Raw genomic sequence first — 113356 nt, 5'->3', positions numbered from 1 at the left:
CCGACCTCGGATTCCAGCCAGATATCGCCGTTGTGCCGCGCGATGATCTTGCGGACGAAGGTGAGGCCTGCTCCGGTTCCGTCGTCGGAATCCTGCGACTTTTCCAGCCGTTTGAAAATGCGAAAAATGTCCTCATGGAATTCCTGGGGTATGCCCTTGCCGTTATCCCTGACGAAAAAAACGTTGCGGGCAACGGTACCGTCCTCGCCTACGAACCGATCGAGATAGCCGATCGAAACGAGCGGTGCCGACTTGTCATTGTATTTGATCGCATTGGTGATGAGATTGCGGAACACCTCGGTCAACCGCGGCGCGTCGCAGACCACATCAGGCAACTGGCCGTCGATAATGACCTTGGCATGCCGCTCCTCCAGCAGGAGTTCCATCGTCGCAACGACATCCTTGACGATCAGACCGATATCGGTGCGTTTGACCGCCAGCTGCTGCCGTCCGAGCCGGGAGAAATAAAGCAGGTCGTTGACGAGTTTTTCCATGCGCTGGCTGAGGCGCACCAGCCGGTTCAGTCGGCGCACGCCATCGTCGTCGAGCTTGTCCTCATAGTCTTCGAGGAGAAAACGCGAGTGGTTGTGCAGGCCGCGCAGCGGTTCCTTGAGATCATGCGAGGCAATATAGGCGAATTCGTCGAGGTCGTGGTTGCTGCGCTCGAGTTCGGCCGTATAGGCCTCGAGCTGGGCAAGTGTCGTTTTCATCCGCTCTTCCTGCCGGGAGCGCTCGCTGATGTCACGCACGATGCCGACGAAGATCTTCGTATCGCCGGTGGCGACGGCGCTGATGGAAACGTCGATCGGAAAGACGATGCCGCTGTTGCGCCGTCCAGAGACCATGCGCGTCTTGCCGATGATACGCTCCTCGCCGGTCCGCCGGTAATGGGCGAGATAGCCGTCATGCTCGGAATGGTAGGGTTCGGGCATCAGCATCTTGATATTCCGGCCGATCGTCTCCTGCGGGGAGTAACCAAACATGCTTTCAGCTGCCGGGTTGAAGCTCCTGATCGCTCCACTCTCGTCGATGACGATGACGGCATCGGGCGTGCCGCGAACCAGCGCGCCGAAACGGACCCGCTCGGTTTCGAGGTTGTGATTGTTGCGCATGAAATAAAAGATGAGGATCGCGATCAGCCACAGCGTCGCGGCCGTGATCGTGCGGTTGGCGATCTCCTGCCAGAATGCTGCCTCGTCGTGCTTGACGGCGAAAAAGCCGAGCATCAGCAGCACGGTGCAGGCAAAGGCGAAGAAAAGCGGCGCGTTCCGGTTACCGAACCAGAGCGCCGTCAGCACCAGCGGCACATAGAGAATGCCGTTCGCAACACCGAGCGGCGTATAAAGATCGACGAGAAGGCCGGTGAAGCAAACCGCAGCTGGGATCCAGAGCGGGATCTGCGCTCGGTTTGCCGGCAGCAACCACCAGGAACGGGCGAGAAGCCCCGAGCCGAAGATCACGATGCCGACCGCCGTATGCACCGCCATCGCCACGTAAGGCCCCCAGCGGTAACCCTGTTCGGCATCGGTGATATAGCTGGCCAGGGCGATCATGCCGAGGGTGATGACGACGTAGCTCGTCAGTTCCTGCACCACCTGGCTTTTCCTCACCGCGTGGAGAGAGAGCAGCAGCGAAAGATTGGCGATCAGGAAGACCAACGCCGTGTTCGGCCCCATGCCGCCGCCGATCTGCGCGATGAAATCGGGCGGGATGACGAAGCGGGCGATCAGCAGGTCGACATTGTGGAAGGTCCGGCCGAGCGTCGCGATTTCGACGAGCCGGGCCGCGGCGATTGCCGCCGCAAACCCTGCCATGATCGTTGCCGCGATCCGAAAACGACGGACAGCCAGCGTCGAGGCGGCAAGTCCCACGCCGGAAAGCACGAAGCAGAGCGCGGTGTTGAAGGCCATCGATGGAAAGCCGGGAACGAGCGAAATGATCACCGTGATCTGCAGCAGCCAACCGGCAACGGCGCTCATTCCGAGCAGGACCATCAGGCCGCCAACCGCAATCGCGAAGCCACGGTAGCGCCACCGCCTCCGTTGGTCCTGCAGGTCCACGTTGGACTTATCCTGCACTCGTCGTGTCCTCCTCGGTTCGCGCGGCCATTTTTTCCGAAATCGAGGAATACTCAATAGGCAGGGGAGGGCGGTGCTGCGCTTTTTGCGAAATGATTTTTCGATAAGATGGATCGAATTTTCGTGAAACCGCGATATCGTGACGTTGAAGGACAGCGAAGTTCATTCGAACAATATCCAAATCATGGTGCTGAATGCCTACCATAATTTACGTCGATGACAGCAGGGATGATCTCTTCTATCTCGACTATATCCGCAGGAAGCAGCAGATAGAGGTTGATCTATTCTGTTTTTCGACCGCCGAGACGGCGCTGGCGGCGCTGGAACAGCGTGCGGCGGAAGGCTGGGCCCTGCCGGAGCTGCTGGTCGCCGATCTCTACATGCCGCTCGACAGCGGCATTGCCTTGGTGAGCACGCTGCGTCGGGACGATCGTTTCAAAGCGATGCGGCTTGCCGTCTGCAGCGGCTCGGATGCTGCCGAGGATCGTGCGCGCTCACTTAAGGCCGGCGCCGATGCCTATCTGGAAAAGCCGCTTGACCTCGCCAGGATTCTTCTCAATCTTGAGATGTAGGAAACGGCGAGCGCCCGGTAACCCATACTCCATTCTTTGTCCAAGCCATATGACGAACCGCAATTGACAAGGTCGAGGACGCATCACAAGATGCAACCGACGCGAAGGAAATGGTACGCAAAATAAGCGTTGAGAGAACCGATCAACCCGCGTTCGCCGCCACGAACATCAGCCAACCCCTTAGCTGAATGGGCCTGTCGGCTCTCTCGCGCTTACGTCTGGCACTGCCTTCTCGCATTCATGGATGTTGAATGCAGGAAGAATACGATACCCAGGTAAGAACTACTGCCCTCAGTAAAATCTGCCCGTGCATCACTTGTCGTTGAGATAATTGATGATTTCCGCCTTAGATATCGAAAGTCCCCGTTTTCGATATTCGTCATCAACCGTCTCGCAATTTTTGTAGCTCTTCGCGTTAAAGACGTATATCCCAAGATTTCGGGATTGGAGGTATTGGCGGGAGGAGAGGAAGAGTGGGAATGAATAATGCCCCGGCAATTCCCTTTCACGCCGGACCGGAACTGAGCCGGGCGATCAATCGCACCGATTTTTTCCGGCTGCTGAAGTCGGCGGCGCAGCACTACAACTTCGATCATTTCGCGCTGGCCCGCATCTCCGAGGCTTCGGCCCCTTTCGCTGAACGCGATGTCGTCATCACCAATGTCGCCGAGCGGCGTGTCGGCCTTTTCATCACGACGTTGAAGGAAGCGCTGGGGACCGTCCGGGCAAAGTCCGCCCAGTTTCTGGCAACCCCGGTTCATGGCAGAAGCGCACAGCCGGAAGACTATCGCTCCGATCTCGTTTTCAACGAGTTCCGGAGTGGCGTCTTTTTGTTCATCCCGCTGTTTACGCCGGAAGGGCGGCGCTATTGCCTCGTGCTCAGCGGCGAGCGCCAGGAGCCGGATCAGAGCGAAGTCGCCGACATGCTTCTCGACGCCATGCGCATTTTCGACAAGCTTTATGAGGAAATCTTGACGCAGGAAATGTCCGGACGGCTGACCCAGCGCGAGCAGGAAATTGTCAAATGGACGAGCGAAGGCAAGACGTCGGCTGAGATCGCCATCATTCTCGGTCTTTCCGAACACACGGTCAATTCGCACATCACCGCGGCCGCACGCAAACTTGACGCTGTCAACCGCGTTCACATGGTGGCGATCGCCTTGAGGAATGGTTTGGTTTCGTGACGGTGGTTTCGGGATTGGGGAAATGAGACGATGATCACCGAAACGGGCCGAAGGAACGCCGTAAAAGTTCTCTTTGTCGACGACGAATTCATCGAATTCCGTGCGCTCAAGAAGAAGATCGCCGATCTCTCCGAGCCGGCCGTCGAGGTTGAATATTCGCCATCGATCGGTGACGCGCTGGAAAAGATCCGCTTGGAGCGTTTCGATCTGATCCTGCTCGACAACCGCCTCCTGCCGAACGCCGATTTCCGCGAAACGGTACCGGAATTGCGCGGCATCGGTTACACCGGCCCGATCGGCGTCGTCTCGACCGATATATCGGGCGGCTATTTCCAGGAATTCCCGAATTACGGCGTCGATTTCCGCATCGGCAAGGATGAAATCGATGCCCAGACGCTGCAGCACATCATCCGCGAATATGTGACCTACGACGTCCCGGATTTTTGGAAGGACGACTACAGTATCTAACGATCAAGCGATGGGAAGGCGGATGACGAAGCGGCTGCCGCTTGCATCCGAATGTTCAAGGCTGATATCGCCGCCAAGCGCTGTTAGAAATTCCCGCGCCGTCGTCAATCCGAGACCGGCGCCCTGGACCGCTCCCTCCTTGGGCAATTTCCAGAACGGCTCGAATATCCGCTCCCGATAAGCCGGATCGATGCCCATCCCATTGTCGGAAATCCGGATCAACCAATCGGTCCCCTCTCGCTCCGCCGCAATGCCCACATGCGGGGGCGCTTCGCTGCGATAGATGAGGGCATTGGTCAGCAGATGCCTCAGCGCCAGGCCGAGCAGGGCAGGGTCGGTGCGGATGGAGGGCAGGCCTTGGCTCTCAAGCGTCGCGTCGTGGGTCGCCGTCTCGTCGGTCAGTTCGCCCCAGACATTTTCGGCCAGCGCCTGCAGATCGACCTCTTCAGGCGTCACCTGAGGTGTTCCGCCGGCAAGGCTCATCAATGCCTTGGTGAGGCGCTGCGCGACTTGCGCCTTTTCCATGATCATCCTGAGGCTCTGAAGCTGTTCGCCGTCCAGCGTCTCCTCGAGATCGTCGAGCAGCAGCTCGGCATACATGGCGATATGACGGAGCGGCGATTGCAGGTCGTGCGAGGCGGTTGCGAGAAAACGCTTGATGCGCTCCTCGCTATCGCCGGCAACGTTGGTTTCCTGCGGTCTCGTCGGGTTGGATGACATTGGCGCTTCCCCGATCTTTTGGCGGAGAATTCCGAAACCGGAATCCGGATCTAACTTATTGAAGTTGAGCATGATGCCGAAAACGCTCACATTTTTCGCCATCGCGCTTTGGTCGACAATAGAAAGAGGGCGCCGGTTCTGCAACCGGCGCCCTCTTCAAGATGCGTTTACACGCGGATTTTAGCTCGCTGACTTGCGCGGGCGACCCTGTTCCGGCGGGATGATTTCGACTGCGCCGTCGGTTGCCGGTGCCTTCGCATGGCGGCGGCGCCAGTCGCCGAGGAAGAGCAGGATCGGTGCCGCGATGAAGATCGAAGAGGCGCCGGCCACGAGAATGCCGAAGACCATCGGGATCGCGAAGCTTGATACGGCGCTGCCGCCCCAGATCGCCATCGGCACCAGCGCGAGGAAGGCCGTCGCATTGGTGTAGAGGCTTCGCGCCAGGGTCTCGTTGATCGACTTGTCGATGATCTCGCGCAACGGCATCGACTTATAGAGCCGCATGTTTTCGCGCATGCGGTCGTAGACGACAACCTTGTCGTTCACTGAGTATCCGACGAGCGTCAGGATGGCGGCGATGGCTGTCAGGTTGAAGTCGAGGCCGGTGATCGCGAAGAAGCCGATCGCCTTGGTGACGTCGAGCACCAGCGTGACGATGGCGCCGACGGCAAACGGCCATTCGAACCGCACCCAGATGTAGATGAGCATCGCGAAGCTGGCGATCACCACCGACAGGATGCCGGCCCAGGCAAGCTCGCCGCTGACCTTCGGACCGATGACGTCTGTGCCTTCGACGGTGGCGCCCGGATCAATCTTGGCGACTTCGGCCTTCAGTTTGGTCACCGCTGCCGTCTGCGCCTCTTCGCCGCCTTCCTGCCGTTGGGCACGCACAAGAATGCTGTTTTTGTCGCCGAAGGACTGCAATGTGATTTCGCCGAGCCCGAGAGTGTTCAGGCCATCGCGAAATGTGCCGAGATCGGCCGGGCCGCTGGTCTTGACGGACATCTGGATGCCGCCGCGGAAATCGACGCCGTAGTTCAGACCCGGATGGATGAACAGCAGGACCGAAGCGATCGAAAGCAGCGCCGAAACGGTGACCCCGAAGAAGCGCGCCTTCATGAACTGAATGTGCTTGTCATAGGGGCTGAACGGGATCAGCGGCCGGATGTTCAGCACCTTGAGCTTGCTGCGGCGGGTGATCTCGATCATCGCGACGCGCACGAAGGCGACCGAGGTGAACATCGAGATGATCAGGCCGAGCGCCATGGTCACGGCGAAGCCGCGAACCGGCCCGGAGCCGAAATAAAACAGGATGGCCGCAGCGATCAGGGCCGTCATGTTGCCGTCGATGATGGTCGAATAGGCACGGCGGAAGCCGGTATCGATGGCGGCGAAGGCACTCTTGCCCTTGCGTGTTTCCTCTCGGATGCGCTCATTGATCAGAACGTTGGCGTCGACCGCAAGACCGATGCCGAGCACGACACCGGCAATGCCTGGCAGCGTCAGCGTCGCACCCACCAGCGTCAGGGCCGAGAAGGTCAGGATCGTGTGGATCAGGAGCGCGATATTCGCCAGAACGCCCCAAGTGCCATAGAGAACGAAGATGAACAGTGCGACGAGCGCAAAGCCGACGAGGCCGGAATAAATACCCATCTTGATGGCGTCGGCGCCGAGGTCGGCGCCGACGGTGCGTTCCTCGATGACCGTCAGCTTGGCGGGCAGGGCGCCGGCGCGCAGCATGGCGGCAAGCGTCGTTGCGCTGTCGGCCGAGAAGCTGCCAGAGATCTGGCCGGAACCGCCGGTGATCGGCTCGCGGATAACAGGCGCGCTTAGCACCTTGTCGTCGAGGACGATGGCGAACGGATTGCCGACGTTCTGACGGGTGATTTCGGCAAAGCGGGTGGCGCCGGCGCTGTCGAAGCGGAAGCTGACGACCGGCTCATGCGTGTTCGGATCGAAGCTGACGCGGGCGTCCGAAAGCCGGTCGCCGGAGATTTCGACGCGGTCGAGGACCGGATAGGACCTGCCTTCCTCGTCCTTCAGCATGGTCACGCCAGGTCCCGCCTCGTTGTTCGGCGCCAGCATGTGGAACGACATCTTGGCGGTGGAGCCGAGAAGCTCGCGCAGGCGCGACGGATCCTGGGCGCCCGGAAGCTGGACGAGCACGCGGTTGGCGCCGACGCGCTGGATGGTCGGCTCGGAGACGCCGACCTGGTCGACGCGCTGACGGATGACTTCAAGGCTCTGCTGGACGGCATTATCGACATTGGCCGAGATGCCGGCCGGCGAGAAGCCGATGGTGATCGTGGCGCCGTTCGCGGTGACATCAAGATCCGTCTGGCCGGCGCTGATGCCGGTGCTGATCGGATTGGCGAGCGTCTTGAGGTCGGTGACGGCGGCATCGCTCTGCGCGGCATCGGCGAGCGTCACGACGATCTGGTTCTGGCTGCGGACGACGGCCTTCGGCTGGATGCCCTTTTCGCGCAGCACGCGGCGTGCGTCCTGAAGCAGCGATTGCAGCCGCTCCTTGGTCAGGTCCGCTTCGTCGACTTCCAGAACGAGATGCGAGCCGCCGCGAAGGTCGAGGCCGAGTGACACCTGTTCATGCGGCAGCCATGCTGGCACGCGCTGAAGGACGGATTGCGGCAGGACGTTCGGCAGGGCGATCAATAGGCCGAGAAAGATGATCACGGTATAGGTGAACACCAGCCATGGTGAAGTACGCATGTTGTATTCCTTAGATAATCGGGGGGCCGGCGCTCGGGCGCTGGCGGCATGTCGTCAGATGTCGGAAGCGCCTCGGCGCAAACGTCAGGCAGCAGCCGGCGGTGCGCGCGGCTGATGGGTCCTGGAGACCACGGCATGAAGCAGAGCTTCGGATGCCGGAAAAGCGGCCGATATGTTCCATCCGGCGAAATCGACAACCGGGGCAGCGACAAGGGCGGGCGATCCGGCATCATGAGCTGCCTGCTTCGGCGCAAGCTTGCGCTCGGTGGCGAGCAACCCGCGCACGGCATCGCGCGCAGTCAGCTGCGGCGGTTGCGGATCACGGCCGGAGGAGGAAAGCGTATTGACGGCAGCGGCCGGCGAGATGACCAGATTGCCGCCGAAAAGCAGGCCGAGATAGGCAAGGATGGCGACGAGGAGAGAAGCGGCGACACGGTTGGTCAGACGGTGCTGGTCCAGCTCCATCTTCTCCGTCCCGGCGATGTCACTCCCGTATCGGCTCAAAAGCGCGCCAATCTCATTCTCTTTGCGGCGGAGCGTCATCCGCCGGGATAATTGTATCAGGCCCACGCTCGTCTTCATAGGGCACACTCTCATGATGCACTTGGGCGAGCCGGTCAACCATACCCAGCGCGATTTCACGCTCGCCCATGATGACGGTGTCGGCGCCATAGTGCTTCAATTCATCGACCTCGGCGTCGGAATGGGCGCGGGCGACGATGAGGATCGACGGATTGACGCTGCGCGCCTGCTCGGCGATGCGGCAGGCCTCGAAGGCGTTCGGGATGGCGATTGCAAGGCTGCGGGCGGCGGAAAGGTTGGCGAGGTCGAGCGTTTCCCGCATCACCGCATTGCCCATCAGGGTTTCGATACCCTGAGCTTTCAGCTCGCCGATGCGCTTGTCGGAATCCTCGATGACGAGGAAAGGTGTGGCTGACGATTTGAGATTCTGCCCGACGATGCTGCCAACCCGCCCGTAGCCGACGAGAATGGCGTGGCCGCTGAGAGCGGTCGGGTGCACCTCGTCGTCTTCGGGCAAAACCTCCTCCTGGGCGGCGATCGCAGCTGCCGCGAGAGGGGCCGCCACCACCTCTTCCCGCTTTGCCCCGTCCAGCAGCGGCCGCACGCGGTCGCAGAGGAAGAACAGCAGCGGATTGAGGATGATCGAGATGATGGCGCCGGCAAGGATCAGATCGCGGCCTTCCTCCGGCAGCAGCCCGAGTTCGACGCCGAGGGCGGCGAGGATGAAGGAGAATTCGCCGATCTGGCCGAGGCTGGCCGAAATCGTCAGCGCCGTGCTAAGCGGCTTCTTGAAGGCGAGCACGATCAGCAGGGCGGCGACGGATTTGCCGATGACGATGATGAAGATGGTGGCGAGGATCGGCAGCGGCTTGTCGATCAGGATGTTCGGATCGAACAGCATGCCGACCGAGACGAAGAAGAGTACGGCAAAGGCGTCGCGCAGCGGCAGGCTTTCCTGTGCGGCGCGATGGCTGAGTTCGCTTTCTGCAAGCACCATGCCGGCAAAGAAGGCGCCGAGCGCCAGCGACACGCCGAAGAGCTTTGCCGCTCCGAAAGCGACGCCGAGCGCAATCGCCAGTACGCCGAGCCGGAACAGCTCGCGCGACCCGGTATGGGCGATGCGGTGCATCGTCCATGGAATGAGCTTGCGGCCGAAGACCAGCATCAGCGCCACGAACAGCGCCACCTTCACCAGCGTCATGGCGATCATGCCGCCGATGCCGAGATCGAGGCCCAACAGGCGGTTCAGCCCGGCCGAGAGCGGCTCGACAGGCGCGTGACCGTCACCGCCGATGCTGGCTGCGGCCGGGATGAGCACCAGCGCCAGCACCATGGCGAGATCCTCGACGATCAGCCAGCCGACGGCGATCCTGCCGCGCTCCGTTTCGACCAGGCGCCGCTCCTGCAGCGCTTTCAACAGCACCACGGTTGAAGCGACCGAAAGCGCCAGGCCAAAGACCAGGCTGCCGCCGGTCGGCCAGCCCATGAAGGCGCCGAGCCCCCAGCCGAGCAGCGTCGCGAAGGCGATCTGCGCGATCGCGCCTGGCACGGCGATGCCGCGCACCGACAGCAGGTCTTTCAGCGAAAAGTGCAGGCCGACGCCGAACATCAGCAGGATGACGCCGATTTCGGCAAGTTCCGGCGCCAGGCTCTGATCCGCCACATAACCCGGCGTGTGTGGTCCGACCAGCACGCCGGCTATGAGATAACCGACGAGCGGCGGCATCCGCAGCCGATGGGCAAGCGCGCCGAAGACGAAAGCCAGCACGAGGCCGCCGACGATTGTCGAAATCAAGGGCGTATCGTGTGGCATTGCTGTCTCCCGATCTGGAAATCCCGTTCGTAATATGACATATATGGTCTATATCGACCAATATGGGTAAGTTGAAATTATGGGTCAAGGCGCAAGGGAAACAATTCTCACTCCCGCACTCTGCCGCGCGGCGCGCGGATTGCTCGATTGGACCCAGACCGATCTTGCCGACAGGGCCGCCGTCTCGCGCAGCACCATCCGCGATTATGAGGGTCGCCTCCACGACATCCACCGCGCGACGGAGGCGCAGCTGCGCCTCGCCTTCGAGGAAGGCGGGGTCCAATTCGTCGAGATCGATGGGGCGGGTACCGGCCTCTGCCTGTCCACGGCATAATTCCTCAAATCGGAATCGATCGACTCAGGGCGCCAGGCAGGTGGCGGAGACCCTGTAGACGGAGAGCGACTTACCCCTGTAATAGCCCTCCGTCGGCTGCCAGTTCTTCAGAACCTCGGGCGTCTCCGCGGCGCAGGTCAGGGACCCATCCGTCAGGAAAAGCACTTTGCCGGTGATGTCGGCAGGTAGAGCGAATTCCTGTTCGTAATAGCTCTCCGGAAGGCCGGCCGGCGCCCGCGCATAGATCCGGTAGGATGCATCGCGCAGCGTATAGAAAAGATCGGCGACCATGTCGCGATTGTCGGTGACGATGATGTCGGTGCCGGCCTGAGCCGCGAGTGCGGCGGCCTCGCGGCTGACCTCGGCGCGGCCGAGATAGCGCTTCATCAGTTCGTCGCCGTTCGGCAGCAGCAACTGCTGCGGAAAGACCGTCGCCAGCGGAAACAGCAGGCTGGCGATGCCGTTGATGGTGAGCGACAGTCTCAGGCCCCTCGGCCACATCCGATAAAGCAGCCAGACGGCAAGGATGGTCCCGGCGATATAGGCGGTCACCGCCCAGTTCGCATAGGCCTTGGCGACCGTTGCCTGTAGCGTGATCAGCACCACCACCGGCATCGACAGCCAGACCAGCATCTTTTCCCGATCGTCGCTCCTGCCCTTGATCATGCGATAGACTGCCCAGAGCATCGCAAAGAAGATGATCGGCCCGACGACGCCGAATTGGGCGGAGAAGAATTCAAACCCGCGACGGAGATTGATGCCGAGTTCGCTCCAGTGGGCGATGTCCTGCGTATGCCGCACCGTCGTATTATTGTGCTGCAGGTTCCACCAAAGGTTCGGCAAGGCAACCACCGTCGCGATCGCGACCGCAATGATGAAATCCCGGATGGCGATGCGCGCCGCCGGAATGAAGAGGAGAGCAAGCGCGCCGCCCGGAACGACGAACAGCACGGCGTATTTCGTCATGAAGGCGAGGCCGACGCCGAGGCCCATGACGAGCGCGAGCCCCACCGAGCGACGCTGCGTCAAGCCGAAATAGGCAAACAAGCTGATCGCGATGAAGAACAGCAGGATCACGTCGGTCGAGAAGAATACCGAGGAAAGTGCGACGCCCGGGAGGGTAATGTAGGTGGCGCCTGTCCACCCTTCGATCTCCGGGCCGACGAAACGCTTTGCAACCTTCATCAGAACCAGTGCCGCCGCCATGTGGATCAGTGGTCCGGAGAGCCTGATCCAGTAGATGGCGTTGGAGCCGGAAAGCTCGGTCATCGCCCGGATCACCCAAGCGATCATCGGCGGTTTGGAATAATAGCCGAGATCGAGATTCTGCGCCCAGAACCAGTACTGCGCCTCGTCGACGAACAGGTCCGTCTGATCGAAATGCAGCGTAACGACGCGCCAGAGCGTGAAGCCAAGAACGATGAGGAGACCAGATCTGGGGGACATAAGCGAGTGTTCCGCTGACATGAAAGGCGCCAGTGCGATACACCAAAGGTGCCGGACTGCCAACGGGGATGGATGGGTTTTAGAACACCCGAAGCGCGCGGATATCGCGGTTTGCGGCGAGAAAATCGAGGCGGGCGACGGCGGCGAGCAGCGTCATTGCAATCAAGCAGGAACCCAATCCGAGAACAATCATTGCTCTGTCCTTGTCGACGTCATGTCTTGGTTATCGACCGGCGTATATCACGGAGCTTGCGTGTGCCTTGTAGCAGCCGTGCAACTCCGCAGCAGTATTTGCTGTGAACGGCCTTGAATTGCTTCAAAAGCCGGTGCTGCCAAAGGCTTATTAACCTTCAAGCAAGGAATTAACCATAAACATTGGTTTACACGTCGGAATGGGAAGATTCACTCGTTCCCACCAGGCATGACGCCGTCCCGCCGTACCGGGTTGATCCGGTATCCATCTCTTCAGACAGCTCCGAAACATAGCTGATCAAGGGGCTTCGATCCGCCGGTTGTAACCGGTTGGTGAGGACCGTCTCCAGACCTGCGTTTCGACGGATGCTGCAAAAGTTTTTGGCCGGGCTTTCGCTCGGAATGTGGTCGGGGACAGGCGTTGAGGCAGGATATGCCATCAGATCAGGCTCGTGGAGCGCAGGCAGGCAGCTTGCGCGACCGCCTGCGCTTTGTCGGTCTCGATGCCGACCAGTGCGAGCTGGTGCGCCGCAATCGACCGGCCCTCGAAGCGCATTTGAAGGCAGGTCTCAGAGATCTCTTCCACAGGTTCCAGTCATTCCCCGACGCCGCGCGTAATTTCGAGAGCGAGCGCCAAGTCGAGCGCCTGCATGATCTGCAGTCCTCGCACTGGGATGTGCTGACCGATGCGCGGTTCGACAGTCTCTATGCCGAGCGCGTCAAGGTTCTCTCCGATACCGAAAGCAAGATCGGCCTCGATCCGCGCTGGCACGTGGCTGGCCATGGCGTCGTGCTGGAGCATGTTGTTTCCGGTCTCGCCGAGCAGATCGCCGGCCGATCGTTGCTGCCGTCCGCCAAGCGTCGCACCCGCGAAATCTCCGATCTGATGACAGCGATCATCCGCATCGTCATGGTCGATGTGGAAATCGCCGTCTCGCTCCGCTTCAACGCGCAGCGCGCCGCTGAACAGCGCGCGCTTGCCGATCAGCGCGCCGATAACGAGGCCGAGATCGTCAGGATCTTCGGCGATGTCATCGAAGGCCTGTCGGCACGCGACTTGACGCGGCGCGCGCCCGTCGATGGAGCCCATGCCGCGATCGCCGCCGCGCTGAACGGCGCATTGGATGGCCTCCAGGCCGAGTTCACCGCCATCACCGAGCGCACGCTCAAGGCCGAAGCGGCGACAGGCTCGCTTGCCGGCCTGTCCAGGCAGTTCGCCGGCACGGCTTCGGACCAGGCCGACCGGCTGCAGCTTTCTGCCGCTGCCCTTGCCGGTATCGCCGGCAGTGTCCGCGACGGTGCTGCCGACAGCCGCACTGCCGAACAGGCCGCCGCCTCGACGCGCGCCGCCGTCGAACAAAGCGGCGAGGTCGTCGGCCGCGCGATCAGCGCCATGGCCGACATCGAGCAGTCAGCCGAAAAGATCGGCCAGATCATCGGCGCGATCGACGAGATCGCCTTTCAGACCAATCTTCTGGCGCTGAACGCCGGCATCGAGGCCGCTCGCGCCGGCGATTCCGGCCGCGGTTTTGCCGTCGTCGCCCAGGAGGTCCGCGCGCTGGCCCAGCGCTCGGCCGAAGCCGCCCGCGAGATCAAGACGCTGGTGACGACGACCAAGGCCCAGGTCGACGCAGGCGTGCAGATGGTCGGCCGCACACAGGATTCGATCGGCAGCATCGTGCGTCAGGTCACCGACATCAATGCCGCCATCGCGGGCATCGCCACCCGAACCGGCGAACATGCCGCAAGCCTCGACATCGTGACTTCAGACATCAAGGGCCTGGGTAGCGAGGTGGCGGACAGCGCCGGCCTTGCGGAGCGTTCCGCCGAAGGCGCCGACCACCTTCATACCGTCATTCTCGAACTCGGTCAGACGATTCGCGAATTCCGCATCGCCCGGGAAAACGCCAATGCCGGACGCCCGGCGCCGGTTCGTGTGACGTCGCCGCGCGCCATCGAAGCCGCCGCCCGTCCGGCTGTGGCCGAAGACGAATACGAAAATGATGATTTTAGCCTTCCGCGGCCGTTCGCAAGCGTCGGAGGTGGGCGGAATGTTTACTAACCTATCGGATGATTGCCTCAGCTCGTCTTCTCGGGCCGGGGACAAGGGGACAAGGAAAAGCTGATGGCAGCAAAGAAGAGTGGCAAGACGCTGGATTTGACAGCGGTGCTCGACCTCAACGAGGCTTCCGCCTTGCGCGACAAACTTCTCTCCCTCAGGGGTAGCGGCCTGTCAATAGACGCTTCCGGCGTCGAACGGATCGGTGCTCTTTGTGCCCAGGTTCTGATGTCCGCCGAGAAGACCTGGGTGCAGGACAAGCAGCCATTCACCTTCTCCAAGGTGTCCGACGCATTTCAGAAAACCATGCAGCTGGCGGGCGTCAATATTGATCACCTGCTTGCCAAGGAGATTCGGCAATGAAGAAAAAAGTTCTTACCGTGGATGATTCCCGCACCATCCGAAACATGCTTCTCGTGACGCTGAACAATGCCGGCTTCGAGACGATTCAGGCGGAAGACGGCATCGAGGGTCTCGAGATTCTCGAAGAGTCCAATCCTGACGTCATCGTGACCGACATCAACATGCCGCGCCTCGATGGTTTCGGCTTCATCGAAGGTGTCCGCCGCAACGAAAAATATCGGGCGATCCCGATCCTGGTCCTGACCACCGAAAGCGACGCGGAAAAGAAGAACCGCGCCCGCCAGGCCGGTGCCACGGGCTGGATCGTCAAGCCTTTCGATCCGGCCAAACTGATCGATGCCATTGAGCGTGTAACCGCTTAAACCCAGGATTTGCACCGATGGATATGAACGAAATCAAAGAGATCTTTTTCCAGGAGTGCGAGGAACAGCTCGCCGAGCTGGAATCCGGTCTTCTGAAATTGAATGATGGCGATCGCGATCCGGAAACCGTCAATGCGGTGTTTCGTGCCGTGCATTCGATCAAGGGTGGCGCCGGCGCCTTCGGCCTTGATGATCTGGTCGCCTTCGCCCATGTTTTCGAGACCACTCTCGATTGCGTTCGATCCAACAAGCTCGAGCCGACCCAGGACGTCCTGAAGGTGATGCTGAAGTCGGCCGACGTGCTCGCCGACCTGACGAATGCTGCGCGTGACGGCGGCAGCGTCGATGAAAGCCGCAGCCGAAGCCTGGTCAAGGAGCTCGAGGCGCTGGCCAACGGTGAGTTGCTATCTCCCTCGGCATTGGCCGAGGCGCCGGCCCCGAAGGGCGCAGCAAAGCCCGTGGCCAAGGCCGTTCCGGCCGCTGCGGCGCCGACAGTCAAGCCCACCGACGACAGCGGCTTCCAGCCGGTCCCCTTTTCCTTCGACGATTTTGGCGGCGAGGGCGGTGCGGACTCCGGCATGCCGGCCTATGAAGTCATCTTCAAGCCGCGCTACGAACTCTATTCCAAGGGCAATGATGCAACGTTGCTGCTGCGCGACCTCTCGCGCCTCGGCGAAATGACCATCTATTGCAATACCGACGACCTGCCGGGCCTGGAGGAACTCGATCCGGAAGGCGCTTATTTCTTCTGGAACGTCACGATCAAGACGGACAAGGGCGAGGACGCCATTCGTACCGTCTTCGAATTTGCTGAGTGGGATTGCGAACTGACGGTGAAGCCGGTCGAGGAAGCAAGGGCCGACGCGACCAGCAACGACGAACTGCCGATGGTGCCGGTTCCCTTCGATCTGTCGATCCTGGATGAGAGCGGCGCAACGGAAGAAGTTTCCGCCGCCAACGCAAGGGCCGAGGAGACGGCCGCCGCCGTTGCCGCCGCCGAGACCGCCTCCAACGTCACGCAGATGGCTTCAGCCGCCGCCCGTGTCGAGAAGAAGGAATCGGCCGCCGCCGCAGCAGCCGCTGCAAGTGCTGCCGCCCAGAACAACGCCGCCGCCGGCGCCGGCCAGACGATCCGCGTCGATCTCGACCGTGTCGACCGCCTCATCAACCTCGTCGGCGAACTGGTCATCAACCAGGCGATGCTGTCGCAGAGCGTCATCGAGAACGACACGACCGGTACCTCCTCGATCAACATGGGTCTCGAGGAGTTGCAGCAGCTCACCCGCGAGATCCAGGACTCGGTCATGGCGATTCGCGCCCAGCCGGTGAAGCCGGTGTTCCAGCGCATGTCGCGTATCGTCCGCGAAATCGCCGACATGACCGGCAAATCGATCCGCCTCATCACCGAAGGTGAAAATACCGAAGTCGACAAGACGGTCATCGACAAGCTGGCCGAGCCGCTGACCCACATGATCCGCAATGCCGTCGACCACGGCATCGAAACGCCTGAAAAGCGTGCAGCCGCCGGCAAGAACACCGAAGGCACGGTCCGCCTGACCGCCAAGCATCGTTCAGGACGCATCCTGATCGAGCTTGCCGATGACGGCGCCGGCATCAACCGCGAGAAGGTCCGCCAGAAGGCGATCGACAACGACCTCATCCCGGCCGATTCCAACCTGTCGGACGAAGAAATCGACAACCTGATCTTCCTGCCGGGCTTCTCGACGGCCGACAAGATCTCGGACATCTCCGGCCGTGGCGTCGGCATGGACGTCGTCAAGCGTTCGATCCAGGCGCTCGGCGGCCGTATCAACATCACCTCCAAGCCGGGCCACGGCTCGGTCTTCACCATGAGCCTGCCGCTGACGCTCGCCGTCCTCGACGGCATGGTGGTCACCGTCGCCGGCCAGACCTTGGTGGTGCCGCTGACTGCGATCGTCGAAACCCTGCAGCCGGAAGCGGCCGCGATCCACTCCTTCGGTGCAAACCACCGGCTGATCTCGATCCGCAACAGCTTCTGCCCACTGGTCGATGTCGGTCGCATCCTGAACTTCCGCGCCACCCAGGCCAACCCGGTCGAGGGCGTGGCGCTTCTGGTGGAATCCGAAGGCGGCGGCCAGCGCGCCCTGATGGTCGACGCCATCCAGGGTCAGCGCCAGGTGGTCATCAAGAGCCTGGAAGCGAACTATACCCATGTGCCGGGCATTGCCGCCGCGACCATTCTCGGTGACGGGCGCGTCGCTCTCATCCTCGATGTCGACGCGGTCGTCGGCGCCTCGCGCGGCCAGTCGCTCAAAGCGGAAATGTCGTTAGCAGCGGTAGGGTAAGGCAATGTCGTACGCCGTAAAAAATCTGAACGAGGGGGATCGCGAGCTGATCGCGTTCCGCATCGGGGATCAGGAATTTTGCGTGAACATCATGTCGGTTCGTGAGATCCGGGGCTGGACCCCGGCGACCGCGATGCCGCACTCGCCTGCCTATATGCTCGGTGTCATCAACCTGCGCGGCGCGGTGCTGCCGATCATCGACCTTGCTGCCCGGCTTGGCATGAAGCCGGCCGATCCGACTGCCCGTCATGTCATCATCGTCGCCCAGGTCCGGCGCAAGGTCGTCGGCCTGCTGGTCGATGCCGTCTCCGATATCCTGACGGTGACCGACGAGACCGTCCAGCCGACGCCCGAGATCTCCTCCGAGCTCGAGCGTCAATTTGCCCGCGGCATTCTTGCCATCGACAAGCGCATGATCTGCCTGATCGAACTCGAATCCCTCTTTCCCGAGACCGAAAGCGAAGCCGCATGAACGCAATGGGCGCAAAAGATCAGAGGCAGGGATCCGACGAGGTCCTTGCGAGCGGAGAATATCCGCTGACGCGCCGCGACCTCACGGAGATCGCCGCGATGATCTATTCGGATGCCGGCATCTTCCTCAACGAGACGAAGGCGTCGCTCGTCTATTCGCGCCTGTCGAAACATATCCGTAATCTCGGTTTGTCCGGCTTCCGGGAATATTGCGACCTCGTCGCTTCGCCGGCGGGAGCTGCGCCGCGCCGCGAGATGCTCTCGCATCTGACGACCAATTTTACCCGCTTCTTCCGCGAAAACCATCATTTCGACCACCTGCGCGACCATGTCCTGCCGGAACTTCTGCAAAGGGCGAGATCGGGCGGCAGGGTGCGCATCTGGTCGGCCGCTTCCTCCGACGGGCAGGAACCCTATTCGATCGCGCTCACGGTGCTCTCGCTGATGCCGAATGTCGCCGATTACGACTTCAAGATCCTGGCAACCGACATCGACCCGAAGATCCTGGCGATCGCCCGGGCCGGCGCCTATGACGAAAGCGCGCTCGAAACCGTTTCGCCCGCCATGCGCAAGCAATGGTTCAGCGAAGTCGAGATCCAGGGCCGCAGGAAGTTCCAGGTCGACGACCGGGTCAAGCGGCTGATCACCTACAACGAGCTGAACCTGATGGCGCAATGGCCGTTCAAGGGCAAGTTCGACGTCATCTTCTGCCGCAACGTCGTCATCTATTTCGACGAGCCGACGCAGATGAAGATCTGGCAGCGTTTCGCCGGCCTGCTGCCGGAGGGCGGGCATCTCTATATCGGCCATTCCGAGCGTGTGTCGGGCGAGGCAAAACACGTCTTCGACAATATCGGCATCACGACCTATCGGTATACGGCTAAAGGTCTCGGGAGGAAGGCATGAGCGCGCCGGCAAGGGTTCTCGTTGTTGACGACTCTCCGACGATGCGGGGTCTGATCACCGCCGTCTTGAGTTCGGACCCCGAGGTCAACGTCATCGGCCAGGCCGGCGACGCGCTGGAAGCGCGCGAGGCGATCAAGCGGCTGAACCCCGACGTCGTGACGCTCGACATCGAGATGCCGAACATGAACGGTCTCGATTTCCTCGAAAAGATCATGAGGCTGCGTCCGATGCCTGTCATCATGGTCTCGACAATGACCCACCGCGGCGCCGAGGCGACGCTTGCAGCACTTGAGATCGGTGCGTTCGACTGCGTCGGCAAGCCGGGGCCGGGCGAACTCCGGCCCTTCGGCGACCTCGCCGAGAAGGTCAAGGCTGCCGCGCGCACGCAGCGCCAGTTCTCCCATCCGGTTGCCCCCGCAGCACCCCCGCCCTCCGTCGCCGATTTCCGCGTCGGCCGCAAGATCGTCGCGATCGGCTCGTCGACCGGCGGCGTCGAGGCGCTGATCGCCGTGCTGCAGAAGTTTCCGGCCAATTGCCCGCCGACGGTCATCACCCAGCATATGCCGCCGACCTTTACCAAGAGCTTCGCCGAACGCCTGAACCGCCTCTGTGCGCCGGTGGTGCAGGAAGCAACCGACGGTGCCCGGCTCGAAATCGGCAAGATCTATCTGGCGCCCGGCGGCGAGCGCCATCTCCAGGTCAGCAGTGCCTCGGCGCCGTGCTGCCGTCTCGTTGACCGCGCGCCGGTCAACGGTCACCGGCCATCGGTCGACGTGCTGTTCGATTCGGTTGCGGAGTTGGCGGGCCGCAACGCCGTCGGCGTGATTTTGACCGGAATGGGCCGCGATGGTGCCGCCGGATTGTTGAAAATGCGTCACGCCGGCGCCAGAACACTTGGCCAGAACGAAAAAACCTGTGTCGTTTACGGAATGCCAAGGGTTGCCCATGAACTTGGCGCCGTTGAGCAGCAGTTGCCCCTGTCTGCCATCGGGGAAGAAATATTGAAAATGACAGCCGCCCGAAAGGAAGGGACCGAATAAAATGTCGATCGCGGAGAAAATCAAAGTTCTGATCGTCGACGATCAGGTAACGAGCCGGTTGCTGCTCAGTGACGCGCTGACCCAGCTCGGTTTCAAGCAGATCACGTCCGCAGGCGACGGCGAGCAGGGCATGAAAATCATGGCCGAGCAGCCGCACCACCTGGTGATCTCGGACTTCAACATGCCGAAGATGGATGGCATCGGCTTTCTTCAGGCCGTGCGCACCAATCCGAACACCAAGAAGGCAGCCTTCATCATCCTCACCGCCCAGGGCGACCGAGCACTGGTGCAGAAGGCAGCCCAGCTCGGGGCCAACAACGTGCTCGCCAAGCCGTTCACGATCGAGAAGATGAAAGCGGCCATCGAAGCTGTGTTTGGAGCCCTGAAATGATCACTGAGGGGGCAGCCCGCCGCGTGCACATCATTCAGGGCGAGTACAAGGTTCTGAACGATCCGAATGCGGTCCTCTCGACCATTCTCGGTTCCTGCGTAGCTGCGTGCCTCCGAGACCCTATCGCCGGCATCGGCGGCATGAACCACTTCTTGCTGCCCGGTTCGGCGACGTCGCCGACCTCAGGCGGCGATGCCACCCGTTACGGCGTGCATCTGATGGAACTGCTGATCAACGGTCTCCTGAAACAGGGCGCCCGGCGCGACAGGCTGGAGGCCAAGATCTTCGGCGGCGCCAAGACGATCTCGACATTCTCCAATGTCGGTGAGCAGAACGCGGCCTTCGCCATGCAGTTCCTGAAGGATGAAGGCATTCCGGTGGTCGGTTCCTCCACAGGCGGAGACCACGGACGCAAGCTTGAATTTTGGCCCGTCTCCGGTCGTGCCCGGCAATACCCCCTGACCGGCGCCGAAACGCAGAGAACCGTCGCTCTCGAGCAGCGCCCTGCCGCTCCGCCGAAGCCCGTCGAAACCAGTATCGAATTTTTTTGATGTCGAGGATTTTCATATGACATTTAACCCGGTGATGGAGCCGCCTGCGCCTGTCGAGGCGTTGAGCGACATCCTGATGCGCATCGTTTCCGAACTGCACGATGTCGCCTATCTCATCGAGCGCATCGAGCCGCAGCTTCTCGATCTCGGCGGCGCCGAAATTCTGAATTCACCGGATGCCATGAAGGTCATGCAGGGCATCGACCTCGCCGTGCAGAAATCGCGTGGCCTTGCCGAGTTCATCGACACCATCACCGGCGAAATCCCGCACGGCTGGGCAGTCGACGTCGCCACCGCGCTCAGCCTCGTCAAGCTGGCAGAAATGCAGAAGGCATTGGGCGGCGCCACACGCCACGGCCATTCCCAGCCATTGAGCAAGGCAGCCGGCGACTTCGACTTCTTCTAAGGCGCATCGCTTCAAGCCGGATTCATGCGGCGCTCCAAGTCTTGATTTATGCATGTCGTTTCCCAAAACCGCTGCGAAGTTTTGGGGCGCATTCATTCGGCCTTTTTTGCTCCCGCCGGCGCTTCACGAAACGCTCGCACAAGTTTCGCCGATTATTCGTCAGATGAGGCAATAAGCCTGCTTTGTCTTTGACGAATCGTGCGAGAACAGAATGAATCTGTTAAATCAATTAGTTCAGATCTTTAAGAACTTCAGTTCCCTTGGCCGAACACGCCTGATGATTCTCGGAGGCGTCGGCGCCGTCTCTATCGCAATCGTCCTTGCGGCCGCTCTTTTCGTCAACAAGCCGGCACAGGAAACGCTGTATGTCGGTCTGGATGCGCCGGATCTCAACCAGATCAGCATGGCGCTTGCCGAAGCCAACGTCGATTTCCAGGTCGGTACGGACGGCACCAGTATCAGCGTCCCCGCAGGGATGACGGGCAAAGCCCGGCTGTTGCTTGCCGAGCGCGGCCTGCCGAACAGCGCCAATGCCGGTTACGAACTCTTCGACAATGTCGGCTCCCTCGGCCTGACCTCCTTCATGCAGGAGGTGACGCGGGTTCGAGCGCTGGAAGGCGAAATCGCCCGCACCATCCAGTCGATCTCCGGGATCACCGCCGCGCGCGTGCATATCGTCATGCCGGAGGTTGGAAACTTCCGAAAGGCGGAGCAGAAGCCGACCGCCTCCGTCATGATTCGTGCCAGCGCCACCACCGGGCGCAGTGCCGCGACCTCGATCCGCCACCTCGTCGCCTCGGCCGTGCCGGGGCTTGACGTCGATGACGTGACGATCCTCGATTCCGCCGGTCAACTGCTCGCTTCCGGCGACGAAGCGAGCAACAGCTCGCTGAACCGCTCGCTCACCATCGTCCAGAACGTCCAGCAGGAAGTCGAATCCAACATCGACAAGGCGCTGGCACCCTTCCTCGGCATGGACAACTTCCGTTCCAGCGTGACCGCCGATCTCAACACGGACGCCCAGCAGATCCAGGAAACGACCTACGATCCCGAGTCCAAGGTCGAACGCTCGGTCCGCTCGACCAAGGAAGCCCAGCAGTCGCAGCAGAAACAGTCGGACAGCGCGACGACGGTCGAGCAGAATATTCCGCAGGCAGCTCCCGAGGCCGGCGGCTCCGCCGGGCCCGAATCGCAGGACAAGTCCGACAAGCGCGAAGAGCAGACCAACTACGAAATCAACAGCCGGACGACGGCGACGACCCGCAACAGCTACAAGGTCGAGAAGCTGTCGATTGCGGTGGTGGTCAACAAGGGCCGCATCGCCAAGATGGTCGGCGAGCCCGCCGACCAGGCCAAGATCGATGCCTATCTTGCCGAAATGCAGAAGATCGTCGCTTCGGCGTCCGGCATCGACGCCAAGCGTGGCGACGTCGTCACCGTTACGGCGATGGATTTCCTCGAGAACCAGCTGCTCGAAGACGCCACCGGTGGTGTGCGCGTCATGGATATGCTGAGCCGCAACCTCGCCGGCATTATCAACTCTCTCGCCTTCGTCGCGGTCGCCTTCGTGGTGGTCTGGATGGGCCTGCGGCCTCTAGTGCGCAGCGTCAGCGGCAATGGCAGCTCGTCGGTCCTCGGCGACGCCACGCCGGAGGCGGCCGGCCTCGAGCTTCCGGACTTCGCGCCTTCCGCAGGCGCGCCCGGAGGAGCCCTCATGGACGGCTTCGGCTCCGACTTCGGCTTCGACAGTACCGAGGATCTGCTCAGCCTCGGCGACGACGACGGAAACTTCAATCGTCGCGTCAAGGAAGGCCCGGAGCGCAAGCTCTCCCGCATGGTCGAGATCAACGAGGAACGCGCCGCGAAAATCCTCCGGAAATGGGCGATCGACGAGGCAGCGTAAGAAAAAAGGCCGGGCAACCGGCCTTTTTCATGTCGGTACCACGCTTGATTTCCTGTAACGGGATCGTTGTCAGTTCCCGCAAACAAATGACGAACCGCTCTGGAAGCAGTGACGGTAAATGTCGGGCATTCGGCATGAAGACCAGGAACAGATCCGACCGCACCAGCGCATGATGCCGAAAAGTGTCGCTGTCGAGAAATTTAATAAGGCGAACTCGCGTAAAACGCGAATGAAGTTGCGATACCCCCAGAATCACCTTAGCCTCCCCTATATCTTGAGGGGTGGAATTGATCATCGAATCAGCGCATGGGCGACAGCGAAAGTAAATCCCTAGAAGTCGGAGATGGTGATTTGCATCGGCTGGCTTACCCTTGGGTGATTCGAAATGGGATTCGAGCGGAACTTGAATTGAATCCCTTACAGAAAAATTGCTGTTGCACCGAGTTCGATCGTTTCTCAGCCGCAGGACATTGCCAATGGATATGAACGTAATTCAGGCGAGCAAAGGCGAGAGGCAGATGGCGAATTTCGCGAGCGCGGTGATGCCGGATCTGTTGCCGCGCGATCAACTCCTCCAGCGCCTGCACGGCGTCGCCAACACTGGCAGGTTGCAGTCCGGTCTGCGGGCGCTGACCGAGTATGTGGGTGCTTCGCACTACCTTCTGGCGCGCTGCGATCTCCTTCAGGAAAGCGGTCTCGATTTCATTGTTTCGTCGGATTGGCCCTTTGACCTGGTCAGGGATATCGCCAATGATCTGGTTCGCGGCTATGCCCGTTCGACGGAGCTGGAAAAATGCATGCAGGTCTTCCAGCCGAATTTTGCTCTTATGCCTGATACTGCCGACGTGCCCGACGGCGCCAGCCGTCAATATTGTTCTCTCACCTTCAATGTCGGCCGGTCGCGGCTGGCCCTGATGTTCCTGTTCGGCGAGGGGTTCATCCTTTCGCCTGAGCGCCTGCGAGATGTGGGCCTGCTTGCAGGTTATGTCGCGAGTTTCCTCCGCTGCGGTGGTACGAGGGTCGACCGCGATTTCGAATTGACGGACCGCGAGCTGGAATGCCTCTTCTGGATCGCCGAGGGCAAGACCAGCGACGAGATCGCCATGATCCTCGGAATCTCCCGCAATACCATCAACAACTACATCACCAGCGTGATGCGCAAGACGGCGACCAAGACCCGGTCCGAGGCGATTGCCTTCGCCGTCCGCAATAATCTCGTATAGGGGGATCTATGGGGCATCCATCAGCCAGGACGATGAGCAGCGCCGAACAGCTGCGCATGGTGCGTGTGAACAGGATTTCCAGCCGGTCCGATCTTTTCCCGCGGCTGATTGCGATGCAGAAGCTCGCCGATGCTCAAGGGTTTGCGATCTTCCGCGTCAGCGGCTCGGGTCTTCCGGCAAAGCAGCGCCTTGTCTGCGAACTCGAGAACTGGGGGTCTTCCAATGCCGGCTTCGGCAAGGCCTTCACAGATGCCTATGGCGATATCCTTCTCGACCATATCGAGAAGTCTTTGTTGCCGCTCTCATGGGCCGGCGGTTACGACCATGCGGCACCTGGTCCTGCGGACTTCGCCCCGTTCATGACGCGGCTGCAGGACGGTATTGTGCCTTTTTCCGGCCTTGCCTTTCCAGTGCGGCTCGGCACGGTCGGCAACGGTTTCATCCTTTTCACCGGCGATGAGATTGATCCCTCGAGCGATACGATCGTCGAGCTGCACGGTCGCTGCTGCCATATTATGATGGATCTGCTCTCGCTCGACGAACGCCGCACGGCCACCGCCGAGGCGCTCAGCGAACGCGAGATCGCCTGTCTCCAGCTTGCCGGCGACGGCCGCATCAGCGAAGAGATCGCCGACAAGCTCGGCCTGTCCGTGCACACCGTGAACGCCTATCTCGGCTCGGCGACCATCAAACTCGATTCCGTCAATCGCATCCAAGCGATCGCCAAGGCGATCCGGCTCGGCTACATCAGCTGAGGCCCTGCGGGCCGGGGCTCTTTCATTTTAAGATTGCGTTTGATGCGTGTCGCCCGGAACTGTGCAGTGGTTCCGGGCCAACGACACGCATCGTCGCATGAATCAAGTTTGATGCGACGCGCTTGAGTCAAAACCGCTTCCGATTGTGGGGCGATGCGCTGTCGAAGGACAGATGAAAGCGCGGTTGTCCTGAGAGATGTCAGCCCGCCAGCGACCGGGGCGACTGATTGACGTTGTAGCGCGCTTCCCGGAGGCTCTTTTCGAGGAAGACGGTGTTTTCGTCGGGATCGGCCGAGGGATCCTGGAAAGCGATATGGTTGATCTCGATGCCGGCGTGATCTTCGGCGAGAGTCAGCTGTGCATAAACGGTGACGCCGCGCGGCTTGATTTCCAGATCGAGAACGACTTCGGGCTTGCCGCCCCATTCCAGCGTATAGTTGCCGCCCAGGCCGAAATTCACCGTGCCCGGATGAAAGAAAAGCTCTGCCGCCGAAGCGACGAGATCGGAAAGGTTGCCGTAATACTCGAAGCGCAGCAGTGAAATAAGGTCAGAAGCATCCAGAAGGCGCAGTTCCGTGGCGACCGGGCTGATCGCAACTGCGAGGATCTTTTCACGCTGGGTAGAGTGAGGGCATTTTTTCATTCGGCTTATCTTACCCGTTTGTTCTTGGCATCTGCGGCGTAGACCCGGTGGATCAGCTCCGCAACGGCCTTATAGAAGACTGACGGTATGACACTATCGATCGAGACTTGCGCAAACATGGAGCGCGCAAGTGGCGGATCCTCGAACACCGGGATGCCGTTTTTTTCGGCAATCTCCCTGATCTTGAGCGCAATAAGGTCCTGGCCCTTGGCCAGCACCACCGGCGCGTCGTTTTCTTCGCGGGCATAGCGTAGCGCCACCGCATAGTGCGTCGGGTTGGCGATGACGAGCGTCGCCCGGTCCACATTGGCGATCATACGCCGGCGTGCGCGGTCGCGCATCAACGAGCGCTGCCGCCCCTTGACGAAGGGGTCTCCCTGCGCCTGCTTGTTTTCTTCCTTGATTTCGTGCCGCGTCATCTTCAGCTCGGTGAACCAGTGATGGCGCGTCCAAAAGACATCGACGATCGCCACGATCGCGGTGGCGATCAGCACGACGATGATGATCTTGCGCATCGCCGTCGAGATCCGCACCAGGATCGTCTGCGGATCGGAGAACATCGCGTCGATCGAGCTAAAATATTCGCTTCTGAGCACAAAAAACAGGATCACCCCGACGACGACGACCTTGAACAGCGATTTTCCGAACTCGACGAGGCCCGGCAGGCTGAAGAGCCGTTCCCAGCCTTTGGCGGGAGAGATGCGCGAGGCCTGCGGCCGGATGCGTTCGAGCACCGGCGTCGGCAGGTTCTGGAAGACGGAGGAGGCGATGCCGAACACCATGAACAGGATGAAGGCCGGCGCCAGCAGCGCCGCACATGCCCAGCCGAGCTTGACGAACAGCGAAAGGACGTCGGGACCCGTCTCGATCTTCCACTGGTCGGGTTGCTCAAAGATGTCGCGCAGGGTTTCAGTCATGCGGCCGACACTGTCGGGGAGGAAGAACACCAGATAGATATAGGTGGCAAGGATCGTCGCAAAGATCGACAGCTCGCGCGAAAACGGCACGTTGCCTTTCTCAGCCGCGTCGGTTTGCTTTTTCGCGGTCGGGGCTTCTGTTTTGCTGTCCTTGTCATCGTCTGCCAAGTCGCGGCCCTCCGTCGAAGAAATAGGCAGCAGCTACTGCATGTCGCCCAAAAGTGTGCAGCGGTTCTGGAATGACGACATGCATCAAAACAAAGAGCTAAAGCGCGCCGCGGAAACCGGGTTCCCTGCGACGCGCTTTAGAGCGCGGCCTGTATTGGAAGGGTAGTCGCCTGTCGCATGGCGATCAACAGCCGCTTTGCAGGCGGCTGGATTTGTCAACAGTCTCGGAGTGCTATGTATGTCGCTCGGAAGCGGGCAGCGGTATCCGGGATACCGATACGCATAAAACCTGGAACGAAAACGGGTCGCACGAACGAAGGTCAATGCGCGCCCCGCTTTAGGCGGCTGCCGAAGCGTCGCCTTCCTTCTCCTTGAGCTCGATCTGGCCTGAGTTGGCCAGGCGAATCGCTTCCTGCGCCACGGCGCGCCGGGCAATGGCAATCTCGCGCGGATTGACGCCGCCCATGCCGCTCTGCAGATCCGATTCGATCATGCGGCGCTGGCGAGGGCTGATGGCGGAGAGAACCGATTCGCGGATCTCTGGCGGCGAACCGCGCAACGCGACGGTGAGCACATCCGTCGAGATGTCGTTGAGCAGCATGACGCGGCTGCGCTGCGGCATGTACATGAGGTCCTCGAACAGGAAGATTTTCGGACGGACCTTGTTGACGGATTCGCGGCTGATCGATTCCAGCGAGGTGAGCAGCGTGTCGACCTGCGGCTTGTCGAGTTCGTTCATGAGATCGGCGACCTTCGTCGAGCCGGCGGCATTGCGCTCTGCCTCTACCTCGGCAAGCAGCGTCATCACCTGGTTCTCGATGATCTGCGCGGCCTTCGGGCTGACGGCCTTCATGTTGACCGTTCGGTTCATGATGTCAGCACGGCGGTTGTCTGGGAGCTGCAGCAGCACCTTGGCGCCGAAGTTGGAAGGCATCATCGAAAGAATATAGGCGACGGTCTGCGGATGTTCGCGCAGCAGGAACTGTGCCACGAAGGTCGGCTCCGCCTCGCTGAGACGATCCCAGATCGAGGTTTCGTAGGCCTGGAATGCCGTGCGGCGGCCGAGCAGGCTGTCGACCTCGTCGGGCGTCAGGCCTTCTTCCAGAATGGCCTCGATAGCCTTGGCATTGTCCATCAGTCCGGCGCCCTCGGTGAAGAGGTCTTCGAATTCGCCGACGAGCATCAAGAGTTCGTCCGGCGGGATGGCGCGCAGCGACTGAGCGGATGAGATAATGGTCTGCAGTTCGGCCTGGGTGAAATATTTCAACAGCCGGCCGGCGACTCCCTTTCCCATAGCGAGAAGAACAGCCGCCGCCTTTTCAGCCTGGGTCAACGGTTTCCCGGCTAGCGCGCCGCCGAAATCGTCAAAGTCCATCATGGTCTAACCTCTCCGTCCCACACAGGGATCAGGCTTTTTTCGTACTCAAAACTTCTATCAGTTTCACACCGAATCGCGTGTCGTCATTATCAAGCACCGTAATCTCGCCGCGCGCAATCCTGCGGCCATTCACCATGATCTCGACCGGTTCGCCGATCTTCTTGTCGAGGGCGATCGTCGCCCCTTCATTGAGGTTCATCAGGCCGGAGACCTGCATGCGGCTGGTGCCGAGCATGATCTGGACGTCGATCGGGATGTCCATGATCAGGTCCAAGTTCGAATTCAGCGCGCTGCCGAGCGGAGCCGGCGATGCGTCGAAAGAGGGGCTGTCGCCGAAATCCATGCCGGCAGCCGGGCTGGCATTGCCGGCGCCGAAATCGCCGCCGAAATCGTCGCCGCCGAACGGGGTTTCCGACATCTCGCCGCCGAAGGCCGCCAGATCGGTTCCTGCTGCGAAGGCGTCGTTCTGCAGGTCGTCGCCAAACTGCGGCAGGTCGCCATCGGCATCCTGCTTCAGCACGCCGCGCAGATCGTCGATCGCCTGGTCGAGATCCGCTTCGCTGCCCGGAAGATCCAGGGAGAGGTCGCTGTTCTGCTGTGTTTTCTTCGTAGCCATGAAATCACTATTCCAGTTGAAACTTGCCTCAAACTGCCTTTGCAGCCCAAAAGCCAGAGAACCGATTAATTCATTAAATGACGGATGAGTTCGTCATCCGAGTTCATCGTATCCTTGACGCGGACCATGTAGTTTTCGCCTGAACGCCCGAACTCGCACACATACAATTCCTTGCTGTTGGCGCTGACCTCGACGCGCACGTCACCGCTGTCGCGGAACGGAATGACGTCGCCGACCATTAGCTTCGATATCGTGCGCAGCGTCAGGTCCTGCAGCCTGATCTTGGCCTCGAGCGTGACATGCGAGCGGCGGACCTGGTCGCCCAGCTGTTCGGTCCATTCCGCCGACTTGCCGGTCGCCGGGCGCTTCGGCTTCGGCGGCGTCACCTTGGTCTTGAGCAGCGCGGTCTGCGGAACCATCAAGGAAAATTCCGAAACGATGCCGGCAAGCGTGATCGACATATTGATGGCGGCGGCGAATTCGTCCGGGCGGTCCTCCGGCGGCCGGGCGCGCATCTCGAGCGCGTGCGGGGCCGAAAGGCTCGGTTCGAAACCGCCGGGCGCGTTGACGGCCGAGCGCAGCACCTTGGCGATCTTGTCAAAAACCATCACCGCCAGGTCGATTTCGATGACCGACAGCAGCCGGTCGGCCGGCTCCTCGATCGTATCGGCGGTGGCGCCGAGCAGGTGCTCCATCAGCGTGATGACGAAACCGTTGCCGCAGGCAAGCGTGATGTTCTGCGACCAGTTGCGCAGTGTCACGTCGACGAGGGTGACGTTCGCGTTCAGGTCGTCGATCAGGTGGTTCTTATAGCCGATCTCGCAGCCGAGATAGTTGACCGTCACGTCGAGGCCGGTCTCGCTCTTGATGACGTCGGGAAAGAATTCGCTGTAGACTTCCCCGAAGGAACTGCAGATCTTGGCGACCCTGCCTCTATCGCCAAGCCCGCCTGTCAGCTTGGCGAGAAGGGCAGGATCCATTGCCGGTTTGTCATGCGAAGCATTGCTCATAGTCATTTAAGCCGCCTTGTTTTCGCCGCCTGGGTTCATCATTTCCTGTTCGACCGCGTCGATGGACGGACGCTCGTAAGCCGAGATCGTCTTGCGGCCGTATTCGAGAGCGACCTGCGGCACCGAGCCGTTCATGTAAGCAAGCAGCGTCTGCTTGACGATGACGTAGAGTCGGTGCTGCTTGTTGCGCACGATCTTGATCTGGGAGACCAGCGGCGAGCAGACGCAATAGGACAAGATAATGCCGAGGAAGGTGCCGACGAGCGCCGAGCCGATCAGGTGCCCGAGCACCTCAGGTGAATCGTTGATGTGAGCCATCGCCTTGATGACGCCGAGAACCGCGGCGACGATACCGATCGCCGGGAAGGAATCGCCCATGATCTGGATCGCGTGGTAAGGCTTCATCTTGTCATGCATGATGGTGTTGAGTTCTTCGTCCATCAGCGCCTCGATCTCGTGGCTGCGGGCATTGCCGATGATGATCAGACGCACGTAGTCGCAGATGAACGCCGTCAGTTCCTTGTTCTTCAGAACTGTCGGAGCCTGTTGGAAGATCGTCGATTCGACCGGATTGTCGATATGGGCTTCGATTTCGTTTCGCGACTTGGTGCGCAGGTCGCGCATCAGCGAATAGAGCACGCCGAGCGTGTCGAGATAATTGCGTTCTTTCGGCACAGCGTGCTTGAAGGCTTCGCCGAGCGCTTTGCCGGAATCCTTCACCACTTTCATTGGGTTCGCCATGATGAAGCTGCCGAGGCCGGCGCCGCCGATGATGAGGAATTCGAAGGGCTGGAACAGCGCGTTCACTTCGCCGCCCATCGCCATGAAGCTGCCGACGATGCAGCCGCAGACAACAATAAATCCGATAATAATATTCATCGTCAGCCCAATCTGAACGTTGCTTTTCTCTGAGACGGATAGGATTTCTGCCTTGCGTGAGGCTGATGAAAGGGCTGGTCGCGGGGCATTTCCGCGTGCCAGCTTCGCGCAAGCATCTGCCGTCAGGCTAAAGGAGACGAATGGGTGTCCGCACCCGTTTCTGAGATGCCGCCTCAGCGAAATCCCGGCCGAATCACAAAGACGACGCCCGGCTTTTCGTTCCGTTCATCGCCAATGCTTGGAGCTTACCGACATGCAATCCGGTCTTTATGTTTCACTGTCGTCGCAGATGGCGCTCGAAAAGCGCCTGACCACCATCGCAGACAACATGGCGAACGTGAACACGACCGGCTTTCGCGCCACCGAGGTGAAGTTCGACGAGATGGTGGCGAACTCCAAGAACAAGCTCAACACCAAGGTCGCCTTCGTTTCCCAGGGCAACGACTATCTGAACGAGGGAAATGGCGAATTGCAGCACACCGGCAACATGCTCGATTTCGCCGTCAAAGGTGATGCCTGGTTCTCGCTCGATACGCCGGCAGGCCGCGTGCTGACGAGGGACGGCCGCTTCACGCTCAAGGATACCGGCGAACTCGTGTCGATCCGCGGATATCCCGTTCTCGACGCCGGCGGCGCCCCCATCCAGCTCAACTCGAAGGGCGGCGAGCCGGCCGTCGGCACCGACGGCATCATCTACCAGGGCGACCGCCAGGTCGCCTCGCTCGGGCTGTTCGAGGCCGATGTCAGCAAGGGATACCTACGCTACGAAAACAGCGGCATCATGACCACTGACCAGCCGCGCGCCGTCGTCGACCGCTTCAATGTCGGCGTCGAGCAGGGTTATCTCGAAAACTCCAACGTCAACGCCATGCGCGAGATCACCCAGCTGATCGAAGTCAACCGCGCCTTCGAAAGCGTCTCGTCGCTGATGCGCGACAGCGAGGATTCCTTCAAGGAAGCCGTGCAGACGCTTGGGGGTAGCCGCTAAGCATGAGCACCACACTACTGTCCGAGGACGGTCTTTCCCCAAAACTGGCGCATCTGGCAGATCTCGTCGACCGATACGCATCGCCGGAGTTCGCGGTTGCCCATGGCGGTCGCGTGCAGACCATCGCCGCAGGCCACTACACGGTTCGCGGTCTCTCCCGCCATGTTCGCCTCGGTGAGTTTGTCGCCCATAAATCGGCGACCGGCGTCCATCTCGGTGAGGTCGTTCGCGTCGAGCCGGACCTTATTTATGTCTGCCCAATCGAACCAGGCGAGCCGATCGGCATCGACGATACGGTCATCCGCAAGGGCGCGTTTCGTATCTCACCGTCTGACAGCTGGTGCGGGCGCACCGTCAACTCGCTCTGCGAACCGATCGATGGGCTGGGTCCGATCACCGAGGGCCTCGATCGCCGCTCGATCGCCAATACCGCGCCGCCCTCGATGACCCGCAAGCGTGTCCAGACCGGCTTCAAGACCGGCGTACGCGCGATCGACATCTTCTCGCCGCTCTGCCTCGGGCAGCGCCTCGGCATCTTCGCCGGTTCCGGTGTCGGCAAGTCGACGCTTTTGTCCATGCTCGCCCGCGCCGACGCCTTCGACAAGGTCGTCATTGCGCTTGTCGGCGAACGCGGCCGCGAGGTGCGTGAATTCATCGAGGATACGCTCGGCAGCAATATGAAGAAGGCTATCGCCGTCGTTGCAACCAGCGATGAGAGCCCGATGCTGCGCAAGATGGCGCCGCTGACGGCCGTCACCATCGCCGAACATTTCCGCGACAAGGGCGAGAATGTTCTCTTCATCGTCGACAGCGTCACGCGTTTCGCCCATGCGATCCGCGAGGTGGCGACTGCCTCCGGCGAGCCGCCGATCGCACGCGGTTACCCGGCTTCCGTGTTCACCGAGCTGCCGCGCCTGCTGGAGCGCGCTGGTCCCGGCCCCGAGGGCGCCGGCACCATCACGGCGATCATCTCGATTCTCGTCGACGGCGACAACCACAACGACCCGATCGCTGATTCGACGCGCGGCATCCTCGACGGTCATATCGTCCTGCAACGCAGCCTCGCCGAAGAAGGGCGTTACCCACCGATCGATCCGCTAGCCTCGATTTCGCGTCTTGCCCGCAAGGCCTGGACGCCGGACCAGGAAAAGCTGGTCTCGCGGCTGAAGGTGCTGATCCATCGCTTCGAGGAAACACGCGACCTGCGCCTAATCGGCGGTTACCGCCAGGGTGCCGATCCCGATCTCGATATGGCGGTCAAGCAGGTACCGATCATTTACGACGTCCTGAAACAGTCGCCGGGCGACCGCGACTCGGCCGATGCCTTCGCCGATCTCGCCGGCGCGCTCAAAGCTGCAGCCGGTATGGGCAATCAGGGCGCACCCATTCAGAGGAGATAGACGTGGCTGAATTCGACGACGAACGCATCGCTTCTCTGAAGCAGCGCCGGAAGACCGTCATCCTGGATCGGCTTCTGACTTTCACCGGCCTGGCGCTTGCCGGCGCTTCCGCCTTCTTTCCGTGGTATGTATTTTTCAACGAAGATAAGTTCGGCATCAACGTCGCCGCCAGCGACAATTCGCGCGAATTGCCGGATTGGCCGGCCCGCAACGTCTTCAGCGTCTCGCCGCTTGCCATGATCAACAAGAACGAGCCGGACAAAAAGGCCCCGCCGATCGATCCGCTGACGACGGCAACGGTTTCCGACCTCGGCAAGGAACGCAATGGCCGCCCCATACCCGAGGATCAGCCTTTCCCTGGCAAGTCTTCCTTCCGCCTGCTGCACGTTTCCAACGGCCGGGCGCTGATCGAGGATCCCTCGGGTATGTATGTGGTGCGCATCGGTTCGATCCTGCCCGACGAGAGCCGCCTAGCGACACTCGAGCAGCGCGACGGCAAATGGGTGATCGTTACCTCCAAGGGCGATACCTACCAGAATAATTGAACCTGTCGGCCAACGCCGAAGGCAACAGGGGCTCCGCCGCGAACCGGCCGGAGCCCCTGTTTTTTTGAGCGCAGCGCTGCCCGAAAAGCGCCTTGAAACCTGAATTCCCGTAAGTCCCACGCAAGATTACCGCACTAGGTTCGGGACAGTAAAAACGGAGAGTCTCATGCAACCGATCCAACTTTTCGACTTGGCTTCGCGACAGGCGGAATGGCTGACGATCCGTCAGCAGGTTGTTGCCGGCAACATCGCGAATGCCAACACCCCGAAGTTCCACGCCAAGGACGTCACGCCCTTCGACGCCGTGCTGGACAAGTCCGACATCACCATGACGCGCACCAATCCGGCCCATCTCAGCGGCAATGATTTCAGCGCCAGCGGCGATATCGACGTCAAGGACGCCGCACTCGACCAGGAAATCGGCGTCCAGGAATCAGGCAATACCGTCGGTGTGGCCGAAGAGCTCTCCAAGTCGGGCGATATCAAGCGCCAGTACGATCTGAACACCTCGCTGGTCAGTTCTTTCAACCGCATGATGTTGATGACCGTCAGGAAGTAAAAATCATGGATCCGCTTTCAGCAGCAATGAAAATCGCCGGTTCCGGGCTCGAGGCGCAGTCGACGCGCCTGCGCATCGTTTCGGAAAACATCGCTAACGCTCGCTCGACCGGCGACACGCCTGGAGCCGACCCCTATCGCCGTAAGACGATCACCTTCGGCCAGCAGATGGATCGCGCCAGCGGCGTCGAGACGGTCGATGTCAAGAAGGTCGGCGTCGACGAAGGCGACTTCAGCACCGAATTCGACCCCAGCAATCCGGCCGCGGATCAGAAGGGCGTCGTCAAACTGCCGAACGTCAACATCCTCGTCGAGATGGCCGACATGCGCGAAGCCAACCGCTCGTATGACGCCAATCTGCAGACCATCAAGCAGACCCGCGATCTCATCTCCTCCACGATCGACCTCCTGAAGAGCCAATAATAATGATCAGCAGCGTCCAGAATGTCAGCAACCTTTCGATGACCCGAGCGCTTGGCGCCGTCGACACCGAAAATTCCGCCTCGTCGTCTGCCGTCACCATGCCGGGCACCGCAGGTGCGGCCAACGGCATGAGCTTTGCCTCCGTCATGGGCAACATGGCAACCGACGCGGTCACCAGCCTGAAGGGTGCGGAAAGCATGTCCTTTGCCGGCATCAAGGGCACGGCGACGACGCGTGAAGTCGTCGATTCCATGCTCCAGGCCGAGCAGACGCTGCAGACCGCGATCGCCATCCGTGACAAGGTCGTCTCGGCCTTTCTCGAAGTCACCAAGATGCAGATGTAACTGAATTGAGGACGAACACATGAGAGCGCTCGCCATCGCAGCAACGGGCATGGATGCCCAGCAGACCAATCTGGAAGTCATCGCGAACAATATCGCCAACATCAATACGACGGGTTTCAAGCGCGCTCGCGCCGAATTCTCCGATCTTCTCTACCAGACCGAACGCGCCAAGGGTGTCGCCAACCGCGCCAACCAGGCCGTCGTCCCGGAAGGCGCCAATATCGGCCTCGGCGTCCAGACCTCGGCGGTGCGCAACCTGCATCTCCAGGGCGAACTGACCCAGACCGGCAACGACCTCGACGTGGCGCTGATCGGCAAGGGCTTCTTTCAGATCCAGTCGACCGACGGTACGACGCTCTACAGCCGTGCCGGCGCCTTCAACAAGAACGAGCAGGGCCAGCTCGTCACCATCGACGGCTACGAGGTCCTTCCCGGCATCACCATTCCGACGGGCTCGACCGAGCTGACGATCAGCCGCTCGGGCCAGGTTTCGGCCAAGCTGCCCGGCGCGACGACCGCGACCACGCTTGGCCAGCTGACGCTTGCCGATTTCGTCAATGAGGCCGGCCTCCAGCCGATCGGCGACAATCTCTTCCAGGAAACGGCTGCCTCCGGCGAAGCCGTCGTCGGCAATCCCGACGAGGAAGGTTTCGCCTACATGAAGCAAGGCTATCTGGAATCCTCGAACGTCGACCCGGTGAAGGAAATTACCGAGCTGATCTCGGCCCAGCGCGCTTACGAAATGAATTCCAAGGTGATCACCACCGCTGACGAAATGGCCACCGTCGTCAGCAAGAACCTGAAGTAGAGGGAAGGGCCGAAACATGATGTTTTGCCGGGCAGGACACATCTCAGGATGGGTGGCGGCAGCCACGATCGCAGTCGCGGGCATTTTCTTGCCCGCGGACGCGGGTGCCGGCATGGGTTATGCCGTCGTCCCGACGACGATCATCTACCCCGGCGACACACTGTCGGCCAGCCAGCTTCAGGAGGTCGAGGTCACCAACCCCAACCTCGCCGGCGATTTTGCCAAATCCATATCCCAGGTCGAGGGCATGGTCTCCAAGCGCACGTTGCTGCCGGGCCGCACGATTTCGGTTTCGGGCCTGCGCGAAGCCTATACGGTGACCCGCGGCTCGTCGATCCGCCTGGTCTTTTCGCTTGGCGCGATGACGATCTCGGCTGCCGGCTCGCCGCTCGAAGACGGCTCGACCGGGCAGGTCGTGCGCGCACGCAATATGGATTCCGGGGTTATCGTCAGCGGCACGGTGCTTGCGGACGGCACGGTCCATGTGAGGGCAAAATGAAATTGTTCTTCCGTTTCTTGACCCTTGTCGCGGTCTTCGCCATGAGCCTGGCCGACGTCGCGCCCGCCTGGGCGCTGACCTCCCGCATCAAGGATATCGCTTCGCTTCAGGCCGGCCGTGACAACCAGCTGATCGGTTATGGCCTGATCGTCGGTCTGCAGGGAACCGGCGACGGCTTCCGTGCCTCGCCTTTCACCGAGCAGTCGATGCGGGCGATGCTGCAGAATCTCGGCATCTCGACTCAGGGCGGCCAGTCCAACGCCAAGAACACGGCGGCCGTCATGGTCACCGCCAACCTGCCGCCCTTCGCTAGCCCCGGCAGCCGCATCGACGTGACGGTGAGTTCGCTCGGCGATGCGACGTCGCTGCGCGGCGGCACGCTCGTCATGACCTCGCTTTCCGGCGCCGACGGCCAGATCTATGCCGTCGCGCAGGGCGCCGCCATCGTTTCCGGATTTCAGGCGCAGGGCCAGGCCGCAACGGTGACCGAAGGCGTGACGACCGCCGGCCGCGTGCCCGGCGGCGCGATCATCGAACGCGAACTTCCGTCGCGCTTCAAGGACTCGGTCAATCTCGTCCTGCAGCTGCGCAACCCCGACTTCTCGACGGCAATCCGCATCGCCGACATCGTCAACGGTTATGCCTCGGCACGCTTCGGCGGCCCGGTCGCCGAAGCCAAGGATTCGCAGGAAGTGGTGATCCAGAAGCCGCGCACGGCCGATCTCACCCGGCTGATGGCCGACCTCGAAAATCTCATCGTCGAAACCGATACGCCGGCCAAGGTGGTCATCAACGAGCGCACCGGAACGATCGTCATCGGCTCGGACGTCCGCGTTTCGCCGGTTGCAGTCAGCTACGGCACACTGACGGTTCAGGTTACCGAGACGCCGCAGATCATCCAGCCCGAACCTTTCTCGCAGGGCCGGACCGCCGTCCAGCCGCAGACCGATATCGCGGCTGAGCAGACCGGCGGGCGCGTCGCCATCATCGACGGTCCCGACCTCAGGACCCTCGTCGCCGGTCTCAACAATATCGGCGTGAAGCCGGATGGCATCATCGCCATTCTCCAGGGCATCAAGTCGGCAGGCGCCCTGCAGGCGGAGCTTGTGCTGCAATGATAAAGTTCATCAACCCTGACATGACGGTCCTGCAATTGCTGCGCCGGCTGGCGCTGCCCGCAGCAGGCCTCGTCCTTCTGTCGATCCCGGGCGCCTTCGCGCAGGAGCATGCGCCGGCGGGAGACATCATCTCCCAGGACGAGGTCAAGCAGTTCTGCACCAACATCGCCGACCCCGCCCGCGACCAGCGTTACCTCCTGCAGAAGCAGGAGCTGGAAAAGCTTCGCGCCGACATCGACGCCCGCATGGCGGAAATGGATAAACGCAAGGCCGAATACCAGGACTGGCTGAAGCGGCGCGACGATTTCCTGAAGCAGGCTGAAGCCGGCCTCACTGAGATCTATAAGAAGATGAAGCCGGATGTGGCCGCACTCCAGCTGCAGGATATGAAGATCGAGGTGGCCTCCGCCGTGATCATGCGGCTCGGACCGCGTCAGTCGAGCCTCATCCTCAACGAGATGGACGCGAAGAAGGCCGCGGCCATCGCCAGCGTCATCGCCAGTGCGTCCGATCCCAATACGTCGAAGGATCCTTCATGAATATGCGTCTCCCGGCCGCGATTGCCGCCCTCGCACTCCTTGCGGGTTGCCAGTCTCCGACGGCAGTCAGCGAGATCGGCCGTGCGCCCGCCATGAGCCCGATCGGCAGCGGCCTTGCCTACGGCCAGACGCCGCAGATGGCGCTTTATCCGAAGCAGCCGCGCGCTGTGGCGCAGGGTTATTCGCTGTGGAGCGATTCACAGGCGGCGCTCTTCAAGGATGCACGCGCGCTCAACGTCGGCGACATCCTGACCGTCGACATTCAGATCAACGACAAGGGTTCTTTCGACAACGAGACCAACCGCAGCCGCAAGAATTCGAGCGGCATGAACTGGGACGTCAACGCCCAGATCTTCGGCTGGACGCCTGAGTCCAAGACCGACCTGACCTATGGCTCCGACACCAGCACCGACGGCAAGGGCAAGATCGAGCGCACCGACAAGCTGACGTTGCTGGTCGCCGCCGTCGTCACCGGCATTCTCGAAAACGGCAACCTCGTCATATCGGGCTCGCAGGAAGTCCGATTGAACCAGGAACTGCGTATCCTGAACGTCGCCGGTATCGTTCGTCCGCAGGACGTCAATGCCGAAAACCAGATCTCCTACGACAAGATCGCCGAAGCCCGCATCTCCTACGGTGGCCGCGGCCGCCTGATGGAAGTGCAGCAGCCTCCGCGCGGCCAGCAGGCCGTCGATCTTTTCTCGCCGCTTTGAGGCTGAACGACGATGGCAGAGCCAGACGCAAGCGCAGATCAATCAAAGAAGAAATCCGGCACGCTGATGACGATCATCGGCGTCGCCGTCCTGACGCTGCTCGGCGCCGGTGGCGGCTGGGCGGTCGGCACGATCGTCGCGCCCAACATCAAGGGCGCCAAGGAGGCCGAGCAGGCCAAGGACGCCGAAGCGAAGAAAAAGGGTGAGGAAGGCCTGGCCCACATCTCCACCGAGGCCAACAACGTCGTCCAGCTCGAGCCGATCACGTCGAATCTCGCTTACCCCTCCGAAAACTGGGTCCGACTTGAGGTCGCGCTGCTCTTCAACGGGCCGCCGGATGTCAAGGTTTCCGAGGATATTCATCAGGATATCCTCGCATATATCAGGACCGTTTCCCTGCAGCAGATCGAGGGGCCGCGGGGCTTTCAATATCTCAAGGATGACATACAGGAACGTGTTGACCTTCGCTCGCAAGGGCGCGTATCGAAGGTCATGTTCAGGACATTTGTCATCGAATGATTCGTCTCATAGTTTTCCTTGCCGCCATGATAGCGGTACCGGAACTGGCGGTGGCACAGCAGCTGCCGACTAACCTGTTGAACGTGCCGGTCGATGGCTCCGTCGCCGCCTGGATCATCCGCACCTTCGGCCTGCTGACCATTCTTTCGGTCGCGCCGGGCATCCTGATCATGGTGACGAGCTTCCCGCGCTTCATCATCGCCTTCTCGATCCTGCGCTCAGGCATGGGCCTCTCCTCCACGCCCTCCAACATGATCCTTCTGTCGCTGTCGCTGTTCATGACCTTCTACGTCATGTCGCCGACCTTCGATCAGGCCTGGCAGAACGGCGTGCAGCCGCTGCTTGCCAATCAGATCAACGAAACCGAGGCGGTCCAGCGGATCGCCGAACCGTTCCGCACCTTCATGTCGGCCAATACCCGCGACAAGGATCTGGCGCTCTTCGTCGATCTGGCGCGTGAACGCGGACAAAATATCCAGACGACCGATCCGATCGACTACCGTGTGCTGATCCCGGCCTTCATGATTTCCGAGATTCGCCGCGGCTTCGAGATCGGCTTCCTCGTCGTCCTGCCGTTCCTCGTCATCGACCTGATCGTCGCTACCATCACCATGGCGATGGGCATGATGATGCTGCCGCCGACCTCGATCTCGCTGCCGTTCAAAATTCTCTTCTTCGTGCTGATCGACGGCTGGAACCTGCTTGTCGGCAGCCTGGTGCGCTCATTCAACTGACAGGCTGCGGCCTCTTCCTTTTCCAAACGTGAAAACCCGCCGGATTGCCCCGGCGGGTTCTTTCGTGGCGTTAAAAGCCTCACTCCGCGGCGAACGGCGCGGTGCGCGGCGGCAGCGCCGCGATGTCCATGTGGTCGGGTGCGAGACCCTGCTTGGCGCGCGCGGCCATGATTTCATAGGCCTGCTCCAGATGGTCGCAGAACCGTTCGGCATCGAAGAGCGGCGCAATATAGCGCTTCTCCTTGAGATGTGCCTTGTATTCGGCGATCCGCCCGGGATTCTCGGCCAGTTCCACGGCCATATCCTCGTAGTCCTGCAGGTCGCTTGCGACGAGGTCGGGTAGGTCGATGGCCCGCAGCAGGCTCTCGCTGACGCGTGAGGCGAAGTTGGTGCCTTTGACGGTCAGAACCGGCAGGCCGCCCCAGAGCTGCTCCGAGGTGGTCGTGTGGCCGTTGACGGGGAAGGTGTCGATGCCGAGGTCGGCCGCCTGCTGACGGTCGATGTGCTGTTCGTAGGGAGCGCGAGGGCAGAAGATGATCCGCTTGGGCGAAATGGCTGCCGCCTGGAACTGCTTCAAGAGATTTGCCTGGTTGCGCGGCGAATTCGCCATCAGCCAGAGCACGCTGTTCGGCGCGCGCTTGAGAATGCGGCACCAGCTGTCGATTACCTCAGGCGTAATCTTGCGGTTGCCGTTGAAGGAGGCGAAGATGAAGGCATCTTCCGGCAGGCCGAGCTGCTCACGGGTGACGGCGCGCGGCTTCGGACGATGCATCGGATCGTTCGGCTGGTAGCTTTCCGGCAGTCGGCAGAATTTTTCGTGATAGAAAGGCTTGGCCACCTCGGGCAACACCGAATGGTCGCCGATGACATAGTCCAGGTCGATATTGACGGTGCTGCCGGGAAAACCGAGCCAGCCGACATGTACCGGCGCCAGCGGCAGGTTGAAAGCAGTCGCGCGGCTGCCTGATGTATGACCCTTCAGGTCGACCATGATGTCGATATTATGCGCGCGCACCGTTTCCAGCATCGCCCGGTCGGAGAAGCCGTGAACGGTGACGATCCTGCCCCAACGGCTGCGATCGGTGTCGTTGTGCTTTAGGTATTCCGGGCCTGTATGGCAGAAGAGCGTCACCTCGAACCGATCCTTGTCGTGCAGTTCGAGGATGCGTTGCAGCAGCTTCATCGTCGCGTGCCGGTCCCAGAAGTCCGACGACATGTAGCCGATGCGGATCTTGTCCGACCAGATGTGCGGCTGGTTGCGGCGGAAGGTCACCCGTTCGTGGTTGAGAGGTGTGGTGCCGATCGTCGCATAGCGGTTGAAGTCCTCGTTGCCGCACCAGTGCAGGTGATAGAACGGGTTGTCTTTGCGCAGGATCTCGATATCGCCTTTCGCAAGGGCCGCGTCGATCACCGCCTGATGCTTGGCTGCCTCTTCGAATTCGTTGAATTCGCGGGCGAAAACAAGGTGGAGAAAGCGGAAGGCGTGATTGCCTGGAAAACGCTTGAAGAGGTTGCGCGCCAGCTTCTGGTTGGTTGCATCGTTGAGATCGTCGCTGAGCAGCAGGGCCGCCAGACGCATGTGGTCGGGATTCATGCTTTCCGACAGCACCGTCTTGAACGGACGGATGATATCGCGCTGCTGGCGCTTCAGATAGATCGCGGTGATGATGAAAGCGAGTTCGGCATCTTCCTGCGCTTTGGCAAGGTTGCGCATGGCGATCAGCAGCGCTTCGTCCTCGTTGCCAGTCTCGTAATGCAGCTTGGCGGCCTGTTTCTGGTATTCGTAGGCGTTCGGTCCTTCGCAGTTGCCGGCCAGGCCATAGGCTTTCGCGGCGTCGGCCTTGAATCCGAGCTGCACGAGGTTCTTGGCCAGCAGCGCATAGGTCTTGGCGTCCTGCTGGATATCCATCAACTGGTTGAGCGTCGCCAGGGACTGTGTGTAGCGGCCCATCTGGTAATCCTTGGATGCCGCAGAGAACGAAACTTTGCTGTTCAAAACCCAACTCCGTGAAGGAAATGTTCTGGCAATGGCGGTCGATCGCCCGGCGCATGCACGGTTTGTCCTCCCCGAAAACGGGTGGATCGGTCCGATGGTGCTATCCCGGCGCCTGCCACATTGGCATTCGAAGCTTGCTTGAAACCGGTGAGTTGACGAACCTCTGTTTTCCCGGCGAAATGGCCGCTTTTCCGCAGGGAAAACGCTTACTTTCCAAGAGAATTAGAATGTAGAGGAATATATTCAGCAAGCATTAACTATGCCCTGCGAGGAGCCGGCTTGAGGCCAGTATTTTTAAGAAGTTGGCAAGCATTGGCTGCGAGATTGCCCTGGACATGACGGGTTTGGGCCAAACAAAAAAAGGCGCCGAGTAGCATGAAGCTGGTCCGTCATCGCCGGTACTATAGTCCGGTATGTCCTCCTTTTTGTATCTAGTTTCCAGGGGACAGATTTATGACAAGCATTAACACGAACACTTCCGCACAGGCCGCTCTCCAGACGCTGCGTAGCGTCAACCAGGGCCTCAACCAGACGCAGAACCACGTTTCGTCGGGCTATCGCGTTGAAAAGGCTTCTGACAACGCTGCTTACTGGTCGATCGCAACGACCATGCGGTCGGACAACAAGGCACTCTCCGCTGTTTCCGACGCCCTCGGCGTTGGCGCTGCGAAGGTCGACACCGCTTACACCGCCATGGACAGCGCCATCGACGTCGTCGGCGACATCAAGGCCAAGCTGGTTGCCGCCACTGAAAACGGCGTCGACAAGGCCAAGGTTCAGGAAGAAATCGGTCAGCTGCAGCAGCAGCTCCTCAGCATCGCCCAGTCGGCTTCCTTCAATGGCGAAAACTGGGTTGCCGGCGCTGACGGCACGAAGAGCGTCGTATCCTCCTTCGTCCGCGACGGCTCCAACGCCGTTTCGGTAACCACGACCGACTACGTTCTCGACGACAGCAGCGCGGGCAACGTAATGTTCGGCATGAGCGGCGGTTCGGTCGAAACCTCCACCGGTATCCTCGGTACTTCGAATGGTGCGACCGGCTCGATCTACGCGATGGACATCACCAGCTTCACCGCCGGCCAGATCCAGTCGGCTCTGACGAACGTCGAATCGGCTCTGAAGTCGATGACCAGCGCCGGCGCTGCTCTCGGCTCGCTCTCCAAGCGCATCGACAATCAGGACACCTTCGTGTCCGCGCTCAGCGACTCGATCGACTCCGGTATCGGCCGTCTGGTCGATGCCAACATGGAAGAAGAATCCTCCAAGCTCAGCGCCTTGCAGACCCAGCAGCAGCTGGCGATCCAGTCGCTGTCGATCGCGAATTCCTCTTCGCAGAACATCCTGTCGCTGTTCCGCTAAGACCGGTCGGCACAAGGTTTCCAAGTTTCGCGGCCGGGTCATCCCCGGCCGCGAAATGTTTTAACATAAGGTTAATGAAAACTCTTCTAAGTCTCAGATATTTTTAAGTAATTTCCAGTTTGGATTTAGCTTTCCTTAACCATCTTGGTGTTTTCTAGGCCCATCGAAACGGCGAGTTAACCTTAACAAAAAATGGTTAGCAGGCATGATGCTGATCGCTGTGGGCCGGCCGAAAATCCGGAATGTCCCTTCTTAAAATCTGCCAACAAGGGGCAATTAAACTATGACGAGCATCAACACCAATAACGCTGCAATGGCAGCCCTCCAGACTCTCCGTGGCATCAACCAGGGTCTCCAGACAACCCAGGCTCACGTTTCGTCCGGCTATCGCGTCGGCAAGGCTTCCGACAACGCTGCTTACTGGTCCATCGCAACGACCATGCGTTCGGACAACAAAGCTCTCTCGGCTGTTTCCGACGCTCTCGGCCTCGGCGCCGCTAAGGTCGACACCGCTTATTCCGCCATGGACAGCGCCATCGACGTCGTCGGCGACATCAAGGCCAAACTGGTTGCCGCCACTGAAAACGGCGTCGACAAGGCCAAGGTCCAGGAAGAAATCAGCCAGCTGCAGCAGCAGCTGATGAGCGTCGCTCAGTCGGCTTCCTTCTCGGGTGAAAACTGGGTGGCCGGCGCTTCCGGCACCAAGAATGTCGTTGCCTCCTTCGTCCGTGACGGCTCCAACGCCGTGTCGGTCGTGATGACCGACTATGTGCTCGACGATAGCAGCGTGGGCAACGTTCTGTTCGGCATGAGCGGCGGGGCAGTCGAAACCTCCACGGGTATTCTCGGCACGTCGAATGGCGCGACCGGTTCTGTCTACGCGATGGACATCACCAACTTCACCCTCGGCGAGATCCAGTCGGCTCTGACGAACGTTGAATCGGCTCTGAAGTCCATGACCAGCGCCGGCGCTGCTCTCGGCTCGGTCTCCAAGCGCATCGAACTGCAGGAAAACTTCGTGTCCGCACTCAGCGACTCGATCGACTCCGGTGTCGGCCGCCTCGTCGACGCCGACATGGAAGAAGAATCCTCCAAGCTCAGCGCTCTGCAGACCCAGCAGCAGCTGGCCGTGCAATCGCTGTCGATCGCGAACTCCTCTTCGCAGACGATCCTCACGCTGTTCCGCGGCTAATAACCGCAGAAAACATCGGCCCGCCGGTCTCCGGCGAGCCCCCAGCAACGAGCCGCGCTTCTATGGAGCGCGGTTTTTTTAATGTCCGTTAACGATCGATTAACCATAATGCTGTTTTCTCAGGTCAACGAGACGGTGGGTTAACCAAATCTAAGAATCGGTTAACAGGCATGAGGCTGGTCCCCGTTCCCGGTAGCGTTCCGGAATGTCCCTTTTTTCCATCTGCCGACAAGGGGCAATCATTTCATGACCAGCATTTTGACCAACGTCGCGGCCATGGCCGCGCTTCAGACACTCCGCGGAATCAATGACGGCCTTGAGGCTACGCAGAATCGCGTATCATCGGGCTACCGCGTCGAAAAGGCAGCCGACAACGCGGCTTACTGGTCGATCGCAACGACGATGCGTTCGGACAACAAGGCACTCTCCGCCGTCTCCGACGCCCTCGGCCTCGGCGCCGCCAAGGTCGACACCGCTTACTCTGCCATGGACAGCGCCATCGACATCATCAGCGAAATCAAGGCGAAGATCGTCGCCGCGACCGAAAAGGGCGTCGACAAGACCAAGGTCCAGGAAGAAATCGGCCAGCTGCAACAGCAGCTCCTGAGCATCGCGCAGTCGGCTTCCTTCTCCGGTGAAAACTGGGTTGCTGGTGCTGACGGCACCAAGAGCGTCGTTTCTACTTTCGTGCGCGATGGCAGCGGCAATGTCTCAGTCAAGACGACCGATTACATCCTGGACACGAGCTCCATGGGCAACGTTCTCTTCGGCATGACCTCGACTGGCACGATCGACACGAGCTCCGGCATTATCGGCACATCATACGGCACTATCGGCTCGATCTACTCGATGGACATCAGCACCTTCGGTTCGCCTGAGATTTCCATGGCCCTGACCTCGATCGAGGCTGGCCTGGATGCCATGACCAAGGCTGCCTCGCAGCTCGGCTCTATTTCCACGCGCATCGAACTGCAGGAAAACTTCGTTGGAGCACTCAGTGATTCGATTGACTCGGGCGTCGGCCGCCTCGTTGACGCCAATATGGAAGAGGAATCGAGCAAGCTGACGGCCTTGCAAACGCAGCAGCAACTGGCTATCCAGTCGCTGTCGATCGCCAACTCCAGCGCGCAGAACATCCTCACGCTGTTCCGCAGCTAAGCCAGGCGCTGAAGCTGGACCGAATCTTGCGCCATCGTTCGGCAGCAAGCAGAAAGCCTCCCGGACCGCGCCCGAAACGGCGCGGTTTTTTCTTTTATATCAATAGCTTGCCTGCCGCCGTGATCGGCGCGGCGAGTTCAGCGCCGCGCTCTTGCCGAACAGGTTGATATCGAGTTAACCTCGCTTTGAGTTGATTTGCTTTTGCGACACGCCGGTAGAAACGCTGCCGGAGGCATGACGCCACTTTAGTCGCCGCCGGCAATCCGGCCTGCCCTTTTACCTTACTCCGAGAGCCTGTCGATGACCGTTAAGATTACCAGCGCGGCCGCGGTGAATGCGCTTGCGGTGCTGCGCAGCATCAACAAAGAAGCCGGCCAGACCCAGCAGCAAGTGTCCTCGGGATATCGTATCGAGACGGCCGCCGACGATGCGTCCTACTGGTCGGTTGCGACCGTCATGCGCTCGGACAGCACCAATCTCGGGACGATCGGGGATGCGCTCGGTCTCGGCGCGGCCAAGGTGGACGCGACCTACACGGCGATGAATTCGGCGATCGATCTCATGGGCCAGATTCGTGCCAAGCTTGTGTCGGCGAAAGAGCCGGGCACCGACAAGGACAAGATCAACGCCGAGATCAGCGAATACAAACAGCAACTGCAGACGGTCGTTGAATCGACCTCGTTTGCGGGCGAGAACTGGCTGCTGAACGGCAATACCACGGCGCCCCCGACATGGTCGGTCATCTCAAGCTTCGTGCGCGCTCCGACCGGCGAATATCAGGCCCGGACCATCGATTTCCCGTCGTCGCAGACCATCCTCATCGACGAGAACAATGCGAGCGGTGGCCTGTTCACCAAGGCGGTCGACGCCAATGCGATCAACAACAACGGCGCGACGGCGCGCAACTACTATCTGCTGAACGCCAACTCGGCCACGCCGACGACAGGGACGGAAATTGCGATCGGCCAGAATACGACCGATGCGCAACTCACCGATATGCTTGATGTGACCGACTCGCTGCTCTCCTCGCTGACGACGACGGCTGCTTCGATCGGCGTGATGAAGACGCGTATCGACGATCAGATAGATTACACTGCCGATCTCGCCGATTCGATCGACAAGAGCGTCGGTGCGCTCGTCGATACCGACATGGACGAGGCTTCGATCCGGCAGAAGGCGATCGAAACCCAGAAGCAGATGGCTGTCGAAGCAATCTCGATCCTCAACACGGCTTCGAGCAAGATTCTGATTCTGCTGGAATAAAGGTGAGCGCGATCGCGGATGGCGGCGCCATTCATCCTCGCGCAAGTTTGACTTCCTAGTTTCCGGCACGAAGGCATCGTCCGAATCCGTGCCGGCGCAAGGTGAAGCCCTTGCCCGTTTCGAAGCGACATGCCGGCGCGCAAGGTCGTTTTGAGCGGGGGTGGATATGCTGCATGCCTCCCGAATGCTGGATGGTTTTTTATGAGCATTACGCTTTCCCGGTATTTGAAGGACTTCGGTGAACCGGAACCGTCAGCGCCGATCATCGACATCGACGATTTCGGCGGCGACGGTTTTCCCGAAATGCCAAGCGAACCGCCAATCGACGTCGAGGCGGAGCGCCGCGAAGCCTATGCGCAAGGTCATGCCGCAGCCACCGCTGATTTGACCGAGAAATTCCAAGCCGAGGCGCGGGCGCTGGCCGAGGTCCATGCGCGTGAGTTCGAGGAGCTGAAGCTTCGCTACGAAGTCGAGGCGGCGGCGGTCATTGGCTCCCGCATTCGCGATATCGCCGAAGAGGTCGCACAGCTGGTCAGCGCCGGCGCCGCCGTCGCCTTAGCACCTGTGATGACCGAAGCGCTGGCCGCCAAGGCTGCCGAAAGCCTCGCCGTCCTGCTGCGTGACGCGATCCTCGAGGGTGCCGCCGGCCCGATTGTCGTGCGCGGGCCGACCCGGCTTTTCGAACTCCTAACGGCCGAACTCGGCGAACATGCCGGGGCGGTTCGACACGTTGAGACTGACGATATCGATCTTGCCGTCGAAATCGGTGAATCCGTCATCGTCACCCGTATGTCCGCCTGGGCGGCCAGCTTGAAGAAAGTTCTCGAATGAGCGAAGGCGAAAACCACCACCACGGCAAGAACGAGATCATCATCGTCAAGAGACATGGCGGCGGTGATCACGATGGCGCCCATGGCGGTGCGTGGAAAATTGCCTATGCCGACTTCATGACGGCGATGATGGCGTTCTTCCTGGTCATGTGGCTGGTCAATGCCGCCAATGAGGAGACCAAGGCCTCGGTCGCGACCTATTTCAATCCGATCAAGCTCTCCGACGAAAAGCCGACCGAAAAGGGACTGAAGAAGCCCGTCGACAACGCCGAAGGCGAGGAGAAGCAGGAAAAGTCGAAACAGAAGGAAGAAAACCCGAACGACGGCAAATCGGCGGCGGATGGTGACGATCAGACATCGACATCAGGTGACCAGACCAATTATTCCGAGGCCGATTTCTTCGAAAATCCTTATTCGGTTCTCGCCGAAATCGCGCAGGAAGTCGGCCAGCAGGCCAATGTCAGCGCCAAGGGCGATGGCGGTGCCGCCGATTCCGGCCCGGCCACCGGTGCCGATGGCGGCGAGGCCTATCGTGATCCCTTCGATCCAGATTTTTGGACGAAGCAGGTCGAGGTCACGACAGCCGGCAAGTCCACCCCTCCGGGCAAGAACGACGAGCAGGCGGCCGAGAGCGGGACAACCGAGATCGCCAAGGTCGAGGATATGAAGCCGATGCCGCTGACCACCGATCAGAAGGCCACCGGTCAGGAACCCAAGGAAACCAAGACCGCGGCCGAGACCAAGGACGGCAAGGCGCCGGGTGACAAAAAGTCCGGCGACAAGAAGGCTGGCGATAAGAAGGCCGAAGCGCAAAAGGACGCCGATCATCGGAAGGATGCCGACAAGAGCGCGGCAGAGACCGAGCAGCAGCAGAAGGAAGCCGAGCAGCTGCAGGAGCAGATCGCCCAGCAGATCGGCGGCGTTGCCGGCAAGCTTGCCGAAGGCCTGACCGTGACGGCATCCGAAGGCGGATTGCTGGTCAGCATCTCCGACCAGAACGACGATTCGATGTTCAATATCGGTTCTGCGGTTCCACGCCAGGAGATGGTGCTCGCCATGGAAAAGATTGGCGCAATCCTGAAGGAGAGGGGTGGCGCGGTCGCCATCCGCGGCCACACGGACGGGCGCCCGTACAAGGGCGGGCAGAATGAGAACTGGCGGCTTTCGATGGACCGCGCCCAGAGCGCCTATTACATGCTCGTGCGCGGCGGGTTCGACGAGAAGCGCATCTCCCAGGTCTCGGGCTTCGCCGACCGTCGGCTGAAGCTGCCGTCCGACCCGTTCAACGCGACCAACCGCCGGATTGAGATTCTGGTGCAGGCGGATCAAGGATAACAGGATGGCGCGTCGGCAGTATCGCTATGTCGGATTTGTGGCCCTCGGCCTGGCGTTGCTTTCGTCGGCCGCAGGCAGGGCGCAGGATCCGGACGATCTCGAGCCGTACAAGATGATGCGGTCGCTGCAGTTCGTGCAGGATTCCGTGGTCTCCGGCGATCATTCGGCCGGTGAGATGCAGCGCTTCATGCTGGGCACGATCGACGAGCGGCTGCGCAGCGTCGATACGTCGGTCTTCGATGACGACCGCAATGTCGACGCAGCGCTGATCTACGCGATGAGCGGCGGCAATCCGCAGACGCTGGAATATCTGATCGTCCACGACGTCAACGGCTATTTCGACAACCGTGTTACCGATGTGCTCAGAAAATATCTGAGCGGCAAGGGGCTGCTCGTCGCCAAGACGCTGGAGGAGACCGCCAGGGAATACCGCGACAAGAAGATCGGCCCTTACCTTGCATTGATCGGCGGCAACGTGCTGATCGCGACGAAGCCGGCAGACGCACTCGATCTCTACGACCAGGCGCGCCTTGCGGCGCCGGGCACGATCGTCGAGGAAGCGGCGCTGCGCCGCTCGGTCGCCATCTGCGTCGACAAGGGGATGCTCGACCGGGGAATGGCCTATTCGCAGCGTTATATCAGGCGCTTCCTGCATTCGCCCTATGCCAGCCAGTTCGCCGATCTTTTCGTCACGCTCGTCGTCGGCCACGATCACGACGTGAAGCCGCAGGATGTCATCGACATCCTGTCCTTCATGGACGCGCCGCGCCAACGCGAGGTCTATCTGCGCATCGCCCGCGCTGCCGCGATCGCGGGTAAGCCGGAGCTGGCCCACATGGCGGTCGAGCGTGTGCAGTCGCTTGGCGGCGGCACCGACAATGCCTTCGGTCCGCTGGCGAATTTCTATGGCGGCATGGCCGGCCTTCCCACCGAGGATATCGACCGGGCGGCGAAGAATGTCAGCGACATCGCTGGCAACACGCTTTCACCGCGCGATCAGGCGCTGCAGGAGGCGGCGCGATCGATTGCCGAGCAGATCCTGCGCGCTCCCGATCCGGCAAGCCTGACACAAGCCTCGAACCCTAACACTTCTAATCAAGAAATCACTTCTGAAAAGGCTGCGGCTATAGAGACGCAACCGGGAGCGCCAGGCGCGCTTCCCGAGCCTGTTCCGGGAGGTGTGGCATCGACTGGCCAGAGCCAGGGTACCGACCCCTCATTCAACGCATTTGTGACGACCAATCGGTCCAAGCTCGACGAGATCGACGGTCTTCTGGCGCAGGAAGGCAACGAACAATGATGGATATGAGCGTCTCCGGCGGAGCCGCCGGTGCGGAGTCCGCCGCGATTACGAAATCTGCGCGACCGGCCGGTAAAGACGATACGGCCGGCCAAAAGAATGGCTTCTCCGACGCACTTGCCAAGGCAAGTGGTGGTACCGCCAATGACGACGCCGACGATGCGCAGCCGGATCAGGGTGCGGTTGCTGATGGCAGCGCCGAGAAAGTGGCGCGGACGATCCGCGGCCGCAACGGCGCAAAACCGTTGATCGATCTCGGCGACGCCGCGCTGAAGGCACAGGCTGAGGTGCAGCCGGAAACGATCGCCAATGCCGAAAAGGTCGCGGCAAAGCCTGGAAAGGCCGCGGTCAAAATGCCGGCGGATCTTGCCTTCGGCAAGCTCGACCCAAAGGACCGCTCGGCAGACGAGGTCGTTCAGGCGGCTAAAGGCGGCAAACACGCCAGGGCCGACGCATTGGAAACCGACACCGACAACGACGGCGACGTTGATGACGGCGGCATTTCCGATGTCCTCGGCCTGCTGAAGCAGGAACCGACCGACGGCGCGGTCGCTTTATCGGCGGCAGCAGGCGTGCATCACACTTCCGCCAAAGCCGATGAAGTCAAACCTGACGGCAAGAAACTCGATGGTATCGACGCCAAGGCAGGCGGCCATGCGTCGGACGCCCTGGCGGTCGTCAGCGGCAACGTCGACAGCGGCAAGGCGGATGACGTCAAGGTTCCCGGATCGGAGAATGCCGAATCCGCCGACGGCAGGACGTTCAGGATCAGCCGCGCCGATGGCCGTGGTGTCTCTATGGATGTTCACCTCGGCACCGATCAGGCCGGGCCGAAGGACGGCTCGAAGAAGGCCGATGTCGAAAATGTTTCGGTCCTTGAATCGCGCCGCTATATCGGCCTGATGCAGAATTCGAATTCCGCCTCCGTCACTGCCGCTCTCTCCGGCGATTCCGAATGGGCGCGCGCCATGGAGCCGAGCTCGGCACTCTCCAACGCGGCGGAATGGACGAGCACCGGCAAGGTGGTCAATACGCTGAAGATCCAGATGAACCCGCTCGATCTCGGCTTGGTGACGGCGACTATGCGCCTGTCCGGCGACGCCCTGAACATCGACCTCAAGGTCGAAACCGGCGCGGCGTACCGTCAGATGAAGGAAGATCACGGCAAGATTCTCGAAGCTCTGCGCAGCCAGGGCTACGCCGTCGACAACGTCACCATCAGCATGGCGCCGGTCGAGCGTAGCGACGCCGGCAACCAGGCCGGCAGCCAAAGCCAGGCCTCTCAGCAGCAGTCGCTCCCCCAGCAGGGGCAGGGCGGCGAGGCGCGCGAGCGCCACAATCAGACGGCACAGCGGACGGATGGGGGCTTCAATGGCGCAGGCGAGACCGGTATTGAAGACGTTTCTGCTGGCCGCAGCAGCGGCATTGGCGGCGTTTACCTCTGAGGCGATCGCTTCCACCGGCGCCTGCGAGCGTGAGATCCAGTCGGCAGCTGCCAAATACGGCATCCCGGAAGGCATCCTCTATTCGGTCGGCCTGACGGAGACTGGCCGCAAGGGCTCGCTTTATCCCTACGCCATGAACGTCGAAGGCAGGGCGGTCTTTCCGCCCTCGGAGCAGGACGCGATGAGACAGTTCGATGTCGCCCGCAGCAGCGGCGCCAAGCTTATCGACATCGGCTGCATGCAGATCAACCACTACTATCATGGCGAAAACTTCGGCTCGGCCGAAGATATGTTCGACCCGCATCGCAATGTGGAGTATGCGGCAAAATTCCTCCGCAACCTGCATGACCGTCACGAGACATGGACGATGGCGGTAGCCAGATACCATGCGGGTCCTAACAATGACCCCGCGCAGAAGCAATATGTCTGCCGCGTCATCGCCAATCTGGTCGCCACGGGCTACGGCAAGTGGACTCCCAATGCGAGTAACTTTTGTCGAAATTGATTCAACCAAAGATGGAGTAGACATATTGTGACGAAACTGTGTCACAATATGGCGGGAATCCGGCGTGAATCACCTGCGCAAGTCATAATTAAGAGACCGTTAACTTTTCCACGAAATTTTTGTGTGCATAAACAATAGTACCCACTAGATATAGATCAAATCGCCACAAGGATCTTAATCAATTATTAGTTTCTGCCATTAACTTTAACGAGTTGTCGCCGATTCCTGCGATTCGTACCCATAGATCATCGAAGTGCCACACTGATTCGGAGGCGGACGAATGATCGTCGTGGTTGATGAGCGTGAGCTCGTAAAAGATGGATACACATCTCTGTTTGGCCGTGAGGGCATTCCCTCCACCGGCTTTGATCCGACGGAATTTGGCGAGTGGGTACAGACCGCTGCCGATTCCGATATAGCGGCAGTCGAGGCCTTCCTGATCGGTCAGGGTCAGCGTAACTACGAATTGCCCCGGGCGATCCGGGACCGGTCAATGGCGCCGGTGATTGCAGTCAGCGACCAGCACTCGTTGGAAAACACCCTTGCACTGTTCGATTGCGGCGTCGACGACGTAGTGCGCAAACCGGTGCATCCCCGCGAAATTCTCGCAAGGGCGGCCGCGATCCGGCGCCGGCTGAAGGCGATCTCCAACTACACCGAGATCGGCGGGATCCGTGTTTTCTCGGATGGCCGCGACCCCGAGATCAACGGCGAAGTCTTCGCGCTTCCCCGGCGCGAGCGCCGCATCCTCGAATATTTGATCGCCAATCGCGGTCGCAGGGTCACCAAGACCCAGATCTTCAACGCCATCTACGGAATCTTCGATGAAGAGGTCGAGGAGAACGTCGTCGAAAGCCACATCTCGAAGCTGCGCAAGAAGCTGCGCAAGAAGCTCGGCGTCGATCCGGTCGATTCCAAGCGCTTCCTTGGCTACTGCATCGATTGGGCCTGATTTTTCCGGCCGGGCGGCGGCGCCCGGCTGAACCTCGATATTGGCCTCGCAGCTCGCCCTGACAGACAGCTTCACGCAAGGCCCGACAAATACTCTCGAGCTTAACAGGTAAAACGAGGTTTTCAGATGAGCATTTTCGGCAGCATGAAGACGGCAGTATCAGGGATGAACGCACAGGCGAACCGCCTCAGCACCGTTGCCGATAACATCGCCAACGTGAACACCACCGGTTACAAGGCCGTGTCGACGAGCTTCTCGTCGCTGGTCCTGCCTTCCTCGGGCGGCAATTACAATTCCGGCGGCGTCCAGACCTCGGTCCGCCAGGCCGTCTCCGACCAGGGCGACATTTCCTACACCACCTCGGGCACCGACCTCGCGATTTCGGGCGACGGCTTCTTCATCGTCCAGGGCGCTGACGGCACGCCGGTTCTGACCCGCGCCGGCGACTTCACCAAGGACGACGAAGGCAACCTCGTCAATGCCGCCGGCTTTCAGCTGATGGGCTATTCCTACGACTCCGGCGCCCCCGCCGTCGTCGTCAACGGCTTCGACGGTCTCGTTCCGGTCAACGTCAACCAGGATGGCCTGACCGCCATCGCTTCGACCTCAGGCATCTTCAAGGGCAACCTCGATTCCAATGCGAAGATCGCTCCGGTCGCTCCCGCGACGGCTCCGAGCGCCAACCTTGCCACAACGACGGCCGACACCAAGAAGGTCTCGATGGTCGCCTACGACCGTCTCGGCAACAAGGTGATGTACGACTTCTACTTCACGAAGAGCTCGGTCGTGACGCCGCCACCGGCATCTCCCGCTACTGCAGCCACTTGGGAAGTGGCGATGTTCCGCAACGCCAATGCGGCGGTCGGCGGCACGACCTCCTTCCCCTATAGCGCCGGTGGTTCTGTCGGCACGGGAACGCTCACCTTCGACGCCAACGGCAAGATGACCTCAACCGGCGCCGTCACGATCGCCGATACGGTGACCGGCCAGTCGATCGCCATGGACCTCTCCGGCTTCACCCAGCTCGGCGCCGACTTCTCCGGCACCGGTACGCCGAACGGCCAGGCGGCGACCCCGGTCAAAGACGTCACGATCGATGGCGACGGCATTGTCTACGCCAAGTATGAAGACGGCAGCACGAAGCCCCTCTACCGTATTCCCCTTGCCAATGTCGCAAGCCCGGACAAATTGACCCTGATGAGCGGCAACGTCTACAGCGCCAACGGCCAGTCGGGTGTCACCGTCACCGGTTTCCCGCAGACCAACGGTCTCGGCACGATCAAATCGGGCGCTCTCGAAGGTTCGAATGTCGACCTCGCCGGCGAGCTGACCGAGATGATCGAATCGCAACGCAGCTATACCGCCAATTCCAAGGTCTTCCAGACGGGTTCCGACATCATGGACGTCCTCGTCAACCTCAAGAGATAAGCAGGGTAACGGGTAAGCCATGTCGCTCACATCCGCACTTAATACCGCGCAGAACATATTCAACAATACCGGCACGCAGAGCAGTGTCGTATCGAACAATATCTCGAATGCGGGCAACAAAGATTACGTGCGCCGACAGGCGATGCTCACCACGTCCTTGAACGGCGCGCAGGTCGTCAAGATCGACCGGGCACAGGAAGATGCCCTGCTGCGCCAATATCTGAAGACATCCTCGCAGGACAGCGCCCAGCAGGCATTGCTGGGCGGTCTCGAGGACCTGAAGTCGATCATGGGTGGCAACGACTACGAAACGTCGCCATCCACCTATCTCGGTGTTTTCCAGCAGAAGCTTCAGGCCTTCCGCACGACGCCGGGCAGCACCGTCGCCGCTCAGGGCGCCATCACTGCCGCCCAGGATGTCGCCAACTCGCTGAACAATGCCTCGCAATCCGTTCAGGACGTCCGCGCCACCGCCGACAAGCAGATCGCCACCGACGTCGATAAGCTGAATACGCTCCTCAGTGACTTCGAGAAAGCCAACAATGCGGTGAAGACCGCCACGGCCTCGGGTGCGGATGCCTCAGGCGCTCTCGATGAACGCGAGAAGGCTCTCAAGCAGATTTCGCAGATCGTCGGTGTCAATACGACGACGCGCGACAATAACGACATGGTGCTGAGCACATCTGACGGGACGATCCTCTTCGAGACGATCCCGCGCAAGGTGACGTTCAAGTCTCAGGATGTCTACAACGCTACCATCGCCGGCAATTCGGTTTATATCGACGGTGTCGCACTTGCGCGCGGCAGCGGATCGACGGCAACGGGGCAGGGCAGCCTCCAGTCGCTCCTCCAGGTCCGTGACGAGATCGCCCCTAATTTCCAGAAGCAGCTCGATGAAGTCGCCCGCGGTCTGGTCTCGCTCTTCAAGGAGCAGAACACGGCAGCCGGCCCGGCCTATGTGCCCGGCCTCTTCACCTGGAGCGGCGGCACGGTCGATACCGGCGCCACCGCGGTCGCGGGCATGGCGGCGACCATCACCGTCAGCAGCCGCGTCATCACCGCGCAGGGCGGCGATCCGATGCGCCTGCGCGATGGCGGCGTCAACGCTACAGGCCTTGTCCTCAATCCCACCGGCGTCAGCGGTTATACGACGGAACTCGATCGCCTCTATACGGCACTGGGCTCCGACATCGATTTCGACCCGGCAGCGGGACCAGCGGTCGGTTTCGACGCCACAACGGGCATCGATTCGAACGTCAGCATCATGGAATTCGCCACCAATTCCCTCGGCTGGCTCGAACAATACCGCAGCAACGCCACGACGGCGGCGGAAAACACCTCGGCGGCGCTGTCACGCTCCGATGAGGCCTATTCCAATGAGACCGGCGTCAACCTCGACGAGGAACTGACGCTGCTCCTCGACATAGAGCAGTCCTACAAGGCGGCGACCAAGATCCTCAACGCCGTCGACGAAATGCTGAAGTCATTGCTGGATATTGCGAGTTAAGCCATGAAGAGCTCATTTATTTCAAGTTCGGCCATTCAGAATGCGATGCGGTTGACGATCCGTCAGGCGCAGAACCAGATGACCAAGGCGACGATGGAAGCAACGACGGGAGTCTATGCGGATATCGGCATCTCGCTCGGCGGCAATGCCGCGAGAAGCGTCGATTTCAGCCGCGAAGTCGACAGGATCGACTCGATCAAAGCAAGCAATTCCCTGGTCACCGCCCGGATGGAATCCTCGCAGCTCGGCCTTTCCAAAATGAAGGACGTCGGCGACGGCCTCGTTTCGAAGCTGACAGCGCTCCAGGGCAGCCATGATCCCGGCAGCATCACCGTCGCCATCCAGTCGGCAACCAGCGCATTGTCCACCATGATGGACACGGCCAATACCATGGTGAACGGTGAATATCTGTTCTCGGGCATCAACACCGATGTGCAGCCGCTGACCGACAAGACGACCGCGACGAGTGCCGCCATCGTTACGGCACTGAACAGCTATGCAGCCGCTCTCGCCCCGCCGAAGGCGGTCAGCGACCTCACCGGCACCGAGATGAGCACCTTCATCACGACGACGGTGGAGCCGATGTTCAGCGAAACTGCCTGGACCGACCCGACGACCGGCTGGTCGCAGGCATCCAGCCAGAACATGACGAGCCGCATCAGCAATTCCGAAGTGATCGAATCCTCGACCAACGCCAATTCCGAAGGCATGCGCTACATGGCGCTCGCCTCGGTGATGACCTCGGCGCTGCTCGGCCAGAACCTCAGCAGCGATGCGATGAGCACGGTGTCCAAGCAGGCGATCACCTACACGACGAAGGCGACCAGCGGCCTCGTGACGCAGGCAAGCCAGCTCGGCCTTTCCCAGGAGCGCGTCAAGAAGTCCAACGACGCTCTCGACGCCCAGTCGAATATCATCAAGAACAAGCTGGTCGATCTTCAGGGCGTTGATCCCTACGAAGCCTCGACCCTGGTCAAGACTTTGGAAACACAGCTTGAAACGGCTTACACGATCGTCTCGAAGATCCAGCAGTTGAGTCTCGTAAACTACCTTTGATGAGCAAAGGCGCGCAGTATAAAGAAGGATGCATGAATGTATCAGTTCTCATATGCCGAAGTCATGCAGGACTCGGTGGCCGACGCGAAAGAGCGGGAATGGCAGGTTCTTGACCGGTCCATAGACCTGCTGTCGTTGGCGCGCGAAAAGGAAAAATACGGCCGGGAAGCCATCGAAGCCCTGTTTTATACGCGCAGGGTGTGGATCAGCTTCATCGAGGATCTGAAACATCCCGACAATCAGCTGGAGATCCAGCTCAGGGCCAACCTCATCTCGATCGCGATCTGGATATTGAAGGAATGCGACAGGATACGAAAGCGTCTGTCGAATAACTACCAGGGCATCATCGACGTTACCACCATCATCAGGGATGGACTTAAATGAAAAGTACACTTCGCATTTCTCTGAAAGCCGGAGAAAGAATCTTCATCAACGGCGCCGTCCTGCGCGTCGACCGCAAGGTCGCGCTGGAATTCCTGAATGACGTGACGTTCCTTCTCGAAAACCACGTCCTCCAGCCGGAAGCGGCCACCACGCCCCTGCGTCAGCTCTATTTCATCGCGCAGATGATCCTCATCAATCCCGAGGGCAAGGACCACTCGACGGCGATGTTCCGCAAGTCGATCACCATGCTGCTCAGCTGCTTCAAAAACGAGGAAATCCTCGCGGAACTGAAGCGCATCGATGCGCTCGTCTCGACCGGCCGCGCTTTTGATGCGTTGAAGGCGATCCGCGGCCTCTATGCGATCGAAGACAATATCCTCAACAACCACGAAATGCCGCCGACGATGGTCGAGCAGATTCGCAGGGAGATTGCACCATGGCGGTAGATGCAACATCAAGCGTGACCAACACGAGCACGACGAGCACGACGAATTCGGCCCAGCAAAAAGCGACGCTGAACTACGACAATTTCCTTCAGCTGCTGATCGCGCAGATGAAGAATCAGGATCCGACCGACCCGGTCGATGCCAGCGAGCAGATGTCGCAGCTGGCAAGCTTCTCGCAGGTCGAGCAGACGATCCAGACCAACACCAAGCTGGACACGCTGCTGTCCAGCTCCAGCCTTACCCAGGCCAGCAGCTACGTCGGCAAATACATGGAAAGCGCCGACGGCACCGTCAAAGGCATCATCGATTCCGTCAAAGTTTATTCCGACGGCGTGATTGCGACGACCAAGGATGGGGGTAAGATACTCGTGCAGGCGGGAATCACTGTTGCCAGCCAGGCGCCGGCCACGACGACCACGACCAGCGACAACACTGATACCTGATACCGCGGCGAAGACGCGTCGGGTGATACCAACCAACAGCGGCCCGGCAATGGCGGGGCTGCTTCGAGGCGATATGAGGTTGCCTTCAGATGAATGAAGCTGATGCATTGGATCTGTTCCAGGCCGCGATCTGGACCGTGCTGATTGCCGCCGGTCCCGCGGTCATCGCCGCGATGGTGGTGGGTCTCGTCATCGCCCTGATCCAGGCACTGACACAGGTGCAGGAAGCGACGCTGACCTTCGTGCCGAAAATCGTCGCGGTGCTGATCACCGTCGGCGTCACAGCACCCTTCGTCGGCTCGCAGATCTCGATTTTCACCAATCTGGTCTTCTCGCGCATCCAGTCCGGCTTCTGAGCCACCTTCGCGCAAGCTTCGCCATTTAACTCTCGATCCGAATTGGGTGGACCGAGTCCGCCTCCTCTCATGAAGAGACGGAACTGTTATGGCGCAACCACCTGCACTCCCCCTTCCGAAAGTCGCCCCGAGCCTGCGCGATGTCGGTTTTGCCCTCGGCATCATCGGCATCATCTGCATTCTCTTCCTGCCGATTCCGCCATTCCTGATCGATATGGGACTTGCCTTCTCGATCGCCTTCTCGGTGCTGATCCTGATGGTCGCGTTGTGGATCCAGAAACCGCTCGATTTCTCGTCTTTCCCGACCATTCTGTTGATCGCAACGATGACCCGGCTGGCGCTGAACATCGCGACGACGCGCGTCATCCTGTCCCACGGCAATGAAGGCCACGATGCGGCGGGCGGCGTCATCGCCGGTTTCGCAAGCCTGGTGATGTCCGGCGATTTCGTCATCGGTCTGATCGTCTTCCTGATCCTCATCACCATCAACTTCATCGTCATCACCAAGGGTGCCACGCGCATCGCCGAAGTCGGCGCGCGTTTCACGCTCGATGCCATTCCCGGCAAGCAGATGTCGATCGACGCCGATCTTTCGGCCGGCATCATCGACGAGAAGGAAGCCCAGCGCCGGCGCAGAGAACTCGAAGAGGAAAGCTCCTTCTTCGGTGCGATGGACGGTGCCTCGAAATTCGTGCGTGGCGATGCCGTCGCCGGCCTCATCATCACCGCCATTAACGTCTTCGGCGGCATCATCATCGGCTATTTCCGCCACGGCATGCCGATCGGCGAAGCGGCCGACGTCTTCGTCAAGCTCTCCGTCGGCGACGGCCTCGTCTCGCAGATGCCGGCCCTGATCGTCTCGCTCGCCGCCGGCCTTCTCGTTTCTCGCGGCGGCACCACCGGCTCCACCGACCAGGCAGTCGTCAATCAGCTCAGCGGTTACCCCCGTGCGCTTTCCGTCTCGGCCGTGCTGATGTTCATCCTGGCGCTGATGCCGGGCCTGCCGTTTGTCCCTTTCACGATCCTCGGCGGTCTTCTCGCCTTCGGCGCCTGGTTCATACCGCGTAAGGTCGAGGCTGAAAACAAGCTTCGCCGCGAGCAGGAGGAAAATAAGGTCGTCCAAAGCAAGGAACTGGAAAAGGATTCGGTCAAGGCGGTACTGCGCACCTCGGAGATCGAGCTCGCACTCGGCAAGATGGTCTCGACGCGCCTGCTCGGCGCCCACCAGGAACTCGCCTTCCGCGTTGGCAAGATGCGCAAGAAGTTCGCCACGCAATACGGTTTCGTCGTGCCCGAAATCAAGGTCACCGACGATATCGCCATCGCCGAGAAATCCTACCAGATCCGCATTCACGGCACGACGGTCGCCTCCAACCTGCTGCGCGTCGGCGAAGTCCTCGTCGTCACCGGTGCCGGCCGCCGGCCAAGCATCCCCGGCGATGAAATCCGCGAACCCGCCTTCGGCATGCCTGCCGTCTCGATCCTCGAAAACTTCACCGACGATCTGAAACGCGAGGGCTTCCAGCCGATCGACAACGTCTCTGTCGTGCTGACCCATATGAGCGAGGTCATCCGCAACAACCTGCCGCAGCTTCTGTCCTACAAGGACGTCAAGGTGCTGATCGACCGGCTCGATCCCGAATACAAGAAGCTCGCCGACGAGATCTGCTCGTCGCACATGTCCTATTCGGGCCTGCAGGCGGTGCTCAAGCTTCTGCTTGCCGAACGCGTGTCGATCCGCAACCTGCACCTCATTCTCGAAGCGGTGGCCGAGCTCGCTCCGCATGTCAGAAAGACCGAGCAGATCGTCGAGCATGTCCGCATTCGCATGGCCCAGCAGCTTTGCGGCGACCTCGCCGACAACGGCGTGCTGCGCGTCCTCAGGTTGGGTAGCAAATGGGATCTCGCTTTCCATCAGGCATTGAAGCGCGACGCCAAGGGCGAAGTGATCGAATTCGACATCGATCCGCGCAGCCTCGAGGAGTTCAGCGAGCAAGCCACCAAAGTTATCCGTGAGTTCATGGATCGCGGCCTGCCATTCGTACTTGTCACGTCGCCGGAAACACGCTCCTATGTGCGCATGATCATCGAACGGCTGTTTGCCACGCTGCCGGTCCTGTCGCATGTCGAACTGGCCAAGGGCATCGAGATAAAGATTTTGGGCTCCATTTCATGATAACAGACGCGCAAGGGACCGTTCTCGCGCTGTTTCTGGTTTTCTGCCGAATCGGTGGGTGTGTGCTGGCTCTTCCGGGTTTTTCCTCGGCGCGCGTGCCCGACCAACTGCGCGTCTTCATCGCAGGCGCGCTCTCGATCGCCGTCATGCCGCTGCTCTGGGACACTGTCTATCCGGCCGTTCACACCGGTTCCGGAACATATATCGGCCTGATCGTCAGCGAATCGCTGATCGGCGTGATGTACGGCATGCTGGCGAGGATCTACACGCTCGGCATGCAGTTCGCCGCCTCGATCCTCGCCATGATGGTCGGCTACTCCCAGCCGGGCTCCGCCGACATCCTCGAAGATACGCCGGAGACCAGCCTTTCCGCTTTCGTCACCTTTGCCGGCATCATGATCCTGTTCATCATGGATTTTCATCACATCGTCTTCCGCGCACTGATCGATTCCTACACGACCATGCCGTTCGGCGGTCTGATGCAGATGCGCGCGACGCTGATCTCCTTTACCGACACGCTGGAGCAGACCACCTACATCATGCTGCGGCTGTCGAGCCCGTTCTTGATCTACGGCCTGATCTTCAATGTCTCGATCGGCTTCATCAACAAGCTGGCGCCGCAGATACCGGTTTACTTCATCTCGACGCCCTATCTGCTGATGGGCGGGCTCTTCCTGATCTATTTCTCGATTGCGGCGATGGTCAGCCAGTTCGGCCAGTCCTTCGGCTCGATCTATATCGGGCGATGAGGCTGCCATGATCGAAAAGAACCGCTCCCAGAAGCTCAAGCGATTGCTCTCGGTGCAGCGGCATATCGAAAGGATGGCCGAGAACGATCTGGCCGAAACCAGCCGCCAGCGCGTCGAGGTCAATGCGGCGATGGACGACGTCATCCTCGCGCTCGGCTCGATGGACCCGGTCCACCACGCCTTCTCGCAGAATTACGCCGATCGATTCGGCAGGCTCAGCATCAAGGACCAGCAGCTGACCGGCATGCAGCAGGTCCACGAGATGCGGCTGGCGCGCGAACGCGCCAAGGGGGATCGTTTCGAAGAAGGCATGAAAGAGGCCCTTGAGGCCGAGCGCCGCGAGGCCGATGACAATGCCGTCTACGATGTCATCGATCAGCAATTCGCAACGCCAGCCTCCAGCAAGCTTCGAAATCCATAGTCGTTACGATCTTAATTTAGAGGATTGTAACGTGGCTATTTCGCCCCCCAGTGATCTGGTCCTGGATGTTGTCAAAGCTGCCGACCCCATGGAGGTTCAGGCAGCCCAGGAAAAATTGAAGGCAAATCGTGCGGCCTTTGCTGCAACGAGCCTCGCCGAGAACGGCAAGGGCTTCGCCAATACGGTCGATATTCTCGACCATATCGGCCAGAAGAGCGGCGTCAACAATATCCAGAACCGCACCAAGGCTGAGGAAGTGCCGGAAAGCTACCGGAAATTCGAGGCCATGGTTCTGCAGAATTTCGTCAAGAACATGCTGCCGAGCGAAAGCGACGACGTCTACGGTAAGGGTGCGACCGGCGATATCTGGAAAGGCATGATGGCCGAGCAGCTCGGCAACGTCATGGCCAAGGGTGACGGCATCGGCATCGCCAAGCAGATGTACAGCGAGCAGCTGCGCCGGCAGGAAGGCAAGATCGTCAATGCTTCGACCGATAAGGATGACCGCAACATTGCGCTCAGCATGATCGACGACTTCCAGCGCAAGACATTTGGCACGCCGACCGCCGAAGCCAAGACCGATAAAACAGGATGAATTTAGGCCCATTGACCTAAAATGTGAATCCTGTTCTCAATCAGATAGTTAGAGCATGATATCGTCCGAAAACCGCGCACACTTTTCGGCGTAATCTCTAAACGACGCATAACCGGGGGTACCATGGAAATAGTTTCGAACGAATATAGGATCAAATCCGTTCTCGGACGCCTCGAAATGATCATCGACAATGAGAACACCCGGATCGGCAACGACCCGCAGTTTGATCTCAAGGTCTCCAATGCGCATAAGAGCCGCTGCCTTTACGAGTTGTCGATGCTGTTCCGCGACACCGATCCGGCCGAGCTCGCCGCTGCCCATCTCGATCAGTTGCACGGCTTGAAGAAGAAGCTGGTTCTCAATGCCCGTCGTGTCGAGGCGCACCTCGAAGCGGTTCGCGCCGTCGCCGACCTCCTGAAGAACGCCGTTCAGGACGCCGATGCCGACGGCACCTATTCCCAGGAACAATTCGCCGTGCGTGGAAACTGATGATCAAGCTCGTCCTCACCGGTGTCTGGGTTTGCGCCATTACCTTGGCATCGGTCTATTTCTCGGTGTACCTGGCGACCGCGCCGGCGCCCGCGGCAACGGACTCCAAGCAGAGCGCGCTCGAACTGGTGAAGGGTGAAACGATCACGGTGCCGATCATCGGTAACGGCGCGGTGACCGGCTACTTTCTTGGCCGCGTTTCCTTCATGATGAACAAGGAGATGCTGAAGGGCGTGACGCTGCCGCTGGCCGAGATGACGACGGACGAGCTTTTCAGCCTGCTCGTCGGCAACAAGACGGTCGATATCGCCCACATCAAATCCTTCGATCCGAAGGCCTTCCGCGAAGAGATCAAGAAGGGCATGAACGAGCGCCTCGGCGGCGAGTATGTCGCCGACGTGATGCTGGAGCAGCTCGACTATCTCTCCAAGGAAGATGTCAAGCAAAGCTCCGCCGGGCAGCCGAAGAAGATGGGCGCACCTATCAAGATCGTCGAGACCGCACCGGCCGGCGAAGCGCCGGCGGCAGCCGCCCACTAAGCGTTATATTGTCGTCGACGAAAAACAGCGCCGCAAGGCGCCGTTTTTCGTTGGCGCACGTGGTTAATAAACCACTTATACGCGCATAAAAATTCAAGGAATTTTCCTAAGGGTTGTTTGAAACCGTCCTGTTATATCAGGTGTCACAGCTTGGCGTATGCTGCCTCCCAAAATCGGGGCAGCGCCGTCCGGGCTGGACGCGGCCGGTCCTTTCGAGACCTCCGGTGCGGAATTATGGGCTTGTTTTCCGGGATGTCGGGCGCATGCAGCACCCTCGGCAGGAGGTAGGAATGAATCTGATTGCAAACTTCGCGGTGCTCGCATCGCGGCGGACGATCTTCGATCTGCCGGTCTGCGATCTCGGTTGGGACGACGCCCTCGTTTTCATCAACGAGCTGGCCTCCATTCCCGTCGGCCAGACCGTGGTTTGCTTCGTCAACGCCCACAACATGCTGACCGCGCTTCACGACGACGAATATTACCGGATCATGTCGCACAATCTGGTGCTGCCGGACGGCATCGGCCTCAACATTGCATCGCAGATCGCCCATGGTGCGCCGTTTCCCGCCAATCTGAACGGCACCGATTTCGTCCCGGCCTTCCTCACCTTTATGGAGGCCCCGCGCCGCATCGGCCTCATCGGCGGCACACGTTCGGTCGTCGAGGCGGCGGCGGAAAATTTCCGCCGGCATACACCCTGGCATGAATTCGTCGTTGTTTCCGACGGTTACTTCGACACGGTCGATTCCGCTGTCGTTACCGACGAGCTTGAGCGCCAGAAGCTCGATATTTTGATTGTCGGCATGGGAACGCCGCTGCAGGAGAAATGGGTCCACGACAATATCCGTGCCGATCATGCGCGCCTGGTGCTGACGGTCGGCGCTCTGTTCGACTTCGTCTCCGGCGCCGTCCCGCGCGCGCCGAAGACGGTGCGGATGATGCGAATGGAATGGGCTTATCGCCTGCTGCAGGAGCCGACGCGCCTTTGGCGCCGCTACATAGTCGGCATCCCGATCTTTCTTTTCCATGTCCTTCGCTACCGCTTCCGCCGGCGCGAAAGGATACTCAGCCATCCGGAAGAGGTCGTGACCACGCTGCAGCCGCGGTCAGACCACAAGAAAGCGAGCTGACGCTACAGCGCCGCGCGTCTTTTAAGGCGCGCAAATTTTATCCTTAGATCGATTCCGATTTAAGGAATGATGCATAATTCTTACACGCTGCGGTTAACCATTTCTTTGCCATGATTATTTAGACTGGTTTAATCATCTGCATCCGCGCGGATGAGCGAATTCGGCCATCATGTGCATGAGATGTGGCGCAAATGTACGATATCAGGGCCAGAAGCAGTTTTCACGATCGCGCAGCCGCCCGGCCGGCGGCGCCCGCACTGGCGCGCGCCCATGACGGTCCCTATGGATCGCCCCGGGGAGCGCCCCCGTCGAACCGGCCCGATATCGCGCCGCCCGAGGCCGAACTGCTGCGCGCCATCGGCCGCGCGCTGGAAGAACAGCGCGCAAAAGCGGCGGCCCCGGCGCCGCTGGTTGATCGCATCGAGACCATCCTCGGCAATCGCCTGCGAGCCGCCAACGACGTCGGCCATGCGCTTCCTCAGGAACAGGCGCGCCGTGAAGAACCGGCTGCTCCGGCCAGCGAGCCGATGATCTCGCTCGAACCGCTGACCGCGATCATTAAGAAACCGGCCGAGCCTCGCCCGGTAGTGCCACGGCGGCGCGTCGGCGGCATTGGTGTTGCAATGATGCTGGCCGCGGCGACGACGATCGGCGCGGGCCTGCCGGCACTGATGCCGGCTTCGCCAACCCTCTACCGCGCCGAAGCGACGCTTGCGGTGAAGACCGATGCCGCAAGCCGGGCCGCCTTCACAGAGGTCGCGGCGAAAGGGCTGATGTCGGCGCGGGTGGTTGCTTCGACGGTCGCCGCCCTGAAACTCGATCACGATCCCGAATTTGCCGGCCCCAGAGCCAATGCGTTTGGCGTTGCGCTCGATCTCCTCTCTGCGACCGGGGCTGCTGCCGATCCGACCTCGCGCGCCGAGGCGACGTTGAAGCATGCGGTCGAGATACTGCCCGATGCCGCCGCCGGGACGATCCTCGTGAGGGTGACGACCGGCGACAGCGGCAAATCCATGCGCATTGCCGCAAGGCTTGCCGAAGCGGTTTCCCCGCCGGACGGATCCGGCGGCAACGCCGCAACCGACGCCGCCTTGCGCAAGGCCTATGACGAGGCGAAAGCGGAACTGACAGCTTTCACGGCTAAGAGCGGCGAGGGCAACGTCAAGGTGGCGGTCGATCTTCGCCGTCAGATCGACGGGCTCGATGCCGATCTGAAAGAGGCCGACCAGACTATCCTGGACGCCAAGGCGCAGGCCGACCGGCTCAAGGCCGCAAAACTTGCCGGGGTGCTCGACGGTTCGTTCCCCTCCGATATGCTCTCGCCGGCGCTGCAGGACTGGCGCGACAAATATGCGGTCGCCAAGACAGCGCTTGCGCAGCTTTCGGCCGAGCTCGGCCCGCGCCATCCACGCCTCTTGCAGCAGCAGGCCGAAACCGATGGTCTGAAGGAGAATATGGGCAAGGAACTGACCCGTCTTGCCCAGACCGCCAACGTCGCTGCCAAGGCCGCCGTCGATGCGCGCAAGGCCTTGAACGACCGCCGCAACACGCTGATCGCTCAAAGCCGGGATACCGGTGTCGATCTTTCCCGGCTGACCGAGCTCAGCGACAAGGCGGCGGCCGCGCGTTCTCGCCTGGATGATTCGGCTTCCGCGTCGGCGGGGACGGTCACCGACGGTCATATCACTCTCATGAAGCCGGCGCTGGCAACGGCGGTATCGGCGCCCGATGGCCTGACCGGCGGCTCGCTGGCCGGCGCTGCCGCGGGTCTCGTCGCCGGTCTTGCTGCGGCTTTCCTATTGCGCCTCCGCAAACCCATTGCGGCATCCGAAGAGGAAATGTCGGCATCCTCACCGCTGTCTTCCGCGCCGCCGGCACTGCAAGCGGTCCCGACCACGGTCGACGAGATGGAGGTGCTGCGCTCGGAGATCTCCGGCCTGCGCGACCGGCTTCGTGTTCATACGTTCGAAGCGCGGCAGCCGCTGCGCTGAACGAACACTTCCTTGCATTTTTGATATTGCATTGCTGCTTTCCGACAGGATAGGGCGTTAGCGGGCATTTAACGCTCGCCGACTATCCATAGATTGACGCTAAACAGGGCGGAGAGACGCGTGGCGACAGTAATCGACGGCAAGAACGTAGCTGCATCGGTCATTCAGACGGTCAAGAGCGCGACGGCAGCGCTGGAAAAGAGCAGCGGCGTCACCGCCGGCCTCGCGGTCGTCATCGTCGGCGACGATCCGGCAAGCCACGCCTATGTCGGCTCGAAGGGCCGCATGGCCAAGGAATGCGGCTTCAAATCAGTCCAGCACACGCTGCCGGCCGAAACCACCCAGGAGGAGCTGGCAGCCCTCGTCGCCACCCTCAACGCCGATCCGACGATCCACGGCATCCTGGTGCAATTGCCCCTGCCGAAACCGCTCGACAGTGAGTCGATCATTCAGGCGATCCTGCCGGAAAAGGATGTCGATGGCCTCAGTATCGCCAATGCCGGCAAGCTCGCCATCGGCGACCTGAAGACCGGACTGGTTTCCTGCACGCCGGCCGGCGCCATGGTCTTCGTCCGCCGCACCCACGGCGAGGACCTCTCCGGCCTCAGCGCCGTCGTCATCGGCCGCTCCAACCTGTTCGGCAAGCCGATGGCGCAATTGCTGCTCAACGCCAATGCGACGGTGACGATCGCGCATTCGAGAACCAAGAACCTCGCCGAGGTCTGCCGCAATGCCGACATCCTGGTGGCCGCCGTCGGCCGGCCGGAGATGGTCAGGGCCGATTGGGTCAAGCCGGGTGCGACGGTCATCGACGTCGGCATCAACCGCGTGGCAGCCCCCGAAAGAGGCGAGGGCAAGACCAGGCTCGTCGGCGACGTCGCCTTCGAGGAGGTCTCTGCGGTCGCCAGCACCATCACCCCGGTTCCGGGCGGCGTCGGGCCGATGACCATCGCCATGCTGATGGCCAATACCGTCATCGCCGCCCATCGCGCTGCAGGACAGACCCCGCCGCAGTTCTGATTATGGCTGCTGCGGGGCAGGGCCGGTTGAGGCTCTGACGATCAGTTCCGTCTTCCAGAGCTCCTGATCGGGAAAGGGGCCTGCCTGCTTCACCGTGCCGATCAGCCGCTGCGCGATGCGAACGCCGGCGGCCCTGAGCGAGGAGCGCGTCGTCGTCAGCGGCACGGAGAAGTTTTCCGGCTTCAACAGCGGCAGCACGTCGTCATGGGCGATCAGCGAGATATCCTCGCCGAGCCGCAATCCCGCCTGGTTGACCGCGCGGATGGCGCCGAGCGCCAGCACCGTGCTGGAGCAGAGGATGGCCGTTGGCCGCTCCGGCAGCTGCAGGAAGTGTTCCATCGCCAGCAGACCTTGCTCGTCCGTCATCAGCGCATGGCTGACGCAATCCTCGTCGAGCGTCAGCCCGCGCTCGGCAAGCGCTGATATGATGCCGTTCTTCCTGCGGATGGCGAAATCGAGATGTATTGGCCCGTTCATTAGCGCAAAGCGCGTATGGCCGAGCTGCAGCAAGAGCCGCGTCGCATCGTAGAAGGCGCCCTCATTGTCGATGTCGAGATAGGGATAGTCGGGCTCCGAGCCGAAGGATCGGCCGTGCACGACATAGGGCATGGAGAGCGATTTCAGCATGGCGAGCCGCGGGTCGTGGCCGCGCATATAGGCGACGAACAGCGCATCGACATTGCCGCTGATCGCAAGGCGCCTGAGCGCCGCAACCTCGTCGTCCGGGTCGGCCGGCATGATGACGAAGTGGAAGTCGTGGCGCACGGCCTCTTCGCCGAGCCCGGCCAGGAATTCACCGAAATGCACGTCGGACTGGTGGCCGGGCGCCGTCGGCATGACGAGGCCGATCGAGCCGGCCTTGCCGGTCGCAAGCCTCTGCGCCGCCTTGTTCGGCCGGTATCCGGTTTCCTTGACAGCTTGAAGCACGCGCTCCCGGGTCGCCTCGTTGACCTCGGGATAGCCGTTGAGCGCTCGGCTCACCGTCGTCTGCGACAGCCCCAGCAATTCCGATAGCTGTTTGAGATTCACCTGCTATGCTTCCTCCCGGCCCGCCCGTCGGCCGTCTTCAAAAGGCCTGCCGCCTCCCAGTGGCATCCAAAGCGCTTTCAATTATGTAGCATTTGGTGCGATTGACTCAAGAAAAATCGCTCCATATTTCCCGATAACCGCCGTTGCGCCACCGTACAGGCGCGTTCACGGCGGGGTTCTCGTGAAATGACTTGACTCCATTCCACCGAAAGTGGAATGAATTAGGTGTCAAAGCGCTTTGAAATTTCCTTTTAAAGGGAATTCGGCGCGGTTGGGATTGTGATGGGAGGTTGATCACATGAAAAAGTCATTTTTGATGGGCGTTGCCGTGGCAGCGCTTTTTGCCGGTGCTGCGTCCGCGGCCGATCTGAAATTTGCCCCGGGACAGGATTCCAAGTTCAACTGGAAGAGCTATGACGAATTCAAGGCCGCTCATGCCGATCTGAAGGGGCAGCCCCTGACGATCTTCGGGCCGTGGCGCGGCGAGGACGAGGCGTTCTTCATGAGCGTTCTTGCCTATTTCACCGAAGCGACCGGCATCGAAGCCAAATACTCCTCTTCCGAAAACTACGAACAGCAGATCGTCATCGACACGCAGGCAGGCTCACCACCGAACATCGCCGTTCTGCCGCAGCCCGGCCTCCTCGCCGACCTCGCCAGCAAGGGCTACCTGACGCCGCTCGGCGACGAAAACTCCAAGTGGATCAAGGACAATTACGGCGCCGGCGACAGCTGGGTCGGTTACGGCACCTATAAGGGCAAGGACGGCAAGGAAGCCTTCTACGCCTTCCCTTATAAGGCCGACGTGAAGTCGCTGGTCTGGTACGTTCCGGAGAACTTCGAGGAAGCCGGCTACAAGATCCCGACGACCATGGAAGAGCTGCATGCCCTGACCGACCAGATCGTCAAGGATGGCGGCGTTCCCTGGTGCATCGGTCTTGGCTCAGGCGGCGCCACTGGCTGGCCGGCCACAGACTGGGTCGAGGACATCATGCTGCGCACCCAGCCGCCGGAAGCCTATGACAAGTGGACGACCAACGAGCTGAAGTTCACCGATCCGGCCGTTATTGCCGCGATCGACGAGTTCGGCAAGTTTGCCAAGAACGAGAAATACGTCGATGGCGGCGTCGCGGCTGTGGCCTCGACCGATTTCCGCGATAGCCCGAAGGGCCTCTTCGCGGTTCCGCCGAAATGCTACATGCACCATCAGGCCTCGTTCATCCCATCCTTCTTCCCCGAGGGCACGAAGCTCGGCCAGGATGCCGACTTCTTCTACATGCCGACCTTTGCTTCCCACCCAGAACTCGGCAAGCCGGTTCTCGGCGCCGGCACGCTCGTTTCGATCACCAAGGATTCGAAGGCGGCTCGTGCTTTCATCGACTTCCTGAAGACCCCGATCGCGCATGAGGTCTGGATGGCGCAGTCGAGCTTCTTGACGCCGTACAAGGGTGTCGGCACCGAGGCCTATGCCAACCCGCAAATGAAGAAGGAAGGCGAGATCCTGACCTCCGCCACCACCTTCCGTTTCGACGGTTCCGACCTGATGCCGGGCAAGATCGGCGCCGGCGCCTTCTGGACGGGCATGGTCGATTTCGTCGGCGGCAAGTCGGCTCAAGATGCTGCTGGCGAAATCCAGAGCGCCTGGGACGGCATCAAGTAATCCTCAAAAATTATGCCGCCGGCTTGCCGGCGGCATCGCTTGCATGACTGGCCGGGTTCGCAAAGACCCCGGCCATCGCAGGATTTATTGTGATTGGGCAATACAAACAGATTGACGATGACCGGCGTTGACCCGTCAGAACAACAACCGGTCGCAATAAGATCAGGGGAAGCAGGGGAGGGACGAAATGCTGTCGCAGATAGTGTCCGCTTTGGCCGTCGTGGTCGTCGCCGTTTTCGCGTGCTCGGCCTATTTCTATTTTTCGAACAAGATCCTGGATCTCGCTCTGCCGGTGAAGGATGGCGACATCCGCGCCGCATCGCGCAATCTCAACCGCCGTGCGCTCGTGCGCCCGTGGTTGTTCGTCGGCCCGGCGCTATTCCTGCTCATTGTCTATCTCGTCTATCCGGTCGTTGCGACCTTCATCCTCTCCTTCTACGACCGCGCCGGCGAGCAATTCGTCGGCGTCGCGAACTACAAATGGGCACTCGGCGACCGCGAATTCCGCCAGTCGATCTTCAACAACATCCTCTGGCTTGCCGTTGTACCGGCCGCCTGTACCTTCTTCGGCCTCGTCATCGCCGTGATGACCGATCGCATCTGGTGGGGCAATATCGCCAAAAGCATCGTCTTCATGCCGATGGCGATCTCCTTCGTCGGCGCCTCGGTCATCTGGAAGTTCATCTATGAATATCGCGGCGGCAACGACGTCCAGATCGGCCTCTTGAACGCCATCGTCCAGACGTTCGGCGGCACACCTGAGGTGTGGATCTCAGTTCCCTTCTGGAACAATTTCTTCCTGATGGTCATCCTGATCTGGATCCAGACCGGTTTTGCCATGGTCATTCTGTCGGCCGCCCTTCGCGGCATTCCCGAAGAGACCATCGAGGCCGCCGTCATCGACGGCGCCAATGGCTGGCAGATATTCTGGCGCATCATGGTACCGCAAGTCTGGGGCTCGATCGCGGTGGTCTGGACGACGATCACCATCCTCGTCCTCAAGGTCTTCGATATCGTGCTGACCATGACCAACGGCCAGTGGCAGTCGATGGTGCTGGCGAATCTGATGTTCAACTGGCTGTTCCGCGGCGGCGGCGATTCCGGCCGAAGCGCCGTCATCGCCATCATCATCATGCTCGCCGTCACGCCGATCATGGTCTGGAACGTGCGACGCGCCAATCGCGAACTGAAGGGCCACTGAGATGACCGCTGTCGGAAGCTACTTCAAGATCGGCCCCGCCCGTCTCTTCGTTCACGCCGCCGTTCTGCTGATCGTCATCGTCTGGCTGATCCCGACGCTCGGAATCTTCGTCAGCGCGCTGCGCGACAAGGACCAGATCGTCGTCTCCGGCTGGTGGACATCCTTCGTCGGCTCGACGCAGACGGTCGCTGTCCGCCTCGGCACAGCCGATCAGCAGCAGCAGGAAGGTGCGGCTTACGTCATTTCAGGCAATGTGCTGGAAGGCCAGACCGGCCGCTCGGTGAAGGCCTTCGGCAACCGGGTGCAGCAGCCCGCCGCCTTCAAGGCCGGCGAGACTGCCGATCTCGGCGACGGCGAAACCCTGCAGATCAACGGCGACGGCAGCTACCGTTATATGAAGAACGCCGCCTTTTCGCCCGACGAACGCCCGCGGCGCATCTATGCATCCGTCTCTGCGCCGCCGGAATTCACGATGCAGAACTACAAGACGGTTCTGACCGGCGAGGGCATCGGCCAATCCTTCATCAACTCGCTGACCGTGACGATCCCGGCGACGATCATCCCGATCCTGATTGCCGCGTTCGCCGCCTATGCGCTCAGCTGGATGGAGTTTCCTGGCCGCGGGCTGCTGATTGCGCTCGTCGTCGGCCTCATCGTCGTGCCGCTGCAGATGTCGCTGATCCCGCTGCTGCGCCTCTATAACGAGATCGGCACCATGCTCGGCCAGCCGTCCAAAACCTATCCCGGCATCTGGATGGCCCATACCGCCTTCGGCATGCCGCTCGCCATCTACCTCCTGCGGGCCTATATCGCCGGCCTGCCGAAGGAGATCATCGAATCCGCCCGCGTCGACGGCGCCAGCGACTTCGAGATCTTCGTCCGCATCGTATTGCCTCTGTCCTTCCCGGCGCTCGCCTCCTTCGCCATCTTCCAGTTCCTGTGGGTATGGAACGACCTGCTCGTTGCCATGGTCTTCCTCGGCACCGACAAGGACCACCTCGTGCTGACCGGCAGCCTCAACGCGCTGCTTGGCTCACGCGGCGGCAACTGGGAGATTTTGACGGCGTCGGCCTTCGTCACCATCATCGTGCCGCTGCTCGTCTTCTTCGGGCTGCAGCGTTATCTGGTGCGTGGCCTGCTGGCGGGTTCGGTCAAGGGAGGCTGACCATTTTCGACCGTGACTTCAAACAGGATATTCCATGAACGTGGCTCCCCAATCGATCTCGACTCCCGACAAGGACTGGTGGCGCGGCGCGGTGATCTATCAGATCTACCCGCGCTCCTACCAGGATTCGAACGGTGACGGCATCGGCGACCTGAAGGGCATCACCGCCCGCCTGCCGCATGTGGCAAGCCTCGGTGTCGATGCCATCTGGATCTCGCCCTTCTTCACCTCGCCGATGCGCGATTTCGGTTATGACGTTTCCGACTACGAGAATGTCGATTCGATCTTCGGCACGCTGGTGGATTTCGACACGATGATCGCCGAGGCCCATCGCCTCGGCATCCGCGTGATGATCGACCTCGTCATCTCCCACAGCTCGGATCAGCATCCCTGGTTCGTACAGAGCCGTTCCAGCAAGACCAACGCCAAGGCTGACTGGTATGTCTGGGCCGACGCCAAGCCGGATGGGACGCCGCCGAACAACTGGCTGTCGATCTTCGGCGGCTCGGCATGGGCGTGGGATCCGACGCGCATGCAGTATTACCTTCACAACTTCCTGACCTCGCAGCCGGACATGAACCTGCATAATCCTGAGGTGCAGGACCGTCTGCTTGATGTCGTCCGCTTCTGGCTCAACCGCGGTGTCGACGGCTTCCGCCTCGATACCATCAACTTTTATTTCCACGATACGCAACTGCGCGACAATCCCGCACTTGCTCCAGAACGCCGCAACGCCTCGACGGCGCCGGCAGTCAATCCCTATAATTTCCAGGAGCATATCTACGACAAGAACCGGCCGGAGAACCTTGCCTTCCTGAAGCGCTTCCGCGCCGTCCTCGAGGAGTTCCCAGCAATCGCCGCAGTGGGTGAGGTCGGCGACAGTCAGCGTGGCCTTGAAATTGTCGGCGAATACACTTCCGGCAACGACAAGATGCATATGTGTTATGCCTTCGAGTTCCTGGCGCCCGATCCGCTGACGGCGGAGCGCGTCGAAGAGGTTATGCAGGATTTCGAAGCCGCAGCACCCGATGGCTGGGCCTGCTGGGCCTTCTCCAATCACGACGTCATGCGCCATGTCAGCCGCTGGGGCGGGCTGGTCGCCGATCACGACGCCTTCGCCAAGCTCTATGCCTCGTTGCTGATGACGCTGCGCGGCTCCGTCTGCCTCTATCAGGGTGAGGAACTGGCGCTGACCGAGGCCGATCTCGCCTATCAGGATCTGCAGGATCCCTATGGCATCCAGTTCTGGCCGGAATTCAAGGGCCGCGACGGCTGCCGCACGCCGATGGTCTGGGACAGCCAGGTCGCCCAGGGCGGATTTTCGACGGTCAAGCCCTGGCTGCCGGTGCCGGTCGAGCATATTCTGCGTGCCGTCAGCGTTCAGCAGGGCGACGAGGCTTCGGTGCTGGAGCACTATCGCCGCTTCATCGCCTTCCGCAAATTGCATCCGGCCTTTGCCAAGGGCGAGATCGAATTCGAAGAGCCGCAGGGCGACAGCCTGGTCTTCACCCGTGAATACGGCAACGAGAAGCTGCTCTGCATCTTCAACATGAGCCCGGCCGAGGCCTGCGTCGCCTTGCCGGCGGGAGAATGGCAGGCATTGACGGGGCACGGCTTTACCAGCAACAACTATGGCGACAAGATCGATATTCCGGCCTGGGGGGCGTATTTCGCCCGTCTTGCCTAAGGACCAAGGGGAGAGAGACATGACTGGACTGACGCTGAAGGATATCCGCAAATCCTACGGTTCCGTGGACGTTCTCCACGGCATCGATCTCGATATCAAGCAGGGCGAATTCATCGTCTTCGTCGGTCCGTCCGGCTGCGGCAAGTCCACGCTTCTGCGTATGATCGCCGGTCTCGAGGCGATCACCGGCGGCGAGATGTATATCGACGGCCATCTCGTCAATGACGTGCCGCCTTCCAAGCGCGGCATCGCCATGGTCTTCCAGTCCTATGCGCTCTACCCGCACATGACCGTCTTCGACAACATGGCTTTCGGCATGAAGATCGCCGGCGAGAGCAAGCAGGAGATCGACCGCCGCGTCCGGGCGGCAGCCGAGAGCCTGCAGCTGACCAACTATCTTGATCGCCTGCCAAAGGCGCTTTCCGGCGGCCAGCGCCAGCGCGTGGCGATCGGCCGCGCCATCTGCCGCGATCCGAAGGTCTTCCTGTTCGACGAGCCGCTCTCCAACCTCGATGCCGCGCTGCGCGTCGCGACCCGCATCGAGATCGCCCGCCTGAACGAACAGATGGCCGATACGACGATGATCTACGTGACCCACGACCAGGTCGAAGCGATGACGCTCGCCGATCGCATCGTCGTTCTCTCGGCCGGCAATATCGAGCAGGTCGGCGCGCCGCTGGATCTCTATGAGCGTCCGGCCAACCTCTTCGTCGCGAAATTCATCGGCTCGCCGGCGATGAACATCATCCCGGCGACGGTCGCCGGAACCGGAATCCAGACGACGGTGACGCTGACCGGCGGCATGTCGGTGACCCTCGATGTTGCGACCGACGCATCCGAAAAGGGCAAGCAGGCAAGCTTCGGCGTTCGTCCGGAGGATCTGAGGGTCGCCGACGGCGCCGACTATCTTTTCGAGGGCGAGGTGTCGATCGTCGAAGCACTCGGCGAAGTGACGCTGCTCTATATCGAAGGCCTGGTCCCGGGCGAGCCGATCGTCGTCAAGCTGCCCGGCATCTACGATGTGAAGAAGGGTCAGAGGATGCGGTTTGCCGCCGACAGGCAGAAGTTGCATCTGTTTAACGCAACCGGCCATACCTACCGGAAATGAGGCGGCCATTTTTGGGGTAATGGCCCTAAGAATTGTGTGTGACGGGCCGAATTCTCACTTTCTGTTAAAGATCGGCTGCTACCTTTTTCCCATCGATTTACGAGGGGGATAAGCAAGTGGCCGCTTCCAATCCGTCACAGCCAAAATCTCATTTCCTGAGCAAGGAAGAATCCTTCATGTATGACCGCGAGCAGCGGTTCAAGATGGAGGACACCATGAATGCCGCGCGCATCGAATATACGGAAAAGGGCGTCATGCACGCGGCTTCGCGCCGCTGCGATATTGTCCGGATCTCGATGAGCAGCGCTACACTCGCGATCCTCACCCAGTTCAACCTGCCGAAGCAATTCTATCTGGATATTCCGGATGCCCGCATCACCAAGGTCGGCTGCCTGCTGATGAAGGTCAACGCCAACAATACGGTCGAAGTCCGCTTCCTGCGCCTGCTGACGCAGAAGGAACTGAACAAGATCTTCGTCTACAGCACCCATCCGGCGCACCGCGATTACGTTCTCGATATCCGCGCCTGACGGTATAAGACCTGATATCGAAAACCCGTGGTGCTTCGCGCGCCGCGGGTTTTTGTTTGTCTCCGGCGACTAAGCCTGGAGCGCCGTGCGTCCTTTCGGACGCACAAAGGACGCTTTAGCACTTTCAATCCTCGCATCATGCTTTCCTAAGACCGATTCCGATTTTCGGGCCGATGCGCTGACTAAACTCCGTCATTCTCAAACGCCTGGCTCTCAGTCCCAGCAGTGGCGTCGACAAGCAAAAAGTGCGAGCGTTTACATTGCCGCTCGTCAAGGGCTCCTGAATGCGGAGGTGCTAAGATCCCCGCTGCCGCCTCCGGTCAAGCGCTCCCAATTCCGATAAGCGAATTTCGATTTGCTGACATCGTCGAGCTCCAGAACGTCTACGAAACGCCGTGCATCGCCTCCGGGGCGGTATTGATAGGGGTAGTCTGTCGAGAATAGGATTCGGTCAATCCCGACGGCATTGACCGCCTGCTGCAGATAGGCCGGGTTGAACATACCGCTTGCCGTCAGATAAAGATTGCCGTGGACATAATCGATGAATGGCCGCTGCAGCCCGGACACCCGATCAAGCATGACCAACCGCTCAAGGTAGAAAAGCACCAGTTCGCCCCAGTGGCCAAGGATCACCTGAAGGTTCGGATAGCGGTCGAAGATGCCTCCCAAGATCAGACGCACGAACTGGATACCCGCCTCGAAATGCCATCCGAGGGCGAATGTGGACAAGGCGAGATCGATGGGGGCGCCGAAGCCCGCGTAATAGGAGCCGCGCACGTTCGTCTGCGGAATTTGCGGATGGATCAGGAGCGGCACATTGAGTTCGGCCGCACAAGCGAATGTCGGTTCGAAAATTGAATGATCCAGATTTTTGTCGCCGACCCGCCCAAAAAGCACGGCCCCCTTGCAGCCGAGTTCCTCGACGGATCGCCGCAACTCCACAGCCGCCGCGTCGGCATCCGCGGATGGCAGAGCCGCCATAGCTTGAAAACGAGACGGGTTGGCACCGACTGCTTCAGCCAGCAAATCGTTGGCACGACGAGCGAGATCGATGCCGTGGTGACCAAGGTTGTTGAGTCCCGGTGTCGTCAAGGAGAGAACCTGAACATCGACGCCCGTCTCGTCCATCAGGGCCAGCCGTTGTTCTCCAAGATCCGCGAGCCGTTCGCCGATCACACCGGGATTGAGCCCGAGCGTTCCATCATCGGCGCCAGATACAGTGTTCCACGCGTGCCGCACGTCATTGGGAAGGACATGCTCTTCGATCGCGATGATCTTCATCTTTGAAATCCTCTCGCTGGTGGCTTCAGGCTGTCATTGCCGCTGCGGCGCCACACGACTCGCCATTCTTCATCAGCACGTGTGGACGTGAGGATGAGCCGATCGTCTACAAAGCGATAGGACCGCGGCAAATCCTGGCCTACCAAGGCTTGAACCAATGCACCTTCGACATGATAGACGAAGGTGCTGTTGGCGGGATCGAGTGTGAGTGTTCCATAGCTCGCTTCGTAGCCGCCGCTACTATAGGGGTTATCGAGGTCGAACGACTCCATGTTGCGGACCTGGATCGTCATATGCCCGTCGGGAGTAAGGACGAGGAAACCGGCCACTTTCAGCGCCCCCATCACCCCGTTGGCATCCGGCTGCTCGATCGTCACGAGGTGCCAAGGTCCGGCGAGCCGTGCCATGACCTCAGAATCAATACCGGCTTGTTGAGAACTGCTTGTACCAGCAATTGTTTCCATCGGCAGTTCTCCGGGATTTCGGACGCAACCGTACCGGGATTAGCGCACCGAGGATCAGAGAAAAACCGGTTCCCTGAGCGCTGTTGCCGGCTTGAAGACGGGGCGCTCTGCTTTCGCGGGGCGCCCCGTCTGTGTTTTTGCTGAGTACACCGAACCGTGTTGCGGGCTGCAGGCGCGCGACCGTTGTTGTCAGGCTTTCTGCGTGAGGTGGTCGAGGATGGCTTTTCCGACGCCATGCGCGGAAGCCGGGTTCTGGCCGGTGACGAGCCGCCCATCGACCACGACATTCTCCGACCAGTTCGGCGCCGGCTGGTGCAGCGCCCCCCGCTCCTTCAGCGTGGTGGCGAGCAGATAGGGCACGACCTTGGTGTACTTGACCTCGGCTTCCTCCTCGTCGGTGAAGGCGGCAAGCTTCTTGCCGGCGACGAGATAGCTGCCGTCAGACAGTTTGGCGTTCACCAGGGCGGCGGGACCGTGGCAGACAGCGGAAACGATGCCGCCGCTCTCCCAGATGTCGCGGATCACCTTCTGCACGGCCGAGCTATCAGCGAAATCCCACATCGTGCCGTGGCCGCCGGCGAAGAAGACCGCCGAATAGCGCGAGGGATCGAGATCCGCAAGGATCTTGGAATCGGCCAGGTCGGCGCGGAATTCCTTATCCTTCCAGAATTTGTCGTTGACCGGATCGGAAAGGTCGAAGAAGTCGATCGGCGGATGGCCGCCGCGGATCGAGGCGATCTCGACTGGAATGCCGGCCGCCTTGAAGACATCGAGCGGATGGGTGAGTTCGACCATCGCGAAACCGGTCGGCTCGCCGCTGTCGCCGCGGATCGGGTGACTGGTGACCACGCAAAGGATAGGCTTGATGTTGTCTGCCATGTTCATGCTCCTCAGGGTTTGAGCGAGGCCATGTCGATGACGAAGCGATACTTCACGTCGCTCTTCAACATGCGCTCATAGGCTTCGTTGATCTGTTGGATGGGAATGATTTCGACGTCGGAGACGATGCCATGGGCCCCGCAGAAATCGAGCATCTGCTGGGTTTCGGCCACGCCGCCGATGAACGATCCGGAGATTGCCCGGCGACCCCGCACGACCCCGTCGGCATTCACCGGTGTGCCGAGCGGCCCCATGTAGCCGATGAGCACCAGAACGCCCTCCAGCGCCAGCGTCGGCATGTAGGGGTTGACGTCATGATCGTAGGGGACTGTGTCGATGATGACGTCGAAGCGCCCGGCGACAGCCTTCATCTGCTTCGGATCGCCCGACAGCACAACATGATCGGCGCCGAGGCGGAAAGCATCCTCCTCCTTGCCGGCCGACCGCGTGAACAGCGTGACGTCGGCGCCGAGCGCCTTGGCGAGCTTCAGCGCCATGTGGCCGAGGCCGCCAAGGCCGATCACGGCGACCTTGCTATCCTTGCCGACATTCCAGCGGTGCAGCGGCGACCAGGTGGTAATGCCCGCGCACAAGAGCGGCGCCGCGCCGGCCGGATCGAGCCCGTCGGGCATCGATAGGACGAACTTGTCGCGCACGACGACGGAATTGGAATAGCCGCCATAGGTGACGCTGCCGTCCTGCCGGTCGGCGCTATTGTAGGTGTAGGTCGAGCCTTCGACGCAATCCTGTTCCCAGCCCTTCAGGCACGGCTTGCAGTGCTGGCAGGAGTCGACCATGCAGCCGACGCCGACCAGGTCGCCAGCCTTGAAGCCGGAAACGCCGGTCCCGACCTCGCGCACGCGGCCGATGATCTCGTGACCCGGGACGATCGGATAGGTCGTGAAGCCGCCATGGTTGCGGGCAAGGTGCAGGTCCGTATGGCAGACACCGCAGAAGAGGATGTCGATGACGACGTCGTCCGGACGCGGTGCGCGCCGTTCGAACGCGAACTGTTCGAGCGGGCCGGTGGCCGATCGAGCAGCGAAGCCCATTACTGTCATGGTTGGTACCCTTATTCTCGCGCCTGGCGCCTTTGATTTGGCCTGCTGGACCCGACCGCGCCTCTCAAGCGCAGCCGGGAGCCGGTTTGGCGAACCCCAGCCTCAGGCGTTTTAGCCTCAAGCGTTTCCAGGGGCGAACAGCGTTTCCCAATTCAGGAAGGGACCGAGCGGGATAACGTCCCAGTCAATGAGCCCGGCCTTGGCGAGGGGAAATTCGGCGAGCGCCTGCTTGGCCGCCTCGATAGACTCGGCCTCGGCAATGATGGCGACGCCAGGGCGATCCTGTCGGAAATAGATGTCCCGGATGATGCCGCCCTTGTACATCTGCCAGGCGTGGCGGGCTTCATCCTGCATATGCGGCTGGTACTGTTCGATCGTGGCGCCGGGCTGCGGGACGTCGAGGCAAAGCAGTTTCATGATCATACTCCTTGGTGGGGATTGTAGGGCTGAGTTTATGCGAGCTGAAACCGGCCTGTGGTCTCCGCCACGCGACGGCCCAGGTAAGTGGCCGTCTTGAGGTCGCTCTGGATAGGCGTGACCTCGGCTGCCTGATCGTTGTTCGACTGGGTCATGACGCCGAGCCAGCTTCCATGACGGTTGAGATCGTCCACGCTGCCGGTGCTGCTGGCGTTACCAGGCATAATGTCGAGACCAACCCAGATCATCCCGTGCTGGGCCGCAAACAGCGCCATTGAGACGAGTGAGTTGAGCTTGTCACCGTGCTGCGCGCCCGAATTGGTGAAGCCGGCAGCGATCTTGTTGCGCCACTTCTGTTCAAACCACGCCGTTTTCGTGGAATCCTCGCAGAACTGCTTGAACCTTGCGCTGATCATGCCGCTGTAGGTCGGCGACCCGAAGATGATCGCGTCGCTCTTTTCCAGCGCCGTCCAATCTACCGGACCTTCGGCGACGGCGACGATGTTCACTTCCGCCCCCTGGATTTCCCAAACGCCTTCAGCGACGGCTTCCGCTACACGCGCGGTATGGCCATAACCGCTGTCATATACGATCGATATTAGCATTCTCACGCCCTTCCATTTGACCGAGATTCACGCACGACGGGAGGATGATGCTGATCCAATGTCAGCAGTGACCACCTGGATCGGGACCGTCTCGAAAATATCGTTTGCTTCGCGGCGGTTGTATCGTAGAATGGTCAAGACCATTAGAAATCATTTTTCTCTTCTTTGGTTCCTGTGATTCTACAATCAATGGATTTGCTATTCTGGAGGCCCTGCCCGGCATGCGTGACCGATTCGATGGCGTGCAGATCTTCGTTGAGGCGGTCGAAGCGGGCGGCTTTGCAAAAGCGGCCGATCGGCTGAAGCTGACGCGCTCCGCGGTCGGCAAGGCGATTGCGCGTCTGGAGGAGCGCCTTTGCGTCCGGCTGTTTCACAGGACGACCCGCACACAAAGCCTGACGGAGGATGGTCAGCAATATTACGAGCGTTGCATTCGTGCCATCGACGAACTGCGCGCCGGTGAGTCTCTCCTGGAATCTGGCCGGCGCGAGGTCGCCGGCAGGCTCCGCGTCTCGCTTCCGGTTCTGTTCGGCCGCTACTGCGCGGCGCCGATTTTACGCGGCTATGCTCGCCAGCACCCGAAGCTTGAACTTGAACTCAGCTTCAACGACCGCCAGATCGATCTGATCGCCGACGGCTTCGATCTTGCCGTCCGCAACGGCAATCTTGGCAACGGAACCTCACTACACGCCCGGCGGCTGGTCAGCCAGCGCAAGGTGCTATGTGCCTCACCGGCCTATCTTGCCGCACGCGGGGAACCTCGCTCCATCGCGGACCTCTCGGAGCATGACCTGCTTGTTTACTGGCGGGGTGATCATGGCCTCGCATGGCAGCTGCCTGACGCGACCGGGGCTCTCATCGATATCTCCGTCACATCCCGGCTGCGCTTGGACGACCTTGAAGTCATCGCCGATGCCGCGTTCGATGGCATGGGGCTTGCTTGGCTTCCTCATTGGCTGGTCCGGGACCGCATGCGCACAGGGGAACTTGTCGAATTGTGGGGAGACCGCCCAAGCGCTGCGATGGAGTGCTATGCGGTCTGGCCAAGCACCCAGTATCTGCCGCTGCGGTCGCGACTGGCGATAGACGCACTTGCTGCGGAATTGCCGAAGCGCTTCGAACCCTGATATTGTCGGCCTTGATCACATTGGCTTTTGCTTCGCCGTGAACTGCCGAGTGCGAAAGAACGAGCCGTCGCATGCGCTCTAATTTCTCGGTCTTTGTTCGTGGCAACTCGCCCTGACGCCCTCTTCTCAATCATGACGCGGCTGTCGCCGCAACGGCCTCTCCGAAGCTGGAACAACGACGCTGTTTTGACGCCCAGTTCGTGCCCACGCAGCGCGAAGCGGTTACTGCGCGGTCACCTGGTTGGGAAATACTGCCTCCTTCACAGCTTCCGTGGCCTCGTCTAACTACCTCGAACGGCAGCCAGCCGAGAAGAATGGTCATGGCGACGTCAAGCAATGTGAGGTTTTCATGGTCCGAATGAACCGGCTCGCGAGCTATGCCGGCGCAGCTCATATCTGCCGACAGGGTGCCTCGACAAAATGGACAAGACGGTCGGTCATCGTGCTGATCCCTTTGGCTGTCGATATCTTCCTCCCAACCCTTTTAACAATATGACAAGGAGCACTCGGATGAGGGCTGTACGTTTTCATGAGTATGGTGGTCCGGACGTTTTGACGGTCGATGAGGTCGAAATTCCCGAACCGCAGGCGGGTCAAGTACGCATCGCGGTCAAGGCGGCCGGCGTCAATCCAATCGATTGGAAGCTCCGGGCAGGCTATATGCGCGAGCACATGCCGCTCACGCTGCCTGCCGGGACTGGTTTGGAAGCGTCAGGCGTGGTCGATGCCATCGGTGAAGGCGTAACCGGCGTGTCGGTCGGCGATGCCGTGTTCGGTAAGGGCCATGACACGATGGCCGAGTTCGCGATCCTGCACCAATGGGCGCACAAGCCGGATGACCTCTCGTTCGAGGAGGCGGCGGGGTTCCCGATTGCGGTCGAGACGGCGTCGCGGATCATCGACGAGGTCGGCGTGAAGCCCGGTGAGACGCTGCTGGTCAGCGGCGCCGCGGGCGGGGTAGGATCTGCCGCGATCCAGTTGGCCACCAGCGCCGGCATCCGCACGATCGGCACGGCGAGCGAGCCGAAGCATGCATATCTGCAATCGTTGGGCGCCGTGCCGACGACCTATGGCCCCGGCCTGCACGAGCGGGTGGCGGCGCTTGCACCTGATGGCGTGCAGGGTGCGCTCGACATCGTGGCCTCCGGTGCCATCCCGGACCTGGTGGCGATCACCGGTGATCCTTCCAAGGTCATATCGATCGCCGATTTCACGGCCGCGGAACATGGCGTGAGAAACTCGTTCGATCCGAGGGACGCGGTGCCTGCGCTGGAACAGGCCGCGGTATTGCACTTTGCAGGATCCTTTACCCTGCCTGTTGAGCGAACTTTTCCGCTCGATCAGCTTGCCATGGCGCATGAACAAAGCGCTCAGGGCCACGTCACGGGACGTCTTATCATCACGGTCGCTTGACTGTAACGTCGCGAGGCGCTCTGCGCCTCGCTTCACGATCTTTGGCTGGCACGACTATCCTGCGTTCATGCTAGCAATTGAAGCTCTTGCCACACAATCGCTATTAGGGCGACGTGTCGTATCGATCTCGCGCCATACCGATCACTTCCTTGCTCTGCTCCACCCAGCGCACCAGCATCGTGAGCGGTTCGAAGATGGTGCGGCCGAGTTCCGTGAGTTCATATTCAACGCTCGGCGGATTGGTTGGGAAGACTGTGCGCAGAACCAGGCCATCCCGCTCGAGCGTCCGCAGGGTCTGCGACAACATCCGCTTCGAGATATCGGGAACCGCGCGGTTCACCTCGCTGAACCGGCGGGCATGTTCGGCCAGTGCAATCAGGACCAGCATCGTCCATTTGTCTCCCACGCGATCAAGAATATCCCTGACCGCACAGGTGGATGGCTCGCGGGTCGTTCCAGAGCGCTCCGCAAACATCCTCGCGAGTTGCAGATGATGCGGAGTAAGCGCCGTGTCAGCGTGTTCCATGTCACTTTCTCTTCGTCGGCCTATTTGCGATATATGTAGCAAACCTGCAAAGCCTATAACAGAAACCGACAAGCGTGGCACGTGGATCAGAGGCCGACCCGGCTGAGATGTTCCTCGGGATAACGTGCTCCCTCGATATGAATGTCTGCGGACCGGATCTCGCCGAGGTCCTCGGCCGTCAGTTGCACCTCGAGTGCGCCGACATTTTCCTCGAAACGCTCCAGCTTTCGAGTGCCGAAGAGCGGGACGATCCAGGGCTTCTGTGCAAGCAGCCAGGCCAGCGCCACCTGCGCCGGAGTTGCGCCGTGTCTGTCGCCGATGGCCTTGATGAGATCGACCAGCCGCTGGTTGGCTTTGCGGGCCTCCGTCGAGAAGCGCGGAATAGAGTTGCGCATGTCCGATGTGTCTAGCGCGGTGTCAGCGGCGATCTTGCCGGTAAGGAAGCCCTTGCCGAGCGGGCTGAATGGCACGAGGCCGATGCCGAGTTCTTCGAGCGCCGGCAGGATTTCCGCCTCTGGTTCGCGGGTCCAGAGTGAATATTCGCTTTGCAGCGCCGCCACCGGCTGGACCGCATGGGCACGACGGATCGACGACGGCCCGGCTTCCGACAGGCCGAACCAGTGGACCTTGCCCTCTCGGATCAAATCCTTCACCACGCCTGCCACGTCCTCCATCGGCACCTCCGGATCGACGCGGTGCTGGTAGAGAAGATCGATGTGGTCAGTGCGCAGGCGCTTGAGGCTGCCTTCCACAGCCCGGCGAATATGGTCGGGCTTGCTATTGACACCACCGTGATGAACGCCGGTATCGGGATCGACATCCCAGCCGAACTTGGTCGCGATCTTGACTTTGCCGCGAACGGGCTGGAGCGCCTCGCCGACCATCTCCTCGTTGGTGAATGGGCCATAGACCTCCGCCGTGTCGAAGAAGTCCATGCCGCGTTCGACGGCGGCCCTGATCAGAGCGATCATTTCCGCCCTGTCCGGCAGTTCCCGGGCTTTGCCGTATCCCATTGCGCCGAGCGACAGCGCCGAGACTTCCAGCCCTTGGCCTAGCTTACGTTTCTGCATAAAAATATCCTCCAGCTGCATGATTCAAGTTCAATGGAGTGCGGATGCAAGTCGGTCCGCGGCGGGACTTCATGCTGGGCCTCCTCTCGGTCTACTTGTCCCGACTTGCAAACACGTCTTTGACGACGGGCATCGCCGAGAAAACGCAGGGCCAGCCGGTATAAAAGGCAAGATGCGTCAAGGTTTCCGATGCCTGCGCCCTGGTCAGCCCGTTATCCATCGCGCGATTGAGATGGTAGGTGATTTGCGCCACCTGACCGGATGCTACCAGCGCGCTTACTGTGACGAGGCTTCGGTCGCGCGGTGCGAGCCCAGGGCGAAGCCAGAGATCCCTGAACAGAAGTTCGCCGGTGAAGTCCACCACGCCTTGGGATACGTCGCCGAAATTGGTTTGGACGGCCTCGGCGCGTTTGGCTTCCGACGCTTGGTCGAGGGGAAGGAGGGCAACAGGCTCCCGTGGCAACTGGCCTTCTCCGATGCCGCGCTCGGCGAAGATGCCCTTCATGATTTCCACGGCGAAGAATGCGTTCGACCATCCACTGTAGAACGCGAGATGCGTTATGATCTCTGAGATCTCGGTCGGTGTGATGCCGTTGTCCAAAGCCAGGTTGAAGTAATGGGTCATGCCGATCGTCTGGGCGCGCGCAATCAATGCCGAGACCGTTACTAGGCTGCGGTCTCTCGAAGACAGGTCCGGGCGTTTCCAGAGGTCGCCGACGATGGCATTCCGGGTATAGTTCGCCAAGGCTGGTGAAACGGCGCGGACGTCGTCGTCGGTCAGTGCGCTGCGAATAGGCGTTGAGGGTGACATTGTTCTTCCGATCGATGTTTTAAGATGGGTTCATGGCCAGGACTTGCGTCTCTCTTTCACTGATTGACGACCGTCGCTGTCGAAAATCGCCGGCGAGATCAGCCCTACTGTTCGAGCGGCGTGATCCGGATAGTGGCTGATCTGGCACGTTCGCCAATCATGGCGCCGAGATACGAGCTCGTCGCGTATTTGCTCCGGTACGCATCATCGATCGCCGCGTTGATCGCACCCTCGACGGGCGCGAATGCCACGTTTCTGGTCATTCCGGCGGCAATGATACGTCCGGCCCTCCGCTTGACCGCGGCCTGATGCCATCGCGACCGCTGGCCATGATAGGCGCGCACGTAGAGCTCTCCTTCTACTACGACGGACCAGATCCAGGTTGGAGTGCCATAGGTAGCGCCATCCTCGCGGAAGGGAGAGATGTGCAGGTCGTCGCTGTCCGCGATCTGCGCAAGTTCGGGTTCTGACCAAGCCATCGGTCCGCCTCTGCCTATGCGGCTGCATCCATGCGGCCATCGAAAGGCATTATAGTATCTGCCATTTCTTTCGATTAGACGCTAAAATAAGATTGAACTTATCTCGGAGATCAATAAATGCGTCGCGAAGAACTGGGCGACCTGATGGCCTTCCTCGCTGTTGCCGAAGAGAAGAGCTTCACCAGAGCGGCGGCCCGGCTCGGGACGTCTCAGTCTTCGCTCAGCCTCATCATCAAGCGCCTTGAGGAGCGGTTGGGGGTCAGGCTATTGACCCGCACGACAAGAAGTCTTGCACCAACCGATGCGGGCGAACAGCTGCTGTCGACCCTGGCCCCGGCGTTAGGTACGATCGAAGCCCGATTGGCTGCGCTCAGTGAGTTTCGGGACAAGCCGGCGGGGAGTTTCCGAATCACCGCGGGTCAGCACGCGATCGACACCATCCTATGGCCGAAGCTTTCGGCGTTTCTTCGTCACTATCCCGACATCAAGGTCGAACTGGTCGCAGAGTCGGCGCTGACGGACATCGTCGCCGAGCGGTTCGACGCCGGTGTCCGGCTCGGCGACCAGGTTGAGAAGGACATGATCGCCGTCCGCATCGGCCCGCTGGCACGCATGATCGTGGTGGCTGCGCCCTCCTGCTTCAAAGATCAGCCGCCGCCGAGTTCGCCGCAGGACTTGACGGCACACCGCTGCATCAACATACGCCTGCCGAGTTACGGCGGATTCTACCCGTGGGAGTTCGAACGCGACGGCCATGAGGTGCGGGTCCGGGTGGATGGACAGGTCGCCTTCAATGGCGTTCCACAGATCGTGAAAGCCGCTCTTGACGGATATGGCCTCACCTACGTCCACGAGGATGTCGTCCGAGAGGACCTTGAGAATGGCCGGCTCGTGCAGGTGCTGGACGACTGGTCGCCGCCGTTTCCCGGGTATCACTTGTACTATCCTTCACGCCGGCATTCCTCTCCAGCATTTACCTTGCTGGTGGAGGCGTTGCGGCATCACGACTAGGTATCCCGCCAAATAGCTGTAGCTAGTGGTGGAAGAGCACGCTGGCGCCCTGATCCGAAGGTCCGACGGCGCGACGGAACGGCGCGAAGAGTTCGCGGCCCATGCCGAATTCATTGTCGGAGAGATCGACGGTCACCGGCTCGCGCTCGGCCATATCGGCTGCATCGACGAGCAGCTCGAGCGTGCCCTTGATCGCGTCCAGGCGGATGATGTCGCCGTCGCGGATGCGGGCGATCGGGCCGCCGTCGACCGCCTCGGGCGTCACGTGGATCGCGGCCGGCACCTTGCCTGAGGCGCCGGACATGCGCCCGTCGGTCAACAGCGCCACGCGGAAGCCGCGGTCCTGCAGCACGCCGAGCGGCGGCGTCAGCTTATGCAGTTCCGGCATGCCGTTCGCCTTCGGCCCCTGGAAGCGCACGACGGCGATGAAATCGCGGTTGAGCTTGCCTTCCTTGAAAGCGTCCTGCAGCTCCTGCTGGCTGTGGAAGATGATCGCCGGCGCCTCGATGATGTGGCGTTCCGGTTTGACGGCGGAGATCTTGATCACCGCCTTGCCGAGATTGCCGCGCAGCATCTTCAGCCCGCCATTCGCCTGGAACGGCGTTTCGATGCTGGAGAGAACCTTGGGATCGACGCTCTTCTCAGGCGACGGTTCGCGCCGGACGGCGCCGTTTTCACCGAGCCGGGCGTCGACCGTATAGGCTTGGAGACCCTGGCCGAAGACGGTGCGCACGTCGTCATGCACCAGTCCGTGCTTCAGGAGTTGCTTGATGAGGAAGCCCATGCCGCCGGCCGCCTGGAAATGGTTCACGTCAGCAAGTCCGTTCGGGTAGACGCGGGCCAGCAGCGGGACGATTTCCGAAAGCTCGGCAATATCCTGCCAGGTCAGCTGGATGCCGGCCGCCCGCGCCATGGCGACGAGGTGCAGCGTGTGATTGGTAGAGCCGCCGGTGGCATGCAGGCCGACGACGCCGTTGACGACCGAGCGCTCATCGATCATCTCGCCCGCCGGCGTGAATTCGTTGCCGAGCGCGGTGATCGCCAGCGCCCGCTTGGCCGCCTCGCGCGTCAGCGCTTCGCGCAGCGGCGTGCCCGGATTGATGAAGGAGGAGCCGGGCATGTGGAAGCCCATGATCTCCATCAGCATCTGATTGGAATTGGCGGTGCCATAGAAGGTGCAGGTGCCGGGGCCGTGATAGGACTTCGATTCGGCTTCCAGCAGCTCGGCGCGACCGACCTTGCCCTCGGCGAAGAGCTGGCGCACGCGCGACTTCTCGTCGTTCGGCAGGCCTGTCGTCATCGGACCGGCGGGAACGAAGATCGACGGCAGGTGTCCGAAGGACAGGGCCGCAATCACGAGGCCCGGCACGATCTTGTCGCAGACGCCGAGGAAGAGGGCGGCGTCGAACATGTTGTGCGACAGGCCGATGCCCGCCGACATGGCGATCAGATCGCGCGAGAACAGCGAAAGCTCCATGCCCGGCTGTCCCTGGGTGACACCGTCGCACATCGCCGGCACGCCGCCTGCCACCTGCGCCACGCCGCCGGCCTGGGCGGCCGCCTCGCGGATGATCGCCGGATAGGTCTCGAACGGCTGGTGAGCCGAGAGCATGTCGTTATAGGCGGTGATGATGCCGAGATTGGGGATGCGGTCGCCGGCGAGCGCATCCTTGTCGGCGGGGGAACAGACCGCAAAGCCATGGGCAAGGTTGGCGCAGCCCAGCACCGAACGCGCGACACCCTTGGAGGCGGCGGCGCGCAGGCGTTCCAGGTAGCGCTCGCGGGTTGGTTTCGAGCGTTCGACAATGCGATCGGTGATCGCAGAAATGCGTGCATGAGCGGACATGGAAGATCCCTGCCTTGTTCGTTGTCTTATCTTGTTCGGCGGCTCTGGCCTGAATCTCGATCCGGATCGACGGCCGATCAGGGAGCCCAGTAGATCTCGACCGGGGAAGTGGCCCGGCGCAGAACGGCGCGGATCGGCATGTCTGCCTCTTCACCTTTGCCCTCTGCTTTGGCGAGAACGTCTTTTTTGCCTTCGCCCTCAATATGGAGAACCAGGAGTGCGGCATCCTCAAGACTGGAGAAGGTGAAGGTCAGGCGCGGCTCGCCGGCCCCTTCCGCTTCCATGGTGATGATGCCGCGCGGCGTCGATGCATCGAGCGCCTTGGCAAGATTGCTGCCGCCGGGAAAAAACGAGGCGGTGTGGCCGTCGCCACCCATGCCGAGGATGACGATGTCGAAGGGGGAACTGATTGCCCTGGTCTTCTCGGTCGCAAGCCTTGCGGCCTCCTCCGCGGAGGCCGTGTCCTGATAGAGAGGCAGGAAACGCGCCGCCTTGGCTTTGTTCTGTAGGAGATTGGCATCGACCAGCAGATGGTTCGAGCGCGCATTGTCGGCCGGCACGAAACGCTCGTCGACAAGTGTGATCGTCACCTTGTCCCAGGCGATATCGCGCGTCGACAGTGCCTGGAAGAACAGCTTCGGGGTCGAGCCGCCGGAAACGGCGATGGACGCCGTTGCGCGGGCGGCGATCGCCGCCGAAAGCGTATCGGCGACCTTGTCGGCGAGACTGCCGGCGAGAGCTGCGGGGCTGGCGAAGGAATGCAGGGTCGATGCCATCGGTTTCGTCCTAGATATCGTCATGCCAGGTGCGGCCGTCGCGCTCGATCAGCGCGATGGCCTGGCTCGGACCCCAGGTGCCGGCCGTATAGCCCTGCACCTGCTGGCCGGTGGTTTCCCAACCCTTGAGGATCGGATCCACCCATTTCCATGCGGCTTCGACTTCGTCGCGGCGCATGAACAATGTCTGGTTGGAGCGGATCACATCCATCAGCAGACGCTCGTATGCGTCGGGATTGCGCACGTTGAACGCCTGGGCGAAGCTCATGTCGAGCGAGACGTTGCGCAGGCGCATGCCGCCCGGGCCCGGATCCTTGATCATCAGCGACTGCTTGACGCCTTCATCCGGCTGCAGCCGGATAATCAGCTGGTTGGCAACGATGCGTCCGGCCGCCTGGTCGAAGATCGCATGCGGGATCGGCTTGAAGGTGATGACGATCTCGGACATGCGTCCGGTCAGGCGCTTGCCGGTTCTGATGTAGAAGGGAACGCCCGCCCAGCGCCAATTGTTGATCTCCGCCTTGATGGCGACGAAGGTCTCGGTGTTCGAGACGCCGCCTTCGAGCTCTTCGAGATAGCCCTTGACCGGGCCGCTGCCCGATGCGCCGGCGCGATACTGGCCGCGGACCGTCGCCTGCTCGACATTGGAGGCATTGAGCGGCTTCAGCGCGCGCAGCACCTTCAGCTTTTCGTCGCGAACGGCTTCCGAATCCATCGACGATGGCACTTCCATCGCCGTCAGGCAGAGCAGCTGCAGGATGTGGTTCTGCACCATGTCGCGCAATGCGCCTGCCGTATCGTAATAGCCGGCGCGGCCCTCAAGGCCGACTGCTTCAGCCACGGTGATCTGGATGTGATCGATGTAGTTGGCATTCCACAGCGGCTCGTAGAGTGCGTTGGCGAAGCGCAGCGCCATCAGGTTCTGCACCGTCTCCTTGCCGAGATAGTGATCGATGCGGAAGATCTGTTCTTCCTTGAAGGCACGGCCGATCGTGTCGTTGAGCTGCAGCGCCGAGGCGAGATCGCGGCCGATCGGCTTCTCGACGACGATGCGGGTCGACTTGGTGATCAGTTTGTGGTCGTGGATCTTCTGCGAAATGTCGCCGAAGATACCGGGCGCGACCGCGAGGTAAAAGGCGCGCACTCGATCCTTGCCCTCGTCGAGCAGCTTCTTCAGCTGATCCCAGCCGGTATCCGTGCGGGCGTCGACCGAGACGTAGTAGAGGCGGGCACAGAATTTCTCCACCTCCGCTTCGTCGTATTCACCCTTCTTCAGGTGCTCGTTCAGCGCGTCTTTGGCGAATTTGCGGTATTCCTCGTGCGTCAACGGGCTGCGCGAGGCGCCGATCACGCGGGTCGGTTCCGTAAACTGGCCTTCGATTTGGCGATGATACAGCGCGGGCAGAAGCTTGCGTTCGGCAAGGTCGCCGCTGCCGCCGAAGACGACATAATCAAAAGGCTCAACGGGAATGATCTGGCTGCTCATGAGCTTGTCTCTCAATCAGGCTGGTTGGCGGCTCTTTTAATCTAATCGATTTAAAAAAGCCAGTGTGCGGTGCAATGAATCTCTCAGGCGCCGGTTTTAGAGCGAATTTCCGGAAGAGGAAATCCGCAATCGGACTAAAATTTGTCGCGAAGCGCAAACCACGACAAGGCGAGGAAAAGCAACGGCGCCCGCATGCCGGCGCCGCCGGGAAAGGCAGGAATATCGAGCGATGTGAAGAGGTCGAGATCACCGGATTTTCCAAGCACCGTTTCCGCGTAGAGCTTGCCACAGTAGTTTGACAGCATGACGCCATGGCCGGAATAACCGCCGATCGAGATGACGCCGGGCATGACCTCGCGCACGAATGGCTGGCGCGGCATGGTGATGCCGACGCTGCCGCCCCAGGCATGGGTGATCTCGATATCCTTCAGGGCGGGATAGATCTCGGCGATCTGTCGGCGGATGTGCTCGGAAATGTCCTTCGGATTGTCCGACGTATAGGCTTCGCGTCCGCCAAACAGCAGCCGGCCGTCGCCGAATTTGCGGAAGTAGCGCACGACGAAGCGCGAATCGGCCACGGCCTCGCCGCCCGGCAGGACATCGGGATGCCCGTCGAGCGGGGCTGTGGCGCCGATGAAAGAGCGGATTGGCATAACATGTCTTGCGGTCACCGGTTCGAGGCCGTCGATATGGCCATCGCAGGCAATCAGCGCCCGATCGGCGGTGATCGTTCCCCTTTCGGTTTCGATCGTCACCTTGCCGCCACCCTGGCGGATCGCCTTTGCCGCGGTCATCTCGAAGATCGCAGCACCGGCATTGGCGGCGACCCGGGCCAGCCCCACCAGCAGCTTCAGCGGATGGATGTGGCCGGTGCCGACATCGCGCACGCCGCAATGAAACCGCTTCGAACCGAGCCGCTCCTGCGTTTCCTTCTCATCCATGAAACTGATGTGCGGATAGTCGTAACGCAGCGCGGCGATCTGGGCATTTTCGTAATAGGCGCGTTTGTAGCTCGCCTTGTGCGCGACGTTGAGCTGGCCGGGCACATAGTCGATCTCGATCTGGTGCTCGCGGGCGAAATCGATGAGATGGCGCTTGGCCGCCTCGGCAAGATTAAACAGCGCCTTCGAGCGTTCGTAGCCGATCTTCTCCTCGAGTTCTTCCGGCCACCATCGCTGGCCGGTGCCAAGTTGGCCGCCATTGCGCCCGGACGCCCCGTCACCGAAGCGGCAGGCTTCGATCAGCACCACCGAGACGCCTGCCTTGGCAAGATTATAGGCGGCCTGCAGGCCGGTATAGCCGCCGCCGATGATGGCGACGTCTACTGTTCTTGAGCCGTCGAGGGCGGCATAAGTGGGCCGCTCCCCGATGGTTGCCTGATACCAGGATAGTCCCGGCGAGATCGGGCTCTGCCACATCTCCTGCGATGCCATGACGGTCCCTCACACGTTGAGCAGAAGGAATTCCCGCTCCCAGGGGCTGATCACCTGCATGAAGGTCTCGAACTCGCCGCGCTTGACGCCGGTATAGAGGCCGATGAACTGCTTGCCGAAAATCTCCTCGAAGGCGGGCTCGTCCTCGAGCAGCGCCACGGCTTCCAGCAGGCCACGCGGCAGGTCGATCGAGCCTTCATTGGCCGAATCCTCCGTCGGCGCCGTCGGCTCAATCTGCTTCATGATGCCGAGCAGGCCGGCGGCGAGCGAGGCGGCAAGCGCCAGATAGGGATTGGCGTCCGAGCTCGGGAGCCGGTTTTCGACGCGCCGCGCCTGCGGATCGGAAACCGGAACGCGGAAGGCCGTCGTCCGGTTGTCGTAACCCCAGGCATTGTTGACCGGGCAGGACATATCAGGCTGCAGGCGCCGATAGGAATTCACGTAGGGCGCAAGCATCGCCATCGTGCTCGGCACGAATTTCTGCATGCCGCCGATGAAATGGAAGAATTCCTTCGAAGCCGATCCGTCCGCATTGGAGAATACGTTTTTACCCGTCTCGATATTGACCACCGATTGATGGATATGCATCGCCGAACCCGGCTGGGCCTGCATCGGCTTGGCCATGAAGGTCGCATAGATGTCGTGCTTCAGCGCCGCCTCACGGATCGTGCGCTTAAACAGGAACACCTGGTCGGCAAGTTCGATCGGATTGCCGTGGCGCAGGTTGATCTCGAGCTGCGCCGGTCCCTCTTCGTGGATCAGCGTATCGATCTCGAGCCCCTGCTTCTCCGAGAAATGGTAGATGTCGTCGATCAACTCGTCGAATTCGTTGATCCCGGCGATCGAATAGCCCTGGCCGCCGAGGATCGAGCGGCCGGACCTGCCCTTCGGCGGGTGCAGCGGATAGTCGGGGTCGACATTCTTGGCGACCAGGTAGAATTCGATCTCGGGCGCCACGATCGGCTTCCAGCCGCGGTCGTGATAGAGGCTCAGGATCCGTTTCAGCACGTTGCGCGGCGTATAGGGCACTTCGCCGCCGTCGGAATCGACGATGTCGCAGATCACCTGCGCCGTCGGGTCGGTCTCCCAGGGCACGACCGAAAGCGTCGAAAGGTCGGGCATCAGCTTCAGGTCGCTGTCGCGCGGCTCGTAGCGGAAGCTCTCCGTCTCCTCCGGGTACTCGCCCGAAATCGTATGCCGGTAGATCGCCGAAGGCAGCGCCAGCGAGGTGTTCGAGGTGAATTTCGAGCTCGGCATCATCTTGCCGCGCGGAACGCCGGCAAGGTCCGGCGTGATGCATTCGATGTCTTCGATGCCCCTGTCCCTCAGCCACCGCGCTGCTTCCTTCCAGTTCGCAACGCCGCGCAGGGATCCGGGGTCCGGAGGAGTTTTCTTCGAGGCGGGTACGTTTCTGGCAGGCTTCAGCGTCGTCTTTTTTGGGGACATGACACACCGGTCTGGTTGATCGTGGCGCCATCATAACCGGACTTTGCCAATTGGCGAGAGGTTGAGAACGTTGACTTTCGCCCTTTGATGGAAAAGAAGACGCTGTCTTGATCGAGGAAACGGATTTGCAGCGCAAAAGCGACGTCATCGTCATCGGCGCCGGGGCGGCGGGCATGATGGCGGCTATCCGGGCCGGAAAACGCGGCCGCTCGGTCGCGATCCTCGACCATGCAAGGGCGCCCGGCGAGAAGATCCGCATATCGGGCGGCGGCCGCTGCAATTTCACCAATATCCACGCCGGACCGAAGAATTTCCTCTCCGCCAACCCACATTTCTGCAAGTCGGCGCTCGCTCGATTCACGCCCGCCGATTTCATCGCCATGGTCGACCGGCACGGCATTGCCTGGCACGAAAAGACCCTGGGCCAGCTCTTCTGCGACGATAGCGCCAAAGACGTCATCCGCATGCTGCTCGCTGAGATGCGCAGCACCGGCGTGCAGCTGGATCTCGGCACCGAGATATCAGCCGTCGAAAAGGTGGAGGCGGGTTTTCGCGTCAAGACCGGTGACGATAGTTTTGAAGCATCGTCGCTGATCGTCGCGACTGGCGGCAAGTCGATCCCGAAGATGGGCGCCACCGGCTTTGCCTATCGCCTCGCCGAACAGTTCGGTCTTCCGGTGCTTGAAACCCGCCCCGGCCTCGTGCCGCTGACGCTCGATCCCGGCTTGCTCGAGGCCATCGCCCCGCTCGCCGGCATTTCCGCCCCGGCCGAAATCCGCCATGACAGGACCGCCTTCCGCGAAGCGCTGCTGTTCACCCATCGGGGCCTCAGCGGACCCGCCATCCTGCAGATTTCCTCCTACTGGCGCGAAGGCGACGAAATCGTCGTTTCGATCGAGCCGGATATCGACATTGCAGCACATCTGAAGACGGCAAAGCAGCGCAATGGCCGCCAGTCCCCGCAGACGGCGCTTGGCGACATCCTGCCGAAACGGCTGGCCCAATTTCTCGTCGAGCGCGAGAAAATCGCGGGCAATATGGCGGACCTGCCTGATAAGGCGCTGCTGCGCCTTGCCGCGAGCGCCCAGAGCTTTGCGGTCAAGCCGTCCGGCTCGGAAGGTTACCGCACCGCCGAAGTGACGCTTGGCGGTATCGATACGGCAACGCTTGATTCACGCAGCATGGAAGCAAAAACCGTGCCTGGGCTCTATTTCATCGGCGAATGCGTCGACGTCACCGGCTGGCTCGGCGGCTATAATTTCCAATGGGCCTGGGCCTCCGGATTTGCCGCCGGCGAATGCGCGTAAACCGAATGCATGTCGCCCGGAAGTCTGTAGCGGTTCCGGGACAACGACATGCATAAAACAAAGGACTAAAGCGCGTCGCATGAATCAAATTTGACGCGACGCGCTTTAAGGAAATACCGATTCAAAACTTCTTAATAGAGGTGCGCCATCCTGTCTCAATTGGCGGTCTGCAAAGCTGTTCCTAAATAAGCTTTACCAGCAAGCCGTTTTGTTGGATTGTTGTGTCAGACAGAAGTGAGGTTTCCAGCATGACCAGAAACACACGACGCGCCCGCGCCATCGCAATTGCCGAGGCAAAGCCGAACGCCCGGATGGTCACCCTGCGTTATCTGATGCTGGCAGTCGGCGCCACCGCCGCCAGCCTAGCGCTGCTGCTCTCGCACTTCATCTGACCCTGTCTTCAGGCCTGCAACGAATGTCACGGCACGGGCGTTACCGCGTCGCCGCATTGCGGCTTACAAAATTGCAACTATTTCACCGCCTTGGCTTAATCCGCCGCAACCGCTTATCCGAAAATTAATATCTAATCTGACACAATTGCCCGCGAATATTTGGGCATCTCCAAGTTGTTTGGACATGAACTGGCAATGACTGCCGCCTGGCTTCCAGGTTCCCCAATGTAAATTAAGAACAGCTCGATGTGCACCCGGCTGGCGCCAAATGGCCGCCTGCGGGAGGAGTGGTGTATGAAAGGCCCGGAACGCCATGTTGATTGACAAGATTCTTTCCCGCTTCAGGATCAAGACGAAGGTCCTGATCTTCGTTCTGCCTTTCGTCGTCACCATTTCGGCGGTGGGCCTGACGGGCCTTTACGCTTCGGGACTGCTGCAGGGCCGCATGGAAATATCCAACAGCGTGCTGCAGTCGCTGAGCGGCTTCAAGGATCTCTACGGTTCGATGGACGATTTCCTGCGCGTCACCAGCCAGCAGGCGCGCGACAAGCTGCTTACCGATCTGACTACCCAGCAGGGCGTGCTCGAACAGACGCTGAATCAGGTTGGTGAAGAAGCCGCCGGCCGCGACAGTCTTGCCGAAGCAGCCCGCCGCACCAAGGACATTTCTGGCGTCGTCGGCAAACTCTGGGGTCTGCATGAGCAGGAGCAGGCGCTGCATGAGCAGATCGACGCGGCGCAGAAGAGCCTGATCAGCACCCGCTTCACGGTCTCCTACCAGGCTGAGGAATTGCAGACCGCGCTTCAGAACGACGAGGGTGCCGCCACCATCACCCTTCGCACCGCCGACCGGCTGCTGAAGGGCGGCGATTTCCTCGGCACCGTCGCCAGCGGCTACAGCAAGCCGCAGACGCCGGAGGACAAGATCGCCTTCATCAACGAACAGATGCCTGCGATCGTCAAATCCCAGCGGCTGATCGCCATCTCGGTTCCGACCAACCAGAAGAACGTCATCGACGCCCTGGCCGCGACCATCGACAGTATCAAGGCAATCACTGCGATGCCCGCTCCGACCGACGAGAACATCGCCGAACTCGGCCGTCTCGTGTCGCGCTTCCGCCAGACCTCGACCTATACGCAGCTGACCGCGACGCAGAAGATGCGCGAAGCGACACAGCGTTTCGCCGAGCTCGAGGGCCGCATCGGCCAGACCAACTCCGTCCTTCAGGATACCCGGCGTCTCGAAAATTCCGTCTATTCGCTGCAGATCGTGCTTTCCGATTTCCTCGCCAACTCCAGCAAGGAAAATCTCGTGCGTCTGCAGCAGCAGGCCGGCACGCTCGGCAAGGACATGCAGGTGCTGATCACCAGCGCCAAGGGCATGGGCTTTGCCGAAGGCATATCCGGCGCAATCCAGCCTGCACTCGACGCCATCTCCGGCGGCGGCTCGAAGATCGTCGATACGATCGGCGAGCGCGTCACCGCCTATGCCGCTGCCCGCCAGGAGCTCGACCAGATCTGGACGAAGCTGACCGATTTCGCCGAGCTGCAGAAGCAGACGGCCGGTACCGAGCGCACCCAGGCAAACGGCATCTCCGTCATCACTACCGGTTTCGGTATCCTCCTGTCGATCCTCGGCGGCATCGCCCTGGTTCTGACGCTGCAGCGCCCGATCAGCCAGATCACCGCCGCCATGCGCCGCATCGCCGAAGGGGCGCTGGAGACCAGCATTTCCGGCGAGCAGCGTCACGATGAAATCGGCGACATGGCCCGCGCGCTCGGCATCTTCAAGGAAAATGCCATTTCGAAGATCCGCATCGAAGAGCAGAGCGACGAGGAACGCGCCGCCGCCGAACATGAGCGCCAGCGCAACGACGCCGACAAGCGCGAGATGGATCGCCAGATCGAATTCGCCGTCAACGCGCTCGCTGCCGGCCTCGAACGCATGTCGCAGGGCGATATATCGACGACGATCGAGACGCCCTTCATCGGCCGTCTCGAACAGCTGCGCCAGGATTTCAACGGTTCGATGATGCGCCTGCAGGCGACGATGAGCCAGATCCGCGACAATGTCGAACTGATCCAGGGCAACGGCAACCAGATGGCCCAGTCGGCCGAGGATCTCTCCAAGCGCACCGAACAGCAGGCTGCCTCGCTCGAAGAGACCGCAGCCGCCGTCGACGAGATCACCGTTACAGTCCGCTCCTCTGCCGAACGCGCCAAGGATGCCGACCAGATCGTTCGCCAGGCCAAACGCAGCGCCGACGATTCCGCCGTCGTCGTCAGCAATGCGATCGATGCGATGGGCCGCATCGAGGATGCCTCGCGCCAGATCGAGCAGATCATCGGCGTCATCGACGAGATCGCCTTCCAGACCAATCTGCTGGCGCTGAATGCCGGCATTGAGGCGGCCCGCGCCGGTGAAGCCGGCAAGGGCTTTGCAGTCGTCGCGATGGAAGTCCGCGAATTGGCCCAGCGTTCCGCCGCCGCGGCGCAGGAGATCAAGGGTCTGATCAACAAGTCGACCAACGAGGTCAGTTCCGGCTCGCAATTCGTGCAGGAGACCGGCACGGTGCTCGCTAAGATCAGCGCCCAGATCGTCACGATCAGCCAGCATGTCGAGATGATCGCCCGCGCCAGCCACGACCAGTCCAATGCACTGCAGAGCGTCAACGCGACGGTCAATCAGATGGACCAGATGACGCAGCAGAACGCCGCCATGGTGGAAGAGACGACAGCTGCCAGCCGTGAACTGGCCGACGAGGCGGGTTCGCTGCGGCGTCTCATCCAGCAGTTCAAGATCGATGGCGAGGCGGGCGAGGCGCAGGTCTACCGCGCCGCCTGATCGTTGATCTCATCATCACGAGAACGGCCCTGGCTTCCGGGGCCGTTTCGCGTTTCGTATAGGGGCATGCTGTGGCCCTGATTTACAGAAAATTTTCCTTAACGCTTTTCGTCTACTTTAGCCCCGGTCTTCTGCCGGGGGTTTTGATGCTGCGCCTTTTCTCTACGTCGATCGTCCGCCAGATCGTCGCGATCACACTGTTTCTGCTGGCGATCAGCACCGCCGCCATTGTCGGCGTGACCTATTACAATCTGAGCCGTTATGTCATGGACGGCGCCGTCGCCGATGCCAGGGATGCCACCCGCGCCATGGCCGTGCTCTACGGCGCGGCCGATCAGGGCGCCAGGGTCGAGCTGAAGGATGACCGGCTCTCGACAGTCACGGAAGACGCCATTCCGGCCCTCGCCGATCACTCGCTGGTCGACCGGACCGCGCAGTCGATCGCCGGCGTTGCCACGATCTTCCAGAAGCAGGGTGGCGACTACGTCCGCATCTCCACCAACGTCAAGAAGGAAAACGGCGACCGCGCCGTCGGCACCAAGCTCGTTGCCGAGCATCCCGCTCAGCCCGTGCTCGCCAGGGGCGAGGCCTATTACGGCCAGGCGGAGCTATTTGGCCGCAAATTCATGACCGGCTATTTCCCGATCAAGAACACGTCGAACGCCAATGTCGGCATTCTCTTCATCGGCATTCCGATGGAGGTCTATTACCAGCGTATGTATGAGCTGCAGATGCTGGTTCTCGGCGTCGGCGCCATTGTCATGCTCATTGTCGGTGTTCTCGCCTTCTATGCCATCCGCCTGTCGGTGAAGCCTTTGCAGGCGCTGACCGCGAGCGTTCACGCAATCTCCTCCGGCGATCTCGATGGAGCGATCCCTTGTGTCGGCAAGAAGAACGAGTTCGGCGACATCGGCCGGGCCCTGGCGCTTTTCCGCGATAGCGCCCGCGCCAGGCGCGACCTGGAAACGCAGGCTGCCGAACAGCGTGCCTTGAGCGATGCCGAACGCGCCAGGAACGACGCCGACAAGCGCTCGCTCGACGGCCAGATCGACTTTGCCGTCAACCAGCTTGCCGCCGGCCTCGGACGCCTGTCGCAGGGCGATGTCTCGCAAACGATCGGCACGCCCTTCGTCGGCCGGTTGGAGCAGTTGCGCGTCGATTTCAACGCCTCCCTCCTGCGGCTGCAGGACACACTGTCCGGTATCCGCGACAGCGCCTCGACCATCCAGCGTAACAGTGGCGCCGTCTCGGCCTCCGCCGGCGAGCTTTCGAAACGCACCGAAGCGCAGGCGGCAAACCTCGAGGAGACCGCCACGGCTGTCGAGGAGATCACCGTCACGGTTCGCTCGTCCGCCGAGCGTGCCCGCGAAGCCAATAATGTCGTCGCCGCGACCAAGAAGACGGCCGACAATTCCGGCGCCGTCGTCGGCGATGCCGTCGCCGCCATGGACCGCATCGAAGAGGCCTCCCAGCGCATCGAGCAAATCATCGAGGTGATCGACGATATCGCCTTCCAGACCAACCTGCTGGCGCTCAATGCCGGCATCGAGGCGGCCCGGGCCGGTGAGGCAGGCAAGGGTTTTGCCGTCGTCGCCCAGGAGGTCCGCGAACTTGCCCAGCGTTCGGCCGACGCGGCGCGCGAGATCAAGTCGCTGATCGAAACATCCAGCCGGGAAGTGACGGTCGGCTCCGAACTAGTCCAGAAGACCGGCAGCGTCCTTGCCTCGATCAGCCAGGAGATCATCGCGATCAGCGGCCATGTCGAGACCATCGCCACTGCAAGCCGCGATCAGTCGGCCGCCTTGCAGGAGGTCAACGGTTCCGTCAACGCCATGGACCAGATGACCCAGAAGAACGCCTCGATGGTGGCCGAGACCACCCAGGCAAGCCGCCTGCTTGCCGGCGAGGCCGATACGCTGATGGCGCTGATCGACCGCTTCCGCATCATCGCAGAGCCCGCTCACCTGGGGACAAGGAAAGTCGCCTGAGAAACGTGGCGGCAGCCGCCGCCGGATTGCGCCGCAGCTTTCCGCCGCCGCCCTACTTTTGATACGACGCGCTTTGGGCTGATGTCGAGCGAGGTCAACCAGGCGCCGAAGCGAATGAGGCTGTTGTCTCCGAACTCGGCGTAGAATTGATCCTCGTCCGCCCTGCCGCCGCCTGGCCTGCGGATGTGCCGATATCCCTGGATGCCTGCGATGGTGATCAAGTCGATCATGGCGAAGTCCTTTCTGTAGAAGACATCTCCTGATTTAGGCATCGAATATCTCTTCATAAACAGGGAAAATCCCGCTATGTTTTTCATCGATGAAAAACGCGAGTTGGGATTCCTATCAGCTTTTCCTGCAGGTCGCCCGGCTCGGCGGCCTGACGGGGGCAAGCACGGCAAGCGGGCTCAGCCCTGCGACCGTCGGCCGGCGCATGCTCGATCTCGAGCAGGAGGTCGGCCGCGCTTTATTTTCGCGCAGCCAGACCGGCTACCGCCTGACCCAGGATGGCCAGGCGCTGCTCGATCACCTTCAGGAGATGGAGGCCGCCGCCCGCAAGGTGGAAGCCTGGCGGCAATCCGGCGAGGGAGGCACGACCGTGAGGATCGCCGCCGGCACCTGGGTCGCCTGGCTGCTGACGGAGAATTTCGCCGCCATCCGCATACCGGGTGATGGCTTTGCGATTTCGCTCACCATCGGTGAGGCGCGGGCGAGCCTTGCCTATCGCGAGAGCGATATCGGCATTCGCGCCTTCGAGCCGGAGGAGGCCAATCTTGCCGCCCGCCGGCTCGGCGAGGTGGCCTATGCCATCTATATCAGACGCAACGCCGCCGAGATCGATGAACGCTGGATTGCCGTTGCCGAGGAGGAGGCGATATCGGCCTACCTGCGCTGGCCGCACGCCAATGCCACAGCCGGGATCGTCGCCACCGTCAACCGGCCGCGTTCGCTGCCGGATCTGGTGCGCGCCGGCGCCGGCAAGGCCGTGCTTCCCTGTTTCGTCGGCGATCTCGACCCTGAATTGCAGCGCCAGGGCGGCGAGTTACCGGAACTGCGCCACGCCCAATGGATCGTCATGAACGCCGAGGATCGCCATCGCCCGGAGATCCGCACAGTCGCCGACCGCATGACCAAGCTGATCAGAAGTTATGCCGATCTCTTCGCCGGAAAACGTCCGAGCCGCGGCTGACGTACTTTGAAGCGCCCGCGCCCTTTCCAGGATGCGCGGGCGTTCTCCTCAATGACGGTTGGTGACAACGACGGGAATGAGCAGATCGCCCCAGTTGCCGTCGCCGCCATGATGGCGGGCCGAGCGCACCAGCTCGACCGAGACGCCGGCCTCGACGGCTTTCATGACCGATTGGTTCAGCCGATGCAGGTCGTTGGCGAGCATGCGGATCGTCGTCTGCTGGTCCTCGCTCATGCTGGTCGCCTGTTCCTCGGCCCGTTCCCGGACGCGTGAAATGGATGCCATGATCTTCTCCTCCTCGTTGGGTTATTCCGCAGCCGGTTTGAATTGCGCGTGTTCGGTCGAGCCGTGCATCGCCGTGGTCGACGACCGGCCGCCGGTGATGGCGAGCGACACGGCGTCGAAATAGCCGGTGCCGACCTCGCGCTGATGTTTGGTGGCGGTATAACCGTTGACCTCGGCGGCGAATTCCGCCTGCTGCAGCTCGGAATAGGCCGACATCTGCCGCTGCCTGTAGCCGCGCGCCAGCTCGTACATGCCGAAGTTCAGCTGGTGGAAGCCGGCGAGCGTAATGAACTGGAACTTGTAGCCCATCGCCCCGAGTTCGCGCTGGAACTTTGCGATCGTCGCGTCGTCGAGGTTCTTCTTCCAGTTGAAGGACGGCGAGCAATTATAGGCGAGCAGCTTGCCGGGATGGACCTTGTGCAGGCTTTCGGCAAATCGCCGTGCCTGATCGAGGTCCGGCTTCGAGGTCTCGCACCAGATGAGATCGCAATGCGGCGCATAGGCCACAGCCCGGGCGATGCAGGGCTCGATGCCGTTTCTGACCTGATAAAAGCCTTCGACGGTGCGCCCGGCATCATAGTCGACGAAGGGCTGGTCGCGCTCGTCGATATCGGACGTCAAAAGCTTTGCCGCTTCCGCATCGGTGCGGGCGATGACGAGCGTCGCCACGCCCATGACGTCGGCGGCAAGCCTGGCGGCGTCAAGATTGCGGATATGGGCGGCGGTCGGGATCAGCACCTTGCCGCCGAGATGGCCGCATTTCTTCTCCGAGGCGAGCTGGTCCTCGAAGTGAACGCCGGCAGCACCCGCCTCGATATAGGCCTTCATGATTTCGAAAGCGTTGAGTGGTCCGCCGAAGCCGGCTTCCGCATCGGCAACGATCGGCGCGAACCAGGTCTCGACCGAAAGCCCCTGGGCTTCTGCGGTCTCGATCTGATCGGCGCGCTGCAGCGTGCGGTTGATGCGTTTGGCAAGCTCCGGCCCGGCATTGGCCGGATAGAGCGACTGATCCGGATACATCGCCGATGCCGTGTTGGCGTCGGCCGCCACCTGCCAGCCGGAGAGATAGATCGCCTTCAGCCCGGCACGCACCATCTGCATGGCCTGATTGCCGGAAAGCGCGCCAAGCGCATTGACGAAATCCTCCTGGTGCAGGAGCCGCCACAACCGGTCCGCCCCCAATTCGGCTAGCGTATGGCGGAGCGCCACCGAACCTCTGAGCCGCTGCACGTCATCGGCCGAATAGGGCCTTTCGATGCCGTCGAAGCGGCCTGCCGATGAATTTGGAACAAGCTTGTAAAAATCCGTCATGCTGCTCTCCTCACTAAAAACCCGACAAAAGGGTGCTGATGACAAGATTGACAACGGAACGCAATATAGCCAGAAAAACCTTTGATTTCCTGGACGGAAAGAGGTTAAGATGACGAGGATTGACAGAGCGGCGCTGTGAATTTGTAAAAGATTGTAAATAAAGCGCCCCTCCCTTGTCAAAGGGTGTGCCATGGCGGAACGGAAGATATTCGCAGGCCCGAAAGTCAGGCGCATCCGCAATGCGCTGGCGCTGACCCAGACCGCCATGGCCGAAGCCCTTGAAATATCGCCGTCCTATCTGAACCTGATCGAGCGCAACCAGCGGCCGCTGACGGTGCAGCTCCTTCTCAAGCTTGCAAGCGTCTATAGGGTCGACCTGGAGGAGTTGCGCGGGCAGACCGGCGGCAGTCTCGGCCAGCTCAAGGAAGTCTTTGCCGATCCGCTGCTTTCGGGCGAATTGCCCGGCGACCAGGAATTGGTCGAGGTGGCCGAGGCTGCACCCAATGCCGCAAGCGGCATGATCAAGCTTTACCGCGCCTATCGCGAGCAGGCGGCAAGGCTGTCGGACCTGACGGCGCTGATGGCCGCCGAAGGCCATGCGCCTGTCGCTGCCGGCCGGTTGCCGCTCGACGAGGTGCGCGAGACGCTGGAGCGCAGGTCTGCCTATTTCGGGCGGATCGAGACGGCGGCGGAAGCCTTTGCCGCGACGCTCCCCGGTGGCCTCGATCTTGCCGCCGGCCTCAAGGATTGGCTGCGCGCCGAGCGCGGCATCGCGGTGCGTGTCCTGCCCGTCCACGTCATGCCGGATCTGCGCCGCCGTTTCGATCGCCACTCGATGCGGCTTTTCATCTCGGAACGCCTGTCACCGGCCGACCGCGCGCACGAGATCGCCGTTGAGGCCGCCACCCTCGCTTTGCTGCCGGCCATCGATGCCGAACTCGACGATCTCTCTCTCTCCTCGGCCGAGGCCCGCCGCATCGCCCGTTTCGAGCTTGCCCGCATTGCGGCCTTAGCACTCGCAATGCCCTACGAAGCCTTTCTGTCTGCGGCGAAGGCAACGCGCTGCGATATCGATATTCTCAGGGCGCGCTTCGGCGTCTCCTTCGGCCATGCCGCCGCCCGCCTGACGATGCTGCAGCGGCCCGGCGCGGCCGCCACCCCCTTCTTCCTGATCGAGATCGATGCCGCGGGCCACAGGCTGCGGCGGGCGGGCGCCCAGGGCTTTCCGCAGGCCCGTTTCGGCGGCGGCTGTCCGAAGCTCAACATCCACGCTGCCTTCCTGCAGCCGGGCCAGATTCTGGCCGAAACGGTGGTCATGCCTGACGGCGCATCCTTCCTGACGGTCGCCCGCACCCTGGAGGGGCCGAGCGTCGAATTCGGCGAAAGGCTGCGGCGCACGGCGATCCTGATCGGCTGCGACGCCGCCCTTGGCGAGGCTCTGGTTTATGGCCAGGCGACGGCGCTCGATGCGGTTGAGATCGGTCCGGCCTGTCGCCTTTGCGAGCGGCGCGGCTGCCTTTCCCGCGCCGAACCGCCGGTGACGCGGCCGCTCGGGCTCGACGAGATGGTGGCGGGGCTCAGCGCCTTCGATTTCCAGTGATTGTGAAATCATTGAGCGCACAGGATTTTGCGCTTGTGAGCTGTGAAATTCCTTCTTAGTCTGCAGCCAAAACCAGAGGGAAAAGACGTCCGGGGGTGCGGGCGCTTTGAACAAACAGGAGAAGTCATGAGGTCAATCATTCCAAGCGTGACGGCCGCCGCCGTTGCCGCGCTCCTTGCCGCCGCGCCGGCCCTTGCGCAGGAGCGTGTGGTCAACGTCTACAACTGGTCGGACTATATCGACAGTTCCATCCTTGAGGATTTCACCAAGGAAACCGGCATCAAGGTCGTCTACGACACCTTCGATTCCAACGAGACGCTGGAAACCAAGCTGCTGGCCGGCGGTTCGGGTTACGACGTCGTCGTTCCCACGGTCTCCTTCATGCAGCGCCAGATCGCCGCCGGCGTCTACCAGAAGCTCGACAAGTCGAAGCTGCCGAACCTCGTCAACATGTGGGACGTCATCATGAAGGGTGTCGCGTCCTTCGATCCCGGCAACGAATACAGCGTCGACTACATGTGGGGCACGACGGGCATCGGCTACAATGTCGACAAGGTCAAGGCGGCCCTCGGCACCGACGAAAAGCCCAATTGGGATGCGTTGTTCGACCCGGCGAAGGCGGCGAAACTCAAGGATTGCGGCATCTATATGCTGGATTCCCCGACGGATGTCGTGCCCTCCGTGCTCGCCTATCTCGGACGCAATCCCAATAGCACCGATCCCGCGGATCTGAAGAAGGCCCAGGAGGTCCTCGTTGCGGTTCGTCCCTTCGTGCGCAAGTTCCATTCCTCGGAATATATAAGCGCCCTTGCGAACGGCGATATCTGCATAGCACTCGGTTATTCCGGCGACATGTTCCAGGCCCGCGACCGCGCTAAGGAAGCCAATGCCGGCGTCAAGGTGGATTATTCGGTCCCGTCGCAGGGCGCGCAGATCTTCTTTGACGTCTTCGGCATTCCGAAGGATGCGCCGCACGTGGCGGAAGCCCATGAATTCATCAACTACATGATGAAGCCGGAAGTGATCGCGAAGGCCTCGAACTTCGTCTTCTACGCCAACGGCAACAAGGCGTCGCAGCAGTTCCTCGACAAGGAGGTCCTCGACGATACGGCGATCTACCCGACGCCGGAGGTGATGGCGAAGCTCTTCACCGTTCCGCCGCTCGATCCGAAGACACAGCGGCTCGTGACGCGGCTATGGACCACCGTGGTCACCGGCCAATGATCTGATCGCGGCCCGGACGGAAACGTCCGGGCCTTTTTTTGACGATCCCGGCTGGGCGAAACCGGGAACAAAAGCCGAGAACAAAAGCAAAGAATGTATTTCCGGGGAACAATATGAAGTCTTTAGGCAATATTCGCCGCTCTTTCGCACCTTGGACTGATCCGTCCGCCAAGCCCTTCATTTCCATCAAGAATGTCACCAAGCGTTTCGGCGATTTCACCGCCGTCGATAACCTGTCGCTTGATATCTATCACCGCGAGTTCTTTGCACTGCTCGGCGCCTCCGGCTGCGGCAAGTCGACGCTTCTGCGCATGCTTGCCGGTTTCGAGCAACCGACCTCGGGCGAAATCGTGCTCGACGGCACTGACATGGCAGGCACGCCGCCCTATCGCCGCCCGGTCAACATGATGTTCCAGTCCTATGCGCTTTTCCCGCACATGACGGTCGAGAAGAACATCGCCTTCGGCCTCAGGCAGGACGGCATGGCGAAGGACGAGATATCAGAGCGCGTCTCGCAGATGCTGAAGCTCGTCAAGCTCGAGCAGTTCGCCTCCCGCAAGCCGAACCAGCTTTCCGGCGGCCAGCGCCAGCGCGTGGCGCTGGCCCGTTCGCTTGCCAAGCGCCCGAAGGTGCTGCTGCTCGACGAACCGCTCGGCGCGCTCGATAAGAAGCTGCGCGAGGAAACCCAGTTCGAACTGATGGACCTGCAGCAGAGCCTCGGCCTCACCTTCGTCGTCGTCACCCACGACCAGGAAGAGGCGATGACCATGGCCGATCGTATCGCCGTCATGAGCCACGGCAAGGTCGTGCAGGTGGCGACGCCGGCGGAGATCTACGAGGCGCCGAATTGCCGTTTCGTCGCGGATTTCATTGGCGACGTGAACATCTTCGACGGAAAAGTTGCCTCATCGGGCAACGGCACCGTCGAGATTGCCGTCGATAGCGGCTTCAGCGTGCGTGTCGCCGCTTCCGAAACACCCTCGGCAGGCAGCGCCGCCGGCTTCGCCATCCGGCCGGAAAAAATGCGGGTCGGGCGGACGCCTCCCATCAACGCTTCGGTCAACGCCGCCAGAGGCGAACTCTGGGATATCGCGTATCTCGGCGACATGACCGTCTTCCATGTGAAATTGCAGAGCGGCAACATCGTCAAGGCCTCATCCCTCAATGCGCAGCGCTCCGTCGACGACCCCTTCACCTACGATCAGGACGTCTGGGTCTCCTTCGACGAGAATGCCGGCGTCCTGCTGAAGGATTGACATCATGGGCAAGCTCACGTCCGGCCTCTACAATCGCCTGGTCATCGTCATCCCTTATGCTTGGCTGCTGCTCTTCTTTCTGGCGCCCTTCTTCATCGTCTTCCGTATTTCGGTATCGGCGACGGCGATCGCCATGCCGCCCTATGAGCCCGTCTTCTCTTTCACCGACGGCTGGGCCGGCCTCTGGAGCAAAATCGGCGATCTCTCCTTCGACAATTACAGTTACCTCACCGACGACCCGCTCTATTTCAACGCCTATGTCTCGAGCGTGGTGATCGCCGGGATTTCTACCTTCCTGACGCTGCTGATCGCCTATCCGATCGCCTACGGCATGGCGCAGGCGCCCCGTGGCCTTCGCCCGACCCTGGTGATGCTGGTCATCCTGCCCTTCTGGACGAGCTTCCTGATCCGCGTCTACGCCTGGATAGCCATCCTGAAGCCGGAAGGCCTGCTCAACCAGCTCTTGCAGTCGCTGCACATAATCGACACGCCGCTGATCATCCTCAACACCAACACCGCCGTCTATATCGGCATCGTCTATTCCTATCTGCCCTTCATGGTGCTGCCGCTCTATTCGGCTTTGGAAAAGATGGACGATACGCTGATCGAGGCTGCCCAGGATCTTGGGTGCACGCCGATCCGGGCATTCTGGCGCGTCACCTTCCCCCTGTCGCTTCCCGGCGTGGTGGCGGGCTGCATGCTGGTCTTCATCCCGGCCGTCGGCGAATTCGTCATTCCCGACCTGCTCGGCGGATCGCAGACGCTGATGATCGGCAAGACGCTATGGAGCGAGTTCAACTCGAACCGCGACTGGCCGGTCTCCTCGGCAGTGGCGACCATCCTTCTGCTGATCCTGGTCATCCCGATCGTCTTCTTCCAGAATGTCCAGGCCAAGGCCGAAGAGCGGGGGAAATAAGCCATGCTGAAATGGACCCGGTTCAACATCGCCTCCGTCACACTCGGTTTCGCCTTCCTTTATCTGCCGATCGTGCTTCTCGTCGTTTTCTCCTTCAACGAGTCGAAGCTCGTGACCGTCTGGGGCGGCTTCTCGACCAAATGGTATGCATCGCTGCTGACCAACGAGGCGCTGCTCGACGCGGCCTGGGTGACGCTTCGCGTCGCCCTGCTGTCGGCGACCTTCGCGACCATCCTCGGCACGATGGCGGCGCTGACGCTGGTGCGCTATACGCGCTTTCGCGGCCGCATGCTGTTTTCTGGCATGATCTACGCGCCGCTTGTCATGCCCGACGTCATCACCGGCCTGTCGCTGCTGCTGCTCTTCGTCGCGATCGGCTTCGACCGCGGCTTCTGGACGATCACGCTGGCCCATACGACGCTGACCATGTGCTTCGTCGCCGTCGTCGTGCAGTCGCGCCTCTTGAGTTTCGATCATTCGATCGAGGAAGCGGCGCAGGATCTCGGCGCGCCGCCGGTGCGCACCTTTTTCGAGATCACCTTGCCGATCATCGCGCCGGCGGTGCTCTCCGGCTGGATCCTTGCCTTCACCCTGTCGCTCGACGATCTGGTGATCGCAAGTTTCACCTCGGGGCCGGGCGCCACCACGCTGCCGATGCGAATCTACAGCCAGGTCCGCCTCGGCGTGACGCCGGAGATCAACGCTGTGTGCACGATCCTGATCGCCATCGTCGCGGTCGGCGTCATCTGCGCCTCGATCGTCACCAAGCGCCGGGAAATCCAGCGCCAGCGGGACGAGCGTGCGGCGGCTGCCGGCGCCTGATGATTCGAAGAAAACGGATTATTGCGCGTGCGGTGTGGCGCCGAGAAGCGGAACCGGCGAGATCACCGGGTTCGGCCATGAGCCGCCAATGAAGAACGGCAGAAGCGGCAGCTCTGCCGCCTTGGCCGGATCGGTCGAATCAAGCGATCCGGAAAGCGCCAGCCCATTCGACTGATAGGTGATGACCCCGGAAAGCGTCAGCGTCTCGGCCGTGCCGGCGATACGAACGTCGTGCATCTCGGCGGAGCCGTTGGCGAAATCGGCCTGAAGGTTCAGCTGGTTGAAAGCGAAGGCGCCGCCTGCTGCCGCGCTCAGCGGGAAGAACGGTTTTTCGGCTGCCTGCGTCCTAAGCGCTGCGGTATCGATGCCGGGGATCGTGCCTTCCCTTGTCCAGAAGCGCAGCCTGCCGGTGACGTCGGCAAGGCCGGTGGTCCAGATCGCTTTCGGCGACTGCAGGTCGAGATCGAGCGATCCAGTCGCCAGCGGCAGCGGCCCCTTCAGCTGCAGGCGCTCGGCAAGGGCTGCGAAGTCGGCATCGCGGATCGAGAGCTGCAGCTTGCCGCCACCGTCGAAGTCGCGCTGGGTCGCTTCGAGATGCGCGGTCATCTCGCCGCCTTCGAACCGGCTGTCGCCGATATCGAATTTCGCTTCGCCGCCGGCAACGATCATGCTGGCGCCGACATCGGAAAGCTCGAAGAGACCCATCTGCGCACGCCGCGCCGAAAGCCTGACGTCGACATCGAGCAGCCGCAGCGGCCCGCTTATGCCGGCGGAGATTTCCTCCGCCTCGCCAGCGGCGAGCCTGAGCGCGAAGGCATCGAGGAACGGCTTGAGGTTCATCTCGTCGAAGGCGAGCGTGCCGCCGATCTTCGGTCGTTTGCCGGGTTGGGTGAAAAGGTCCATCACCCCGGTGGCACTCGCTTCGTTGAGCGACAGGCTGAGATTGTTGAAGCGCAGCCCGTTGCCCGACGACATGATGTCGGATTCCAGCGAGGCGCTCTTCAGCGTTGCGATGCCGGGGATCGATTTGCCCGACCAGGTCAGAAGCGCGGGCATATCGGGAATGCTGGCGGTGATATTGCCGGAAAGCGCCGAAAGGCTGGCGATGCTGGCAATCCCCTGGAAGTGCGCCGTCAGCAGGTTTGATGTGAGCGACGTCCGTGTCTCGGCATTCCTGCCGGCAAAGGCGAGCAGCGGCTGGCGCGAAGCGAAATCGACCTTCAGGTCCTCGCCATTGATGCGGGCGATGACGACCGCGGAGATCGCGCCGGATAGCCTCGGCCAGGCGATATCTGCGGTGACGCTGTCGAAATGATAGGCCTTGGCGGTCTTGATGTCGGTGACCGTGAGCGTGCCGTCTTCGACCGTTACCGCGCCGATCTCGGCATCGAGATCCGGATCGAGCACCTCAGCGCCGTTTTCGGTGCGCACGCCGCTGATTGCGCGGGCGAGCAGGCCGGCATAACTCCAGTCGATCAGCCCATTCTCGTCGCGCGTCAACGCCAGGTTGGGGCGCAGCAGGTGGAATTCGTGAAAGCTCGTCCGACCTCTCAGCGCATCGATGAGGCTGAAATCGGCCGACAGGCTGTCAATGCTGCCGAGCAGCTTGTCGCCGCTTTTGCGCGGCTGGCGGATGGTGATCTGGTTGAGGGTGATGCGCGGCGTCGGCCAGAATTCCAGAACCGGACTACCTTTGATCTCGGCATGATAACCCGTCCATTTCGACAGCGCGTCCTCGATGCCCGAGCGCACGAAACCGGTCGAAATGAGATAGGGTGCGGCGATCCTCAACGCCACGAACAGCGCAAGCGCGATCAGCAGGAAGACTGTCGACAAACGGGCGAAGGCCGGAAGCCAGCGCGAAACGGGTCCGATCTTCCTGCGCCACCTGCGATGTCTTGACGTGCTCATGATCTCCGCCGGCAATTCAGCCGGTCATCCCGTTATGCGCTGATTTCGCGGATATAGGAAATATCAGGCATATGCAAATGCCCTACAGCGCCGCGCGTCTTTTCAGACGTGCAAAGGACGCTGTTGCACTTTGAGGCGACGCATCGTTCTTCTGCATGCATAGGCTGGGATCGCGTTGGTTCCGCACTTTATAATGCAATGCAGCATGATATAAGACGGCATTGGGGAGGAGGAATTGAATGCAGGATAATAGACCACTTTGGGTGCCCTCGGAGGATGCCGTTGCAAGAAGCCCGATCCATGCCTTCATGGAGCGCTGCAACGCCGATTTCGGGCTTTCGCTTTCCGGCTTTGAGGATCTGCATGCCTGGTCGGTGGCCGAGCGGGAGAATTTCTGGTCGACCGTCTGGGATTTCTGCGGCGTCAAGGGCGAACGCGGCGCAGAGGTGCTGGCCAATGGCGACCGCATGCTGGAGGCCCGCTTCTTTCCCAATGCGACGCTGAACTTCGCCGAGAACCTGCTGGCCGGCCGCGGCGAGGGCGACGCCATCGTCTTCCGCGGCGAAGACAAGGCCGAGGACCGCTGGTCGTGGGATCGGCTGCGCGCGCTGGTCTCGAAGCTGCAGCAGGCCTTTGCAGCACTTGGTATCGATAAAGGCGATCGCATCGCCGCGATGATGCCGAACATGCCGGAGACCGTCGCCGCCATGCTTGCCGCCGCCTCGATCGGCGCCATCTGGTCGTCGTGCTCTCCTGATTTCGGCGAGCAGGGTGTGCTCGACCGCTTCGGCCAGATCGGCCCCAGGCTGTTCATCGCCTGCGATGCCTATTGGTATTCCGGCAAGCTGCAGGACGTCGGCGCCAAGGTCGCCACGGTCGCCAAAAGCTTGGGCGTGCCCACGGTCGTCGTCCACTATGCCGGTGATGCCGAGGCGGTGACCCTCAAAACGCCCGGTGCCTCGACGCTGGAAGCCTTTGTCGCGCCCTATGAGGCAAGGGAGGTCGAGTTCACGCCGCTTGCCTTTTCCCATCCGCTCTACATCCTGTTTTCCTCAGGCACCACAGGCGTGCCGAAATGCATCGTGCATTCGGCCGGCGGCACGCTGTTGCAGCACCTCAAGGAGCAGCGGCTGCACTGCGGCCTGGAGGCCGGCGAGAAGCTTTTCTACTTCACCACCTGCGGCTGGATGATGTGGAACTGGCTGGTCAGCGGCCTTGCCAGCGGCGCCACGCTCTGCCTGTTCGACGGCTCGCCGTTTTCGCCCGATGGCAACGTGCTGTTCGACTATGCCGAGGCCGAAAAATTCGTCATCTTCGGCACCTCGGCGAAATATATCGATGCGGTGCGCAAAAGCGGGCTGACGCCGCGCAAAAGCCACGACCTCTCCAGCCTGCGGCTGATGACCTCCACCGGTTCGCCGCTGTCGCCTGAGGGATTCACCTTCGTCTACGAGGGCATCAAGGAGGATGTGCAGCTTGCCTCGATCTCCGGCGGCACCGATATCGTCTCCTGCTTCGTGCTCGGCAATCCGCTGCAGCCGGTCTGGCGCGGCGAGATCCAGGGGGCCGGCCTCGGCCTTGCGGTCGATGTCTGGAACGATGATGGCAGACCGGTACGCGGCGAGAAGGGGGAGCTCGTCTGCACCAAAGCCTTCCCGTCGATGCCGGTGATGTTCTGGAACGACCCCGACGGCGCCAAGTATCGCGCCGCCTATTTCGAGCGGTTCGACAATGTCTGGTGCCACGGTGATTTTGCCGAATGGACGGAGCATGGCGGCCTGATCATCCATGGCCGTTCGGATGCGACGCTCAATCCCGGCGGCGTGCGCATCGGCACCGCCGAGATCTACAATCAGGTTGAGCAGATGGACGAGGTGGCCGAGGCGCTCTGCATCGGCCAGGAGTGGGACGACGATGTGCGCGTCATCCTCTTCGTTCGCCTTGCCCCCGGCGTGGCGCTGACCGAGGATCTGGTCAAGGCGATCAAGACGCGTATTCGCACCGGAGCCTCGCCGCGGCACGTGCCGGCGAAGATCATCGCGGTCGCCGATATTCCCCGCACCAAATCCGGCAAGATCGTCGAGCTTGCGGTGCGCGAGGTCGTCCACAACAGGCCGGTGAA

109 protein-coding genes (2 of these 109 cut by a window edge) are annotated in these 113356 nt (G+C 61.1%); 76 read left to right on the top strand and 33 right to left on the bottom strand.

Going from position 1 to position 113356, the window contains the following annotated elements; genetic code table 11:
- On the bottom strand, positions 1-2078 hold the 5' portion of the coding sequence (locus tag HJB82_RS14410) for a PAS domain-containing sensor histidine kinase (RefSeq protein WP_221140307.1). It extends 64 nt beyond the left edge of the window; the window shows 2078 of its 2142 coding nt (coding positions 1-2078); it begins with the start codon at positions 2076-2078; its stop codon lies off the left edge, out of view.
- A gap of 194 nt (positions 2079-2272) precedes the next feature.
- On the opposite strand from HJB82_RS14410, the gene HJB82_RS14405 reads away from it, so the two are divergent.
- The 3 genes from HJB82_RS14405 (at position 2273) to HJB82_RS14395 (ending at position 4302) form a co-directional block, all read left to right on the top strand.
- Entirely contained in the window at positions 2273-2650 is a 378-nt protein-coding gene (locus HJB82_RS14405) for a response regulator (protein ID WP_221116097.1), read from the top strand.
- A gap of 479 nt (positions 2651-3129) precedes the next feature.
- Positions 3130-3834, top strand: coding sequence for a LuxR C-terminal-related transcriptional regulator (locus tag HJB82_RS14400; protein WP_207582904.1), 705 nt, complete (start codon positions 3130-3132; stop codon positions 3832-3834).
- Between the two features lie 30 nt (positions 3835-3864).
- On the top strand, positions 3865-4302 hold the full coding sequence (locus tag HJB82_RS14395; protein ID WP_207582905.1) for a response regulator: 438 nt from the start codon (positions 3865-3867) through the stop codon (positions 4300-4302).
- Positions 4303-4305: 3 nt separating this feature from the next.
- Here the strand turns inward: HJB82_RS14395 and HJB82_RS14390 are convergent, their stop codons facing one another.
- The 4 genes from HJB82_RS14390 to ybaL all read right to left on the bottom strand — a co-directional run bounded on the left by HJB82_RS14390 (position 4306) and on the right by ybaL (position 10084).
- The gene (locus tag HJB82_RS14390; RefSeq protein WP_207582906.1) at positions 4306-5022 is read right to left on the bottom strand and encodes an ATP-binding protein; all 717 of its coding nucleotides are present in this window, start codon (positions 5020-5022) and stop codon (positions 4306-4308) included.
- A 180-nt stretch (positions 5023-5202) separates the two neighbouring features.
- On the bottom strand, positions 5203-7749 hold the full coding sequence (secD, locus tag HJB82_RS14385) for a protein translocase subunit SecD (protein ID WP_221140305.1): 2547 nt from the start codon (positions 7747-7749) through the stop codon (positions 5203-5205).
- Positions 7750-7833: 84 nt separating this feature from the next.
- Entirely contained in the window at positions 7834-8214 is a 381-nt protein-coding gene (locus HJB82_RS14380) for a hypothetical protein (protein WP_207582908.1), read from the bottom strand.
- A gap of 52 nt (positions 8215-8266) precedes the next feature.
- Positions 8267-10084, bottom strand: a complete 1818-nt coding sequence (gene ybaL / locus HJB82_RS14375) for a YbaL family putative K(+) efflux transporter (protein ID WP_221140303.1) — start codon at positions 10082-10084, stop codon at positions 8267-8269.
- A gap of 79 nt (positions 10085-10163) precedes the next feature.
- On the opposite strand from ybaL, the gene HJB82_RS14370 reads away from it, so the two are divergent.
- A complete protein-coding gene (locus tag HJB82_RS14370; RefSeq protein ID WP_221131270.1) occupies positions 10164-10418 on the top strand; it encodes a helix-turn-helix transcriptional regulator in 255 nt (84 codons plus the stop codon).
- Positions 10419-10442: 24 nt separating this feature from the next.
- On the opposite strand, the gene HJB82_RS14365 is transcribed toward HJB82_RS14370, so the two are convergent.
- Positions 10443-11864: a glycosyltransferase family 39 protein gene (locus HJB82_RS14365; protein ID WP_221140301.1), complete on the bottom strand. Its 1422-nt coding sequence runs from the start codon at positions 11862-11864 to the stop codon at positions 10443-10445.
- A 625-nt stretch (positions 11865-12489) separates the two neighbouring features.
- On the opposite strand from HJB82_RS14365, the gene HJB82_RS14360 reads away from it, so the two are divergent.
- The 13 genes from HJB82_RS14360 (at position 12490) to visR (ending at position 24813) form a co-directional block, all read left to right on the top strand.
- The gene (locus tag HJB82_RS14360; RefSeq protein ID WP_207582912.1) at positions 12490-14118 is read left to right on the top strand and encodes a globin-coupled sensor protein; all 1629 of its coding nucleotides are present in this window, start codon (positions 12490-12492) and stop codon (positions 14116-14118) included.
- 63 nt (positions 14119-14181) lie between these two features.
- The gene (locus HJB82_RS14355; RefSeq protein WP_207582913.1) at positions 14182-14478 is read left to right on the top strand and encodes an STAS domain-containing protein; all 297 of its coding nucleotides are present in this window, start codon (positions 14182-14184) and stop codon (positions 14476-14478) included.
- Positions 14475-14840, top strand: a complete 366-nt coding sequence (gene cheY1, locus HJB82_RS14350) for a chemotaxis response regulator CheY1 (protein WP_017958972.1) — start codon at positions 14475-14477, stop codon at positions 14838-14840. The genes HJB82_RS14355 and cheY1 overlap by 4 nt, the downstream gene beginning before the upstream one ends.
- Positions 14841-14857: 17 nt before the next feature.
- Positions 14858-17167 (top strand): chemotaxis protein CheA, encoded by a 2310-nt coding sequence (locus HJB82_RS14345; RefSeq protein ID WP_221140299.1) that lies wholly within the window; start codon positions 14858-14860, stop codon positions 17165-17167.
- Positions 17168-17171: 4 nt separating this feature from the next.
- Complete coding sequence (locus tag HJB82_RS14340; protein ID WP_207582915.1) at positions 17172-17639, top strand: chemotaxis protein CheW; 468 nt, start codon at positions 17172-17174, stop codon at positions 17637-17639.
- A complete protein-coding gene (gene cheR, locus HJB82_RS14335) occupies positions 17636-18544 on the top strand; it encodes a protein-glutamate O-methyltransferase CheR (RefSeq protein ID WP_207582916.1) in 909 nt (302 codons plus the stop codon). Before HJB82_RS14340 ends, cheR begins: the two co-directional genes overlap by 4 nt.
- On the top strand, positions 18541-19584 hold the full coding sequence (cheB, locus tag HJB82_RS14330; protein ID WP_221140297.1) for a protein-glutamate O-methylesterase CheB: 1044 nt from the start codon (positions 18541-18543) through the stop codon (positions 19582-19584). Before cheR ends, cheB begins: the two co-directional genes overlap by 4 nt.
- 1 nt (position 19585) lies before the next feature.
- Positions 19586-19975: a response regulator gene (locus HJB82_RS14325; RefSeq protein ID WP_003556488.1), complete on the top strand. Its 390-nt coding sequence runs from the start codon at positions 19586-19588 to the stop codon at positions 19973-19975.
- Positions 19972-20526 (top strand): chemoreceptor glutamine deamidase CheD, encoded by a 555-nt coding sequence (gene cheD / locus HJB82_RS14320; protein WP_207582917.1) that lies wholly within the window; start codon positions 19972-19974, stop codon positions 20524-20526. The genes HJB82_RS14325 and cheD overlap by 4 nt, the downstream gene beginning before the upstream one ends.
- Before the next feature lie 16 nt (positions 20527-20542).
- Positions 20543-20932 (top strand): hypothetical protein, encoded by a 390-nt coding sequence (locus tag HJB82_RS14315; protein ID WP_003584234.1) that lies wholly within the window; start codon positions 20543-20545, stop codon positions 20930-20932.
- Positions 20933-21143: 211 nt separating this feature from the next.
- Complete coding sequence (gene fliF, locus HJB82_RS14310; RefSeq protein ID WP_207582918.1) at positions 21144-22835, top strand: flagellar basal-body MS-ring/collar protein FliF; 1692 nt, start codon at positions 21144-21146, stop codon at positions 22833-22835.
- A gap of 476 nt (positions 22836-23311) precedes the next feature.
- Positions 23312-24058 carry a transcriptional regulator VisN gene (visN, locus tag HJB82_RS14305; RefSeq protein WP_207582919.1) on the top strand — a complete coding sequence of 249 codons (747 nt, stop codon included), beginning with the start codon at positions 23312-23314 and terminating at the stop codon, positions 24056-24058.
- 8 nt (positions 24059-24066) lie between these two features.
- Complete coding sequence (gene visR / locus HJB82_RS14300) at positions 24067-24813, top strand: transcriptional regulator VisR (protein WP_207582920.1); 747 nt, start codon at positions 24067-24069, stop codon at positions 24811-24813.
- A gap of 199 nt (positions 24814-25012) precedes the next feature.
- Here visR and HJB82_RS14295 read toward each other — a convergent pair whose 3' ends face one another.
- From HJB82_RS14295 to motA, 6 genes are all read right to left on the bottom strand, one after another.
- Positions 25013-25456 (bottom strand): hypothetical protein, encoded by a 444-nt coding sequence (locus HJB82_RS14295; protein ID WP_207582921.1) that lies wholly within the window; start codon positions 25454-25456, stop codon positions 25013-25015.
- A 5-nt stretch (positions 25457-25461) separates the two neighbouring features.
- Complete coding sequence (gene flhB / locus HJB82_RS14290) at positions 25462-26541, bottom strand: flagellar biosynthesis protein FlhB (protein ID WP_207582922.1); 1080 nt, start codon at positions 26539-26541, stop codon at positions 25462-25464.
- Between the two features lie 337 nt (positions 26542-26878).
- Positions 26879-27919 (bottom strand): flagellar motor switch protein FliG, encoded by a 1041-nt coding sequence (fliG, locus tag HJB82_RS14285; protein WP_207582923.1) that lies wholly within the window; start codon positions 27917-27919, stop codon positions 26879-26881.
- A 28-nt stretch (positions 27920-27947) separates the two neighbouring features.
- Positions 27948-28535: a flagellar motor switch protein FliN gene (fliN, locus tag HJB82_RS14280; protein ID WP_221140295.1), complete on the bottom strand. Its 588-nt coding sequence runs from the start codon at positions 28533-28535 to the stop codon at positions 27948-27950.
- Positions 28536-28600: 65 nt separating this feature from the next.
- Entirely contained in the window at positions 28601-29551 is a 951-nt protein-coding gene (locus tag HJB82_RS14275) for a FliM/FliN family flagellar motor switch protein (RefSeq protein ID WP_221140293.1), read from the bottom strand.
- Positions 29552-30424, bottom strand: coding sequence for a flagellar motor stator protein MotA (motA, locus tag HJB82_RS14270; protein ID WP_207582926.1), 873 nt, complete (start codon positions 30422-30424; stop codon positions 29552-29554). It abuts the gene before it with no gap.
- A gap of 253 nt (positions 30425-30677) precedes the next feature.
- Here motA and flgF point away from each other — a divergent pair, with 253 nt between their 5' ends.
- The 13 genes from flgF to fliP all read left to right on the top strand — a co-directional run bounded on the left by flgF (position 30678) and on the right by fliP (position 39612).
- The gene (flgF, locus tag HJB82_RS14265; protein WP_207582927.1) at positions 30678-31412 is read left to right on the top strand and encodes a flagellar basal-body rod protein FlgF; all 735 of its coding nucleotides are present in this window, start codon (positions 30678-30680) and stop codon (positions 31410-31412) included.
- Positions 31413-31414: 2 nt separating this feature from the next.
- Positions 31415-32812 (top strand): flagellar protein export ATPase FliI, encoded by a 1398-nt coding sequence (fliI, locus tag HJB82_RS14260; RefSeq protein WP_221140281.1) that lies wholly within the window; start codon positions 31415-31417, stop codon positions 32810-32812.
- 2 nt (positions 32813-32814) lie between these two features.
- Complete coding sequence (locus HJB82_RS14255; RefSeq protein WP_221116093.1) at positions 32815-33357, top strand: flagellar protein; 543 nt, start codon at positions 32815-32817, stop codon at positions 33355-33357.
- Between the two features lie 166 nt (positions 33358-33523).
- The gene (gene flgB, locus HJB82_RS14250) at positions 33524-33916 is read left to right on the top strand and encodes a flagellar basal body rod protein FlgB (RefSeq protein ID WP_207582930.1); all 393 of its coding nucleotides are present in this window, start codon (positions 33524-33526) and stop codon (positions 33914-33916) included.
- Between the two features lie 5 nt (positions 33917-33921).
- Positions 33922-34338 (top strand): flagellar basal body rod protein FlgC, encoded by a 417-nt coding sequence (flgC, locus tag HJB82_RS14245; RefSeq protein ID WP_007633309.1) that lies wholly within the window; start codon positions 33922-33924, stop codon positions 34336-34338.
- Between the two features lie 2 nt (positions 34339-34340).
- Positions 34341-34682, top strand: coding sequence for a flagellar hook-basal body complex protein FliE (locus tag HJB82_RS14240; RefSeq protein WP_221140279.1), 342 nt, complete (start codon positions 34341-34343; stop codon positions 34680-34682).
- 19 nt (positions 34683-34701) lie between these two features.
- Positions 34702-35490 (top strand): flagellar basal-body rod protein FlgG, encoded by a 789-nt coding sequence (gene flgG / locus HJB82_RS14235; RefSeq protein ID WP_164006538.1) that lies wholly within the window; start codon positions 34702-34704, stop codon positions 35488-35490.
- Between the two features lie 16 nt (positions 35491-35506).
- Entirely contained in the window at positions 35507-35989 is a 483-nt protein-coding gene (flgA, locus tag HJB82_RS14230; protein WP_207582932.1) for a flagellar basal body P-ring formation chaperone FlgA, read from the top strand.
- A complete protein-coding gene (locus HJB82_RS14225) occupies positions 35986-37107 on the top strand; it encodes a flagellar basal body P-ring protein FlgI (protein WP_207582933.1) in 1122 nt (373 codons plus the stop codon). The genes flgA and HJB82_RS14225 overlap by 4 nt, the downstream gene beginning before the upstream one ends.
- Positions 37104-37646: a MotE family protein gene (locus tag HJB82_RS14220; RefSeq protein ID WP_207582934.1), complete on the top strand. Its 543-nt coding sequence runs from the start codon at positions 37104-37106 to the stop codon at positions 37644-37646. The genes HJB82_RS14225 and HJB82_RS14220 overlap by 4 nt, the downstream gene beginning before the upstream one ends.
- Complete coding sequence (flgH, locus tag HJB82_RS14215) at positions 37643-38359, top strand: flagellar basal body L-ring protein FlgH (RefSeq protein WP_007633287.1); 717 nt, start codon at positions 37643-37645, stop codon at positions 38357-38359. Before HJB82_RS14220 ends, flgH begins: the two co-directional genes overlap by 4 nt.
- Before the next feature lie 12 nt (positions 38360-38371).
- Positions 38372-38878 carry a flagellar basal body-associated protein FliL gene (gene fliL / locus HJB82_RS14210; protein ID WP_207582935.1) on the top strand — a complete coding sequence of 169 codons (507 nt, stop codon included), beginning with the start codon at positions 38372-38374 and terminating at the stop codon, positions 38876-38878.
- Positions 38875-39612, top strand: coding sequence for a flagellar type III secretion system pore protein FliP (gene fliP / locus HJB82_RS14205; RefSeq protein WP_207582936.1), 738 nt, complete (start codon positions 38875-38877; stop codon positions 39610-39612). Before fliL ends, fliP begins: the two co-directional genes overlap by 4 nt.
- 79 nt (positions 39613-39691) lie before the next feature.
- Here the strand turns inward: fliP and HJB82_RS14200 are convergent, their stop codons facing one another.
- Positions 39692-41608 (bottom strand): glycosyl transferase, encoded by a 1917-nt coding sequence (locus tag HJB82_RS14200; RefSeq protein ID WP_221140277.1) that lies wholly within the window; start codon positions 41606-41608, stop codon positions 39692-39694.
- A gap of 453 nt (positions 41609-42061) precedes the next feature.
- Here HJB82_RS14200 and HJB82_RS14195 point away from each other — a divergent pair, with 453 nt between their 5' ends.
- From HJB82_RS14195 to folD, 26 genes are all read left to right on the top strand, one after another.
- Entirely contained in the window at positions 42062-42967 is a 906-nt protein-coding gene (locus HJB82_RS14195; RefSeq protein WP_207582938.1) for a flagellin, read from the top strand.
- Positions 42968-43250: 283 nt separating this feature from the next.
- Positions 43251-44159 (top strand): flagellin, encoded by a 909-nt coding sequence (locus HJB82_RS14190; protein ID WP_207582939.1) that lies wholly within the window; start codon positions 43251-43253, stop codon positions 44157-44159.
- Positions 44160-44405: 246 nt separating this feature from the next.
- Positions 44406-45317, top strand: coding sequence for a flagellin (locus HJB82_RS14185; RefSeq protein ID WP_207582940.1), 912 nt, complete (start codon positions 44406-44408; stop codon positions 45315-45317).
- Positions 45318-45617: 300 nt separating this feature from the next.
- A complete protein-coding gene (locus HJB82_RS14180) occupies positions 45618-46580 on the top strand; it encodes a flagellin (RefSeq protein ID WP_207582941.1) in 963 nt (320 codons plus the stop codon).
- A 201-nt stretch (positions 46581-46781) separates the two neighbouring features.
- Positions 46782-47411 (top strand): hypothetical protein, encoded by a 630-nt coding sequence (locus HJB82_RS14175; protein ID WP_221116089.1) that lies wholly within the window; start codon positions 46782-46784, stop codon positions 47409-47411.
- Entirely contained in the window at positions 47408-48745 is a 1338-nt protein-coding gene (locus tag HJB82_RS14170) for a MotB family protein (protein ID WP_207582943.1), read from the top strand. The genes HJB82_RS14175 and HJB82_RS14170 overlap by 4 nt, the downstream gene beginning before the upstream one ends.
- Before the next feature lie 4 nt (positions 48746-48749).
- Positions 48750-50045: a chemotaxis protein MotC gene (gene motC / locus HJB82_RS14165; protein ID WP_207582944.1), complete on the top strand. Its 1296-nt coding sequence runs from the start codon at positions 48750-48752 to the stop codon at positions 50043-50045.
- Positions 50042-51490, top strand: a complete 1449-nt coding sequence (locus HJB82_RS14160) for a flagellar hook-length control protein FliK (protein WP_221140275.1) — start codon at positions 50042-50044, stop codon at positions 51488-51490. Before motC ends, HJB82_RS14160 begins: the two co-directional genes overlap by 4 nt.
- Positions 51438-51995: a lytic transglycosylase domain-containing protein gene (locus tag HJB82_RS14155; protein ID WP_207582946.1), complete on the top strand. Its 558-nt coding sequence runs from the start codon at positions 51438-51440 to the stop codon at positions 51993-51995. Before HJB82_RS14160 ends, HJB82_RS14155 begins: the two co-directional genes overlap by 53 nt.
- A 280-nt stretch (positions 51996-52275) precedes the next feature.
- Positions 52276-52947, top strand: a complete 672-nt coding sequence (gene rem / locus HJB82_RS14150; RefSeq protein ID WP_007633267.1) for a transcriptional activator Rem — start codon at positions 52276-52278, stop codon at positions 52945-52947.
- A gap of 126 nt (positions 52948-53073) precedes the next feature.
- A complete protein-coding gene (locus HJB82_RS14145; protein ID WP_207582947.1) occupies positions 53074-54375 on the top strand; it encodes a flagellar hook protein FlgE in 1302 nt (433 codons plus the stop codon).
- A 19-nt stretch (positions 54376-54394) separates the two neighbouring features.
- Positions 54395-55882 (top strand): flagellar hook-associated protein FlgK, encoded by a 1488-nt coding sequence (gene flgK, locus HJB82_RS14140; RefSeq protein WP_207582948.1) that lies wholly within the window; start codon positions 54395-54397, stop codon positions 55880-55882.
- A gap of 3 nt (positions 55883-55885) precedes the next feature.
- Positions 55886-56938, top strand: a complete 1053-nt coding sequence (locus HJB82_RS14135; RefSeq protein WP_207582949.1) for a flagellar hook-associated family protein — start codon at positions 55886-55888, stop codon at positions 56936-56938.
- Positions 56939-56974: 36 nt separating this feature from the next.
- A complete protein-coding gene (gene flaF, locus HJB82_RS14130) occupies positions 56975-57322 on the top strand; it encodes a flagellar biosynthesis regulator FlaF (protein ID WP_164006557.1) in 348 nt (115 codons plus the stop codon).
- Positions 57319-57768: a flagellar biosynthesis repressor FlbT gene (gene flbT / locus HJB82_RS14125; protein WP_007633262.1), complete on the top strand. Its 450-nt coding sequence runs from the start codon at positions 57319-57321 to the stop codon at positions 57766-57768. The genes flaF and flbT overlap by 4 nt, the downstream gene beginning before the upstream one ends.
- Positions 57759-58211 (top strand): flagellar hook assembly protein FlgD, encoded by a 453-nt coding sequence (gene flgD, locus HJB82_RS14120; RefSeq protein ID WP_207582950.1) that lies wholly within the window; start codon positions 57759-57761, stop codon positions 58209-58211. Before flbT ends, flgD begins: the two co-directional genes overlap by 10 nt.
- A gap of 89 nt (positions 58212-58300) precedes the next feature.
- Positions 58301-58567 (top strand): flagellar biosynthesis protein FliQ, encoded by a 267-nt coding sequence (gene fliQ, locus HJB82_RS14115; protein WP_009992823.1) that lies wholly within the window; start codon positions 58301-58303, stop codon positions 58565-58567.
- 88 nt (positions 58568-58655) lie between these two features.
- Entirely contained in the window at positions 58656-60743 is a 2088-nt protein-coding gene (gene flhA, locus HJB82_RS14110; RefSeq protein WP_207582951.1) for a flagellar biosynthesis protein FlhA, read from the top strand.
- Positions 60740-61492 carry a flagellar biosynthetic protein FliR gene (fliR, locus tag HJB82_RS14105; RefSeq protein ID WP_207582952.1) on the top strand — a complete coding sequence of 251 codons (753 nt, stop codon included), beginning with the start codon at positions 60740-60742 and terminating at the stop codon, positions 61490-61492. The genes flhA and fliR overlap by 4 nt, the downstream gene beginning before the upstream one ends.
- A gap of 7 nt (positions 61493-61499) precedes the next feature.
- Complete coding sequence (locus tag HJB82_RS14100; protein WP_207582953.1) at positions 61500-61913, top strand: hypothetical protein; 414 nt, start codon at positions 61500-61502, stop codon at positions 61911-61913.
- A gap of 31 nt (positions 61914-61944) precedes the next feature.
- Complete coding sequence (locus tag HJB82_RS14095; protein ID WP_207582954.1) at positions 61945-62508, top strand: rod-binding protein; 564 nt, start codon at positions 61945-61947, stop codon at positions 62506-62508.
- 123 nt (positions 62509-62631) lie between these two features.
- The gene (locus HJB82_RS14090; protein ID WP_207582955.1) at positions 62632-62997 is read left to right on the top strand and encodes a hypothetical protein; all 366 of its coding nucleotides are present in this window, start codon (positions 62632-62634) and stop codon (positions 62995-62997) included.
- Positions 62997-63536, top strand: a complete 540-nt coding sequence (locus tag HJB82_RS14085) for a hypothetical protein (RefSeq protein WP_207582956.1) — start codon at positions 62997-62999, stop codon at positions 63534-63536. The genes HJB82_RS14090 and HJB82_RS14085 overlap by 1 nt, the downstream gene beginning before the upstream one ends.
- 290 nt (positions 63537-63826) lie before the next feature.
- Positions 63827-64666: a WecB/TagA/CpsF family glycosyltransferase gene (locus HJB82_RS14080; RefSeq protein ID WP_221116084.1), complete on the top strand. Its 840-nt coding sequence runs from the start codon at positions 63827-63829 to the stop codon at positions 64664-64666.
- Between the two features lie 191 nt (positions 64667-64857).
- Entirely contained in the window at positions 64858-66657 is a 1800-nt protein-coding gene (locus tag HJB82_RS14075) for a succinoglycan biosynthesis protein exop (protein WP_207582958.1), read from the top strand.
- A 120-nt stretch (positions 66658-66777) separates the two neighbouring features.
- Positions 66778-67677 (top strand): bifunctional methylenetetrahydrofolate dehydrogenase/methenyltetrahydrofolate cyclohydrolase FolD, encoded by a 900-nt coding sequence (gene folD, locus HJB82_RS14070; RefSeq protein WP_221116082.1) that lies wholly within the window; start codon positions 66778-66780, stop codon positions 67675-67677.
- Here folD and HJB82_RS14065 read toward each other — a convergent pair whose 3' ends face one another.
- The gene (locus HJB82_RS14065) at positions 67678-68706 is read right to left on the bottom strand and encodes a LacI family DNA-binding transcriptional regulator (RefSeq protein WP_207582960.1); all 1029 of its coding nucleotides are present in this window, start codon (positions 68704-68706) and stop codon (positions 67678-67680) included.
- A 298-nt stretch (positions 68707-69004) separates the two neighbouring features.
- Between HJB82_RS14065 and HJB82_RS14060 the strand changes: the two genes are divergently transcribed.
- The 6 genes from HJB82_RS14060 to HJB82_RS14035 all read left to right on the top strand — a co-directional run bounded on the left by HJB82_RS14060 (position 69005) and on the right by HJB82_RS14035 (position 76057).
- Positions 69005-70366, top strand: a complete 1362-nt coding sequence (locus HJB82_RS14060) for an ABC transporter substrate-binding protein (protein WP_207582961.1) — start codon at positions 69005-69007, stop codon at positions 70364-70366.
- Positions 70367-70553: 187 nt separating this feature from the next.
- On the top strand, positions 70554-71567 hold the full coding sequence (locus HJB82_RS14055) for a carbohydrate ABC transporter permease (protein WP_207582962.1): 1014 nt from the start codon (positions 70554-70556) through the stop codon (positions 71565-71567).
- Between the two features lies 1 nt (position 71568).
- Positions 71569-72732: a carbohydrate ABC transporter permease gene (locus tag HJB82_RS14050; protein ID WP_207582963.1), complete on the top strand. Its 1164-nt coding sequence runs from the start codon at positions 71569-71571 to the stop codon at positions 72730-72732.
- A gap of 34 nt (positions 72733-72766) precedes the next feature.
- Positions 72767-74419 (top strand): alpha-glucosidase, encoded by a 1653-nt coding sequence (locus tag HJB82_RS14045; protein ID WP_207582964.1) that lies wholly within the window; start codon positions 72767-72769, stop codon positions 74417-74419.
- A gap of 19 nt (positions 74420-74438) precedes the next feature.
- Positions 74439-75527 carry an ABC transporter ATP-binding protein gene (locus HJB82_RS14040; RefSeq protein WP_207582965.1) on the top strand — a complete coding sequence of 363 codons (1089 nt, stop codon included), beginning with the start codon at positions 74439-74441 and terminating at the stop codon, positions 75525-75527.
- 176 nt (positions 75528-75703) lie between these two features.
- Positions 75704-76057: a hypothetical protein gene (locus HJB82_RS14035; protein WP_207582966.1), complete on the top strand. Its 354-nt coding sequence runs from the start codon at positions 75704-75706 to the stop codon at positions 76055-76057.
- A gap of 270 nt (positions 76058-76327) precedes the next feature.
- Here HJB82_RS14035 and HJB82_RS14030 read toward each other — a convergent pair whose 3' ends face one another.
- The 6 genes from HJB82_RS14030 to HJB82_RS14005 form a co-directional block, all read right to left on the bottom strand.
- Positions 76328-77338, bottom strand: a complete 1011-nt coding sequence (locus tag HJB82_RS14030; RefSeq protein ID WP_221140273.1) for an amidohydrolase family protein — start codon at positions 77336-77338, stop codon at positions 76328-76330.
- A complete protein-coding gene (locus tag HJB82_RS14025; RefSeq protein ID WP_207582968.1) occupies positions 77335-77802 on the bottom strand; it encodes a lipocalin-like domain-containing protein in 468 nt (155 codons plus the stop codon). The genes HJB82_RS14030 and HJB82_RS14025 overlap by 4 nt, the downstream gene beginning before the upstream one ends.
- 189 nt (positions 77803-77991) lie before the next feature.
- On the bottom strand, positions 77992-78681 hold the full coding sequence (locus HJB82_RS14020; protein WP_207582969.1) for a type 1 glutamine amidotransferase domain-containing protein: 690 nt from the start codon (positions 78679-78681) through the stop codon (positions 77992-77994).
- An 11-nt stretch (positions 78682-78692) separates the two neighbouring features.
- Positions 78693-79742, bottom strand: a complete 1050-nt coding sequence (locus tag HJB82_RS14015; RefSeq protein WP_207582970.1) for an NAD(P)-dependent alcohol dehydrogenase — start codon at positions 79740-79742, stop codon at positions 78693-78695.
- Positions 79743-79859: 117 nt separating this feature from the next.
- The gene (locus tag HJB82_RS14010; protein ID WP_207582971.1) at positions 79860-80159 is read right to left on the bottom strand and encodes a superoxide dismutase; all 300 of its coding nucleotides are present in this window, start codon (positions 80157-80159) and stop codon (positions 79860-79862) included.
- A 35-nt stretch (positions 80160-80194) separates the two neighbouring features.
- A complete protein-coding gene (locus HJB82_RS14005) occupies positions 80195-80764 on the bottom strand; it encodes a flavodoxin family protein (RefSeq protein WP_221140272.1) in 570 nt (189 codons plus the stop codon).
- Positions 80765-80985: 221 nt separating this feature from the next.
- Here HJB82_RS14005 and HJB82_RS14000 point away from each other — a divergent pair, with 221 nt between their 5' ends.
- Positions 80986-81891, top strand: a complete 906-nt coding sequence (locus tag HJB82_RS14000; protein ID WP_221140384.1) for a LysR family transcriptional regulator — start codon at positions 80986-80988, stop codon at positions 81889-81891.
- A 510-nt stretch (positions 81892-82401) separates the two neighbouring features.
- Positions 82402-83304 (top strand): NADP-dependent oxidoreductase, encoded by a 903-nt coding sequence (locus tag HJB82_RS13995; protein ID WP_221140270.1) that lies wholly within the window; start codon positions 82402-82404, stop codon positions 83302-83304.
- Positions 83305-83407: 103 nt separating this feature from the next.
- Here HJB82_RS13995 and HJB82_RS13990 read toward each other — a convergent pair whose 3' ends face one another.
- The 4 genes from HJB82_RS13990 to HJB82_RS13975 all read right to left on the bottom strand — a co-directional run bounded on the left by HJB82_RS13990 (position 83408) and on the right by HJB82_RS13975 (position 86190).
- Positions 83408-83830 carry a helix-turn-helix domain-containing protein gene (locus tag HJB82_RS13990; RefSeq protein WP_221140268.1) on the bottom strand — a complete coding sequence of 141 codons (423 nt, stop codon included), beginning with the start codon at positions 83828-83830 and terminating at the stop codon, positions 83408-83410.
- Between the two features lie 86 nt (positions 83831-83916).
- Positions 83917-84900 carry an aldo/keto reductase gene (locus HJB82_RS13985; protein ID WP_221140266.1) on the bottom strand — a complete coding sequence of 328 codons (984 nt, stop codon included), beginning with the start codon at positions 84898-84900 and terminating at the stop codon, positions 83917-83919.
- A gap of 91 nt (positions 84901-84991) precedes the next feature.
- Positions 84992-85711: a carboxymuconolactone decarboxylase family protein gene (locus tag HJB82_RS13980; protein ID WP_207582974.1), complete on the bottom strand. Its 720-nt coding sequence runs from the start codon at positions 85709-85711 to the stop codon at positions 84992-84994.
- Between the two features lie 104 nt (positions 85712-85815).
- Entirely contained in the window at positions 85816-86190 is a 375-nt protein-coding gene (locus tag HJB82_RS13975; protein WP_207582975.1) for a DUF2255 family protein, read from the bottom strand.
- 117 nt (positions 86191-86307) lie between these two features.
- Between HJB82_RS13975 and HJB82_RS13970 the strand changes: the two genes are divergently transcribed.
- Positions 86308-87201, top strand: coding sequence for a LysR family transcriptional regulator (locus HJB82_RS13970; RefSeq protein WP_207582976.1), 894 nt, complete (start codon positions 86308-86310; stop codon positions 87199-87201).
- 22 nt (positions 87202-87223) lie between these two features.
- Here HJB82_RS13970 and edd read toward each other — a convergent pair whose 3' ends face one another.
- The 5 genes from edd to HJB82_RS13945 form a co-directional block, all read right to left on the bottom strand.
- The gene (gene edd, locus HJB82_RS13965) at positions 87224-89047 is read right to left on the bottom strand and encodes a phosphogluconate dehydratase (protein ID WP_207582977.1); all 1824 of its coding nucleotides are present in this window, start codon (positions 89045-89047) and stop codon (positions 87224-87226) included.
- A 77-nt stretch (positions 89048-89124) separates the two neighbouring features.
- Positions 89125-89823, bottom strand: a complete 699-nt coding sequence (gene pgl, locus HJB82_RS13960; protein ID WP_221140264.1) for a 6-phosphogluconolactonase — start codon at positions 89821-89823, stop codon at positions 89125-89127.
- A gap of 10 nt (positions 89824-89833) precedes the next feature.
- On the bottom strand, positions 89834-91309 hold the full coding sequence (gene zwf, locus HJB82_RS13955; protein ID WP_007633233.1) for a glucose-6-phosphate dehydrogenase: 1476 nt from the start codon (positions 91307-91309) through the stop codon (positions 89834-89836).
- Positions 91310-91443: 134 nt separating this feature from the next.
- On the bottom strand, positions 91444-92742 hold the full coding sequence (locus tag HJB82_RS13950; RefSeq protein ID WP_207582979.1) for an FAD-binding oxidoreductase: 1299 nt from the start codon (positions 92740-92742) through the stop codon (positions 91444-91446).
- A gap of 9 nt (positions 92743-92751) precedes the next feature.
- Complete coding sequence (locus HJB82_RS13945; protein WP_207582980.1) at positions 92752-94188, bottom strand: glutamine synthetase family protein; 1437 nt, start codon at positions 94186-94188, stop codon at positions 92752-92754.
- A 107-nt stretch (positions 94189-94295) separates the two neighbouring features.
- On the opposite strand from HJB82_RS13945, the gene HJB82_RS13940 reads away from it, so the two are divergent.
- From HJB82_RS13940 to HJB82_RS13925, 4 genes are all read left to right on the top strand, one after another.
- On the top strand, positions 94296-95495 hold the full coding sequence (locus tag HJB82_RS13940; RefSeq protein ID WP_221140262.1) for an NAD(P)/FAD-dependent oxidoreductase: 1200 nt from the start codon (positions 94296-94298) through the stop codon (positions 95493-95495).
- A gap of 248 nt (positions 95496-95743) precedes the next feature.
- Positions 95744-95887 carry a hypothetical protein gene (locus HJB82_RS13935; protein ID WP_207582982.1) on the top strand — a complete coding sequence of 48 codons (144 nt, stop codon included), beginning with the start codon at positions 95744-95746 and terminating at the stop codon, positions 95885-95887.
- A 313-nt stretch (positions 95888-96200) separates the two neighbouring features.
- Positions 96201-98732 carry a HAMP domain-containing methyl-accepting chemotaxis protein gene (locus HJB82_RS13930; RefSeq protein WP_207582983.1) on the top strand — a complete coding sequence of 844 codons (2532 nt, stop codon included), beginning with the start codon at positions 96201-96203 and terminating at the stop codon, positions 98730-98732.
- 146 nt (positions 98733-98878) lie between these two features.
- Complete coding sequence (locus tag HJB82_RS13925) at positions 98879-100720, top strand: methyl-accepting chemotaxis protein (protein ID WP_221140261.1); 1842 nt, start codon at positions 98879-98881, stop codon at positions 100718-100720.
- Here the strand turns inward: HJB82_RS13925 and HJB82_RS13920 are convergent.
- The gene (locus HJB82_RS13920) at positions 100693-100950 is read right to left on the bottom strand and encodes a hypothetical protein (RefSeq protein WP_207582985.1); all 258 of its coding nucleotides are present in this window, start codon (positions 100948-100950) and stop codon (positions 100693-100695) included. The two genes, HJB82_RS13925 and HJB82_RS13920, sit on opposite strands and share 28 nt — an antisense overlap.
- A gap of 89 nt (positions 100951-101039) precedes the next feature.
- On the opposite strand from HJB82_RS13920, the gene HJB82_RS13915 reads away from it, so the two are divergent.
- Positions 101040-101909: a LysR family transcriptional regulator gene (locus HJB82_RS13915; RefSeq protein ID WP_207582986.1), complete on the top strand. Its 870-nt coding sequence runs from the start codon at positions 101040-101042 to the stop codon at positions 101907-101909.
- Between the two features lie 48 nt (positions 101910-101957).
- Here HJB82_RS13915 and HJB82_RS13910 read toward each other — a convergent pair whose 3' ends face one another.
- Both HJB82_RS13910 and aceA read right to left on the bottom strand, forming a co-directional pair.
- Positions 101958-102194, bottom strand: coding sequence for a hypothetical protein (locus HJB82_RS13910; protein ID WP_003570242.1), 237 nt, complete (start codon positions 102192-102194; stop codon positions 101958-101960).
- A 21-nt stretch (positions 102195-102215) separates the two neighbouring features.
- Positions 102216-103505: an isocitrate lyase gene (gene aceA / locus HJB82_RS13905; protein WP_207582987.1), complete on the bottom strand. Its 1290-nt coding sequence runs from the start codon at positions 103503-103505 to the stop codon at positions 102216-102218.
- A 190-nt stretch (positions 103506-103695) separates the two neighbouring features.
- On the opposite strand from aceA, the gene HJB82_RS13900 reads away from it, so the two are divergent.
- The 5 genes from HJB82_RS13900 (at position 103696) to HJB82_RS13880 (ending at position 109323) form a co-directional block, all read left to right on the top strand.
- Positions 103696-105105 (top strand): short-chain fatty acyl-CoA regulator family protein, encoded by a 1410-nt coding sequence (locus HJB82_RS13900; protein ID WP_221116066.1) that lies wholly within the window; start codon positions 103696-103698, stop codon positions 105103-105105.
- A gap of 126 nt (positions 105106-105231) precedes the next feature.
- Entirely contained in the window at positions 105232-106329 is a 1098-nt protein-coding gene (locus tag HJB82_RS13895; RefSeq protein ID WP_207582989.1) for a polyamine ABC transporter substrate-binding protein, read from the top strand.
- A gap of 113 nt (positions 106330-106442) precedes the next feature.
- Entirely contained in the window at positions 106443-107585 is a 1143-nt protein-coding gene (locus tag HJB82_RS13890) for an ABC transporter ATP-binding protein (protein ID WP_207582990.1), read from the top strand.
- Between the two features lie 4 nt (positions 107586-107589).
- On the top strand, positions 107590-108501 hold the full coding sequence (locus tag HJB82_RS13885) for an ABC transporter permease subunit (protein WP_209887663.1): 912 nt from the start codon (positions 107590-107592) through the stop codon (positions 108499-108501).
- A 3-nt stretch (positions 108502-108504) separates the two neighbouring features.
- Positions 108505-109323 carry an ABC transporter permease gene (locus tag HJB82_RS13880; RefSeq protein WP_207582992.1) on the top strand — a complete coding sequence of 273 codons (819 nt, stop codon included), beginning with the start codon at positions 108505-108507 and terminating at the stop codon, positions 109321-109323.
- 18 nt (positions 109324-109341) lie between these two features.
- On the opposite strand, the gene HJB82_RS13875 is transcribed toward HJB82_RS13880, so the two are convergent.
- A complete protein-coding gene (locus HJB82_RS13875; protein ID WP_221140259.1) occupies positions 109342-111234 on the bottom strand; it encodes an AsmA-like C-terminal region-containing protein in 1893 nt (630 codons plus the stop codon).
- 239 nt (positions 111235-111473) lie between these two features.
- Here HJB82_RS13875 and HJB82_RS13870 point away from each other — a divergent pair, with 239 nt between their 5' ends.
- On the top strand, positions 111474-113356 hold the 5' portion of the coding sequence (locus HJB82_RS13870; protein WP_221116064.1) for an acetoacetate--CoA ligase. It continues 70 nt past the right edge of the window; the window shows 1883 of its 1953 coding nt (coding positions 1-1883); its start codon is at positions 111474-111476; the stop codon falls past the right edge of the window.

It is taken from the genome of Rhizobium sp. NZLR10 (assembly GCF_019685125.1).
Lineage (GTDB): Bacteria > Pseudomonadota > Alphaproteobacteria > Rhizobiales > Rhizobiaceae > Rhizobium.
The sequence above is the reverse complement of the archived record's forward strand: the minus strand, read 5'-3'. Positions and strand labels throughout refer to the sequence as shown.

What these genes read in the sequence shown, in the direction of transcription:
- HJB82_RS14405 (WP_221116097.1), top strand. Translation starts at nt 2,273, where the DNA reads ATGCCTACCATAATTTACGTCGATGACAGCAGGGATGATCTCTTCTAT.
- HJB82_RS14400 (WP_207582904.1), top strand. Translation starts at nt 3,130, where the DNA reads ATGAATAATGCCCCGGCAATTCCCTTTCACGCCGGACCGGAACTGAGC.
- HJB82_RS14395 (WP_207582905.1), top strand. Translation starts at nt 3,865, where the DNA reads ATGATCACCGAAACGGGCCGAAGGAACGCCGTAAAAGTTCTCTTTGTC.
- HJB82_RS14390 (WP_207582906.1), bottom strand. Translation starts at nt 5,022, where the DNA reads ATGTCATCCAACCCGACGAGACCGCAGGAAACCAACGTTGCCGGCGAT.
- secD (WP_221140305.1), bottom strand. Translation starts at nt 7,749, where the DNA reads ATGCGTACTTCACCATGGCTGGTGTTCACCTATACCGTGATCATCTTT.
- HJB82_RS14380 (WP_207582908.1), bottom strand. Translation starts at nt 8,214, where the DNA reads ATGGAGCTGGACCAGCACCGTCTGACCAACCGTGTCGCCGCTTCTCTC.
- ybaL (WP_221140303.1), bottom strand. Translation starts at nt 10,084, where the DNA reads ATGCCACACGATACGCCCTTGATTTCGACAATCGTCGGCGGCCTCGTG.
- HJB82_RS14370 (WP_221131270.1), top strand. Translation starts at nt 10,164, where the DNA reads ATGGGTCAAGGCGCAAGGGAAACAATTCTCACTCCCGCACTCTGCCGC.
- HJB82_RS14365 (WP_221140301.1), bottom strand. Translation starts at nt 11,864, where the DNA reads ATGTCCCCCAGATCTGGTCTCCTCATCGTTCTTGGCTTCACGCTCTGG.
- HJB82_RS14360 (WP_207582912.1), top strand. Translation starts at nt 12,490, where the DNA reads ATGCCATCAGATCAGGCTCGTGGAGCGCAGGCAGGCAGCTTGCGCGAC.
- HJB82_RS14355 (WP_207582913.1), top strand. Translation starts at nt 14,182, where the DNA reads ATGGCAGCAAAGAAGAGTGGCAAGACGCTGGATTTGACAGCGGTGCTC.
- cheY1 (WP_017958972.1), top strand. Translation starts at nt 14,475, where the DNA reads ATGAAGAAAAAAGTTCTTACCGTGGATGATTCCCGCACCATCCGAAAC.
- HJB82_RS14345 (WP_221140299.1), top strand. Translation starts at nt 14,858, where the DNA reads ATGGATATGAACGAAATCAAAGAGATCTTTTTCCAGGAGTGCGAGGAA.
- HJB82_RS14340 (WP_207582915.1), top strand. Translation starts at nt 17,172, where the DNA reads ATGTCGTACGCCGTAAAAAATCTGAACGAGGGGGATCGCGAGCTGATC.
- cheR (WP_207582916.1), top strand. Translation starts at nt 17,636, where the DNA reads ATGAACGCAATGGGCGCAAAAGATCAGAGGCAGGGATCCGACGAGGTC.
- cheB (WP_221140297.1), top strand. Translation starts at nt 18,541, where the DNA reads ATGAGCGCGCCGGCAAGGGTTCTCGTTGTTGACGACTCTCCGACGATG.
- HJB82_RS14325 (WP_003556488.1), top strand. Translation starts at nt 19,586, where the DNA reads ATGTCGATCGCGGAGAAAATCAAAGTTCTGATCGTCGACGATCAGGTA.
- cheD (WP_207582917.1), top strand. Translation starts at nt 19,972, where the DNA reads ATGATCACTGAGGGGGCAGCCCGCCGCGTGCACATCATTCAGGGCGAG.
- HJB82_RS14315 (WP_003584234.1), top strand. Translation starts at nt 20,543, where the DNA reads ATGACATTTAACCCGGTGATGGAGCCGCCTGCGCCTGTCGAGGCGTTG.
- fliF (WP_207582918.1), top strand. Translation starts at nt 21,144, where the DNA reads ATGAATCTGTTAAATCAATTAGTTCAGATCTTTAAGAACTTCAGTTCC.
- visN (WP_207582919.1), top strand. Translation starts at nt 23,312, where the DNA reads ATGGATATGAACGTAATTCAGGCGAGCAAAGGCGAGAGGCAGATGGCG.
- visR (WP_207582920.1), top strand. Translation starts at nt 24,067, where the DNA reads ATGGGGCATCCATCAGCCAGGACGATGAGCAGCGCCGAACAGCTGCGC.
- HJB82_RS14295 (WP_207582921.1), bottom strand. Translation starts at nt 25,456, where the DNA reads ATGAAAAAATGCCCTCACTCTACCCAGCGTGAAAAGATCCTCGCAGTT.
- fliG (WP_207582923.1), bottom strand. Translation starts at nt 27,919, where the DNA reads ATGATGGACTTTGACGATTTCGGCGGCGCGCTAGCCGGGAAACCGTTG.
- fliN (WP_221140295.1), bottom strand. Translation starts at nt 28,535, where the DNA reads ATGGCTACGAAGAAAACACAGCAGAACAGCGACCTCTCCCTGGATCTT.
- HJB82_RS14275 (WP_221140293.1), bottom strand. Translation starts at nt 29,551, where the DNA reads ATGACTATGAGCAATGCTTCGCATGACAAACCGGCAATGGATCCTGCC.
- motA (WP_207582926.1), bottom strand. Translation starts at nt 30,424, where the DNA reads ATGAATATTATTATCGGATTTATTGTTGTCTGCGGCTGCATCGTCGGC.
- flgF (WP_207582927.1), top strand. Translation starts at nt 30,678, where the DNA reads ATGCAATCCGGTCTTTATGTTTCACTGTCGTCGCAGATGGCGCTCGAA.
- fliI (WP_221140281.1), top strand. Translation starts at nt 31,415, where the DNA reads ATGAGCACCACACTACTGTCCGAGGACGGTCTTTCCCCAAAACTGGCG.
- flgB (WP_207582930.1), top strand. Translation starts at nt 33,524, where the DNA reads ATGCAACCGATCCAACTTTTCGACTTGGCTTCGCGACAGGCGGAATGG.
- flgC (WP_007633309.1), top strand. Translation starts at nt 33,922, where the DNA reads ATGGATCCGCTTTCAGCAGCAATGAAAATCGCCGGTTCCGGGCTCGAG.
- HJB82_RS14240 (WP_221140279.1), top strand. Translation starts at nt 34,341, where the DNA reads ATGATCAGCAGCGTCCAGAATGTCAGCAACCTTTCGATGACCCGAGCG.
- flgG (WP_164006538.1), top strand. Translation starts at nt 34,702, where the DNA reads ATGAGAGCGCTCGCCATCGCAGCAACGGGCATGGATGCCCAGCAGACC.
- flgA (WP_207582932.1), top strand. Translation starts at nt 35,507, where the DNA reads ATGATGTTTTGCCGGGCAGGACACATCTCAGGATGGGTGGCGGCAGCC.
- HJB82_RS14225 (WP_207582933.1), top strand. Translation starts at nt 35,986, where the DNA reads ATGAAATTGTTCTTCCGTTTCTTGACCCTTGTCGCGGTCTTCGCCATG.
- HJB82_RS14220 (WP_207582934.1), top strand. Translation starts at nt 37,104, where the DNA reads ATGATAAAGTTCATCAACCCTGACATGACGGTCCTGCAATTGCTGCGC.
- flgH (WP_007633287.1), top strand. Translation starts at nt 37,643, where the DNA reads ATGAATATGCGTCTCCCGGCCGCGATTGCCGCCCTCGCACTCCTTGCG.
- fliL (WP_207582935.1), top strand. Translation starts at nt 38,372, where the DNA reads ATGGCAGAGCCAGACGCAAGCGCAGATCAATCAAAGAAGAAATCCGGC.
- fliP (WP_207582936.1), top strand. Translation starts at nt 38,875, where the DNA reads ATGATTCGTCTCATAGTTTTCCTTGCCGCCATGATAGCGGTACCGGAA.
- HJB82_RS14195 (WP_207582938.1), top strand. Translation starts at nt 42,062, where the DNA reads ATGACAAGCATTAACACGAACACTTCCGCACAGGCCGCTCTCCAGACG.
- HJB82_RS14190 (WP_207582939.1), top strand. Translation starts at nt 43,251, where the DNA reads ATGACGAGCATCAACACCAATAACGCTGCAATGGCAGCCCTCCAGACT.
- HJB82_RS14185 (WP_207582940.1), top strand. Translation starts at nt 44,406, where the DNA reads ATGACCAGCATTTTGACCAACGTCGCGGCCATGGCCGCGCTTCAGACA.
- HJB82_RS14180 (WP_207582941.1), top strand. Translation starts at nt 45,618, where the DNA reads ATGACCGTTAAGATTACCAGCGCGGCCGCGGTGAATGCGCTTGCGGTG.
- HJB82_RS14175 (WP_221116089.1), top strand. Translation starts at nt 46,782, where the DNA reads ATGAGCATTACGCTTTCCCGGTATTTGAAGGACTTCGGTGAACCGGAA.
- HJB82_RS14170 (WP_207582943.1), top strand. Translation starts at nt 47,408, where the DNA reads ATGAGCGAAGGCGAAAACCACCACCACGGCAAGAACGAGATCATCATC.
- motC (WP_207582944.1), top strand. Translation starts at nt 48,750, where the DNA reads ATGGCGCGTCGGCAGTATCGCTATGTCGGATTTGTGGCCCTCGGCCTG.
- HJB82_RS14160 (WP_221140275.1), top strand. Translation starts at nt 50,042, where the DNA reads ATGATGGATATGAGCGTCTCCGGCGGAGCCGCCGGTGCGGAGTCCGCC.
- rem (WP_007633267.1), top strand. Translation starts at nt 52,276, where the DNA reads ATGATCGTCGTGGTTGATGAGCGTGAGCTCGTAAAAGATGGATACACA.
- HJB82_RS14145 (WP_207582947.1), top strand. Translation starts at nt 53,074, where the DNA reads ATGAGCATTTTCGGCAGCATGAAGACGGCAGTATCAGGGATGAACGCA.
- flgK (WP_207582948.1), top strand. Translation starts at nt 54,395, where the DNA reads ATGTCGCTCACATCCGCACTTAATACCGCGCAGAACATATTCAACAAT.
- HJB82_RS14135 (WP_207582949.1), top strand. Translation starts at nt 55,886, where the DNA reads ATGAAGAGCTCATTTATTTCAAGTTCGGCCATTCAGAATGCGATGCGG.
- flaF (WP_164006557.1), top strand. Translation starts at nt 56,975, where the DNA reads ATGTATCAGTTCTCATATGCCGAAGTCATGCAGGACTCGGTGGCCGAC.
- flbT (WP_007633262.1), top strand. Translation starts at nt 57,319, where the DNA reads ATGAAAAGTACACTTCGCATTTCTCTGAAAGCCGGAGAAAGAATCTTC.
- flgD (WP_207582950.1), top strand. Translation starts at nt 57,759, where the DNA reads ATGGCGGTAGATGCAACATCAAGCGTGACCAACACGAGCACGACGAGC.
- fliQ (WP_009992823.1), top strand. Translation starts at nt 58,301, where the DNA reads ATGAATGAAGCTGATGCATTGGATCTGTTCCAGGCCGCGATCTGGACC.
- flhA (WP_207582951.1), top strand. Translation starts at nt 58,656, where the DNA reads ATGGCGCAACCACCTGCACTCCCCCTTCCGAAAGTCGCCCCGAGCCTG.
- fliR (WP_207582952.1), top strand. Translation starts at nt 60,740, where the DNA reads ATGATAACAGACGCGCAAGGGACCGTTCTCGCGCTGTTTCTGGTTTTC.
- HJB82_RS14100 (WP_207582953.1), top strand. Translation starts at nt 61,500, where the DNA reads ATGATCGAAAAGAACCGCTCCCAGAAGCTCAAGCGATTGCTCTCGGTG.
- HJB82_RS14090 (WP_207582955.1), top strand. Translation starts at nt 62,632, where the DNA reads ATGGAAATAGTTTCGAACGAATATAGGATCAAATCCGTTCTCGGACGC.
- HJB82_RS14085 (WP_207582956.1), top strand. Translation starts at nt 62,997, where the DNA reads ATGATCAAGCTCGTCCTCACCGGTGTCTGGGTTTGCGCCATTACCTTG.
- HJB82_RS14080 (WP_221116084.1), top strand. Translation starts at nt 63,827, where the DNA reads ATGAATCTGATTGCAAACTTCGCGGTGCTCGCATCGCGGCGGACGATC.
- HJB82_RS14075 (WP_207582958.1), top strand. Translation starts at nt 64,858, where the DNA reads ATGTACGATATCAGGGCCAGAAGCAGTTTTCACGATCGCGCAGCCGCC.
- HJB82_RS14060 (WP_207582961.1), top strand. Translation starts at nt 69,005, where the DNA reads ATGAAAAAGTCATTTTTGATGGGCGTTGCCGTGGCAGCGCTTTTTGCC.
- HJB82_RS14055 (WP_207582962.1), top strand. Translation starts at nt 70,554, where the DNA reads ATGCTGTCGCAGATAGTGTCCGCTTTGGCCGTCGTGGTCGTCGCCGTT.
- HJB82_RS14050 (WP_207582963.1), top strand. Translation starts at nt 71,569, where the DNA reads ATGACCGCTGTCGGAAGCTACTTCAAGATCGGCCCCGCCCGTCTCTTC.
- HJB82_RS14045 (WP_207582964.1), top strand. Translation starts at nt 72,767, where the DNA reads ATGAACGTGGCTCCCCAATCGATCTCGACTCCCGACAAGGACTGGTGG.
- HJB82_RS14040 (WP_207582965.1), top strand. Translation starts at nt 74,439, where the DNA reads ATGACTGGACTGACGCTGAAGGATATCCGCAAATCCTACGGTTCCGTG.
- HJB82_RS14035 (WP_207582966.1), top strand. Translation starts at nt 75,704, where the DNA reads ATGTATGACCGCGAGCAGCGGTTCAAGATGGAGGACACCATGAATGCC.
- HJB82_RS14030 (WP_221140273.1), bottom strand. Translation starts at nt 77,338, where the DNA reads ATGAAGATCATCGCGATCGAAGAGCATGTCCTTCCCAATGACGTGCGG.
- HJB82_RS14025 (WP_207582968.1), bottom strand. Translation starts at nt 77,802, where the DNA reads ATGGAAACAATTGCTGGTACAAGCAGTTCTCAACAAGCCGGTATTGAT.
- HJB82_RS14020 (WP_207582969.1), bottom strand. Translation starts at nt 78,681, where the DNA reads ATGGCAGACAACATCAAGCCTATCCTTTGCGTGGTCACCAGTCACCCG.
- HJB82_RS14015 (WP_207582970.1), bottom strand. Translation starts at nt 79,742, where the DNA reads ATGACAGTAATGGGCTTCGCTGCTCGATCGGCCACCGGCCCGCTCGAA.
- HJB82_RS14010 (WP_207582971.1), bottom strand. Translation starts at nt 80,159, where the DNA reads ATGAAACTGCTTTGCCTCGACGTCCCGCAGCCCGGCGCCACGATCGAA.
- HJB82_RS14005 (WP_221140272.1), bottom strand. Translation starts at nt 80,764, where the DNA reads ATGCTAATATCGATCGTATATGACAGCGGTTATGGCCATACCGCGCGT.
- HJB82_RS14000 (WP_221140384.1), top strand. Translation starts at nt 80,986, where the DNA reads ATGCGTGACCGATTCGATGGCGTGCAGATCTTCGTTGAGGCGGTCGAA.
- HJB82_RS13995 (WP_221140270.1), top strand. Translation starts at nt 82,402, where the DNA reads ATGAGGGCTGTACGTTTTCATGAGTATGGTGGTCCGGACGTTTTGACG.
- HJB82_RS13990 (WP_221140268.1), bottom strand. Translation starts at nt 83,830, where the DNA reads ATGGAACACGCTGACACGGCGCTTACTCCGCATCATCTGCAACTCGCG.
- HJB82_RS13985 (WP_221140266.1), bottom strand. Translation starts at nt 84,900, where the DNA reads ATGCAGAAACGTAAGCTAGGCCAAGGGCTGGAAGTCTCGGCGCTGTCG.
- HJB82_RS13980 (WP_207582974.1), bottom strand. Translation starts at nt 85,711, where the DNA reads ATGTCACCCTCAACGCCTATTCGCAGCGCACTGACCGACGACGACGTC.
- HJB82_RS13975 (WP_207582975.1), bottom strand. Translation starts at nt 86,190, where the DNA reads ATGGCTTGGTCAGAACCCGAACTTGCGCAGATCGCGGACAGCGACGAC.
- HJB82_RS13970 (WP_207582976.1), top strand. Translation starts at nt 86,308, where the DNA reads ATGCGTCGCGAAGAACTGGGCGACCTGATGGCCTTCCTCGCTGTTGCC.
- edd (WP_207582977.1), bottom strand. Translation starts at nt 89,047, where the DNA reads ATGTCCGCTCATGCACGCATTTCTGCGATCACCGATCGCATTGTCGAA.
- pgl (WP_221140264.1), bottom strand. Translation starts at nt 89,823, where the DNA reads ATGGCATCGACCCTGCATTCCTTCGCCAGCCCCGCAGCTCTCGCCGGC.
- zwf (WP_007633233.1), bottom strand. Translation starts at nt 91,309, where the DNA reads ATGAGCAGCCAGATCATTCCCGTTGAGCCTTTTGATTATGTCGTCTTC.
- HJB82_RS13950 (WP_207582979.1), bottom strand. Translation starts at nt 92,742, where the DNA reads ATGGCATCGCAGGAGATGTGGCAGAGCCCGATCTCGCCGGGACTATCC.
- HJB82_RS13945 (WP_207582980.1), bottom strand. Translation starts at nt 94,188, where the DNA reads ATGTCCCCAAAAAAGACGACGCTGAAGCCTGCCAGAAACGTACCCGCC.
- HJB82_RS13935 (WP_207582982.1), top strand. Translation starts at nt 95,744, where the DNA reads ATGACCAGAAACACACGACGCGCCCGCGCCATCGCAATTGCCGAGGCA.
- HJB82_RS13930 (WP_207582983.1), top strand. Translation starts at nt 96,201, where the DNA reads ATGTTGATTGACAAGATTCTTTCCCGCTTCAGGATCAAGACGAAGGTC.
- HJB82_RS13925 (WP_221140261.1), top strand. Translation starts at nt 98,879, where the DNA reads ATGCTGCGCCTTTTCTCTACGTCGATCGTCCGCCAGATCGTCGCGATC.
- HJB82_RS13920 (WP_207582985.1), bottom strand. Translation starts at nt 100,950, where the DNA reads ATGATCGACTTGATCACCATCGCAGGCATCCAGGGATATCGGCACATC.
- HJB82_RS13915 (WP_207582986.1), top strand. Translation starts at nt 101,040, where the DNA reads ATGAAAAACGCGAGTTGGGATTCCTATCAGCTTTTCCTGCAGGTCGCC.
- HJB82_RS13910 (WP_003570242.1), bottom strand. Translation starts at nt 102,194, where the DNA reads ATGGCATCCATTTCACGCGTCCGGGAACGGGCCGAGGAACAGGCGACC.
- aceA (WP_207582987.1), bottom strand. Translation starts at nt 103,505, where the DNA reads ATGACGGATTTTTACAAGCTTGTTCCAAATTCATCGGCAGGCCGCTTC.
- HJB82_RS13900 (WP_221116066.1), top strand. Translation starts at nt 103,696, where the DNA reads ATGGCGGAACGGAAGATATTCGCAGGCCCGAAAGTCAGGCGCATCCGC.
- HJB82_RS13895 (WP_207582989.1), top strand. Translation starts at nt 105,232, where the DNA reads ATGAGGTCAATCATTCCAAGCGTGACGGCCGCCGCCGTTGCCGCGCTC.
- HJB82_RS13890 (WP_207582990.1), top strand. Translation starts at nt 106,443, where the DNA reads ATGAAGTCTTTAGGCAATATTCGCCGCTCTTTCGCACCTTGGACTGAT.
- HJB82_RS13885 (WP_209887663.1), top strand. Translation starts at nt 107,590, where the DNA reads ATGGGCAAGCTCACGTCCGGCCTCTACAATCGCCTGGTCATCGTCATC.
- HJB82_RS13880 (WP_207582992.1), top strand. Translation starts at nt 108,505, where the DNA reads ATGCTGAAATGGACCCGGTTCAACATCGCCTCCGTCACACTCGGTTTC.
- HJB82_RS13875 (WP_221140259.1), bottom strand. Translation starts at nt 111,234, where the DNA reads ATGAGCACGTCAAGACATCGCAGGTGGCGCAGGAAGATCGGACCCGTT.